Source organism: Georgenia sp. AZ-5 (assembly GCF_043952095.1).
In the GTDB taxonomy this organism is placed as follows: Bacteria; Actinomycetota; Actinomycetes; order Actinomycetales; family Actinomycetaceae; genus Georgenia.
The window spans coordinates 4,420,308-4,526,044 of sequence record NZ_JBINOU010000001.1; the positions used below are offsets into that span (position 1 = coordinate 4,420,308).

99 protein-coding genes, 4 tRNA genes and 1 other RNA gene (1 of these 104 only partly in view) are annotated in these 105,737 nt (G+C 74.7%); 37 read left to right on the top strand and 67 right to left on the bottom strand.

The genetic code is table 11. The features are described 5' to 3' along the window. From fliG to ACF0H8_RS20515, 10 genes are all read right to left on the bottom strand, one after another. Nucleotides 1-737: the 5' portion of a flagellar motor switch protein FliG gene (fliG, locus tag ACF0H8_RS20470; protein ID WP_395290683.1), read on the bottom strand. Its footprint begins 289 nt before the window's first position; the window shows 737 of its 1,026 coding nt (coding positions 1-737); it begins with the start codon at nucleotides 735-737; its stop codon lies off the left edge, out of view. Continuing rightward, nucleotides 734-2,320, bottom strand: a complete 1,587-nt coding sequence (fliF, locus tag ACF0H8_RS20475; protein WP_395290684.1) for a flagellar basal-body MS-ring/collar protein FliF — start codon at nucleotides 2,318-2,320, stop codon at nucleotides 734-736. The genes fliG and fliF overlap by 4 nt, the downstream gene beginning before the upstream one ends. Beyond that, nucleotides 2,320-2,640, bottom strand: coding sequence for a flagellar hook-basal body complex protein FliE (gene fliE, locus ACF0H8_RS20480; RefSeq protein ID WP_395290685.1), 321 nt, complete (start codon nucleotides 2,638-2,640; stop codon nucleotides 2,320-2,322). Before fliE ends, fliF begins: the two co-directional genes overlap by 1 nt. Further along, complete coding sequence (locus ACF0H8_RS20485; RefSeq protein WP_395290686.1) at nucleotides 2,640-3,032, bottom strand: flagellar basal body rod protein FlgC; 393 nt, start codon at nucleotides 3,030-3,032, stop codon at nucleotides 2,640-2,642. The genes fliE and ACF0H8_RS20485 overlap by 1 nt, the downstream gene beginning before the upstream one ends. Further along, nucleotides 3,029-3,373: a flagellar basal body rod protein FlgB gene (locus ACF0H8_RS20490; protein ID WP_395290687.1), complete on the bottom strand. Its 345-nt coding sequence runs from the start codon at nucleotides 3,371-3,373 to the stop codon at nucleotides 3,029-3,031. Before ACF0H8_RS20490 ends, ACF0H8_RS20485 begins: the two co-directional genes overlap by 4 nt. Before the next feature lie 167 nt (nucleotides 3,374-3,540). Then, a complete protein-coding gene (locus ACF0H8_RS20495) occupies nucleotides 3,541-3,855 on the bottom strand; it encodes a hypothetical protein (RefSeq protein WP_395290688.1) in 315 nt (104 codons plus the stop codon). Continuing rightward, the gene (fliS, locus tag ACF0H8_RS20500) at nucleotides 3,845-4,267 is read right to left on the bottom strand and encodes a flagellar export chaperone FliS (protein ID WP_395290689.1); all 423 of its coding nucleotides are present in this window, start codon (nucleotides 4,265-4,267) and stop codon (nucleotides 3,845-3,847) included. The genes ACF0H8_RS20495 and fliS overlap by 11 nt, the downstream gene beginning before the upstream one ends. Nucleotides 4,268-4,279: 12 nt before the next feature. Next, the gene (gene fliD, locus ACF0H8_RS20505; protein WP_395290690.1) at nucleotides 4,280-5,656 is read right to left on the bottom strand and encodes a flagellar filament capping protein FliD; all 1,377 of its coding nucleotides are present in this window, start codon (nucleotides 5,654-5,656) and stop codon (nucleotides 4,280-4,282) included. 119 nt (nucleotides 5,657-5,775) lie between these two features. Beyond that, complete coding sequence (locus tag ACF0H8_RS20510; RefSeq protein ID WP_395290942.1) at nucleotides 5,776-6,606, bottom strand: flagellin; 831 nt, start codon at nucleotides 6,604-6,606, stop codon at nucleotides 5,776-5,778. A gap of 90 nt (nucleotides 6,607-6,696) precedes the next feature. Continuing rightward, nucleotides 6,697-7,656 carry a sigma-70 family RNA polymerase sigma factor gene (locus tag ACF0H8_RS20515; RefSeq protein WP_395290691.1) on the bottom strand — a complete coding sequence of 320 codons (960 nt, stop codon included), beginning with the start codon at nucleotides 7,654-7,656 and terminating at the stop codon, nucleotides 6,697-6,699. Nucleotides 7,657-8,273: 617 nt separating this feature from the next. Here ACF0H8_RS20515 and flgN point away from each other — a divergent pair. From flgN to ACF0H8_RS20535, 4 genes are read left to right on the top strand one after another with little or no spacing between them, the layout of a single operon-like run. Further along, on the top strand, nucleotides 8,274-8,762 hold the full coding sequence (flgN, locus tag ACF0H8_RS20520) for a flagellar export chaperone FlgN (protein WP_395290692.1): 489 nt from the start codon (nucleotides 8,274-8,276) through the stop codon (nucleotides 8,760-8,762). A 7-nt stretch (nucleotides 8,763-8,769) separates the two neighbouring features. Then, nucleotides 8,770-10,185 carry a flagellar hook-associated protein FlgK gene (gene flgK, locus ACF0H8_RS20525; protein ID WP_395290693.1) on the top strand — a complete coding sequence of 472 codons (1,416 nt, stop codon included), beginning with the start codon at nucleotides 8,770-8,772 and terminating at the stop codon, nucleotides 10,183-10,185. Between the two features lie 10 nt (nucleotides 10,186-10,195). Continuing rightward, nucleotides 10,196-11,077 carry a flagellar hook-associated protein FlgL gene (flgL, locus tag ACF0H8_RS20530; protein WP_395290694.1) on the top strand — a complete coding sequence of 294 codons (882 nt, stop codon included), beginning with the start codon at nucleotides 10,196-10,198 and terminating at the stop codon, nucleotides 11,075-11,077. Next, nucleotides 11,074-11,460, top strand: coding sequence for a flagellar assembly protein FliW (locus tag ACF0H8_RS20535; protein WP_395290695.1), 387 nt, complete (start codon nucleotides 11,074-11,076; stop codon nucleotides 11,458-11,460). Before flgL ends, ACF0H8_RS20535 begins: the two co-directional genes overlap by 4 nt. Before the next feature lie 76 nt (nucleotides 11,461-11,536). Here the strand turns inward: ACF0H8_RS20535 and ACF0H8_RS20540 are convergent, their stop codons facing one another. The 4 genes from ACF0H8_RS20540 to ACF0H8_RS20555 all read right to left on the bottom strand — a co-directional run bounded on the left by ACF0H8_RS20540 (nucleotide 11,537) and on the right by ACF0H8_RS20555 (nucleotide 14,666). After that, nucleotides 11,537-13,024, bottom strand: coding sequence for a phytoene desaturase family protein (locus ACF0H8_RS20540; RefSeq protein WP_395290696.1), 1,488 nt, complete (start codon nucleotides 13,022-13,024; stop codon nucleotides 11,537-11,539). Between the two features lie 4 nt (nucleotides 13,025-13,028). After that, complete coding sequence (locus ACF0H8_RS20545) at nucleotides 13,029-13,655, bottom strand: LytR C-terminal domain-containing protein (protein WP_395290697.1); 627 nt, start codon at nucleotides 13,653-13,655, stop codon at nucleotides 13,029-13,031. Nucleotides 13,656-13,734: 79 nt separating this feature from the next. After that, nucleotides 13,735-14,037, bottom strand: a complete 303-nt coding sequence (locus ACF0H8_RS20550) for a DUF3263 domain-containing protein (RefSeq protein WP_395290698.1) — start codon at nucleotides 14,035-14,037, stop codon at nucleotides 13,735-13,737. A 128-nt stretch (nucleotides 14,038-14,165) separates the two neighbouring features. Then, the gene (locus ACF0H8_RS20555) at nucleotides 14,166-14,666 is read right to left on the bottom strand and encodes a hypothetical protein (RefSeq protein ID WP_395290699.1); all 501 of its coding nucleotides are present in this window, start codon (nucleotides 14,664-14,666) and stop codon (nucleotides 14,166-14,168) included. Nucleotides 14,667-14,987: 321 nt separating this feature from the next. On the opposite strand from ACF0H8_RS20555, the gene ACF0H8_RS20560 reads away from it, so the two are divergent. The 3 genes from ACF0H8_RS20560 (at nucleotide 14,988) to ACF0H8_RS20570 (ending at nucleotide 16,701) form a co-directional block, all read left to right on the top strand. Further along, nucleotides 14,988-15,686, top strand: coding sequence for a uracil-DNA glycosylase (locus ACF0H8_RS20560; RefSeq protein ID WP_395290700.1), 699 nt, complete (start codon nucleotides 14,988-14,990; stop codon nucleotides 15,684-15,686). A 181-nt stretch (nucleotides 15,687-15,867) separates the two neighbouring features. Continuing rightward, the gene (locus tag ACF0H8_RS20565; RefSeq protein ID WP_395290701.1) at nucleotides 15,868-16,128 is read left to right on the top strand and encodes a hypothetical protein; all 261 of its coding nucleotides are present in this window, start codon (nucleotides 15,868-15,870) and stop codon (nucleotides 16,126-16,128) included. A gap of 183 nt (nucleotides 16,129-16,311) precedes the next feature. After that, entirely contained in the window at nucleotides 16,312-16,701 is a 390-nt protein-coding gene (locus ACF0H8_RS20570; protein WP_395290702.1) for a VOC family protein, read from the top strand. A gap of 176 nt (nucleotides 16,702-16,877) precedes the next feature. On the opposite strand, the gene ACF0H8_RS20575 is transcribed toward ACF0H8_RS20570, so the two are convergent. The 4 genes from ACF0H8_RS20575 to ACF0H8_RS20590 all read right to left on the bottom strand — a co-directional run bounded on the left by ACF0H8_RS20575 (nucleotide 16,878) and on the right by ACF0H8_RS20590 (nucleotide 20,580). Then, nucleotides 16,878-16,953 (bottom strand) — tRNA-Thr (locus ACF0H8_RS20575). 76 nt (nucleotides 16,954-17,029) lie between these two features. Continuing rightward, on the bottom strand, nucleotides 17,030-17,824 hold the full coding sequence (locus ACF0H8_RS20580; protein ID WP_395290703.1) for a DsbA family protein: 795 nt from the start codon (nucleotides 17,822-17,824) through the stop codon (nucleotides 17,030-17,032). 74 nt (nucleotides 17,825-17,898) lie between these two features. Then, nucleotides 17,899-18,384: a hypothetical protein gene (locus ACF0H8_RS20585; RefSeq protein ID WP_395290704.1), complete on the bottom strand. Its 486-nt coding sequence runs from the start codon at nucleotides 18,382-18,384 to the stop codon at nucleotides 17,899-17,901. Nucleotides 18,385-18,546: 162 nt separating this feature from the next. Continuing rightward, nucleotides 18,547-20,580: a protein kinase gene (locus ACF0H8_RS20590; protein ID WP_395290705.1), complete on the bottom strand. Its 2,034-nt coding sequence runs from the start codon at nucleotides 20,578-20,580 to the stop codon at nucleotides 18,547-18,549. A gap of 279 nt (nucleotides 20,581-20,859) precedes the next feature. Here ACF0H8_RS20590 and ACF0H8_RS20595 point away from each other — a divergent pair, with 279 nt between their 5' ends. The 4 genes from ACF0H8_RS20595 (at nucleotide 20,860) to ACF0H8_RS20610 (ending at nucleotide 25,878) form a co-directional block, all read left to right on the top strand. After that, nucleotides 20,860-22,293: a trehalose-6-phosphate synthase gene (locus ACF0H8_RS20595; protein WP_395290706.1), complete on the top strand. Its 1,434-nt coding sequence runs from the start codon at nucleotides 20,860-20,862 to the stop codon at nucleotides 22,291-22,293. Further along, nucleotides 22,290-23,207, top strand: coding sequence for a trehalose-phosphatase (gene otsB / locus ACF0H8_RS20600; protein WP_395290707.1), 918 nt, complete (start codon nucleotides 22,290-22,292; stop codon nucleotides 23,205-23,207). The genes ACF0H8_RS20595 and otsB overlap by 4 nt, the downstream gene beginning before the upstream one ends. A 134-nt stretch (nucleotides 23,208-23,341) precedes the next feature. Further along, complete coding sequence (locus ACF0H8_RS20605) at nucleotides 23,342-24,469, top strand: ABC transporter ATP-binding protein (RefSeq protein WP_395290708.1); 1,128 nt, start codon at nucleotides 23,342-23,344, stop codon at nucleotides 24,467-24,469. A 152-nt stretch (nucleotides 24,470-24,621) separates the two neighbouring features. Continuing rightward, nucleotides 24,622-25,878 (top strand): DUF4032 domain-containing protein, encoded by a 1,257-nt coding sequence (locus ACF0H8_RS20610; RefSeq protein ID WP_395290709.1) that lies wholly within the window; start codon nucleotides 24,622-24,624, stop codon nucleotides 25,876-25,878. Nucleotides 25,879-25,884: 6 nt separating this feature from the next. Here the strand turns inward: ACF0H8_RS20610 and ACF0H8_RS20615 are convergent, their stop codons facing one another. The 3 genes from ACF0H8_RS20615 to cysS form a co-directional block, all read right to left on the bottom strand. Next, complete coding sequence (locus tag ACF0H8_RS20615; protein ID WP_395290710.1) at nucleotides 25,885-27,012, bottom strand: hypothetical protein; 1,128 nt, start codon at nucleotides 27,010-27,012, stop codon at nucleotides 25,885-25,887. An 87-nt stretch (nucleotides 27,013-27,099) separates the two neighbouring features. After that, nucleotides 27,100-28,131: a 23S rRNA (guanosine(2251)-2'-O)-methyltransferase RlmB gene (rlmB, locus tag ACF0H8_RS20620; RefSeq protein ID WP_395290711.1), complete on the bottom strand. Its 1,032-nt coding sequence runs from the start codon at nucleotides 28,129-28,131 to the stop codon at nucleotides 27,100-27,102. After that, on the bottom strand, nucleotides 28,131-29,573 hold the full coding sequence (gene cysS / locus ACF0H8_RS20625; protein WP_395290712.1) for a cysteine--tRNA ligase: 1,443 nt from the start codon (nucleotides 29,571-29,573) through the stop codon (nucleotides 28,131-28,133). The genes rlmB and cysS overlap by 1 nt, the downstream gene beginning before the upstream one ends. Nucleotides 29,574-29,655: 82 nt before the next feature. Between cysS and ACF0H8_RS20630 the strand changes: the two genes are divergently transcribed. Continuing rightward, a complete protein-coding gene (locus tag ACF0H8_RS20630; RefSeq protein WP_395290713.1) occupies nucleotides 29,656-30,993 on the top strand; it encodes an MFS transporter in 1,338 nt (445 codons plus the stop codon). 240 nt (nucleotides 30,994-31,233) lie between these two features. Here the strand turns inward: ACF0H8_RS20630 and ispF are convergent, their stop codons facing one another. From ispF to ACF0H8_RS20645, 3 genes are all read right to left on the bottom strand, one after another. Next, a complete protein-coding gene (gene ispF / locus ACF0H8_RS20635; protein ID WP_395290714.1) occupies nucleotides 31,234-31,731 on the bottom strand; it encodes a 2-C-methyl-D-erythritol 2,4-cyclodiphosphate synthase in 498 nt (165 codons plus the stop codon). A gap of 198 nt (nucleotides 31,732-31,929) precedes the next feature. Next, nucleotides 31,930-32,655 carry a 2-C-methyl-D-erythritol 4-phosphate cytidylyltransferase gene (ispD, locus tag ACF0H8_RS20640; RefSeq protein WP_395290715.1) on the bottom strand — a complete coding sequence of 242 codons (726 nt, stop codon included), beginning with the start codon at nucleotides 32,653-32,655 and terminating at the stop codon, nucleotides 31,930-31,932. 73 nt (nucleotides 32,656-32,728) lie between these two features. Beyond that, complete coding sequence (locus ACF0H8_RS20645) at nucleotides 32,729-33,211, bottom strand: CarD family transcriptional regulator (RefSeq protein ID WP_395290716.1); 483 nt, start codon at nucleotides 33,209-33,211, stop codon at nucleotides 32,729-32,731. Nucleotides 33,212-33,483: 272 nt separating this feature from the next. On the opposite strand from ACF0H8_RS20645, the gene ACF0H8_RS20650 reads away from it, so the two are divergent. Continuing rightward, nucleotides 33,484-33,951, top strand: coding sequence for a hypothetical protein (locus ACF0H8_RS20650; protein ID WP_395290717.1), 468 nt, complete (start codon nucleotides 33,484-33,486; stop codon nucleotides 33,949-33,951). A 95-nt stretch (nucleotides 33,952-34,046) separates the two neighbouring features. On the opposite strand, the gene ACF0H8_RS20655 is transcribed toward ACF0H8_RS20650, so the two are convergent. After that, on the bottom strand, nucleotides 34,047-34,736 hold the full coding sequence (locus ACF0H8_RS20655) for a response regulator (RefSeq protein WP_395290718.1): 690 nt from the start codon (nucleotides 34,734-34,736) through the stop codon (nucleotides 34,047-34,049). Next, nucleotides 34,736-36,037, bottom strand: coding sequence for a sensor histidine kinase (locus ACF0H8_RS20660; protein ID WP_395290719.1), 1,302 nt, complete (start codon nucleotides 36,035-36,037; stop codon nucleotides 34,736-34,738). The genes ACF0H8_RS20655 and ACF0H8_RS20660 overlap by 1 nt, the downstream gene beginning before the upstream one ends. A 166-nt stretch (nucleotides 36,038-36,203) precedes the next feature. Here ACF0H8_RS20660 and phoU point away from each other — a divergent pair, with 166 nt between their 5' ends. Next, complete coding sequence (gene phoU, locus ACF0H8_RS20665) at nucleotides 36,204-36,893, top strand: phosphate signaling complex protein PhoU (RefSeq protein WP_395290720.1); 690 nt, start codon at nucleotides 36,204-36,206, stop codon at nucleotides 36,891-36,893. Between the two features lie 22 nt (nucleotides 36,894-36,915). Here phoU and ACF0H8_RS20670 read toward each other — a convergent pair whose 3' ends face one another. Both ACF0H8_RS20670 and ACF0H8_RS20675 read right to left on the bottom strand, forming a co-directional pair. Next, nucleotides 36,916-38,355 carry an IS110 family transposase gene (locus tag ACF0H8_RS20670; protein WP_395289653.1) on the bottom strand — a complete coding sequence of 480 codons (1,440 nt, stop codon included), beginning with the start codon at nucleotides 38,353-38,355 and terminating at the stop codon, nucleotides 36,916-36,918. Nucleotides 38,356-38,799: 444 nt separating this feature from the next. Continuing rightward, a complete protein-coding gene (locus ACF0H8_RS20675) occupies nucleotides 38,800-39,537 on the bottom strand; it encodes a phosphoglyceromutase (RefSeq protein ID WP_395290721.1) in 738 nt (245 codons plus the stop codon). Between the two features lie 191 nt (nucleotides 39,538-39,728). On the opposite strand from ACF0H8_RS20675, the gene ACF0H8_RS20680 reads away from it, so the two are divergent. Continuing rightward, complete coding sequence (locus tag ACF0H8_RS20680; protein ID WP_395290722.1) at nucleotides 39,729-41,240, top strand: hypothetical protein; 1,512 nt, start codon at nucleotides 39,729-39,731, stop codon at nucleotides 41,238-41,240. A 107-nt stretch (nucleotides 41,241-41,347) separates the two neighbouring features. On the opposite strand, the gene ACF0H8_RS20685 is transcribed toward ACF0H8_RS20680, so the two are convergent. The 14 genes from ACF0H8_RS20685 to ACF0H8_RS20750 form a co-directional block, all read right to left on the bottom strand. Beyond that, the gene (locus ACF0H8_RS20685; protein WP_395290723.1) at nucleotides 41,348-41,683 is read right to left on the bottom strand and encodes an Lsr2 family protein; all 336 of its coding nucleotides are present in this window, start codon (nucleotides 41,681-41,683) and stop codon (nucleotides 41,348-41,350) included. A 113-nt stretch (nucleotides 41,684-41,796) separates the two neighbouring features. Next, nucleotides 41,797-41,970, bottom strand: a complete 174-nt coding sequence (locus ACF0H8_RS20690; RefSeq protein ID WP_395290724.1) for a hypothetical protein — start codon at nucleotides 41,968-41,970, stop codon at nucleotides 41,797-41,799. Nucleotides 41,971-42,604: 634 nt separating this feature from the next. After that, a tRNA-Thr gene (locus ACF0H8_RS20695) sits at nucleotides 42,605-42,677 on the bottom strand. A 183-nt stretch (nucleotides 42,678-42,860) separates the two neighbouring features. Beyond that, a complete protein-coding gene (locus tag ACF0H8_RS20700; RefSeq protein WP_395290725.1) occupies nucleotides 42,861-44,390 on the bottom strand; it encodes an alpha/beta hydrolase in 1,530 nt (509 codons plus the stop codon). 35 nt (nucleotides 44,391-44,425) lie between these two features. After that, nucleotides 44,426-45,595 carry a DNA polymerase III subunit delta' gene (locus ACF0H8_RS20705; RefSeq protein WP_395290726.1) on the bottom strand — a complete coding sequence of 390 codons (1,170 nt, stop codon included), beginning with the start codon at nucleotides 45,593-45,595 and terminating at the stop codon, nucleotides 44,426-44,428. After that, nucleotides 45,592-46,287 carry a dTMP kinase gene (gene tmk, locus ACF0H8_RS20710; RefSeq protein WP_395290727.1) on the bottom strand — a complete coding sequence of 232 codons (696 nt, stop codon included), beginning with the start codon at nucleotides 46,285-46,287 and terminating at the stop codon, nucleotides 45,592-45,594. Before tmk ends, ACF0H8_RS20705 begins: the two co-directional genes overlap by 4 nt. A 44-nt stretch (nucleotides 46,288-46,331) precedes the next feature. After that, entirely contained in the window at nucleotides 46,332-47,375 is a 1,044-nt protein-coding gene (locus ACF0H8_RS20715; protein ID WP_395290728.1) for a Gfo/Idh/MocA family protein, read from the bottom strand. 102 nt (nucleotides 47,376-47,477) lie between these two features. Beyond that, nucleotides 47,478-50,228, bottom strand: coding sequence for a type I DNA topoisomerase (gene topA / locus ACF0H8_RS20720; protein WP_395290729.1), 2,751 nt, complete (start codon nucleotides 50,226-50,228; stop codon nucleotides 47,478-47,480). Between the two features lie 173 nt (nucleotides 50,229-50,401). After that, complete coding sequence (locus ACF0H8_RS20725) at nucleotides 50,402-51,256, bottom strand: phosphatase PAP2 family protein (protein WP_395290730.1); 855 nt, start codon at nucleotides 51,254-51,256, stop codon at nucleotides 50,402-50,404. Between the two features lie 53 nt (nucleotides 51,257-51,309). Continuing rightward, entirely contained in the window at nucleotides 51,310-51,999 is a 690-nt protein-coding gene (locus ACF0H8_RS20730) for a YqjF family protein (protein ID WP_395290731.1), read from the bottom strand. Nucleotides 52,000-52,027: 28 nt separating this feature from the next. Further along, the gene (locus tag ACF0H8_RS20735; RefSeq protein ID WP_395290732.1) at nucleotides 52,028-52,885 is read right to left on the bottom strand and encodes an SDR family oxidoreductase; all 858 of its coding nucleotides are present in this window, start codon (nucleotides 52,883-52,885) and stop codon (nucleotides 52,028-52,030) included. 45 nt (nucleotides 52,886-52,930) lie between these two features. Next, entirely contained in the window at nucleotides 52,931-54,511 is a 1,581-nt protein-coding gene (locus tag ACF0H8_RS20740; RefSeq protein ID WP_395290733.1) for a methyltransferase, read from the bottom strand. A gap of 23 nt (nucleotides 54,512-54,534) precedes the next feature. Next, nucleotides 54,535-55,290: a histidine phosphatase family protein gene (locus ACF0H8_RS20745; protein ID WP_395290734.1), complete on the bottom strand. Its 756-nt coding sequence runs from the start codon at nucleotides 55,288-55,290 to the stop codon at nucleotides 54,535-54,537. Between the two features lie 111 nt (nucleotides 55,291-55,401). Then, on the bottom strand, nucleotides 55,402-57,792 hold the full coding sequence (locus ACF0H8_RS20750; RefSeq protein ID WP_395290735.1) for a sodium-translocating pyrophosphatase: 2,391 nt from the start codon (nucleotides 57,790-57,792) through the stop codon (nucleotides 55,402-55,404). A gap of 135 nt (nucleotides 57,793-57,927) precedes the next feature. On the opposite strand from ACF0H8_RS20750, the gene ACF0H8_RS20755 reads away from it, so the two are divergent. Both ACF0H8_RS20755 and ACF0H8_RS20760 read left to right on the top strand, forming a co-directional pair. Next, a complete protein-coding gene (locus ACF0H8_RS20755) occupies nucleotides 57,928-60,375 on the top strand; it encodes a DEAD/DEAH box helicase (RefSeq protein WP_395290943.1) in 2,448 nt (815 codons plus the stop codon). A 223-nt stretch (nucleotides 60,376-60,598) separates the two neighbouring features. Beyond that, nucleotides 60,599-61,369 (top strand): hypothetical protein, encoded by a 771-nt coding sequence (locus ACF0H8_RS20760; protein WP_395290736.1) that lies wholly within the window; start codon nucleotides 60,599-60,601, stop codon nucleotides 61,367-61,369. Between the two features lie 89 nt (nucleotides 61,370-61,458). On the opposite strand, the gene ACF0H8_RS20765 is transcribed toward ACF0H8_RS20760, so the two are convergent. The 7 genes from ACF0H8_RS20765 to ACF0H8_RS20795 form a co-directional block, all read right to left on the bottom strand. Beyond that, nucleotides 61,459-61,827, bottom strand: coding sequence for an Rv3654c family TadE-like protein (locus ACF0H8_RS20765; protein ID WP_395290737.1), 369 nt, complete (start codon nucleotides 61,825-61,827; stop codon nucleotides 61,459-61,461). Further along, entirely contained in the window at nucleotides 61,824-62,141 is a 318-nt protein-coding gene (locus tag ACF0H8_RS20770; RefSeq protein ID WP_395290738.1) for a TadE family type IV pilus minor pilin, read from the bottom strand. The genes ACF0H8_RS20765 and ACF0H8_RS20770 overlap by 4 nt, the downstream gene beginning before the upstream one ends. A 125-nt stretch (nucleotides 62,142-62,266) precedes the next feature. Further along, the gene (locus tag ACF0H8_RS20775) at nucleotides 62,267-62,470 is read right to left on the bottom strand and encodes a DUF4244 domain-containing protein (RefSeq protein ID WP_395290739.1); all 204 of its coding nucleotides are present in this window, start codon (nucleotides 62,468-62,470) and stop codon (nucleotides 62,267-62,269) included. A gap of 128 nt (nucleotides 62,471-62,598) precedes the next feature. After that, complete coding sequence (locus ACF0H8_RS20780; protein ID WP_395290740.1) at nucleotides 62,599-63,252, bottom strand: type II secretion system F family protein; 654 nt, start codon at nucleotides 63,250-63,252, stop codon at nucleotides 62,599-62,601. Continuing rightward, nucleotides 63,249-64,001 (bottom strand): type II secretion protein F, encoded by a 753-nt coding sequence (locus ACF0H8_RS20785; protein WP_395290741.1) that lies wholly within the window; start codon nucleotides 63,999-64,001, stop codon nucleotides 63,249-63,251. Before ACF0H8_RS20785 ends, ACF0H8_RS20780 begins: the two co-directional genes overlap by 4 nt. After that, on the bottom strand, nucleotides 63,998-65,185 hold the full coding sequence (locus tag ACF0H8_RS20790; RefSeq protein ID WP_395290742.1) for a TadA family conjugal transfer-associated ATPase: 1,188 nt from the start codon (nucleotides 65,183-65,185) through the stop codon (nucleotides 63,998-64,000). Before ACF0H8_RS20790 ends, ACF0H8_RS20785 begins: the two co-directional genes overlap by 4 nt. Beyond that, nucleotides 65,182-66,183 (bottom strand): hypothetical protein, encoded by a 1,002-nt coding sequence (locus ACF0H8_RS20795; RefSeq protein WP_395290743.1) that lies wholly within the window; start codon nucleotides 66,181-66,183, stop codon nucleotides 65,182-65,184. Before ACF0H8_RS20795 ends, ACF0H8_RS20790 begins: the two co-directional genes overlap by 4 nt. Before the next feature lie 125 nt (nucleotides 66,184-66,308). Between ACF0H8_RS20795 and ACF0H8_RS20800 the strand changes: the two genes are divergently transcribed. After that, nucleotides 66,309-66,944, top strand: coding sequence for an MBL fold metallo-hydrolase (locus ACF0H8_RS20800; RefSeq protein WP_395290744.1), 636 nt, complete (start codon nucleotides 66,309-66,311; stop codon nucleotides 66,942-66,944). 8 nt (nucleotides 66,945-66,952) lie between these two features. After that, nucleotides 66,953-67,825, top strand: a complete 873-nt coding sequence (locus ACF0H8_RS20805) for an HAD family hydrolase (protein ID WP_395290745.1) — start codon at nucleotides 66,953-66,955, stop codon at nucleotides 67,823-67,825. 4 nt (nucleotides 67,826-67,829) lie between these two features. Here ACF0H8_RS20805 and ACF0H8_RS20810 read toward each other — a convergent pair whose 3' ends face one another. Continuing rightward, nucleotides 67,830-68,144: a hypothetical protein gene (locus ACF0H8_RS20810; RefSeq protein WP_395290746.1), complete on the bottom strand. Its 315-nt coding sequence runs from the start codon at nucleotides 68,142-68,144 to the stop codon at nucleotides 67,830-67,832. A 1,291-nt stretch (nucleotides 68,145-69,435) separates the two neighbouring features. Here ACF0H8_RS20810 and ACF0H8_RS20815 point away from each other — a divergent pair. From ACF0H8_RS20815 to ACF0H8_RS20835, 5 genes are all read left to right on the top strand, one after another. Beyond that, entirely contained in the window at nucleotides 69,436-69,819 is a 384-nt protein-coding gene (locus tag ACF0H8_RS20815; RefSeq protein WP_395290747.1) for a hypothetical protein, read from the top strand. Between the two features lie 105 nt (nucleotides 69,820-69,924). Beyond that, the gene (acs, locus tag ACF0H8_RS20820; RefSeq protein WP_395290748.1) at nucleotides 69,925-71,895 is read left to right on the top strand and encodes an acetate--CoA ligase; all 1,971 of its coding nucleotides are present in this window, start codon (nucleotides 69,925-69,927) and stop codon (nucleotides 71,893-71,895) included. 298 nt (nucleotides 71,896-72,193) lie between these two features. Next, nucleotides 72,194-72,988 (top strand): AzlC family ABC transporter permease, encoded by a 795-nt coding sequence (locus ACF0H8_RS20825; protein ID WP_395290749.1) that lies wholly within the window; start codon nucleotides 72,194-72,196, stop codon nucleotides 72,986-72,988. Beyond that, nucleotides 72,981-73,304, top strand: coding sequence for a branched-chain amino acid transporter permease (locus ACF0H8_RS20830; protein WP_395290750.1), 324 nt, complete (start codon nucleotides 72,981-72,983; stop codon nucleotides 73,302-73,304). The genes ACF0H8_RS20825 and ACF0H8_RS20830 overlap by 8 nt, the downstream gene beginning before the upstream one ends. An 83-nt stretch (nucleotides 73,305-73,387) precedes the next feature. After that, nucleotides 73,388-74,305 (top strand): alpha/beta fold hydrolase, encoded by a 918-nt coding sequence (locus ACF0H8_RS20835; RefSeq protein WP_395290751.1) that lies wholly within the window; start codon nucleotides 73,388-73,390, stop codon nucleotides 74,303-74,305. A gap of 13 nt (nucleotides 74,306-74,318) precedes the next feature. On the opposite strand, the gene nth is transcribed toward ACF0H8_RS20835, so the two are convergent. Beyond that, nucleotides 74,319-75,026 (bottom strand): endonuclease III, encoded by a 708-nt coding sequence (gene nth / locus ACF0H8_RS20840; RefSeq protein WP_395290752.1) that lies wholly within the window; start codon nucleotides 75,024-75,026, stop codon nucleotides 74,319-74,321. A 121-nt stretch (nucleotides 75,027-75,147) separates the two neighbouring features. Here nth and ACF0H8_RS20845 point away from each other — a divergent pair, with 121 nt between their 5' ends. Next, nucleotides 75,148-75,837, top strand: a complete 690-nt coding sequence (locus tag ACF0H8_RS20845; RefSeq protein ID WP_395290753.1) for a Crp/Fnr family transcriptional regulator — start codon at nucleotides 75,148-75,150, stop codon at nucleotides 75,835-75,837. Between the two features lie 68 nt (nucleotides 75,838-75,905). Here ACF0H8_RS20845 and ACF0H8_RS20850 read toward each other — a convergent pair whose 3' ends face one another. The 3 genes from ACF0H8_RS20850 to ACF0H8_RS20860 form a co-directional block, all read right to left on the bottom strand. Further along, on the bottom strand, nucleotides 75,906-76,373 hold the full coding sequence (locus ACF0H8_RS20850; protein WP_395290754.1) for a RidA family protein: 468 nt from the start codon (nucleotides 76,371-76,373) through the stop codon (nucleotides 75,906-75,908). Then, complete coding sequence (locus ACF0H8_RS20855) at nucleotides 76,370-76,534, bottom strand: DUF4177 domain-containing protein (protein WP_395290755.1); 165 nt, start codon at nucleotides 76,532-76,534, stop codon at nucleotides 76,370-76,372. Before ACF0H8_RS20855 ends, ACF0H8_RS20850 begins: the two co-directional genes overlap by 4 nt. Nucleotides 76,535-76,687: 153 nt before the next feature. After that, nucleotides 76,688-77,026, bottom strand: a complete 339-nt coding sequence (locus ACF0H8_RS20860) for a WhiB family transcriptional regulator (RefSeq protein WP_395290756.1) — start codon at nucleotides 77,024-77,026, stop codon at nucleotides 76,688-76,690. Between the two features lie 405 nt (nucleotides 77,027-77,431). Here ACF0H8_RS20860 and ACF0H8_RS20865 point away from each other — a divergent pair, with 405 nt between their 5' ends. The 3 genes from ACF0H8_RS20865 (at nucleotide 77,432) to ACF0H8_RS20875 (ending at nucleotide 80,941) form a co-directional block, all read left to right on the top strand. Continuing rightward, nucleotides 77,432-79,828 carry a transglycosylase domain-containing protein gene (locus ACF0H8_RS20865; protein ID WP_395290757.1) on the top strand — a complete coding sequence of 799 codons (2,397 nt, stop codon included), beginning with the start codon at nucleotides 77,432-77,434 and terminating at the stop codon, nucleotides 79,826-79,828. Further along, the gene (locus tag ACF0H8_RS20870; protein ID WP_395290758.1) at nucleotides 79,801-80,763 is read left to right on the top strand and encodes a metallophosphoesterase; all 963 of its coding nucleotides are present in this window, start codon (nucleotides 79,801-79,803) and stop codon (nucleotides 80,761-80,763) included. The genes ACF0H8_RS20865 and ACF0H8_RS20870 overlap by 28 nt, the downstream gene beginning before the upstream one ends. Nucleotides 80,764-80,867: 104 nt before the next feature. Next, a tRNA-Pro gene (locus ACF0H8_RS20875) sits at nucleotides 80,868-80,941 on the top strand. A gap of 373 nt (nucleotides 80,942-81,314) precedes the next feature. Here the strand turns inward: ACF0H8_RS20875 and ACF0H8_RS20880 are convergent. After that, the gene (locus ACF0H8_RS20880) at nucleotides 81,315-81,818 is read right to left on the bottom strand and encodes an aromatic ring-opening dioxygenase LigA (RefSeq protein WP_395290759.1); all 504 of its coding nucleotides are present in this window, start codon (nucleotides 81,816-81,818) and stop codon (nucleotides 81,315-81,317) included. Between the two features lie 292 nt (nucleotides 81,819-82,110). Beyond that, complete coding sequence (locus ACF0H8_RS20885) at nucleotides 82,111-82,752, bottom strand: TetR/AcrR family transcriptional regulator (RefSeq protein ID WP_395290760.1); 642 nt, start codon at nucleotides 82,750-82,752, stop codon at nucleotides 82,111-82,113. Between the two features lie 268 nt (nucleotides 82,753-83,020). On the opposite strand from ACF0H8_RS20885, the gene ACF0H8_RS20890 reads away from it, so the two are divergent. From ACF0H8_RS20890 to ACF0H8_RS20915, 6 genes are all read left to right on the top strand, one after another. Further along, nucleotides 83,021-83,251: a hypothetical protein gene (locus ACF0H8_RS20890; RefSeq protein WP_395290761.1), complete on the top strand. Its 231-nt coding sequence runs from the start codon at nucleotides 83,021-83,023 to the stop codon at nucleotides 83,249-83,251. Between the two features lie 283 nt (nucleotides 83,252-83,534). Next, nucleotides 83,535-85,607: a PhoX family protein gene (locus tag ACF0H8_RS20895; RefSeq protein WP_395290762.1), complete on the top strand. Its 2,073-nt coding sequence runs from the start codon at nucleotides 83,535-83,537 to the stop codon at nucleotides 85,605-85,607. Nucleotides 85,608-85,859: 252 nt separating this feature from the next. After that, nucleotides 85,860-86,678 carry a VIT family protein gene (locus tag ACF0H8_RS20900; RefSeq protein ID WP_395290763.1) on the top strand — a complete coding sequence of 273 codons (819 nt, stop codon included), beginning with the start codon at nucleotides 85,860-85,862 and terminating at the stop codon, nucleotides 86,676-86,678. A gap of 38 nt (nucleotides 86,679-86,716) precedes the next feature. Next, nucleotides 86,717-87,202, top strand: a complete 486-nt coding sequence (locus tag ACF0H8_RS20905; RefSeq protein ID WP_395290764.1) for an NUDIX hydrolase — start codon at nucleotides 86,717-86,719, stop codon at nucleotides 87,200-87,202. Between the two features lie 104 nt (nucleotides 87,203-87,306). Next, nucleotides 87,307-88,839, top strand: coding sequence for a nodulation protein NfeD (locus ACF0H8_RS20910; RefSeq protein WP_395290765.1), 1,533 nt, complete (start codon nucleotides 87,307-87,309; stop codon nucleotides 88,837-88,839). Continuing rightward, nucleotides 88,836-89,639, top strand: a complete 804-nt coding sequence (locus ACF0H8_RS20915) for a slipin family protein (protein WP_395290766.1) — start codon at nucleotides 88,836-88,838, stop codon at nucleotides 89,637-89,639. Before ACF0H8_RS20910 ends, ACF0H8_RS20915 begins: the two co-directional genes overlap by 4 nt. Nucleotides 89,640-89,783: 144 nt before the next feature. Here the strand turns inward: ACF0H8_RS20915 and ACF0H8_RS20920 are convergent, their stop codons facing one another. After that, nucleotides 89,784-90,731: a helix-turn-helix domain-containing protein gene (locus tag ACF0H8_RS20920; RefSeq protein WP_395290767.1), complete on the bottom strand. Its 948-nt coding sequence runs from the start codon at nucleotides 90,729-90,731 to the stop codon at nucleotides 89,784-89,786. 93 nt (nucleotides 90,732-90,824) lie between these two features. Here ACF0H8_RS20920 and ACF0H8_RS20925 point away from each other — a divergent pair, with 93 nt between their 5' ends. Then, nucleotides 90,825-90,980 carry a hypothetical protein gene (locus tag ACF0H8_RS20925; RefSeq protein WP_395290768.1) on the top strand — a complete coding sequence of 52 codons (156 nt, stop codon included), beginning with the start codon at nucleotides 90,825-90,827 and terminating at the stop codon, nucleotides 90,978-90,980. A 31-nt stretch (nucleotides 90,981-91,011) separates the two neighbouring features. On the opposite strand, the gene ACF0H8_RS20930 is transcribed toward ACF0H8_RS20925, so the two are convergent. Beyond that, complete coding sequence (locus ACF0H8_RS20930; protein WP_395290769.1) at nucleotides 91,012-92,130, bottom strand: bifunctional 2-methylcitrate synthase/citrate synthase; 1,119 nt, start codon at nucleotides 92,128-92,130, stop codon at nucleotides 91,012-91,014. Nucleotides 92,131-92,133: 3 nt separating this feature from the next. Continuing rightward, entirely contained in the window at nucleotides 92,134-93,057 is a 924-nt protein-coding gene (gene prpB, locus ACF0H8_RS20935) for a methylisocitrate lyase (protein ID WP_395290770.1), read from the bottom strand. 118 nt (nucleotides 93,058-93,175) lie between these two features. Here prpB and ACF0H8_RS20940 point away from each other — a divergent pair, with 118 nt between their 5' ends. Beyond that, nucleotides 93,176-95,125 carry a prolyl oligopeptidase family serine peptidase gene (locus tag ACF0H8_RS20940; protein WP_395290771.1) on the top strand — a complete coding sequence of 650 codons (1,950 nt, stop codon included), beginning with the start codon at nucleotides 93,176-93,178 and terminating at the stop codon, nucleotides 95,123-95,125. Nucleotides 95,126-95,187: 62 nt separating this feature from the next. Here the strand turns inward: ACF0H8_RS20940 and ACF0H8_RS20945 are convergent, their stop codons facing one another. The 8 genes from ACF0H8_RS20945 to ffs form a co-directional block, all read right to left on the bottom strand. Beyond that, a complete protein-coding gene (locus ACF0H8_RS20945) occupies nucleotides 95,188-96,981 on the bottom strand; it encodes an alkaline phosphatase D family protein (protein ID WP_395290772.1) in 1,794 nt (597 codons plus the stop codon). 325 nt (nucleotides 96,982-97,306) lie between these two features. Continuing rightward, nucleotides 97,307-98,278 (bottom strand): hypothetical protein, encoded by a 972-nt coding sequence (locus ACF0H8_RS20950; protein ID WP_395290773.1) that lies wholly within the window; start codon nucleotides 98,276-98,278, stop codon nucleotides 97,307-97,309. Nucleotides 98,279-98,496: 218 nt separating this feature from the next. Next, the gene (locus ACF0H8_RS20955) at nucleotides 98,497-99,585 is read right to left on the bottom strand and encodes an aspartate-semialdehyde dehydrogenase (protein WP_395290774.1); all 1,089 of its coding nucleotides are present in this window, start codon (nucleotides 99,583-99,585) and stop codon (nucleotides 98,497-98,499) included. After that, nucleotides 99,582-100,862 carry an aspartate kinase gene (locus ACF0H8_RS20960; RefSeq protein ID WP_395290775.1) on the bottom strand — a complete coding sequence of 427 codons (1,281 nt, stop codon included), beginning with the start codon at nucleotides 100,860-100,862 and terminating at the stop codon, nucleotides 99,582-99,584. Before ACF0H8_RS20960 ends, ACF0H8_RS20955 begins: the two co-directional genes overlap by 4 nt. A gap of 301 nt (nucleotides 100,863-101,163) precedes the next feature. Continuing rightward, the gene (locus tag ACF0H8_RS20965; RefSeq protein ID WP_395290776.1) at nucleotides 101,164-101,949 is read right to left on the bottom strand and encodes a TSUP family transporter; all 786 of its coding nucleotides are present in this window, start codon (nucleotides 101,947-101,949) and stop codon (nucleotides 101,164-101,166) included. 64 nt (nucleotides 101,950-102,013) lie between these two features. Next, nucleotides 102,014-102,622, bottom strand: coding sequence for a recombination mediator RecR (recR, locus tag ACF0H8_RS20970; protein WP_395290777.1), 609 nt, complete (start codon nucleotides 102,620-102,622; stop codon nucleotides 102,014-102,016). Next, nucleotides 102,623-105,151 (bottom strand): DNA polymerase III subunit gamma and tau, encoded by a 2,529-nt coding sequence (locus ACF0H8_RS20975; RefSeq protein ID WP_395290778.1) that lies wholly within the window; start codon nucleotides 105,149-105,151, stop codon nucleotides 102,623-102,625. It abuts the gene before it with no gap. 60 nt (nucleotides 105,152-105,211) lie between these two features. Further along, nucleotides 105,212-105,308, bottom strand: an RNA gene (gene ffs, locus ACF0H8_RS20980) — signal recognition particle sRNA small type. Between the two features lie 342 nt (nucleotides 105,309-105,650). Between ffs and ACF0H8_RS20985 the strand changes: the two genes are divergently transcribed. Beyond that, nucleotides 105,651-105,735 (top strand) — tRNA-Ser (locus ACF0H8_RS20985). Nucleotides 105,736-105,737 lie beyond the last annotated feature (2 nt).

The following is a 105,737-nucleotide window of genomic DNA, read 5'->3' on the forward strand; positions in this document are numbered from 1 at the left end:
TCCGCGAAGGTGAGCATGCGGGCGCGGATCTCCTCGGCCAGCTCCGGGTCGCGCTCGGTGAGGCCGTCAAGGACGGCCTTCTCCGTGGTCACGTCGGCTCGGTTGATGATGTCCACGAGCGGCTGGACGCCGCCGACGATCTCCATCGGCTGCTTCGGCGTCAGCGAGGCGCCGATACGGAGCTTGAAGGAGTCCGCGACGATCGCGACGGCCTCGGGGGACGCCGTGGTCATCGTGGCGATTGCCTGGGCGACGTCGGTGCGCACGTCCTCGTCGAGCCCTGAGAGCACGGCCGAGGCGGTGGCGGTGCCCAGGTGCGCCAGCACCAGGGCGATGGTCTGCGGGTGCTCCCCGTCGAGGAGGGAGAGGATCTGCCCGGCCTCGGCGTCCTCGAGGAACTCGAAGGACCGTCCCGCCATGGACGAGGCCAGGCGGTCCATGACGGCGGTGGCCCGTTCCTCGCCGAACGAGGCCTCGAGGAGCCCGGCGGCGACGTCGCGGCCGCCGCGGGGCCGCCATCTGCCGTGGAGGCTGACCTCGTAGAACTCGTCGAGCGCGGCCTCCGCGGTCTCGGCGTCCACGCGGCGCAGCCGCACGAGGTCCGCGGCCACCTCCTGGGCCTCCTCCTCGGAGAAGTGCTTCATGACCTCCGCCGCGCGCTCCTGCGACATCTGCATGAGAACGAGGGCGACCTTCTGCGTGCCGGTCAGGGTCTCTGCGCTGATCGTGGCGTTCATGCGGGCTGCCTGTCGTCCATGAGGGCGCGGAGGTACTCGGCGGTGCGGGCCGGGTCGGCCCCGGCCATCGCCTCGACCTCGGCTCGCTTGCGCTCGGCGTCGACCGGTTCCCGCTCGGGGAAGGCCGGGAGCTCGGCGGCCGGGGCGGGCTGCTCGATAACGGCGGGTGCGTCGTCGTCCTCGGGCGTCTCGAGCAGGGTGAGCTCGCCGACGTCGACGCTCTCGCGCTCCTCGCGGCGGCGCGAGCGCAGGACCGCGAGGACCACCACGAGCACGGCCAGCAGGGCGGCCCCGGCGATGAGTGCGGTGCGCAAGATGTCCGCCTGGCGGGCGGCCTCCTCGGCGGCGGCGGCGGCGGCCAGGGCGGCCGCGGCCTCCTCGGCGCCGGTCGTGTTGAAGGGCAGCACCTCCACCGTGACGAGGTCCCCGCGCTCCGCGTCGATGCCCGCGGCGGAGGAGACCAGCTCGGTGAGGGCCGCCCGGTCGAGGGCGCCCGCGGCGTCGACGTCCAGGGCCACGGAGATCGTCTGCCGGTTGATGTCCCCGGCCGGGATGACGGTGGTCTCGGTGACCTTGTTGACGGCGTTGTTGCGGGTCGCCTCCTCGGCGGTGTACGACCCCTCGCCGGTGCCGCCGTTCGGCACCGCGATGTTGTCGGGACCGAGGACGCCGGCTGCGGCACCGCCCGTGCCCTCGTAGTTCTCCGTGGTGCTCGACTCGTTCAGCGCCGGCGCGCCCTCGGGGGTGGTGAAGCTCTCCTCGAGCCGCTCGCCGGAGGAGTAGTTCATGTCGGCCGCGACGGCGACCGTGGCGTTGCCCGGGCCGACGACCCGGTCGAGCATGGCCTGCACCTGGGACTGCACCCGCTGCTCGTAGTCGGAGGCCTGCTTGTCCGTGGAGCCGGTGGCCCCGACGCCGACGGCGGAGAGCACGGTGCCCTCGGCGTCGACCACGGCGACGTCCTCGGGCTTCATGCCCTCGATGGAGGCCGAGGTGAGGTGGACGATGGCCTGGATCTGGTCGCTGCTGAGCGTCACACCGTTGTCGGGCTGGACGAACACGGACGCGGTGGGGGCGACCTGCTCGGAGACGAACACCGTCTCCTCGGGGACGGCCAGGCGCACGGAGGCGTTGGCGACCCCCGTCATCGCCGAGATGGTGGTCGCGAGCTCGCCCTCCATGGCCCGCTTGTACGTCACGGACTGCTGGAACTCGCTGGAGGTCACTCCCATGTCGTCCAGGAGGGAGTACCCGGCGGTGGACTCCGACGGCAGTCCGGCGGAGGCGGCCTTGAGCCGCTGGTCGTAGACGTGCTCCTCGGGGACGAGCACGGTGGAGCCGCCGTCGGTGAGCTCGTAGGGAACGGCGTCGGTGCGCAGCTGCTCGACGATGGTGCTCGCGTCGGCGGCGGAGAGCCCGGAGTACAGGGGGGTGTAGGTGGGCCGCGAGGTGAGGGTGACGAGGGCGGCCACGCCCAGGCCTAGCACCGCCAGGCCGATGAGGGCGATGGTGCGCTGGGCCACGGTGAAATCGCGGACCGCGCCGGTCAGGCGGGTCAGGGCACCCTTGATCTGCGTGGGCATCAGGCCTGCATCCGCATGATCTCGTTGAACGCGTCGACACCCTTGTTGCGGACGGCGGCGACGAGCTCGAGGGTGACCTGGGCGCGGGTGGCGGCCAGGCTGGCGTCGTGGACGTCGGTGAGGTCACCGGTCACGGCGGCGATGGCGAGCTCGTTGCTCGTGGCCTGCAGCGCCTGGGTGCCGTCGACGGCCCCGCCGAGGGCGGCGGCGAAGCCGGCCCCGTTGTCGACGCTCTTCGTCTTCGCGCCGGGCTCGAGGTCGGGCAGCTCGACGTACGCGGTGGGGGTGACGCCGGCGACCGCCGGGATGGAGAACGCCATCAGCTCTGTCCAATCTGGAGTGCCGCCTCGTAGGCGGCCTTGGCGCGGTCGACGACCGCGGCGTTGGCCTGGTAGCCCCGCTGGGCGATGATCAGGTGGCCCATCTGCTCGGCCATGTCGATGTCCGGGTAGCGCACGTACCCGTCCTCGTCGGCGAGGGGATGGTCCGGTTCGTAGGTGACGCGCCCCTCGGCGTCCCCCCACTCGGCGCCGGCGACGTAGACGCCGGTGGCGCCGGGTCCCTCCTGCGCCACGACGTAGCGGGCCTGGAAGGCGGCGCCGTCGGTGGCGGTGACCGTGTTGACGTTGGCGAGGTTGTCGCTGACCGCGTCGAGCCACTTGCGGTGGACCGTCATGGCGGTCCCGGCGATGCCGATGGCGTCGAAGGTCATCCGCTCGTCCTCATCGCAGCGCGCAGCGAGCGTGCCTCGCCGCCGGCCGCCTGGGTGGCGAACTGGTAGCGCAGGACCGTCTCGACGTTCGAGAGGGTCTCCGTGTCGAGGTTGACGTTGTTGCCGTTGAGCTGCGTGGGCTCGAGCGAGCGCTCCGTGGTGGCGACCGCCTCGCCGTCACCGGCAGCGACGGAGCGGCTCAGCGCCTCCTCGAACTGCACCCGCTGGGCGGTGTAGCCGGGGGTGCTGACGTTGGCGATGTTGTTGGCGACGGCGCGTTGGCGGGCTGCCAGGCTGTCAAGGGCGCTGTCCAGCGCCACGGCGGTCACGGAGTCGAACACTGCGCGCTCCAGGGGGTGGGGCGGGGGCGGCCGATCCATGGCCTCAGGGGGGAGCAATCCGTGCTCGCTCTTCCTTATCGGACGGTCTCCCGCCGCCGTTAGCGGTTGCGGGAGACGATGTCCGATTTTCCTCCGGTGCCTGCCGGCTTCTCAGGAGGAGGTGGCGATCAGCCCTCGACGTCGAGGTAGATCGAGGCCGTCCCGGGGCGGTGGGGCAGCGCGCGGAGCACCGCGGAGTGGCTGCGGTTGGTCCGCTGGGCGGCCCGGAGCCGCACCATCGCGGACTCCTGCGCCGCGACGAGCGCGCCGGCGCGTTCGCGCAGGTCGGCGGGGATCGGCCCGATGCCGACGGGCGGGGTCCAACCGGCCGCCGGTGTGGCGGCGGGCCCGGTTCCGGGGCCCTGCTCGACCTCCGCCACGGCGTCCTCCATGGCGGTGAGGACCTCCAGCCAGGCCTCCGAGCCCGTGGGGTCAGGCGACACCGAGATCACCGAGCCAGCCGGTCGTCGGCGTTGCCGGGACGACGGTGTGGGCCGCGGCGGCGTCGTGCCAGGCCCGGCGCAGGGGCTCGAGGAGCTCGATGCACTCGGTGACCTGTGCGCCGTCGCGGTGGACGTTGGCGTTGACCAGGGCGGAGAGGACGTACTGGTACAGCGCCAGCAGCTGGTCGGCGCCGTCCCAGGCCTCCACCCGCAGGGAGCCGATGAGCTCGGTGACGATGGCCTGGGCGTGCAGCAGCTGCTCGGAGGCCGCGTGCCACTGCTCCGCCTGCTGGGTTGCCTGGGCGCGGGAGAGGTCGAGCAGGAGCCGGTCGTAGAGCATCGTCAGCAGCTGGGCCGGGGTGGCCGTCAGGACGGCGTTGCGTCCGTAGGCGCTCTGGGCGAAGGGTGTCATGTCCGTTCCTCGTTACTTCGTGCTCGGCAGTATCGAGGCCGTCAGGCCGGCGAGCTGACCGCTGAGCCACTGCTGCTGGGACTGCATGGCGGCCATCTGCACCTCAAGGTTCGCCCAGGTCGCCTCGAGGGTCGTGCGGCGCAGCGCGAGGCGGCGGTCCCAGGAGGCGATCTCGTCGTCGACGTTCTTGGCGCTGGCCTCGCGGTTCTTGATGGAGTTGGTCAGGCGGCCGTCGTACTTGTCGGAGAGCGACTCGGCGGCGGTCTGCACGCGTCCGGCGATCGTGGCGAAGACCTCCTGCGCGAAGGTCGGGTCGCCGGCGAGGGCCTTCTCGAACTTCGCGGCGTCGAAGGTCACCGTGCCGTCGCGCGTGATGGTGATGCCCGCCTCGGACGGGGACCGGCCGCCGATCGGTGCTGTGGCGGCGGAGAGCAGCGCCTGCTTGGCGTCGCGGACCACGGCCTCTCCGGTGAGCACGCCCGCGGTGGTCTTGCCGTTCGTGCCGGTGGTGACCTTGGTGCGGGCGTCGATGTAGCTGAAGATGTCGCTCAGCGCGGTGACGAGGTCCTTGGCCGCGGTGGACTTTGCCGCGGTGTCCTCGGAGACGGTGATGGTCACCGGGTCGACGGAGGCTTTCGCGACGGTGACGTCCACGCCGGGCAGGAGGCCGGCGAAGGTGTTGGTCGACGAGGTAATGATTTGCTTGGCGTCGGTGCCCGCCCACAGAGTCACCTGGGCGTCCTTGGCCGTGGTGACGTGAGCGGCACCGGCCTCGGCAAAGACGTCGGTAGCCGTTCCTGCCTGCACCTCGTCCGCCGTCCCCGCGTGAAGGCTGAAGGCGGCCTTTGCACCGGTCTCGGTGCTGCTGACCTGGAGACGGTAGAGCTGTTCGCCGGTATTCGGGTCGGTTCCGGCGGCGACCTTGGCGGCGCGGACGCCGGCGCCGGCGTCGTTGAGCGCCTTGGCGACGTCGTCCAACGAGGTCGAGGCGGCGGTCACCTCGGTGGCGCCGGCCGCGGTGGTGATGGTGAAGGTGGTGCTGGGCGTCGCGCTCATGGCGGCGGTGACGGAGACCTGGGCCTTGGCCACGGAGTCGACGACGAGGTCGAGCGAGCCGGGGGCGGCGCCGGAGCTGGCGGTGGCGCTGACGGCGTCGGACGAGGACGTGACGGTGAACAGGTCGAGCGCGTCGGGGGCGGCCGAGGCCTTCGCCTTGGTGGCGAGGGCGGCGATCTTGGCGTTGAGGTCCTGCAGCGCCTTGATCTCGGTGCGGGTGGCGGAGACCGTGTTCTTCAGGAGCAGCTGAGGGATGGACTCGATCTGCATGAGCTGGTCGACCAGCCCCGCGGTGTCGATGCCGCTGGCGAGTCCGGTGAGCTGGATACCCATGTCAGGGCCCTTCCGTGACGCGTGGTGGAGCGGATACGGGGGTGGAGCGAGGCAACGCCCGGCGGCGCGCCGGTGAGGTCCAGTTCACCGGTGCACCGCCAGGCGCCTGTCTACCTCGGTCAGCCGAGGAGCTGCAGCACGCCCTGCGGGGCCTGGTTGGCCTGGGCGAGCATGGCCGTACCGGCCTGGGAGAGGATGTTCGCGCGGGTGAAGTTCATCATCTCCTTGGCCATGTCGACGTCGCGGATCCGGGACTCGGCGGAGGCCAGGTTCTCGGCGGAGACGTTGATGTTACGCACCGCGTACTCGAGGCGGTTCTGGACCGCACCGAGGTCGGAGCGGGACGTAGAGACCGACTTGATCGCCGCGTCGATGGTGGTGATCGAGCCCTGCGCCGTGGTGGCGTCGGAAACCGAAAGCCCAGTCACGGTGCCGGCGACCGTCTCCAGGTCAGCGCGGCCGACCTCGATCTGGGAGGTGGCCGCAGCGTCGGTGCCGACCTGAATGCTCAGGGGTGTCGTAGAGGCAGCGTTGGTGAGCAGGTCGATGCCGTTGAAGTTCGTGCCCGTGGCGATCCGGCCGAGCTCCTCGCCGAGGGCGGCGAGCTCGTTGTCGATCGCGGCGCGCGAGTCGGCGTTGTTGGTGTCGTTCGCACCCTGAACCGCGAGGTCGCGCATGCGCTGCAGGATGGACTGCGCCTCACCGAGGGCACCCTCGGCGGTCTGGACCAGGCTGATGCCGTCCTGGGCGTTGCGGGCGGCGACGTTGAAGCCGTTGACCTGCGAGCGCAGACCCTCGGCGATGGACAGGCCGGCGGCGTCGTCCGCCGCGCGGTTGATGCGCAGACCGCTGGAGAGCTTCTCCAGGGACTTGCTCTGGCTGTCCTGGGTGATGGACAGGTTGCGGTAGGCGTTGAGGGCGCCGATGTTGGTGTTGACCGAGAAACCCATGATGTCCTCCATGAACTGGGTTGTTCCTTACCTGCCCTTCCTGGGCTGGCAACTGGCACTATCGGCGCCCGGGCGGGGGCCGTTAGGACTTCAGGCGAGAACTTTTTCGACCGGTGCGACCACGGCCTCCGCCTGCCACCGGGCGGCGGCCGCGGCGGCACCCGCGCGCCGGGCGGCCACGGAGGCGACGGCGCCGGCCTCCCGGCCGAGGGCCACCACGGCGTCGACCTGCTCGGTGGCGACCGCGGCGGCGCGGGTGGCGCCGCCCACCGCCCGGGCGGCGAGGGCGGCGAGGTAGTCGTCGCGGCGGCGCCGAGCGACGCGGGAGTGCTGGGGCACCTCGTCGATGACCGTCTCGGCCGCGTAGTGCGACTCGATCCCGTCGCGCAGCAGACGCATGGCCTCTGCGCGCTGCTGGGAGACCGCGGAGTGGGTCAGGCCGAGCTCCGCGGCGATGTCCTTGACGGAGCGGTCCTCGAAGTAGATCTGCGTGACGATGAAGGCCATCCGCTCGGGCAGGCAGGCCACCGCGTGCCGGAGGAAGTGGGTGCGCTCCTCAACCAGGAGGGCGTCCTCGGGCGAGATCTCGTGGGAGGCGAGGACGTCCATGAGGGTGGCGGTGTCCTCACCGCCGCCGTCGAGCGACGTCACGGAACGGTCGGCATCCTCCAGAGTAGAGGCCACCGAGGACCGGTCCACGCCGAGGGTGGCGGCGAGCTCGTCGACGCTGGGCGCGCGGCCGAGGCTGGCGGTCAGCGACTCCCGGACGCCCTGGAGCTCGCGGATGCGGCGGCGGGTGCCGCGGGACGCCCAGTCGGCGGACCGCATGTCGTCCGCCAGGGCGCCGACGATGCGGCGCCGTGCGTACGCGCCGAACGGCACGCCCAGCTCGGGGTCGAAGGCGTCGGCGGCCTGGATCAGCGCGATCGCACCGACGGAGGCCAGATCCTCGCGCGAGAGGTGCGTGGCACGGGAGCAGAGGTCGGAGACGAGGTAGCCGACAAGGGGGAGGTTCTCGAGGACGAGGTCGTTGCGCACAGAGATGCTCACTGACTGGACCCTTCAGGGCTCATGGCCGAACCTGGCGCCTACTCGTGTACTGCACCTCGCGGCCTGAACCAGAGCGTAGGGTATGCCGTCCGAAATTGGAGCAGGGGAAACGGTAAAATCTTTCTGAGATCTGGGTCACGCCGTCCGTAACTTGTCCAGCGAACCGCCCGCGCCCCGTTTGCACCCTACGGACCAATCATTTCGACGCAGGCCTGGAGCGGTTCAGAAGCGGTTCGAATACCGCACCATGACGAGCAAGACGGAGCCTGGCCGGCCCGGCCCAAGCGGAGCTCCACACCCCGGCCGCCATACGAAGACTCCCGCATCAAATAGCTACCGGGAACTTGCCGCACAATGTTTTTCGTTGCTTTACCCGCGGGACATCGACCTGCTGTCAGGGTCGCACTGTCGACTATCGCCGCAACCATTGTTCAGCCCGTGCAGGATCCCTGGGCACCGCCGCCCGCCGCGTCGGCGGCGCACCTGGCCGAGGCCGCACGCAGCCCCGCATATATAAGGCATGCTGTGCCCTCCTAACGCGTAGGCGCCACCGGCCGACAGTGTGCTCTGGAGCCGGTCCGCCCTGGACGCTCCGACGACCGGAAGGACATCTCCCCGTGGGAGCCAACGAACTCTCGACGCTGCTCTGGCGCGAGCGCGACCTCCTCGAGCTGCTGCTCTTCAAGCTCGAGGAGGAGCAGCTGCTCCTGACCGCCGGCCGCACGCGCTGGCTCGGCCATGCCACCCGCGAGGTCGAGCAGGTCCTCGAGAAGCTGCGGGCGGCGAGCCTGAGCCGGACCCTCGAGGCCGGTTCGGTCGCCGCCGACTGGGGCCTGCCGGAGGACGCGACCCTGCGCGAGCTCGCCGCGGGCGCCCCCGCCCTGGGACCGTGGCGCGAGCTGCTGGAGACCCACCTGGCCGCGCTCGTCGCCCTCACCTCGAGCATCCGGCAGGTGCGGGACTCCAACCTGCAGTACCTCAACTCCGCCTCCCGCTCGACGCAGGAGACGCTGGCCGGCCTGGAGCTCAGCGCCGGGATCTACGACGCCCGCGGGGCCAGCAGCCCCGCCGCGGCCGGCGCCAGCACCTTCGACACCACCCTGTGAGGAACCCGTGAGCACCTTCGGCGCACTCAACACCGCCTACACCGGGCTGGTGGCCGCCCAGGCCGGCCTCGAGACCGTGGGCCAGAACGTGGTCAACGCCAACACCGAGGGCTACACCCGCCAGCGGGTGCGCACCTCCGCCACGGTGCCGCTCGCGCAGGTCGGCATGACCAACGGCGCCGCCCGCCCGGGGCAGGGCGTCACGGTCGACGGCGTGGCCCGCCTGGGCGACGCGTTGCTCGACGCCCGCGTGCACACCACCGCCTCCGCCGGCGGCTACACCGCCGTTCGGGCCGACGCACTGGCCTCCCTGGAGACGCTGCTCGCCGAACCGGGGGAGCACGGGCTCGCGGCGAAGATGCAGTCGTTCTGGGCCTCCTGGCAGGACCTGTCCAACCAGCCGGACGAGCTCGCGCCCGCCGGCGTGGTGCTCGAGAACGCCGCCGCCCTGGTCAACGCGCTCGGCGAGAGCTACCGCGCGGTGGACGCCGAGTGGACGCGGACCCGTGAGAACGTCCAGACCTCGGTCGACGGGCTGAACACCGCGGCCGCCCGGGTGGCCAACCTCAACCAGCAGATCCGCTCGGCGATCAACTCCGGCGGGTCCGCCAACGAGCTGATCGACCGGCGCTCCGCCGTCGTCGCCACCATGGCCACCCTCGCCGGCGCCACGGTGCACGACAACGGCGACGGCACCCTCAACGTGCTGCTCGCCGGCAACGCCATCGTCGACGGGACCACCGCGCGCAGCCTTCAGGTCACCGGAGCCGTCGGCCTCGCCGACGCCGCGGCCGCCCCGGTACGGCTGGAGTGGACCCATCGCCCGGGCACCGCCGCCTACCTCGACGGCGGCAAGCTCGCCGGCTCGGTGTCCCTGCTCGCCCCCGCGGACGCCGCGGGCAAGGGCGGCCTGCTCGCCGAGGCCGCCGCGTCCTACGACGCCCTCGCCACCACGCTGGCCCAGCAGGTCAACGCCGTGCACCGCACCGGCACCACGCCGTCGGGCGCAACCGGCACGGACTTCTTCGCCGTCGACGCGGGCGCGCCGCCCGCCCTCGGCCTGCGCGTCGCGGCCGCCGGGCCGGAGGCCGTCGCCACCGGGACCGGCGGGTACGACGGCAGCGTCGCCGACGCAATCTCCCAGATCGGCGTCGCTGCCGACTCCCCGGACAGACTCTGGGCCGGCTTCGTCACACGCACCGCCGTCGCCTCCTCCAGCGCCCGGCAGCAGGCCGCGCTGGCCGACGTCGCCGCCACCTCCGCCGTCGCCGCGCAGCTGTCCAACGCCTCGGTCAGCCTCGACGAGGAGAACATCAACCTGCTCGCCCTCCAGCGGGCCTACCAGGGCGCGGCCCGCGTCCTCACCGCCGTCGACGAGATGCTCGACGTCCTGATCAACCGCACCGGCCGCGTCGGCCTGTGAAGGAGGAACGATGATCACGCGCGTCACCCAGCAGACGCAGGCCCTCAGCGCCCAGCGCAACCTGCAGACCGGTCTGGCCGAGATGGCACGGCTCCAGGAGCAGGCCACCTCGCAGAAGAAGCTGGCCCGGCCCTCCGACGACCCCGTCGCGGCGGCCGATGCCATGCGGGTGCGGGCCGGCGCGGCCGCGGAGAACCAGTACGGCCGCAACATCGACGACGGCAACGGCTGGCTCACCACGATCGACTCGGCGCTGAACAGCTCCCTCAACGTCATGCACCGCGTCCGCGACCTGGTCCTCCAGGGGGCGAGCGAGACGAGCTCACCGGCCTCTCGCGAGGCCCTCGCTCTTGAGATCGAGGAGCTGCGCGAGGAGCTCCTCGGCCGGGCCAACACCAAATACATGGGGCGGACGGTCTTCGCCGGAACCTCCGACGCCGGCGTGGCCTTCACCGAGGACCTCAGTTTCACCGGGGTCGCCGGCTCCTCCGTGCAGCGGCGGCTCGGCCCGGACACCGCCGTGCGGGTCGACGCCGACGGTGCGGCGATCTTCGGCGAGGGCGCGGGCTCGGTCTTCGCCCTCCTCGACACCGTGGTGGCGGACCTGCGCGGCGGCGGCAAGGTGAGCAACAACCTGGACGCGCTCGACGGACGCATGAAGGCGATGGTCGCCGTTCTGGCGGACGTGGGCGCCCGGCACGCTCACATCGAGAAGGCGGACACCGCTCACCGGGAGAAGGTGCTGACGTTGGAGACCCAGCGTTCGCGGATCGAGGATGTGGACATGGCGGAGGCCATCATGGACCTGCAGCTGCAGGAGCTCTCCTACCAGGCGGCACTGGGCGTGACCGCCAAGGTCCTGCAGCCGACGCTCATGGACTTCCTCGCATGAGGGCCGCCCTGAAGTTCGTCGACACCCTCCCGGGGCTCGGGCCGAACCGCGACTTCGTCCTGGAGTCGGTCACGGGGGCCGAGGGGCTGTACCGGCTGACCGCGGAGCGTGACGCCGACGAGCGGCTCTACCTGGTCGACCCGTCGCGCTGCGTCGACGGCTACCACCCGGCCATCCCCGAGGCCGCGCTGGCCCATCTGGCGCTCGGCCCGGACGAGGACCCGCTGGTGCTCGTGGTGGTCAACCCGGCCGACGGCAAGCCGGTCGTGAACCTGCTCGCGCCCATCCTGGTGAACCCGTCCAACGGGGCCGCCGAACAAGTCATCCTCGAGGGCGACGACTGGCCCCTGCGGGCCGCACTGTCCCGGGTGGGACGGAACTAGGAGAGCGCGAACGTGCACGCACCGGGCGCACACGGACGCGAGCGACCCCACCGGGGCATACCCCGAGCGGCCGGAACTACGCCGTCGGCGAGAGGTCCGGCGCCTTCCTGATCCCGAACCGGTGCCGCAGCGCCCGACGTGCCGCGTGCCAGCCGCCCATGCCGTGCACGCCCGGCCCCGGCACCGTCGACTGCGAGCACAAATACACGCCGGGCACGCCGGCGCCCCACACGTCCCAGGCGAGCCGCGGGCGGGCGAACATCTGCCACATCGTCACCGCGCCGGAGGCGATGTCCCCGCCGATGTAGCTGGGGTTGTGCTGGTCCATCTCCGCCGCCGGGACGCACCGGGAGGCGACGACGACGTCGCGGAAGCCGGGCGCGAAGCGCTCGATCTGCGCCGTGAGCGTCTCCGTGACGTCCACCGGCGAGCCGGCCGGCACGTGGGCGTAGGTCCACAGCGGCCGCAGCCCGTTCACCACCCGGCCCGGGTCGAACACGGCGGGGTCCGACAGCAGCGCCATCGGCCGCTCGGCGTGCCGGCCGCGGGCGACCGCGGCCTCCGCCTCCGCCATCTCGGCGCGGGTGCCGCCCACGTGCACGGTGCCGGCCCGCCCCGCCCGCGCGTCGGCCCAGGGCACCGGGCCGGAGAGCACGAAGTCGACCTTCGCCGCGGCGTTGCCGTAGCGGAAGCGCTCGAGCCCGGCCCGCACCGACGGCCGCATCCGCTCGCCCCACACCTGGGCCACGGTGCGCGGGGTGGTGTCGAACAGGTAGGCCCGCGCCCGCGGCAGCTCGCGCCAGTGGGTCACCCGCGTGCTCGTGCGGACCTCGCCGCCGTGCGCGCGCAGGTCGCTCACCAGGGCGTCGACGATGGCCTGGCTGCCGCCGCGCGGCAGCGGCCAGCCGACGGCGTGGGCCAGCGCCCCCAGCATCAGCGACGTGCCCGCGGCAGCCAGCGTGGGCAGAGTGGAGATGGAGTGCGCGGCGACGCCGGAGAGCAGCGCGGGGCCGGCGTCGTCGGAGAACCGGGCGTTCCAGGCCCGGGTGCCCTGCTCGAGCACCGCGGCGCCGAACGCGGCGGCCGCCCGGGCGCCGGAGGGCCGCAGCAGCTCCCGCGGGACGGACCGGTGGTCGCCCAGCACCAGGGCGATGACGGCGGCGGCGTCCTCCACCAGCGGGCCCATGAGCGCGCGCCAGGCCCGCCCGTCGGCGCCGAGACCCTCGGCCGTGCGGGCGAGGTCCCGGTAGGCCAGCGCGGCCGGCCGGCCCTCCAGCGGCTGGGCGTAGGAGACGTCCGGCACGGTCAGGCCGACGCCGCGCGCCTGCAGGTCGAAGGCGCGCAGGAACGGGCTGGCGAGGCCCAGCGGGTGCACCGCGGAGCAGATGTCGTGCACGATCCCGGGCGCGAGGCCCAGGTCGAGGGTGCGGGCCCCGCCGCCGACGGTGGGGCGGGCCTCCAGGACGAGCACGTCGAGGCCGGCGCGGGCGAGCGTCACGGCGCCCGCCAGGCCGTTGGGCCCGGCGCCGACGACGACGGCGTCGTGCACCTCGCGCGCGGCCACCGGGCTACCCGCCGTAGTCCGACCGGAGCACGATCGCGATGTCGGTGGTCTGAGTGGCGCTGGCGCTCTCCACGAGGTTGGAGATGCCGAGCAGGGAGCCGATCTCCTGCGCCGTCGCGGCGAGGTCGGCGTTGTTGTAGTACAGCGTGGTGGTGGCCGGCGCCGCGGAGGCGTAGTCCGCGGCGGTGCCGCCGGAGAAGCCCTCGGAGCTCAGCTCGGCGACGACGTCACCGGCGAGGCCGTTGATGCCCGCGCCGTTGAGGACGGCGATGCCGGCCGTGTAGTCGACCTCGGCCTCTTCTTCCGTCTCCTCCTCGGTCGGCTCGGCGCTCGGCTCGGCCGACGTCTCCTCGGTCGGCGCCGCGGGGGGCTCGGCGGGGGCCTCCGTGGTGGGCTCGGCGGGCGGCGCCGTCGTCTCGGCGGTGGCCACGGGCGGCTCGCTGCCGCCGGTGCCACCCAGCAGCGAGATGGCCCCCCACGCCAGCAGGGGGGCGAGGACGACGACGGCGATGAGCGGCAGCAGCGCGCGCCCGAGGGAGCGCGGGGCCCGGTGCACGCCCTGCGGGCTGCGGTCGCGGCCGGCGCGGTCGAACTCGTCCTCGGGGTAGTCCTCGTGGCTCTGCGTACTCACGGTCTGCAGGCTATCCGTTCCGCCGCGGCTGGACCGACTCCGACCCGGCCGTGCCAGCGGCGTCACGTGCGGCGCCGGGTCAGACGCCGCTGAGGCGGCGGGTGGAGCGCTCGCGCTGGCGGGTGGAGCGCATCCGGCGCAGCCGCTTGACGAGCATGGGGTCGGCGGCGAGCGCCGCCTCGGAGTCGAGCAGCTGGTTGAGCACCTGGTAGTACCGGGTGGCGCTCATGTCGAACAGCTCGCGGATCGCGGTCTCCTTGGCGCCGGCGTACTTCCACCACTGGCGTTCGAAGGCGAGGATCTTGGCCTCGGTCTCGCTCAGGCCGGCGGGAGCGTCGGCGGGCGCGGCGGCCTCGTCGGCGTGCACGTGCGCTGCTGCCATCTCTCCTCCTCGGCGTGCCGCCGGTGCGCGGTCACCGCCCCATGTTAGGCGGCGAACCACAACGGTGTCATTCACCGCGGCGCGCGTCACACGGGTGGGTTCACGCCGCCACACGAGATGGGGCCCGCTCAGGCGGCCGCGCAACCGACGAGCGTGGCCTTCGTGGCGGCCACCAGGGTGAGGATGTCGGACAGCGCCGCGCGCGCCGCGCGGAAGTCGCGCTGGCGCAGCGCCGGCTCCACCTGCGCCGTCAGCTCGGCGAGGGCGGCGGCGCCCACGCTCTCGCTGACGCCGTGCAGGGCGCGCAGCGAGACCAGGGCGCGTACGGCGTCGCGCGCGGCCAGCGCGCTGCGCAGGCGGAACACCCGCCGGTCGAGGAGCTCGATGCAGCGCACGGCGTCGGCCGCGGAGAAACCCTCCGGCAGCTCCGGTGCGTCGGCGGCGCGGGCCGGGGCTGCCCCGTCGGTCGCCGCGGCGTCGGCCACGAGCCTCACGTCACGCGTGCGGAGCGGGGAGGCCTTCATGAGGGCATGGAAGGCGGGGGCGCCGAGCGGCTCGGGCTCGCTCGGGCCCGGCACGTTCGCCGGGTCGACCCGCTGGAACAGCGGCGCCGTCACCTCGCGGCCCATGGGACTCCTTCCGCCCGTTCCGCCCGCGCGCCGACCGCCCGGACGATTGCGATCGAGTGTGGCGCACCGCCCTGCGGTTCCCGCCGCGACCCACCTTCAGGTCACCTCAAGATTTCGCCGCCTGCGCGGCCCGGAGGGCACGCGCCTTGAGGAACCTCCCCCAGTGATGGGGGTGGAACCGGGCAGATCGGACGTCGCCGCGGCCGGCCGCCCGGACGCCGCCCGGACCCCGCCCCGGTCGAGCGCCGGTCCACGGCGCGCCGGTTCGCCCCGCGCCGAGGCCGCGGGTGCGCCGATCCGCCCGGGCGTTACCCTCCCCGGGTGAGCTCCGCCCCCTCCCTCGCCGGTCCGCCGCCCCTCGCCGACGTCGTGGACCCGTCCTGGGCGCGGGCCCTGGCGCCGGTGGAGGAGCAGATCCACGCCATGGGCGCCTTCCTGCGGGAGGAGGTCGCCGCGGGCCACGGGTACCTCCCGGCCGGCACGGACGTGCTGCGCGCCTTCACCTATCCCCTGGAGCAGGTGCGGGTGCTCATCGTGGGACAGGATCCCTACCCGACGCCCGGCCACCCCATGGGGCTGTCCTTCTCCGTCCAGCCCGACGTGCGCCCCATCCCCCGCTCGCTGCAGAACATCTACCGCGAGCTGCGCGACGACCTCGGCCTGCCCACCCCCGAGCACGGCGACCTCACGGCCTGGTCGCGCCACGGCGTGATGCTCCTCAACCGGGTCCTTACCGTGCGCCCCAGCACCCCCGCCTCCCACCGCGGCAGGGGCTGGGAGGCGATCACCGAGCACGCCATCCGGGCACTCGTGGCCCGCGAGGCCCCACTGGTGGCGATCCTCTGGGGGCGCGACGCCGCCACGCTGCGGCCGATGCTCGGCACGACGCCGGTGGTCACCTCCGCGCACCCCAGCCCGCTGTCCGCGTCGCGGGGGTTCTTCGGCTCGCGGCCGTTCTCCCGGGCCAACGCCCTGCTCGCCGAGCAGGGCGCCGACCCAGTGGACTGGGCGCTCGTTTAGCCGCCGAAGGCCTCCCCTATCCTGGCTCTTGACCCTCCGAAAAGCGCGGCTTTGCCGGGAGATCCCACCGGCGCTGCCACGCCGGGGGTCCTGTCGCACGTCCGGGCCGTCAGGGTGCATGATCGAGGTGGCAGCCGTCACACCCCGACGGCGGGACGAGCATCCGACCGAGGAGCGGCACATGGAGTCCAGCGGAGCAACGGCACGGCGACGAGACCTGGTCACCGGGGCACTTCTCTACCGGGGCCTCCTGCAGCCCGAGGGCGTGAACGCCACCGAGCGCGGCGTCGCCCGCGACGTCCTCAGCGGCGGCCGCGCGCGCCAGGCCCCGCGCACGGACCAGGAGCGGTCCCTCAAGGACGCCGAGCTGGTCGGCGCCGGCCCGGACGAGGACGAGCTGATCCACGGCGACTCCGGCCAGGACGACGGCGCCATCGGCTGAGGCCCTGGACGCACGCCCCGCGCGCCGGCAGGTGCGCGGGGCGTCGTCGTGCCTGTGCGCGGGCGTGCTGGAGGACGCCGGGCTCGTGAGCGCCCGCCGGGAGGGCCGCTACACCTACCACCACCTGGACCCGCGACCCCTCGCGGGCCTCACCGCCCGCTGGACGAAGGAGATGACAGACCGATGAGGATCACCACGACGAGCGTGTTCGTCGACGACCAGGACAAGGCGCTCGCCTTTTACACCGACGTCCTCGGCTTCGTGAAGAAGACCGAGATCCCGCTGGGTGAGGGCGCCCGCTGGCTCACCGTCGTCTCACCGTCGGACCCCGACGGCACCGAGCTGGTCCTCGAGCCCTCCGACCACTCCGCCGTAGGCTCCTTCAAGGAGGCGCTGGTCGAGGACGGCATCCCCTTCGCCTCCTTCGGCGTCGACGACGTCGCCGCCGCGCACGAGCGGCTCACCGGGCACGGCGTGCCCTTCACGCAGCCGCCCACGCCGATGGGGCCGGTCACCACCGCGGTGCTGGACGACACCTGCGGGAACCTCATCCAGATCGCGTCGATGGCCTGATCGCGCGAGCCCCCCGCCGCACACGCGGTGTGGAGGGTGACGGCGGGCGCCCGAGACGGACGCGCCCCCTTGGCCGGGGCCCTGGCGGGGGCGACAAGCGTGGGGCAGACGGCCCAGGGACCCGGCTGAGGCTCCCGGATCGGCGACCGATGCAGGTGCCGCGCACGTCGACGCGTTGGAGCCGCCTGTCGGATTCGAACCGACGACCGTCCGCTTACAAGGCGGGTGCTCTACCAGCTGAGCTAAGGCGGCGAGGGCCGGGGAAGAGTCTGCCACGGATGCGGCGGCAGACTCCCCCGGCCCTGCTGACGTGGCCGCAGGCGGCCGGTCAGGCGCCGGCGACGGCCTCGGCCAGCGCCCCCTCCTCCTGCCAGCCAACGAACTCCTCACCGTCGACCAGGACCGTCGGGGTGCCGGTGAAGCCGTCCCGGCCGAACTGCTCGGTGGTGGCCGCCACCCAGTCGGTGAACGTGCCGTCGTCGATGGTGTCCGCGACCTCCCGCGGCACGCCTGCCTCCAGCGCGGCCGCGGCGATGTCCGCGTCGGTGGGCTCCGCGGCGGTCGCACCCTCGGTGGCACCTGCTCCGCGGTAGAGGTCGAAGAGCGCGGCCTGGAGGTCGTTGTAGGCCTCCGGCGCCTTGTCGGCGACGACGGCGGCGGCCTGGGCGGCGCGACCCGAGAAGCCGGAGAAGTCGCCCGTGCGGTCGAGGATGGCCACGGGGTGGTAGACGACGGTGGCGTCGCCGGCGGCGACCATCTCGTCGATGTCGTCGGCGTTGATCTCCTCGAACTGCCCGCAGTAGGAGCAGGTGAAGTCCAGGTAGACGTCGATCACCGGGGCGCCCTCGTTCGCGGTGCCCGCGGTGAGCGAGGACCCCAGCGAGATGCCGCCGTCCAGCGTGGTGTTGGCGGGGACCTCCTCGACGGACTTCAGGGCGCTCTCGCTGCCCTGCCGGACGATGGCGAACAGGGCGGCGGCCATGACGGCGATGAGCACGACGACGCCGACGACGATCAGTCGGCGGTTGCGCTTCTCGCGTCTGAGCTGCGCCTCGCGCAGCTGGCGGGCCTGCTCGCGCGCGGCCTCGCGGCGCTCGGCCTTGGTCATGTTGCTGGTGGTCATGGATGTCTCTCGTTCTCTTCTCGGTGCGGGCTGGCTCTCGCCGGGCGTGTGGTCCGCGCCGGCGGCAGGGCCGCTCAGGCGTGGACGCCGAGAAGGACGGGAGGACCGCGCCGGTGCGGGCGGCGCAGCTCGGCGGCGCCCGTGGGACGCGCGGGCGGCACGGGCGCGACGGCGAGGCGGGGCCGGGCGGGCAGGGTGCGCGAGACGCCGGGCAGGACCGCGTGCACGAGGCGGCGGGCCGCCGCGACGACGACCGCGCGCAGCGCGCCCAGGGCGCCGGCCGCCCCGGTGGCCAGCGCGAGATGGGCGAGCAGCGCGGGGACGGCGACGGCGACGACGACCGTCAGCGCCTGCCCGGCGGTGGCGCCCACGGCCAGGGTGCCGAACGGGCACGCCTCGTCCGGGGCCAGCAGCGCCAGGCGCAGCCCGGCGTCCGCCCAGCCGCCCGCGACCGGCACGCAGTGGACCGTCGCGGTGCCGCTGAGCACCGCGAGCAGCATGGGCACGCAGACGGCGGCGAGCAGGGCGAGGCCCGGCTGCCACCATCCGATCCTGCGCACCTGGCCAGGCTATGGCCGGGGCAGATCGGGCGTGCAGGACCCAGGTCCTGGGTGCGGCGTGAGAAGCGGCACCCGCGTGGCTGCCCGCGCGGGCACCCCTGGCCGTGGGCGCAGGGCTACGGCAGTGTGGCCGCGGGCGTCTGCGGGACGGTTGGCGGCGGGCTAGGGCAAGAGGGCGGCGGGGTCGGGCAAAGGCGCCCAGCTGGGCACCGGCGGGCTCCCGAGCAGCGTCTGCGCGGCCACGACCGCCACCACCGCGAGGAGCAGCACGACGAGCAGCGTGCGGAACCCGCGGGTGGGCGTCAGCACGTCGATCATCGCTCGCGCGCCGTCGCGCGAGGCGCGCGAGGTCGGCAGCAGCCACGCCACCAGGAGCGCCGCCGCACCCGCCACCCACAGCACGACGGGCTCGGTGAGCCGCGGGTCGGCGGCCGCAGTCGCGGCCCACCAGGCCGCCGCGCCCGCCAGCGCGCCGGCGATCGCACCGGGCAACGCGCCGAGGACGCCGCGCAGCAGGTGCCAGGGCAGCCCGGCGAGCATGCGGGCGTCGTCCCCCTTGCGCACCCCGCGGCGCAGGCGGGAGGCACGGCGGGCCCGGCCCGCCCAGCCGACGGTGGCCGTCAGGACCAGCAGGCCGGCGACGGCCAGGACGAAGACCCCCGGCAGGGCGGCGGCGATGGCGGTGACGGCGAGCCCCACGGTGGCCACCACGAGCGTGCGCCGCCGGGCGGGCCGCGCCCAGGCCGGGGGCCGGTCGTACGGGTCGTAGGGGTAGCCCGGCTGGCCCGGCTCGCCGGGGTAGGGCTGGCCGGGATGACCGCCGTACGCGCCGGGCGGCGTGTAGGGGTCCGGGTGGGCGGGCGTCCGACCGTGCGGGGTGGGGGCGAGGTCCCGGCCGGCCGGCGGGTAGGACACCGGCGGGAGCGCTCGGGTGCCCTCCACCGGCAGCGCCCGGGTCGCGGGCTCGTGCGGCACCACCCGGGTGGCCGGCTCGGCCGCACCGCGCGGATCGGCGGGCAGGGCGCGGGTGGCCGGTCCACCGCCCCGCTGGGCCCGGGTGCCCGAGTTGTAGGTGTCGTCCCGCGCGGGCGGGACGGCGTGCGTGACGGGGTCGTGGGCCGCGTCGGGCGCGTGCGGGAGGCCGCGCGTCATCGGGCCGTGGGCGGCGCCGTCGCCGACGGTGCGGGCGTCGTCGGCCGCGGACCCGGCGACGACGGGCCGGGTCCCGTCCGCACCGGCGGCGGCGCGCGTGCCGTCGGTGAACGGCGCGGTGGCGGCGGTGGCGCCCGCGCCGGCCTCGCGCTCGCCGGCCTCGCGCTCGCCGGGTCCGCCCTGGCTGCTCGCCGCAGACGCCGCAGCCGCGGCGGACGCGGTCAGCACCTGGGTGAGCTTCGCGTCGCCCCACTGCCCGTCGAGCACCGCGAGGACGCCCTCGGGGTCGAGCCGGTTGCCCGGGCCCGGCTCCAGCGCGGCGGACAGGGCGCGCGCGACCACCGGGTCGAGGCCGTCGGTGTCCACCTGGCCGGTGGCCACCCGCGCCAGGACCGCCGCGGTCGGGCCGCGGCCGAACGGCGGCCGGCCGGTGGCGGCGAAGACCAGCACCGCGGCCCAGCTCCACCAGTCGCACACCGGGGACGGCTCCGCGCCGGCGATGACGTCCGGGTCGAGGTAGCCGGGCGTGCCGGTGACCAGGCCGGTCTGGGTGAGCCGGGCGTCGTCGGCCACCTGGGCGATGCCGAAGTCGATGACCACCGGGCCGTGCTCGCTCATCATCACGTTGCCGGGCTTGAGGTCTCGGTGGATCACCCCGACGGCGTGGATCGCCCGCAGCGCGTCGGCGAGGCTGTGGGCGAGGGTGGAGAGCTCCTGCGGCGAGAAGGGGCCGTCCGCGGCGACGTCCTCCTCCAGGGTCGGCCCCTCGATGAGCTCGGTGACCACGAACGCCTCGGCGTCCTCCACCTCGGCGTCCAGCACCCGGGCCACCCCGGCGTCCTTGACCCGGTGCAGCAGCGCGACCTCGCGGGCCAGGCGCCGCCTCGCCTGCGGGTCGGAGCCGATGTGCGGGTGCAGCAGCTTCAGCGCCACGCGGCGCCCGTCGGCGTCCACCGCCTCGAAGACCGCGCCCATGCCGCCGGAGCCGAGGCGGCGCAGCAGGCGGTACCCGCCCACCTCGCGCTGCTCGCCGCCGGCCGTCATGGCGACCAACCTACCCAGCGCCGCCGGGAGCGGAACCCCGTGCCCCGCGGCGACTCGAGCCCCGCGAGGACGTAGACCTCGAGGCGGCGTCGCACGCCAGGGGCGGCGCCAGTTCCAAGGCGGCTCGGCGCCGGGACGACGGCGGCCTGAGGACGGGCGACCAGGCCGCCACCCGACCAGCATCGCTACCGGGGCGTGAGACCGCCCTCACGTCGCCGGGCGTCCCGCGCGGCCCGCCGGTAGCGTGGCGGCAGAACCCAGAAGGAGCTGATCCCCGCCATGCCCGCCGGAGAACACGAGTTCGTCGTCGTAGCCAACCGCCTGCCCGTGGACATCACCGTCGAGTCCGACGGCTCCCTCACCTGGCAGCGCTCCCCCGGCGGCCTCGTGACGGCGCTCGCCCCGATCATGCAGAAGAACGCCGGCGCGTGGGTCGGCTGGTCCGGCACCGCCGGCTTCGAGCACGAGCCGTTCGACGGCGAGGGCATGCGGCTGTGGCCGGTCACGCTCAGCGAGCGCGAGGTGGCCGACTACTACGAGGGCTTCTCCAACGGCACGCTGTGGCCGCTGTACCACGACGTCATCGTGGCGCCGGAGTTCCACCGCAACTGGTGGAACACCTACGTCTCGGTCAACCGCAGGTTCGCCTCCGCCGCCGCCGAGGCCGTGGCCCCGGGCGGCACCGTGTGGGTGCACGACTACCAGCTGCAGCTGGTGCCGGCGGTGCTGCGGCTGCTGCGGCCGGACGTCAAGATCGGCTTCTTCAACCACATCCCCTTCCCGCCGGTGGAGATCTTCACCCAGCTGCCCTGGCGGCGGCAGGTGGTGGACGGCCTGCTCGGCGCCGACCTGGTCGGCTTTCAGCGGCCCGGGGACGCCGCGAACTTCCTGCGCGCGGTGCGCCGCCTGACGGACCTGCAGGTGCGCGGCCCGCAGGTGACCATGCCCGGCCGCTGGTCGCGGCCGGACCGCGTGGTGCGCGCCCAGGCCTTCCCGATCTCCATCGACGCCGCCTCCTTCGACGAGCTGGCCCGCACCCCCAAGGTGCTGGCCCGCGCCAAGGAGATCCGCAAGGAGCTCGGCAGCCCCGAGACCCTGCTGCTCGGCGTGGACCGGCTCGACTACACCAAGGGGATCCGCCACCGGCTCAAGGCCTTCGGCGAGCTGCTGGAGGACGGCCAGCTGCGCGTGCCGGAGGCCTGCATGGTGCAGGTGGCCAGCCCCTCCCGCGAGCGGGTGGAGCAGTACCAGACCCTGCGCGACGAGGTCGAGGTCACCGTCGGGCGCATCAACGGCGACTTCGGCACCCTGGGCCACGCCGCCGTGCACTACATGCACCACTCCTACCCCATGGAGGAGATGGCGGCCCTGTACCGCGCCTCGGACGTCATGCTCGTGACCTCCCTGCGCGACGGGATGAACCTGGTCGCCAAGGAGTACGTCGCCGCCCGCTCCGACCTGGGCGGCGCCCTGGTGCTCAGCGAGTTCACCGGGGCGGCCGACGAGCTGACCCAGGCGCTGCAGATCAACCCGCACGACATCGACGGCACCAAGGCCACGATCATGCGGGCGATCGGCATGGACCCGCGCGAGGGCCGCCGCCGGATGCGCAGCATGCGCCGGCGCGTCCTCGAGCACGACGTCCAGCGCTGGGCGGACGACTTCCTCGGCTACCTCGCCATGTCCGTGCCGAGCCAGCTGGAGAACGCATGAGCACCGACCGCCCGTCGGACGCCGCCCCCCGCGGCGGCCAGGACGACAGCCCGGCCGCCCGCGACGAGGGCGTGCCCGGCCCCGGCGTGGCCGCGCCGCTGTTCACCGCCCACCTGCAGGAGGGGCTGGACTCCGCGCTGCGTGAGCTCGCCGCCGCCCCCACGATCCTGGTGGGCCTGGACTTCGACGGGGTGCTCGCCCCGATCGTGCTCGACCCGGCCACCTCGCGGATGCTGCCCGAGTCCGCCGGCGCGGTCGCGGACCTGGCCGGGATGCCGGGCGTGGAGGTCGCCGTCGTCTCGGGCCGCGAGGCCAACGACCTGGTCGCGCTCGCCCAGGTGCCGGTGGGCACCCGGGTGGTGGGCAGCCACGGCGCCCAGTGGGGCACCGTGGTGCTCTCCCCCGCCGGCGAGCTGGTGCTGGAGGCGGACCCGGTCGAGCTGACGCCCGAGCAGGAGGCGCTGCGCGCGGAGCTGGTGCGCGAGACCGAGGCGATCGCCGCCGGCGTGCCCGGCGCGTGGGTGCAGGTCAAGCCCGCCGCCGCCGTCCTGCACACCCGCCGCGCCGCGCGCGACGACGCCGCCCGCCTCACCCGGGCGGCCCTCGACGGCCCGGCCGCCCGGAGCGGCGTCCAGACCGTCGTGGGCAAGGAGGTCGTCGAGATGGCGGTGCTCGACGTGACCAAGGGCGACGCCCTGGTGCGGCTGCGCTCCGCCGTCGGTGCCGACGCCGTGCTCTACGCCGGCGACGACACCACCGACGAGGACGCCTTCGCCGTCCTCCTCGGTGACGGGGACGTGAGCATCAAGGTCGGCGACGGCGAGACGGGGGCGGCGTACCGGGTCGCCGACCCGGAGGAGTTCTCGGCGGTGCTGCTGCGCCTGGTGGAGCTGCGGGAAGACACGCCCCTGTAACACTTCTGTGCCACCATGAGTCCTGGCAGGTCGCGGCACGTGCCGCGGCGCTGCTGTGTCAGTGCGGACACGACCTGACACCTTCACGACGGATCGTCCGGCACGTACCTGCCGGTGAAGGAGTGTGTATCACCATGGCCTCAGTCACCTTCGACAAAGCCACGAGGGTCTATCCCGGGTCGGAGCGTCCCGCGGTGGACGCCCTCGACCTGGAGGTCGCCGACGGCGAGTTCCTCGTTCTCGTCGGCCCCTCGGGTTGCGGGAAGTCCACGTCCCTGCGGATGCTCGCCGGGCTCGAGGACGTCAACTCCGGGCGGATCTACATCGGTGACCGCGACGTCACCGACGTCCAGCCCAAGGACCGTGACATCGCCATGGTCTTCCAGAACTACGCGCTCTACCCGCACATGTCCGTGGCCGACAACATGGGCTTCGCCCTGAAGATCGCGGGGACCCCCAAGTCCGAGATCGAGCAGCGGGTCAAGGAGGCCGCCAAGATCCTGGACCTGACGGAGTACCTGGGCCGCAAGCCCAAGGCTCTCTCCGGCGGTCAGCGCCAGCGCGTGGCGATGGGCCGGGCAATCGTGCGCCAGCCGCGGGTGTTCCTCATGGACGAGCCGCTGTCGAACCTCGACGCCAAGCTGCGCGTGCAGACCCGCACCCAGATCGCCTCCCTGCAGCGCCGCCTCGGGGTGACCACCGTGTACGTCACGCACGACCAGACCGAGGCGCTGACCATGGGCGACCGCATCGCGGTCCTCAAGGACGGCCTGCTCCAGCAGGTCGGCACGCCGCGGGAGATGTACGACACCCCGGCGAACGTGTTCGTGGCGGGCTTCATCGGCTCCCCCGCGATGAACCTCGGCGACTTCCACGTCGAGAACGGCGAGGCCGTCCTGGGCGAGGCCAAGGTGCCGCTGACCCGCACCACCATCACTGCGATGACCGCCGCGGACAACGGCCGGGTGATCCTGGGCTTCCGCCCGGAGTCCCTCGACCGGGTGCCCACGGCCGGCCCGGGCACCATCCCGGTGCTGGTCAACGTGGTCGAGGAGCTCGGCTCCGACGCCTTCGTCTACGGCGAGCTCGCCGGCTCGCGCGAGCTCAAGGAGCACCTCGGCTCCGGCGAGGACGCCAGCCAGGTGATCGTGCGCGTCGACCCGCGGGACACCCCGATGAAGGGCGACACCATCCACGTGCGCATCCGCGAGGGTGAGCAGCACGTGTTCTCCTCCGCGACCGGCGAGCGCCTGCCGCAGTAGCTCGCGAGCGACGGCCGACGACGGCGGGGCGGGAGCAGATCCCGCCCCGCCGTCGCGCCGTCACCGCCTCTCGCGGTGAATCGGACGAAGTTCACACAATTACGACGACCGGCATGTTTCCGGCCCGTGGACCACCTGAGAGAATGGCCCCCATGGCAAAGCAGCTGCAGATCACCGCCGCCACGGTGGACCCCGCGCTGCTGGACCTGCCCTGGGAGGTCCCGCTCGAGGAGTGGCCGACGGAGGTCCTCGCCGCGCTCCCCCGGGGCATCTCCCGGCACGTGGTCCGCTTCGTCAAGCTCTCCGGCCGCGTCATCGCCGTGAAGGAGATCGGCGAGACGGTCGCCTACCACGAGTACGAGCTGCTGCGCTCCCTGCGCACCCTGGAGGCGCCCGCCGTCCAGCCGCTCGCCGTCATCACCGGGCGCACCGGCCGCGACGGCGAGGAGCTCAACTCCGCCCTGGTGACCGAGCACCTGCAGTACTCCCTGCCCTACCGGGCGCTGTTCAGCCAGTACATGCGCCCGGAGACCGCGGACCGGCTCATCGACGCCCTGGCCGTGCTGCTGGTCCGGCTGCACCTGGAGGGCTTCTACTGGGGCGACGTCTCCCTGTCGAACACCCTCTTCCGCCGTGACGCCGGCGCCTTCGCGGCCTACCTGGTCGACGCCGAGACCGGCGAGCTGCACTCCTCGCTCACCCCGGGCCAGCGCAGCTACGACGTGGACCTCGCCCGCACCAACACCATCGGCGAGCTCATGGACCTCCAGGCCGGCGAGGTGCTGAGCGAGGACGTGGACGTCATCGAGGTGGGCAACCAGATCGTGGAGCGCTACGAATCGCTGTGGTCCGAGCTCACGCGGGAGGAGTCCTTCGAGTCCGGGGAGCGCTGGCGGGTGGCCGAGCGCATCAACAGGCTCAACGCCCTGGGCTACGACGTCGGCGAGCTGTCGATCACCACCGACGTCGGCGGCACCACGGTGAGCCTTCAGCCCAAGGTGGTCGACGCCGGCCACTTCCACCGCCAGATCATGCGGCTGACCGGCCTGGACGTGCAGGAGAACCAGGCCCGCCGGATGCTCAACGACCTCGACGCGTACCGCGCGGTGACCGACCGGCAGAACGACGACCTGACCCTCGTGGCGCACGACTGGCTGGACGAGGTGTTCAACCCCACCGTGCGGGCGGTGCCGCGCGAGCTGCGCAAGAAGCTCGAGCCGGCGGAGATCTTCCACGAGGTGCTCGAGCACCGCTGGTTCATCTCCCAGCAGCAGAAGCGGGACGTCCCGATGGCCGAGGCGGTGCGGTCCTACACCGAGAACGTGCTGCGCCACCGGCCGGACGAGCGGGCGTTCCTGCACCACGGCGGCCTCGCCGACGTCCCCGCGGACGAGCCGGCCGGCGCCTGAACCACCTCAGCGCCGCACGCGGCGGGCGACCAGCGCGGCCGCCGTCGCGGCCGTGACCGCCCCGAGCCCCGCCAGCGCGCCGCGGACCAGCCAGCGCGGCGGAGGCGGGGTCTCGAGCACCGCCCTGCCGGGCGCGCTGGCCGCCAGGGCCAGCTTCGCCGAGCTCGCCGCCGCCCGGCCGAGGGGCTGCGGCTCGTGCGTGACGGCCCCGGGCAGGTCTCCCGGCTCCGCCCGTCCCTCGAGCACGTCGGCGACGGCGGCGGGCAGGCCGAGCGCGGCGACGAACGCCGCCAGCCCGGTCTGCCCCGGCAGGCGCATCGCCGTGGCCACCGCCACGGGGTCCGCGCCGGGCACCGCCGCGGCGAAGGCCGCGGCGGCGGCGTCGTCGCCGAGCACCCGCTGCGCCAGCTCCAGCGCGGCGGCGTCGTCCTCGCCGGCGCCTGTGACGTACCGGCTGCGCATGGCCCAGCTGAACACGGCGGCGCCCTCGGTCTCCTCGTCCCCGCTCTCGTCGGGTCCGGGCAGCAGGAGGGCGGTGCGGTCCTCGGCGTCCACCTGCAGGCGCAGCACGGGGTAGGCGTCGGCCTCCCAGCCCAGGACGCCGAGCTCGCGCCCCGGCCCGGTGGTGACGAGCAGCCGCCGGGAGCCGTGCTCCGCGACGGTCACGGCGCGGCCGAGCAGGTTGGCGTGCAACGGCGCCTGGTGGGCGGGCATCGAGGTCACGACGACGGTGCGCGCGTCGTGGGCGGTGTCCTCCTCCTCCACGACGCCGGGGATGCCGGCGTCGGGTGCGGCGCCCGCGCCCCGCTCCGCGGCGGCCGCCTCCTCGGCGGCGACGGCGTGGCTGGCCGGCGGCACGCCGGCCATGAGCACGTCGGCGCCGAAGACGACGCCCAGGTCCTCCGCGAGCTCCGCCACGGACGTGCCGGGCACCACGCCGCCGGGGCCGCGGGTGCCCACCCCGCCCGCGTCGTCGGAGAGCACCGACACCGACAGCAGGTGCTCGGTGCCGGGATACCACTCCAGGCGCGCCACCACCCCGGCCGCCTCGAGGCGGGCGGCGACCTCGGCGGGGTCCAGCGACGTCGCGACCATGACGCCCTGGGTGCGGTTCCAGGTCGTGCCAGGGCTCACGCGGGTTCCTTCCGTCGGTCGGGCGCCGCCGGCGGCGCCGGGCGGTGCAGGTCGGCCGGCGAGCGGGCGGGCCGGCGCGGTGGTGGGTCAGGCGGAGCGGTGCCGGGACACCTCGTACAGCGCGATCCCGGTCGCGACGGCGGCGTTGAGCGACTCCACCGCCGCAGCGATCGGGACGGAGGCGACGACGTCGCAGGTCTGCCGCACGAGCCTGCTCAGGCCCTTGCCCTCCGACCCGGTGACGAGCACGATCGGCTCGGTCGACAGCTCCAGCTCGCCCACGGTGGTGGCGCCGCCGGCGTCGAGGCCGACGACGAAGCAGCCGGCCTCCTTCAGGTCCGTCAGCGCCCGCACGAGGTTGGTAGCCCGCGCGACCGGCACCCGCGCCGCCGCGCCGGCGGAGACCTTCCACGCGGTCGCGTTCACGCCGGCGGAGCGGCGCTCGGGCACCAGCACCCCGTCGGCGCCGAACGCCCCGGCGCTGCGCAGCACGGCCCCGAGGTTGTGCGGGTCGGTGACGCCGTCGAGGGCGACGATCAGCGCCGGGTGGTTCGCCCGCTCGGCGCGGGCGAGCAGGTCGGCGGCGTCCCGGTAGTCGTACGCCGGCACCTCGATCACGACGCCCTGGTGCACCGCGCCGTCGGTGAGCCGGTCCAGCTCGGCGCGGGTGACCTCGAGCAGCGGCGTGCCCAGCGCGGTGGCCGTGCGCACCACCTCGGCGACGCGCTCGTCGGTGGCCATGCCGCCGGCGAGGAAGACCTGTGCCAGCGGGATGCCGGAGCGCACGGCCTCGGTCACCGGGTTGCGGCCGGCGATGAGCTCGTGGTCCGCGCCGACGCCGAGGGCGGCGCGGGTACGGGCCACCACGGCCTCGGAGCGGGCGGCCTCCCGGCCGGCGTCGCGCCCGGCCCCGCGCGCGGCGGGCCGGCCGGCCTTGGCGGCGGCCTTCTCCGCGGCGGCCTTGCGCTTGGCCGCGGGGTGGTGCTCGCGCTCCTCGGCCTTCGGCGTCGGCCCGCGGCCCTGCAGGCCCCGACGGCGCTGCCCGCCGGAGCCGACGACCTGCCCCTTCTTCGAACCCGGCTTGCGCACCGCGCCCCGCCGCTGGGAGTTTCCGGCCATCAGCTCTTCCCCTTCAGTTGCCAGCGCGCGCCGGCGGCGGAGTCCTCCACCACGATGCCGGCCTCGGCCAGCTTGTCCCGCAGGGCGTCGGCACGCGCCCAGTCCTTCGCCTTGCGCGCCTCGACCCGGTCGGCGAGCACCGCCGAGACCAGGACGTCGAGCGCCTCGTGCTCCGCCGAGCGCACCCCGTTGCCGCCCGCCGTGCGCCACGGCTCGGCCAGCGGGTCCAGCCCGAGGACGTCGAGCATGGCCCGCACCCGCAGCTGCGCGGCCCGCGTGGCGACGTCGTCGCGCTCGGCCAGCGCGGTGTTGCCTGCGCGCAGCTGCTCGTGGACGACGGCCAGGCCCGCGGAGATGTTCAGGTCGTCGTCCATCGCCTCCACGAACGCGGGCGGCAGCTGGTCCGGCCCCTGGGCCGCGACCTCCGCGGCGGGAACCTCCCCGACCACCTCGACGGAGCGCGCGACGAACCCGGAGAACCGCTCCCACGCCGTTGCCGCCTCGCTGAGGGTGACGTTGGAGAACTCCACGGTGGACCGGTAGTGCACCGTGCCCAGGGCGAAGCGCAGCACCGGGGCGCTGGTGCGCTTGAGCACCTCGGTGACCACCAGGGAGTTGCCGAGCGACTTGCTCATCTTCTCCCCGCCCACGGTGACCCAGGCGTTGTGCACCCAGTGCCGCGCGAAGCCGTAGCCCGCGGCGCGGGACTGCGCCAGCTCGTTCTCGTGGTGCGGGAAGCGCAGGTCGATGCCGCCGCCGTGGATGTCGAAGGTCTCCCCGAGGTAGCGGTGGGCCATGGTCGAGCACTCCAGGTGCCAGCCCGGCCGGCCGCGCCCGTACGGGGTGGGCCAGCTCGCGCTCTCCGGCTCGCCCGCCTTGGGCGCCTTCCACAGCGCGAAGTCGCGCGGGTCCCGCTTGTCCGGCTCGCCGTCCTCGGCGTCGCCCATGGACATGTGCTCCAGCGCCTGGCGGGTCAGGGCGCCGTACTCCGGCAGCGAGCGCACGTCGAAGTAGACGTTGCCCTGCTCGCCGCGGTAGGCGTGGCCGCGCTCGAGGATTCGCTCCATGAGCTCGACCATCTCGGTCACGTGCCCGGTGGCGCGCGGCTCGTAGGTAGGCCGGGCGACGCCGAGCACGTCGTAGGCGGCGGTGAACTGCTGCTCGAAGCGGTACGCCCAGGCCCACCACGGCACCCCGGCCTCGGCGGACTTGGCGAGGATCTTGTCGTCGATGTCGGTCACGTTGCGCACCAGGGTGACCTCGGTGCCGCCGCGGCGCAGCCACCTGGTCAGGACGTCGAAGGCGATCGAGGCGCGCATGTGCCCCACGTGCGGGGAACCCTGCACGGTGGCCCCGCACAGGTAGATGCCCACCTTGCCCGGCTGCAGGGGCTCGAGGGGGCGCACCGACCGGCTGGCGGAGTCGTAGAGGCTGAGGGTCACCAGGTCAGGCTACCGGGGCGCACCGCCCCGGCCATCGCGCGATGTTCACCGGCGGTCCCCCGCGGGCGCTACCGTGCCCCACGTGACGCACCCCCCAGCCGGGCGCCCGGCCGAGCCCGCCCCCGGCGAGACGCCCTGGGCCGCGCCGGAGCCCGCGCCGCGCCGCACCATCGCCGCGTGGAGCCTGTGGGACCTCGGCTCCAACGCGTTCAACACCGTCATCCTGTCCTTCGTCTTCTCCGTCTACGTCACCGGCACCGTGGCCGCCGACCCCGAGCGGGGCCAGCAGGTCTACTCCAACGCCCAGACGATCGCCGGCATCGGCGTCGCGCTGCTCGCCCCGCTCATGGGCGCGTGGGCGGACCGGCTGCGCAGCCGGCGCCTGATGCTGACGGCGGCCACGCTCGCCGTCGTCGTGACGATGGCGGCGATGTGGTTCGTCCGCCCGGAGGACTCCTACCTCCTGCTCGGCGTCACCCTCATCGCGCTGGCCTCCGTGATCGCCGAGATCGCCGGGGTGTTCTACAACGGCATGCTGCTGCAGATCTCCACCCCCAGCACGATCGGGCGGATCTCCGGCACGGCGTGGGCGCTGGGGTACGTCGGCGGGGTCCTGGCGCTGGTCATCGCGCTGTTCGGGTTCATCCTCGACGGCGGCATGCTGGGCATCCCCACCGAGGACGCCGCCAACGCGCGAGCCGTGGCGCTGCTGTGCGCCGGCTGGTTCCTGGTCTTCTCCGTCCCGGTCATGGTGTGGGGGCCCCGGGAGGTGCCCGACGCCGCCCGGGTGCGCGAGCCGTTCCGTCCGCTGCGGGCCTACCGGGAGATCGTCGCCCGCGTGGTGCGGATGTGGCGGCAGGAGCGGGCGCTGCTGCACTTCCTGGTGGCGTCGGCGGTCTACCGCGACGGGCTGGGCGCGGTGTTCTCGTTCGCCGGCGTCATCGCCTCCTCCGCCTACGGCATGGACACCGTGCAGGTGGCGGTGTTCGGGATAGCGGCCAACGTGGTCGCCGCCCTGGGCACCTGGGTCTTCGGCAAGGTGGACGACCGCACCGGCCCCCGGCCGGTGATCGTCGGCTCCCTCGCCGCGATGGTCGCCTTCGGGGTGGTGATCGTCGCGTTCGACGCCACCGCCGTGTTCTGGGTGTTCGGCATGGGCATCGCCGCGCTCGTCGGGGCGGTGCAGTCGGCCTCGCGCACGCTGCTCTCGCGGATCACCCCGGTCCAGGAGGCCAACGAGACCTTCGGGCTGTACGCGACGGCGGGGCGGGCGGTCTCCTTCCTGGCGCCGGCGCTCGTCGCGCTGTTCACCGCCGTCGGCGGGGCCCGGCTGGGCCTGCTCGGCATCGTCGCGACGCTGGCGCTGGGCCTGGCGGCGATCTGGCCGCTGCGCATCCCGGGCGTGACGTCCCGCCGCTGACCCCCGGGTGCGAAGGGGGCGCGAGACGTCGTCTCCTCCGGGAACCGTCACTTCACACCGAGACGTCAGGTTCTCCCCGAGCCGTCACTTCACACCGAGACGTCAAGTTCTCCCCGACACGTCAACTCTTCACCGAGACGTCATCGCCTCACCGAGGCGTCAGCTCTTCCCGCAGCCGCTTTGCCACCGGCGAGGCCGCCGGCACGCCGTCCGCCGTGTGCACACTGCGGACCTCCGCGGTCAGAGATTCCCGGGGCCCGTGGGCACGACGAGCGCGCTGGCGACGGCCGCCACGCCCTCACCCCGCCCGGTGAAGCCCAGCCCGTCCGTCGTCGTCGCGCTCAGGCTGACCGGGGCGGAGAGCGCCGCGCTCATCGCGGTCTCGGCCTCGGACCGCCGCGGGCCGATCTTGGGGCGCAGGCCGATGACCTGGACCGTCACGTTCCCGATCTCGTAGCCGGCCGCGCGCACGCGGCGTGCCGTCTCGGCGAGCAGGCTGGCGCCTGAGGCGCCCGCCCACTGCGGGTCGGAGGTGCCGAACTGCGAGCCGAGGTCACCCAGACCGGCCGCCGAGAACAGGGCGTCGCAGGCGGCATGCGCGGCGACGTCGGCGTCGGAGTGGCCGGCCAGGCCGGTAACGCCCGGCCAGCTCAGGCACGCCAGCCGCATCGGCCTGTCGGACCCTTCCGGCGCGAACGCGTGGACGTCGGTCCCGATCCCGGTGCGCGGCAGCAGCATGACGTCACGGTAGCGGCCGGACGCCGGCGCCCTGCCCCACGGAGAACCACAGGCGCGCGCACCGTGGCGTACGCGGGTCGAGAAGTACCTGACGTGTCGCGGAGCAGATGACATGTCGAGGAGCAGATGACATGTCGGGGAGGAAATGACGTCGTCTCGGCGGCGGGGAGGGGTTCGGCGGCGGGGAGGGAGGGGGCGTCAGGCGGGCTCGTCGAGGAGGAGCCGGGCCAGGGCGAGGTCGCGGGGCGTGGTGATCTTCATGGCCCGCTCGTGGCCGGGCACCACCCACACCGTCTCGCCGAGCGCCTCGACCAGGCCGGCGTCGTCGGTGGCGGCGAGCGTCTCGTCCCCTGCCCGCGAGGCCCCGGCCGCGTGCGCCGCCTCGAGCAGCTCCCGGTCGAAGCCCTGCGGGGTCTGCACCGCCCGCAGCACCGCCCGGTCCAGCGTGGCCCGCACGGGCTCCGCCCCGCTGGCGTCCGGCGCGCCGACCTGCTTGACGGTGTCGGAGACGGGCAGCGCCGGGACGACGGCGCGGTGACCCTCGCGCACCGCGGCCTCCACCCGCCGGACCAGCTCGGACGGGGTCAGGCAGCGCGCGGCGTCGTGGACGAGGACGACGTCGACGTCGTCGTCCAGCGCCGCCACGCCCGCCGCGACGGAGGCCTGACGGGTGGCGCCGCCGGGGACGACGACGGCGGGCAGGCGCGTCCCGGGCACCCGGCCGCCCACGAACAGCGCCCGGAACCCGGCCACCTCGTGCGGCGGGACGGTGACGACGACGGCGCTCAGGCACCCGGCCCGCTCCAGCCCGCGGGCCGCGCGCACCACCAGGGGAACCCCGGCGAGCTCGACCAGCCCCTTGGGCAGGCGGTGCCCCAGCCGGGTCCCGGAGCCGGCGGCGGTGAGGACCGCGGCGGTCGTCATCGGCGCACAGCACAGAAGCGCGCGGCGGCCACGGGGGCCGCCGCGCGCGTCGCGCGAGCTGGGGGACGGGGCGTCAGGACGCGAGCACCTCGTCGAGCATGGCCTCAGCCTTCTCCTCGTCCGTCTTCTCGGCGAGCGCGAGCTCGGAGACGAGGATCTGGCGGGCCTTGGCGAGCATGCGCTTCTCGCCGGCCGAGAGGCCACGGTCGGTGTCACGGCGCGAGAGGTCGCGGACGACCTCGGAGACCTTGATGATGTCGCCGGAGGCGATCTTCTCGACGTTCGCCTTGTAGCGTCGCGACCAGTTGGTGGGCTCCTCGGTGTACGGCGCACGCAGCACCTCGAGGACCTTCTCCAGGCCTTCCTTGCCGACCACGTCGCGCACCCCGACCAGGTCGACGTTCTCGGCGGGGACCTGGATCTTCAGGTCACCCTGGGCGACTCTCAGGTGCAGGTAGAGCTTCTCCTCCCCGCGGATGACCCGCGTGGAGATATCTTCGATCAGCGCCGCCCCGTGGTGCGGGTAGACAACGGTCTCGCCGACAGCGAAGGTCATTTTCAGGTGCTCCCTCAGTCGTGAAGGCCTCTAGTCTAGCACGCCGAAATGGCGTAATTCTGCGGCTCGTGAGCAAACAGACACGGCCGGGCCGGGAGACGCGCGGGCCCGGGCGCGGCGTCCTGAGCGGGCCCCGTCGCGGCCGTCCGCCGGCGGCGGGCGGCCGGCGGTGGCGGCGCGCGGTGGCGGGCTCACCGGCATCCTCCGGTAACCTCCCCGTGGGAGAGCGCCGTGCCGCGGCTCCCCCGAAGGACACCGACGAAGGAGATCCCGTGGCTCGCACCACCCGCCGCACCGTCATCGCTGCCGCCGTGCTCGTCGCCGGCCTCACCGGGTGCTCGGTCGCGAACCCGATCACGACGCAGATTCCGTACGCGCCGAGCGACGGCATCCGGGTGTCGGTGACGAACGGGGTGTCGGTCGAGAACCTGATGATCCTCACCGAGGGCGAGGGCGAGCCGGCGCACCTGCTCGGCGCCGTCGCCAACAACTCCACGGAGCCCATCAGCATCACCTTCGCGCTCGGCGACAGCGGCCAGCCCATCCCCGTGCGCGCGGGCAGCGGCGATACCGTCAACTTCACCGGGGCCGGGATCTCCACCGCGACCGGTGAGGGCGCCCCCGGCTCGACGCTGCCGGCGACCGTCTCCGCCGACGGCGTGGGCGACATCGAGGTCGAGGTGCCGGTGCTCGACGGGACGCTCCCGCCCTACGACGAGTACCTGGAGGACGCAGCCTGACGCCGCGTCGGTCCGGCGTCCCGCCGGCCGAGCTGTCGGCCCGGCACACGACAGGCCCTGGTGCGTGACGTCGCACCAGGGCCTGCTCCGTCCGGTCAGGCCGGCGTGCTGACGAGCTTGTAGCCGAGCCCGCGCACGGTCTGCAGCATCGCTGGGCGCGCCGGGTCCTCCTCGATCTTGGCGCGCACGCGCTTGACATGGACGTCGAGGGTCTTGGTGTCGCCCACGTAGTTCGGGCCCCAGATGCGGTCGATGAGCTGGCCGCGGGTGAGCACCCGGTCGGGGTTGCGCAGGAAGAGCTCCAGCAGCTCGAACTCGCGCAGCGGGATGGCCACCGGCTCGCCGTCGACCAGCAGCTCGTGGCGGTCGACGTCCATCCGCACACGCCCAACGGCGAGCACGGCGTCCTCGCCCGGGCCGTCGTCGCCGCGGCGGCGCAGCACCGCGCGGATCCGGGCGACCAGCTCGCGGTAGGAGTACGGCTTGGTGACGTAGTCGTCGGCGCCGATCTCGAGCCCGACGACCTTGTCTATCTCGCTGTCCTTGGCGGTGAGCATGATGACCGGGACGTTGCCGCGCTGACGCAGCTCGCGGCACACCTCGGTGCCCGACAGCCCGGGGAGCATCAGGTCGAGGAGCACCAGGTCGACGCCACCGCGCTCGTAGGCCGTCAGCGCCGCGGGCCCGTCGGCGACGGGCACGACGTCGTACCCGTCGCGCTCCAGGCTGAAGGTGAGCGGCTCGCGGTAGGACTCCTCGTCCTCCACCAGCAGGATCTTGGTCATCAGCGGGTTTCCTCCATGCTCCGCCGCGGCAAGGGCGCCGTGGCGGTCCTCTCGGTGTCGCGCTGCACGGGAGGCGCCTGCCGGTCGTCCGCGGCTTCCGGCGCCCCCTCGAGGCCGCCGGCGGCCGGCGCCTGCGCGTGCGCGACGGCGGGCGTCTCCGGGGCGTCCTCCGTGGTCTCCACGCCGTCCGCCTCGGGCAGCACCAGGGTGAACGTGGAGCCCTTCCCGACGGTGGACCACACCTCCACCCGGCCGCCGTGGTCGGCGGCGACGTGCTTGACGATGCTCAGCCCCAGCCCGCTGCCGCCGGTCTCCCGCGAGCGTGCCTCGTCCAGCCGGTAGAAGCGCTCGAAGACGCGATCGACCTGGTCCTCCGGGATGCCCGGCCCCTGGTCGACGACGGCGACGCGCACCAGGCCGTCGCGGCGGGAGACGCCCACGGACACGCGGGAGCGGGGCGGGGCGTAGCGGATGGCGTTGTCGAGGAGGTTCCGCACGGCGGTGGTCAGCAGCGCCGCGTCGCCGTACACCTCCAGGCCCTTCACGCCGCCGAGCACGAGGTTGACGGCGCGGGACTGCGCCTCGACGCGGACCCGGTCCACGGCCTCGGCGACGACCGCGTCGATGGCCACGAGCTCTGGCTCCACCAGCGCGTCGGCCTCCTGCAACCGCGAGAGCTCGATGATCTGCTGGACCAGCTCGGCGAGCCGGCGCGACTCCTTGCGCATGCGCCCGGCGAAGCGCCGCACGGTGTCGGGGTCGTCGGCGCTGTCGCCGACCGTCTCCGCCAGCAGCGCCAGCGCGCCGACGGGGGTCTTGAGCTCGTGGGAGACGTTGGCGACGAAGTCGCGCCGGATCTCCTCCACCCGCCGGGCGGCGGTGCGGTCGTCCGCGAGCACCAGCACCCGACCTGCCTCGAGCGGGGCCACGCGAACCTGCATCCGGAGCGTGCCCGCCCCCTCCACGGGTCCGCGGGGCAGCGTCAGCTCGGCGTCCCGGATCTCGCCGTCACGCCGCAGGTCGGCCACCATCCGCCGGACCTTCTCGTGCGCGAGCCTGTCGTGGCGGACGAGGCCGAAGGTGTAGGCCGACGCGCTCGCCCGGAGCACGTCGTCGTCGGGCTCGAGGACCACGACACTCTGCGGGAGCACGCTCAGGACGGAGACGACGTCGTCCTGGGGGTCGTCGTCCGCCTCGGCTCCGGCCCGGCGGCGACGGCGGGCCGCCAGCACCACCGCTCCGAGCAGGCCGACGAGCATCCCCAGCAGCGCGACGCCCACCAGCGGCCAGATCTCCTCCACGCTTGGAAGGGTAGGCCCCGCCCGTCGAGTTCACCGAGCCCGCCCCCGCCCGTTCCCGACCGTTCACCGGGGCGGCACCATTCGTACACACGTGCTCGCTTGGCTACGGTAGGTACGCCAGACGCCCAGCCTGATGGGCCCTGTGTCACTAGGTGAGGAGCCCCGCGTGCGAGAGATTTTCAAGCAAGAGATGGAGCAGCTGCGCGAGGGGCTGGTCGCGATGTCCGGCAGCGTCGCCACCGCGATCGAGAAGGCGACGACGGCCCTGCGCACCGCCGACCTGACGCTGGCCGAGGAGGTCATCGACGCCGACCGGCAGATCGACGCCCTCGAGCGCGAGCTCGACGAGCACGGCATCTCCCTGCTGGCGCGGCAGCAGCCCGTGGCGACCGACCTGCGCATCGTCGTCTCCGGGCTCCGGCTCTCTGCCACCCTGGAGCGCATGGGCGACCTCGCCCGGCACATCGCCGACGTGGCCCGCGGCCGCTACCCCGAGACGGCGACCACCGGACGGATGCAGGAGATCCTCGACCGGATGGGCGAGCAGGCCACCAAGGTGGGGCGGCAGGTCAACCAGCTGCTCGAGACGCGCGACCTCGAACTCGCCGCGGCCATCGAGCGCGACGACGACATCATCGACCGCCTCCACCGCGAGTCCTTCCAGGTAGTCCTCGACGACAACGAGGCCCTGACCCGCCAGCAGCTCGTCGACTCGGTGCTGCTGGGCCGGTACCTCGAGCGGTTCGGCGACCACGGCGTCTCCGTCGCGCGCCGCGTCTCCTACCTCGTGACCGGCGACCCGGCGAATGCCGTGCACCTCACCAAGGTCAGCGAGGAGCCCGCACACCTGGACTGATTCCCTAAGGGGGATCGGGTTGTCAAGCGGTCCGCCTGTTGACGGGCTGTGTGGGCCCGGTCAACGATGAGGAGCGAGGAAGGTCGCCCCGTTTGCCGACACTGCGTGTGTCTGGCTGTGACTGTCCGGTAGGGACTGTCTGGGGGGCCTTCCTCGCTTTCTTGCTGCGGCGGCGGGCGCGGACCTCGGCCGGCACCGTCCAGTGCTGGCGGACGATGGCCTTGGCCTCCTCGGCGCTCACTGGGCGCCCGTCGGTGTCGCGGATGACGTAGGGCTCGCCGCGTCGCATGACGGTCCAGAACCGTTCGGCCAGGTGGGCGGCGACGACGCACAGGGCGCCGAGGTGGTCCTTGCCGCGTTCGACCATCTGGACGTAGTACAGGCGGGCGAGCTGGGGGTCTTGGTGGCGGGCGGTGTCCGCGGCGCGGATCAGGGTGGTGCGCAGCAGCGAGGAGCCGGCCTTGGACATCGGCTGGCCCTTGCGGTCGGTCTCGCCGGTCTCGGAGGCCCTGGGGGCCAGCCCGGTGTAGGAGCGAAACGCCTTGGCGTTGCGGAACCGGGCTGCGTCCCCGGTCACGGCGACCAGCGCGGGACCGCTGATCTCGGCGACGCCGGGCAGGGAGCGGGCCAGCTCTTCTGGGTCGACCTGCTGGTAGTAGGCCTCGCGGTGCTGAGCGTGTTCGGCGAGCTCGGCCTGGACGGCGCGCAGCAACCGCACCTCGGTGGCGATCTCGGCGGCGAGGTCGGCGAAGGCCACCGCGGGGTGCTCGCCGTACAGGGCCAGGGAGGCGCGGGCGGCCTCGAGCCATTGCTGGGCCCGGTCGCGGCCCTGGTGGCCGTGCGAGGCCCTCGTGATCAGCGTGGTCAGGCGCGTGAGCCCGGCCCTGGTCAGCGCCCGCGGGTCGGCGTAGCGCTCCAGGACCGCCAGGTCGGCGACGCCGAGGTCACCGGTCAGCGGCGACATCGGCAGCACCTGGCGGGCCAGGTCCTTGATGCGCCGCTTGTGCTCGGCCCCGGCCCGGGTGAGCCGGTCGGTGGCCCGCACCCGCCGGTCCAGCCCGGCCCGCTCCGCGCCGGGCAGCTCCAGGGGTCGCAGCCCGGCCGGGTCGAACAGCGGCAGTCGGGCCAGGGTCTCGGCGTCGATGCCGTTGGTCTTGGTGTGCCGGGACAGGAAGCGGCGCAGGTCGGCGGCCTTGGCCGAGCTGACCCGGTGGACCAGGTGGCCGCGGGTGGCGAAGAACACCGCGATCGGCAACCACGCCGGCCCGGTCGGCTCCATCACGACCTCCAGCCGGGTGCCCGCCTCGGCGCCGGCCAGCGCGGCCTGCTCGATGCCGGTCAGGCTCTCCACGGTCGGCCAGGCCTTGCGCCTGGCCACCGTCGCACCGGTCTCGTCCAGCACCCGGACCGTATGGGCGGTCGCGATGCCCAGGTCGATGCCCACCAGGCGCCGTGTCGCCATCTGATCTCCCCTTCGTCGGTGACGATTGACACCGGCCCGTCCGGGGTGGAGCGACGCACTACGGCCACGGTCCCAAGGAAGACACGCGGCCAACCGCGGCTCCCACTCATGTGCTGCAACCGGCACCGGCCTCGGCGGACCGGGCCACTTCCCTCAACCGGGGCATCCGTGGCCGGCCGGGAGTGGCAATCAGGCCAACGGGGCAAGCACTCCACGCGGAGCACCTCCCCAGAGCGGATCTCGACGCCACCACCCGGACCAACCGGGATGACCTACGCATACCCTGGGACCCCGACCACGTGGTGGCTCCACGCCGCCGATGTCCCTTACATGAGCGGACCGGATCGAGGGCGCCCGCCACGCCCGCCCGAAGGCCCCCGCACCGGACGGTGCGGGGCCTTCTGCCGTCATGCCCGGGCGCCTCGCTCGGCGCCCGGGAGGCGGTTACTTCCCCTGGTTGGCGACGGCGGCGATGGCAGCCTTGGCCGCCTCGGGGTCGAGGTACTGCCCGCCGGGGACGGTGGGCCTGAGGTCCTCGTCGAGCTCGTAGTAGAGCGGGATGCCGGTGGGGACGTTCAGGCCCGCGATGGCCTCGTCGGAGACGTTGTCGAGGTGCTTGATGATCGCGCGCAGCGAGTTGCCGTGGGCGGCGACGAGGACCGCCTTGCCGGCCTTGAGGTCCGGCACGATCTCGGCCTCCCAGTAGGGCAGGGCGCGGACCAGCACGTCCTTCAGGCACTCGCTGCGGGGGATCGGCTCGCCGGCGTAGCGGGGGTCGGCGTCCTGGGAGTACTTCGAGCCCAGCTCGATCTCGGGCGGCGGCACGTCGTAGGAGCGGCGCCACTGCATGAACTGGTCCTCGCCGTACTCCTCGCGGATCTCCTTCTTGTTCTTGCCCTGCAGCGCGCCGTAGTGCCGCTCGTTGAGCCGCCAGTTCCGCTTGACGGGGATCCAGTGCCTGTCGGCCGCGTCGAGCGACAGGTTGGCGGTCATGATCGCCCGGCGCAGCAGCGAGGTGTGCACGACGTCGGGGAGCACGTCCGCGTCGACGAGCAGCTGCCCGCCCCGCGTCGCCTCCTCGGTGCCCTTCTCGGAGAGGGGCACGTCCACCCAGCCCGTGAACAGGTTCTTGGCGTTCCACTCGCTCTCGCCGTGGCGGAGCAGTACCAGCTTGTAGGTCATGGCCCTCATTGTTCCATCCGCGCGCTGGGCCGGCTGTGGGACCCGGCGCGGCGTGAGACGCACGTCTCACGCACGAGTTGGATTCGGGCGGGGGTCTCGGGCTAACGTCGTCCCGTTATCGTTTCGTTACCAAAGGCGGGCGTGCCGCGCTTGACGTGTGCGCACCACCTTTGCCGCACCTTGGAGTAGCTTTGCACAGACGTGCCCTGGGGGCGCTCGCGGCCACCACCGTGACTGCCGCCGTAGCCATCACCGCCATTCCCTCCTCCGCCTCCACGGGCGGGACGGGGGGTGCGTTCACCGACCGTACCTTCCAGTCCTTCACCGCCTCCAACGGCATGACCTCGCAGTACCACGTCTATGCGAGCGACGTGTCGACCGACGAGCCGGTCGGCCTGATGCTGCAGTTCCACGGTGACGGGGCCTACGAGTTCAAGAACCCGTCGTCCTCCTACTCGCTCGGCGGCTCGGAGGGCATCGTCGCGCAGGCGCGCGAACACGGCATGATCACCGTCCCGGTGCTCTCCCCCGACAAGCAGGGCTCTGTCACCTGGTGGGAGTCCGGCGCCGAGAACGCCGACTACGTCGCAGACCTGCTCAGCCACCTGTACGACCAGTACGACATCGACACCGAGCGGGTATGGCTGGTGGGTTACTCGGGGGGCAGCCAGTTCATCACGAAGTTCTTCATGCCTGAGCACAGCGACCTCGTCGACGGCGGCGGTTCCGTCGTCTTCGGCGGCGGCGGCGTGCCCGGCGGGGGCTCCCAGGGGTTCGACGCCGGACTGACCCCCGACTTCCCGATGCACTGGTACACCGGGATGAAGGACAATGGCAGCGGAGGGAGCTACAACGCCCTGCGTGACGCGCAGAACGGCTCGGCCTGGTACGACGGCCAGGGCTTCGCCACCACGCTGGAGACCCCCGCAGGCGTGGACCACGGCCTCTCGGGCACCTTCGGCCCCGTGGTCGGCCAGCAGCTGGACCTGCACGACGACGGTTCCGCGGCCACCCCGACGGCGGAGGAGCCGACGACGGGAAGCGCACCGTCGGAGACCGTGACCCCGGACGCGGCGGAGCCCGAGACCACCGCCCCCACGGAGCCCGAGACCACCGCCCCCACGGAGCCCGAGACCACCGCCCCCACGGAGCCCGAGACCACCGCCCCCACGGAGCCCGAAACCACGGAGCCCAAGAACACCGCCCCCACGGAACCCGAAACCACGGAGCCCGAGACCACCGCCCCCACGGAGCCCAAGAACACCGCGCCGCAGACCGCCCGGGCACACGAGCCCGCACGGCCGACCGCCCGGGCACACGAGCCCGCACGGCCGACCGCCCGGGCCGACAAGGCCGCCGAGGAAGTTTCCAAGGCCACGAAGAGCGGGGAGCAGGGCCGCGCCGGCGAGCGCGAGCACACCGTGAAGACGAGCCGCCAGGGCGTGGAGATCGACCTGCGTGGCGTGGCGAACGCACAGCGGCTGGCGCTGCGGGTCACCACTTCCGACACCGCGGAGGCGAAGTGGGTCGTCGAGGGCGTCGTCAGCGGCGGCAAGCTCGAGCTGTCCATCCCTGATGGCCTCACCGCTGACACCACGTACCACTTCGAGATCACGCTCGAGTCGGACGACTCCGTGATCGCCACTGGAACCTTCACGACCAAGGACTCGTCCGGCCCGGCTTCCTCCGCCGAGGCGCGCTAGGACGTCGCAGCGCCGGCCCTAGGCGCCGGCCCCGCAGCAACCCGACAGAACGGCGGCCGGGCACTCCCCCGAGGAGTGCCCGGCCGCCGCGTTGGCCGGTACGGCTCTCAGTTCGCCTTCTCGTACGCCTCCCGGATCTCGGCGGAGATTCGGCCGCGCTCGGAGACCTCGTAGCCGTGCTCGCGCGCCCACTCGCGGATCTTGCCGGCGTCGGAGGAACCGCCGGTGCTGCGGGTGGTACCGCCACGTCGCGGAGCCGCCTTGCGCCCGCCGGCGCGCCGGCCGTGCCCGACCCACTCCGCGAACGACTCGCGCAGCGCCTTCGCGTGCTCCGACGAGAGGTCGATCTCGTAGGACACGCCGTCCAGTGCGAACGTGACGGTCTCGTCCGCGGCCGAGCCGTCGATGTCGTCGACGAGGGTGACTTGGACCTTCTGCGCCATTGTGGTGTCTTTCTTCTCGGCATTCCGGGCTTTACCGGGGAGGGGCTCCCGCGGACGCGATGCCAGCACCGCGCTTCACCGGAGCATAATTCTTTCGAGAAGAAATGTCATCTTTAGGACGAGCTGGGAACGGAACTACCGTCGTCCCGGGCGTTCTTTCCCGACTCCGCCTCCAGCCGCTTCAGGGCGTTGCGCTCATTGCGGTCCGCGTTGACGAGCGCGCGAATCACGATGAAGAAGAGCAACCCGGTGCCCAGGGACGGCAGGAGCGCCACGATGTAGTCCACCCTTCGAGTCTACGTGGCGGTATTCCCGCGGGCGACCATGGGATAGCTTCCCGCTGGCCCGGCGAGGCGAGTGGCGCGCGGCCGGCGCCCGCTACGCATGCGGTTCCACCGCTGGAGCGTCCGGGACCGCACCTAAGCCATGGGTTCCCCCTTTTGCGACGAGCAGCGCGCTTTTTTCGGAAGCATTCGTCCGCAAATTCTGTTGCCCGCGTCACATGATCACAGTGCCATATATCGGTCGGCACGATCCCGCAAGCGGGCGCATTGAACCGTCGATCCGCGGGGCGCCGCGCAGGCCGATTGCCGCCCCGGCGTCTATTGGCGGGACGGACCCGGCGGCGGGCGCTCAATTGCCGGCGCCCGGGGAGGTCCCGCAGGTTCAATTGGCCCAGCGCTGTCGAGCCATTCGCGGGGGATATGTCCCGACGATATGCCCGGCCAGGCCCCTCGCACGGCGGAGCGCCCGGCACGGCGGAGCGCCCGGTACGGCGAACGCCCCCGCATGGCGAACGCCCCCGCACGGCAAAGGGCCCCGCACGGCGAAGGGCCCGCATGGCGAACGCCCCCGCACGGCGAAGGGCCCCGCATGGCGAAGGGCCCGGCACCGACGCGGAGTCGGTGCCGGGCCCTGCGGAGCCGCCTGTGGGAATCGAACCCACGACCTATTCATTACGAGTGAATCGCTCTGCCGACTGAGCTAAGGCGGCGCGTCGCCCTGCGGGCTCAGCGCGGACCACTGTACCGGGGCACCGCCGTCGGGGACAAAGCCGGGCGTCCGCCGCGCCGGGTGATCTGGCGCACGCCGGCGCGGAGCCGGCCGGGTCGGGCCGGATCACACCTCCCCTGGCCGATTCGCCCAGGACCGGGACGACGGGCCGCTGGATCAGCGGTCAGCAGGTGATTCCCTCCGCGGGCCGGGCGCCGTCGATGAGGAAGGCGTCCACCGCCCCGGCGATGCACTCGTTCGTCGGCCGGTAGGCCGTGTGCCCCTCGCCGTCGTAGGTGACGAGGAAGCCGCTCTCGAGCTGCTCGGCGAGGGAGACGCTCCACTCGTAGGGGGTCGCCGGGTCGCCCGTGGTACCCACGACCATGATCGGGTTGGCCCCGGCGGCGGTCAGCGGGCCGCGGGCACCGGCCGGGTCCCCGGGCCACTCACTGCAGAGCACGTCGCCGTAGGCCAGCAGCTCGCCGAAGGTCGGCGACGCCTGCTCGAGCTCCGCGGCCTGCGCGGCCCAGGTCTCCGGGTCCCCGCCCGCGCCGAAGTCCGCGCAGTTGATCGCCCAGTTCGCCTCGGTGGTGTTGTCCGGGTAGCTCCCGTCGGCCGTGCGTCCGGCCATGAAGTCAGCGAGGAAGAGCAGGTCGGAGCCGTCGCCCCTCATGGCGGCGTCCAGGGCCTGGGAGAGCCGGAACCACGTGGCGCTGTTGTACAGCGGCGTGATGATGCCGGCGAACGCCAGCGGGGCGGTCAGCTCCCGGCCGTCCGAGGTTGGCAGGGGCGTGTCCTCGGTGACCTCCAGCAGGGTCCGGACCTGCTCGACGCCGTCGTCGACGCTGCCGCTGAGCGGGCAGCCCGCGCCGCCGAGGCAGTCCTCGACGTACGCCCGCAGGGCCGTCTCGAAGCCCCTGGCCTGGCCCAGCACGGTCTCGTGCGAGCTCAGCGCCGGGTCCATCGCGCCGTCCAGGACGAAGCTGCCCACGTTCTCCGGGAACTGCTCCGCATAGGTGGCGCCCAGGTACGTGCCGTAGGAGAAGCCGAGGTAGTCGAGCTGGGCCTCGCCGAGGAGGTGGCGCAGCACGTCCATGTCCCGCGCGGCGGAGATTGTGTCGACCTCGGTCAAGAGCGCACCGCTGCGCTCGGCGCAGCCCTGCGCGATGGCCTCGGACGCCGCGGCGAGGCCGGCGAGGCCGCCCGGCGCGTCGGTGTCGTGCTGGGCCGCGCGGACGCGGTCCAGCTCGGCGTCGTCCACGCAGTCGACGGGCGTGGAGTCGCCGGTGCCGCGGGGGTCGAAGCCGACGATGTCGTAGGCAGCGCGCAGGTCCTCGGTGAACATCGCGCCGGCGAGGGTGATCTCCGCGTAGTCGGTCCCCGGGGTGCCGGGGCCGCCGGGGTTGACGAGGAGCGACCCGACGCGCGAGTCGTCCTCGGCGCTGTTGAGCCGCCGCACCGCGACGGTGATCGTCTCACCGTCGGGCCGGGCGTAGTCGAGCGGCACGGTGACGTCGGCGCACTGCTGGTCGGCGCCGCAGCCCGTCCACGCCAGCTCCTGGCCGTAGTACTCCGCCAGCCCGGCCGGGACGGCGGCCTCCGCGGGCGCGGCGGCGGTGGGCCCGGGCCGCTCGGCTGCTGGGGCCGCGCAGCCCGCGAGCGCGGTGGCGAGGGCCAGGGCAGGGACAAGCAGAGGGCGGCGGCGGAAACTCACCCGGACACGCTACCTGGCCGCACCACGCCGCCTCCTCAGCCCTGGGGCCGCAGGGAGACCATCATCGCCTCGACCGCGAGCAGCGGGGCGACGTTCCCGGCGAGCCGCTCCCGCGCGACCCCGACGGCGTCCATGCGTCGGACCGTCTGCTCCGGCGTCGAGCCGGCCGCCAGGCGCCGCACCTGGTCGGCGGCCTCGGTGTTGACGAGCTCGACGTCGGCGCCGAGCTGGACCACCAGGACGTCGCGGTAGAGCGAGAGCAGGTCGACCATCGCACGGTCCAGCACGTCGCGCTGCGCACGGGTGGCGCGCCGCTTCTGCTCCTCCTCGAGGGCCTTGACCTGCGAGCGCAGCGCGGGCGGCAGGCGGGTGCCGCCGTCGGCGCCGAGGGTGTGGAGCAGCGCCTCCTTCTCGGCGGCGTCGCGCTCCTCGGTGGCGGCCTTGGCGTCCGCCGCGGACAGCTCGACCAGCTCGGCGGCGGCCAGGACGGCGTCGCCGACGCCGCGGATGGCAGCGGGCACGGCGAGCAGCCGGCGGCGCCGCTCGCGCGCCGCCGGGTCGCGGGCCAGGCGCCGCGCCAGGCCGACGTGGGACTGCGCCGCCCGGGCCGCGGTGATCGCCACCGCCGGGTCGAGGCCGTCCCGGCGGACCAGCAGGTCCGCCACGGCCTGCGGGTCGGGCACCCGCAGGTGCACAGCCCGGCAGCGCGAGCGGATGGTGGTGATGACGTCCTCGGGGCTGGGCGCGCACAGCAGCCACACGGTGCGCGGCGGGGGCTCCTCGATGGCCTTGAGCAGCACGTTGGAGGTGCGCTCGACCATGCGGTCGGCGTCCTCCATGAGCATCACGCGCCACCGGCCCTGCGCCGGGGCGCGCTGCGCCTGGGAGATGAGGGGGCGGACCTCCTCGATCTTGAAGGTCACCTTCTCGGTGGAGATGAGCGAGACGTCGGCGTGGGTGCCGGCCAGCGCCGTGGTGCAGCCCTGGCAGCGCCCGCAGCCGGGCTCGTCGGGGTCCGTGCACTGCAGCGCCGCGGCGAAGGCGCGGGCGGCCACGGACCGCCCGGAGCCCGGCGGGCCGGTGATGAGCCAGGCGTGCGTCATGGCCCGCGTGGCGGCGTCGCTCCCCTGGCGGGAGGCGGCGACGGCGGACTGCAGGATGGCGACCACCTGGTCCTGGCCGACGACCTCGTCCCACACGCTCACGGCCGCTCCCCCAGGCCGGCGGCGGCGCGGGGCGCGGGCAGGAGCGGCGCCAGGCGCGCGCGGACCGCGGCGTGGATGTCCTCCGGGGCCGCGGCGGCGTCCACCACGAGGTAGCGGCCGGGGTCCTCCGCCGCCAGCTCCAGGAAGTGCTCGCGCACCCGGGCGTGGAAGGCCGCGGACTCGCGCTCGATGCGGTCGGGGGCGCCGGCGCGCCGCGCGGCGCCCACGGCGGGGTCGACGTCGAGCAGGACGGTGAGGTCGGGCAGCAGGCCCTCGGTGGCCCACAGGGACAGCGCCCGGATCTCGGCGGTGCCCAGCGCGCGGGCGGCGCCCTGGTAGGCGACGGAGGAGTCGAGGTAGCGGTCGGTGACCACGACGGCGCCCCGGCGCAGCGCCGGCCGGACGAGCCGGTGCACGTGGTGGGCGCGGTCGGTGGCGTACAGGAGGGCCTCGGTGCGCGGGTCGACGTCGTCGCCGTGCAGCACCGCGTCGCGCAGCACCCGGCCCAGGGCGGTGCCGCCCGGCTCGCGGGTCAGCACGACCTCGTGGCCCAGGGCGGTGAGCCACTCGCCGAGCAGCGCCCGCTGCGTCGACTTGCCGGCGCCGTCGCCGCCCTCGAGGGCGACGAAGCAGCCGGGCAGCCGCCCGCTCCCGGGTCCGGGGGCGGGCGGGACGGTGGGCTGGTCGGTCACGGCCCCAGCGTAACCAGGGCCGCCCACGGCCCGGTCCGCGTGCTCTACTCCCCCGGGTAGACGACCCCGAGCTGGCGGCGCGCCTCGTCCATGGTCTCCATCACCTCGAGGGTGGCCGCCCACGGCATCACGGCTGACTCGTGCCGGCCGCCGGCCACGCAGCGGGCCACCTCGGCGGCCTGGTGCTGGAACCCGCCGGGCTCCGCGGGCGTCCCGGCCGGCGGCCACGACCACGCCCGCCCGCCGAAGGGCCGCACCGTGAAGCCGGCCGGCTGGTGGAACGGCCCGTCGACGTCGATCCGGCCGTCGGTGCCGACCACCGAGGCGGTGGTGGCCGTGGTCGCCAGCATGTTCGACTGGGCCACCGCCACCGCGCGGGTGCCGGCATAGGTGAGCGTCACGGCCTCGTGGGCGTCCACGCCGACGTCGGTGAGCGAGCCGACGGCGTGGACGGTGCTGGGCGCCCCGAGCAGGCTGTGCGCGAAGGACAGCGGGTAGACGCCGAGGTCGAGCAGCGCCCCGCCGGCCAGCTCGGGCGCGAGCAGCCGCTCCACCGTGTCGAGCCGCTGGCCGTGGTCGGCGGTCACGGCGAGGATCTCGCCGAGTGCGCCGGAGGCGACGACGGAGCGCAGGACGACCATGTGCGGCAGGAAGCGCGTCCACATCGCCTCCATGGCGAACCGCCCGCGCGCCCGGGCGGTGTCGAGCACCTCTCGAGCCTCGCCGGCGTTGCGCGCGAAGGCCTTCTCCACGAGCACGTGCTTCCCCGCCCGCAGCGCGAGGAGGGCGTGCTCGTGGTGGGCGCTGTGCGGCGTCGCCACGTACACGACCTCCACGTCGGGGTCGGCGACGAGCTGCTCGTAGCTGCCGTAGGCGCGGGCGATGCCGTGCCGGGCCGCGAAGGCCTCGGCGCGCCGGGCGTTGCGGGACCCGACGGCGACGAGCTGCTGGCGCGAGAACGCCGGCACCTCCCGGGCGAACCGCCCGGCGATGCCGCCGGGGCCGAGGATCCCCCACCGCAGCGGCGGCGCCTGCGCGGGGTCGGGAGGAGCGGGCAGGGAGCGTGGCGTCGCCGCCGGCACGGACATGGCCCACACCGTATCCGTTCGCGCCCGCGCGCCCCGCGGCACCCGTGCGACGGGGCCGCGCGGGTGCTGCGGCCACGCCCGCTGGGCGTGCGCCGCCGGGGGCTACTTCTTGGCCGCCGCCCTGCTCCGGGTCGTGGGCGTCTTCTTCGCGGTCGTCGTCTTCTTCGCGGCCGTGCGGCGTGCGGGCTTCTTGGCCGGGCCCTTGGCCCGCTTCTCGGCGAGCAGCTCGTAGGCGCGCTCGGGTGTGATCGCCTCGACCGCGTCGTCCTTGCGCAGGGTGGCGTTCGTGGTGCCGTCGGTGACGTACGGCCCGAACCGGCCGTCCTTGACGACCACCGGCTTGCCGGAGACGGGGTCCTCGCCCAGCTCGCGCAGCGGCGGCTTGGCCGTGGCGCCGCGCCCGCGCTTGGGCTGGGCGTAGATGGCCAGCGCCTCCTCGAGGGTGATGTCGAAGATCTGGTCCTCGCTCGTCAGCGACCGCGAGTCCGTGCCGCGCTTGAGGTACGGCCCGTACCGGCCGTTCTGCGCGGTGATCTCCACCCCGTCCGGGTCCGTGCCGACCACCCGCGGCAGGGTGAGGAGCCGCAGCGCGTCCTCGAGCGTGACGCTCGCCAGGTTCATGGACTTGAACAGCGAGGCGGTGCGGGGCTTGGCCTTGGCCGCCTTCTTCTTGGGCTTGGCGCCCTCGGCGGGCTCGTCCTCCTCGGGCAGGACCTCGGTGACGTAGGGGCCGTAGCGACCGTTGCGGGCCACGAGGGTGTGCCCGGTCGCGGGGTCGGTGCCCAGCTCGCGGCCGTCGTCGGCGCCCGCGGCGAGCAGCTCGCGGGCCTTCTCCACGGTCAGCTCGTCGGGGGCGACGTCGTCGGGCACGCTGGCGCGCTGCCCCTCGGCGCCGTCCTCGCCGGCGCGCTCGAGATAGGGCCCGTAGCGCCCCACCCGCAGGGTGATGCCGTCGCCGATGTCGATGCTGTTGACGGCGCGGGCGTCGATGTCGCCGAGGTCCTCGACGAGGTTCTTCAGGCCCGGCACCTCCTGCGCCTGGTCGCCGCGGTAGAAGCGGGCGAGCCACCGTACCCGGTCCTCCGCGCCGGCGGCGATGCGGTCGAGGTCGGACTCCATCGCCGCGGTGAAGTCGTAGTCCACCAGGCGGGGCAGGTTCTCCTCGAGCAGGCGCACGACCGAGAAGGCCAGCCAGGTGGGCACGAGCGCCTGCCCGCGGTGGTCGACGTAGCCGCGGTCGGTGATCACGGAGATCGTCGAGGCGTAGGTGGAGGGGCGGCCGATGCCGCGCTCCTCCAGCGCCTTGACCAGGGACGCCTCGGTGTAGCGCGGCGGCGGGGTGGTCTCGTGCCCCTCGGCGGTGACCCGGTCGGTGACGACGACGTCGCCCTCGGCCAGCGCCGGCAGGCGGGTCTCCTTCTCGCCGCCCTTGTCCCCGGCCTCGTACCGCTCGGCGTCCCGGCCCTCCTCGTAGGCGGCGAGGAAGCCGCGGAAGGTGATGACCGTGCCGGACGCCGTCAGTTCGGCGCGGCGGGCGACGCCGTCCACGTCGGCCGTGGCGGCCAGCCGCACCGTGGCGGTCGAGCCGCGGGCGTCGGCCATCTGGGAGGCGACGGTGCGCTTCCAGATCAGCTCGTACAGGCGGAACTGCGCGCCGGAGAGCTCCCGGGCCACCTGGGCGGGGGTGCGGAAGGAGTCCCCCGCCGGGCGGATGGCCTCGTGGGCCTCCTGCGCGCCCTTGGCGTTGGCGCCGTAGCTGCGGGCCTTGTCCGGCACGTACTCGGGGCCGTACAGCTCCGCGGCCTGCCGGCGGGCGGCGGCGATGGCCTGCGCCGAGAGCACCGAGGAGTCGGTACGCATGTAGGTGATGTAGCCGTTCTCGTACAGCCCCTGCGCGGTGCGCATCGTCTCGCGGGCGCTCATCCGCAGCTTGCGGGAGGCCTCCTGCTGCAGCGTGGAGGTGGTGAACGGGGCGGCGGGGCGCCGGGAGTACGGCTTGGTCTCCATCGAGGCCACGCGGGCCTCGGCGCGCTCGAGCGCCGCGGCCAGGGCGGTGGCCTCGGCCTCGGCCAGGTGCGCCACGCCGGCCTTGGTCGCGGCGCCGGTGAGCCGGCCGTCGTCGCCGAAGTCGCGGCCGGTCGCCACCCGGCGCCCGTCCAGTGTGACCAGCCGGGCATCGAAGCTGCGGCGGTCCTCCCCCGCGCCCTCGTCGCCGCCGGTGAACGTGCCGCGCACGTCCCAGTAGCCCGCCGCCCGGAACGCCATACGCTCGCGCTCGCGCTCGACGACCAGGCGGGTGGCCACGGACTGCACCCGGCCGGCGGAGATGCCCGGCTTGATCTTGCGCCACAGCAGCGGGGAGACCTCGTAGCCGACCAGCCGGTCGAGGATGCGGCGGGTCTCCTGGGCGTCCACCAGCCGGGTGTCGAGGTCGCGGGTGCTGTCCAGCGCCCGGGCGATCGCCTCCTTGGTGATCTCGTGGAAGACCATCCGCCTGACCGGCACCTTCGGCTTGAGCACGTCCAGCAGGTGCCAGGCGATCGCCTCGCCCTCGCGGTCCTCGTCCGTGGCGAGGTAGAGCTCGTCGGCGTCCTTCAGGGCCCGCTTGAGCTCGGTGACCTTCTTCTTCTTGTCCGCGTCGACGACGTAGTACGGGTCGAAGTCGCCCTCGACGTCGACCGCGAACTTGCCGTACGGGCCCTTCTTCATCTCCGCGGGCAGCTCGGAAGGCTGCGGGAGGTCGCGGATGTGCCCGACGCTGGCCTCGACCTCGAAGTCGGGCCCGAGATAGCCGCCGATGGTGCGCGCCTTGGCGGGCGACTCGACGATCACGAGCTTGCGGGAGCTGGCCACGCGGACCTTCCTAACCTTGCGTGCGGGCGGTCCTTGGCGTAGGGCCGTCCATGAACTTCGGTGACGGTACATCGTCGTCGCGGCGGGTGCGGCGCTCCGACCACCCGGGCCCGGACGCCTGGCGGGTCGGGGTCGTGGGTGGGCGCCGCGGCGCGGGGCCTGCGCGGCCGGGATCAGCGCGGCCGCGTGCCCACCACGAGCACCGCGAGGGTGGCGAGGGCGACCGTCGCCAGCACGCCCGCGCTGGCCCCACCATAGGCGATGAGCATCTCGGCCCGGGAGGGCTCGAGGCTCGCACCGCGGGTGAGCAGCATGCTCGCCGCCGCCACGATCCCGCCGACGACGCCGACCAGCGCCAGCAGCGCCGCGGCGGTCCGGGTCGGGCCGGCCTCCGCGGTGGGGCCGGCGACCGCCTGCGCGAGCAGCGCCCACGCGGCGACCACCAGGACGGCGGCGACGACGTCGGAGGCCCGGTGCCACCCGTCGGCCATCGTGGCCAGCCCGGTGGCGCCCGTGTAGGCCGCGCCGAGCAGGGCGACCAGCCACCGTGAGCTCGACGGCGCCACGAGCAGCATGGCGGCGGCGACCGAGCCCGCGACCGTCGTGTGCCCGCTCGGAAGGGTGTTCTCCTGGTACCCCTGCGTCACGCCCAGGTCCGGCCGGGTGAGGACCTGGTACTTCAGGAGCTGGGTGGTGACGTTCATCGCCCCGACCATCGCGCCCACGCCGAGCGCCTGCCGCCAGCGCCGCCGCAGCGCGGCGACCACGGTCGTCACGACGATCACCAGCAACAGGAAGGGCACCGAGACGACGTCGAGGATCGCCTGGGTGTACTCCGCCACCCGGCCCCGGCCGATGCGCGAGCCGATGTAGGCCACCTCGTCCACGTGCTGGCCCGGCACGGTGGTCACGAAGAACCACCACACCGCCAGCACCCCCGCGCCGGCGAGCGCCGCGAGCGCCGCGCCGGCGATCCGCCGCCGCGTGACCGGGCGGGCCTGCGGGGTCCGGGTCTGCGTCTGGGTCACCGGGCCACGATAGGCATCGCGGGGCCGACCAGGCACGGCCAGGGCCCGGCGCCTCAGGCGGGCCGCGGCGGCCCGATTCGCACGCTGACGCCCGTGCTGAAGTGGGCCAGCGGCCGGCCGGCGGGGCGGGCCAGGCCGGCCGCCTCGAAGAGGTCCCCGGCGTCCGCGCGGGCGGTGGCGGTCCGTAGCGGCCAGGGCTCGTGCTCGACGGGCACGCGCCAGAGCAGCCCGGCGCGGCGGGTGAAGGCCGACCACCGGCCCGTGAGGTAGTCCTCGAACGGGCCCGGCTGGAACGGGGCGCCGATGATGACGGCGGCCCGCATCCGCGCGCCGTCGGCCCGGCGGCGGCTGCGGTAGGCCGCGCGGCCGGGCTCGGAGCGCATCTCCACGCTCGCCCAGCGGTACGGCGCGCCGATGGTCCGCAGCGCCCCGACGACCGGGATCCGCGGGCAGTCGAGGGAGAAGAACCACAGCCCTGTCGTGCCGTCGGCGGTACGGACGTACGTGCGGAGGTTCACCTCGGGGAAGGTCGACAGGTGCGGCACGGCGGGCAGCCCGGGCGCGCGCACGTCGCGCATGAGGAACGGGGTGACGCCCACCCAGGCCTGCCCGTCGTACGTGTCCACCCACAGGCCGGGCGGCAGCAGCCGCTGCACCTGCGCCGGCGGCGCCGGCCAGTGCAGGAAGGTCAGGTCCTCCCAGCGCTGCAGGCTGACGGCGACCGCGACGTCCTGGTCCGGCACCCGCCCGGTCATGACGAGGCCCCGGGAGTCAGAAGACCGGCTTGCCGCCGGTCACCCCGAGCACCGTGCCCGAGACGTAGCTGGCCTCGTCGCTGGCGAGGTACACGAACGCCGTCGCGACCTCGACGGGCTGGCCCGCCCGGCCGAGCGGCGTGTTCCCGCCGAACTCCTCGACCTTCTCCTCGGGCATGGTCGCCGGGATCAGCGGGGTCCAGATGGGACCGGGGGCGACCGCGTTGACGCGGATGCCGCGCGGCCCGAGCTGGGCGGCGAGGTTGACGGTCAGGTTGTTCAGGGCCGCCTTGGTGGCGGCGTAGTCCAGCAGCGGCTCCGAGGGCTCGAAGGCCTGGATGGAGGTGGTGTTGATGACGGCCGACCCCGGGCCGAGGTGCGCCACGGCGGCCTTGGTGAGCCAGAAGGTCGCGAAGACGTTGGTCGCGAAGGTCCGCTCGATCTGCTCGCCCGGGAAGTCCTCCAGCGACGGGTGCGTCATCTGGTAGGCCGCGTTGTTGACGAGCACGTCGAGCCCGCCCAGCCCCTCGAGCGCCTTGTCCACGAGCTCGATGTTGGCCTGCTCGGTGCGCTGGTCGGTGGGCAGCAGCACGCAGGTGCGGCCGGCGGCCTCCACCTGCTTCCTGGTCTCCTCGGCGTCGGGCTGCTCCTGGGGCAGGTAGGCGATGGCGACGTCGGCGCCCTCCTTGGCGAAGGTGATGGCGACGGCCCGGCCGATGCCGGAGTCGCCGCCGGTGATCAGGGCCCGCTTGCCCACCAGCCGCTCCCGGCCGGTGTAGCTGGTCTCGCCGTGGTCGGGTGTCGGGGTCAGCTCCTCGGTGGAGCCGGGCCACTCCTGCTGCTGCGCGGGGATGTTCGGTGCGTCCTGAGTCATGTCGCTCATGGTGGGTGCTGGCCCCGGGCGGCGCATCCGGAGGTCTCAGGGCGCCGGGTGGAGCAGCCCGTCCACCAGCAGGTCGCGCGCGGCGGGCAGGACCTCGGCGGCGACGTCCTCGGCGGGCACGCCGAGCAGCCCGGCAAGGCCGGCGACGATCTGGCCGAGCGTCAGCTCGCCGTCGCAGGCCCCGACGGCACCGGCGACCACGGAGCCGGGGCGCACCACGCGGCCCAGCCCGCCGCCCTGGCGCAGCTGCAGCACCTGGGGGTCGGCGGCGCCCGGCGTGAGGTACCGCTCCTCGGTGACGTCGGGGGCGACGACCAGCCGGTGGTCCCCGAGGGCGGCGGGCGTCCCCGGCTCGTCCGCGCCGGGGACGCCCAGCCCCGCGAGCCAGTCGCGGGTGGCGAGCACCTGGGCGACGTGCGGCCCGAGCGGCTGCCGCACCGGCCCGGTGACCTCCTCCACCCGCCGCCACGGGGCGCGCCCGGCGGGCGGCCGGTGGAGCACGACGTACCCGAGGCCCACGCCGTCGACGCCGCGGGCCTCGAAGTCGGCGAGCCAGGCGGCGTAGGCGGCCTCGTAGGTGGCCCGGTCGCGCTCGGGCCGCAGCCCGCCGTCCCGCAGCCACAGCTCGGCGTACTCGGCCGGGTCCAGCACCTCCCGCTGGATCACCCAGCCGTCCAGGCCGGAGCGGTCCAGCCAGCCGAGCACCCGCTCGTCCCACCCCTCGCCGGCGTGGTGCTCCCAGTTGCCCAGCATCTGCGCGACGCCGCCCGGCGCGAGGTGCGCGCCGACGCCGGCCACCAGGTCGCGCACCAGCACGTCCCCGCCGCGGGCGGCGTCGCGGTACTCCATCACCGGCAGCCCGGCCTCGTACGCGGCGGGCGGCGTGATGACGAACGGCGGGTTCGACACCACCAGGTCGAAGGTCTCCCCGGCGACCGGCTCCAGCAGCGACCCGCCCCGCAGGTCCAGCCGCTCCCCCGCCAGCGCCGCGTTGAAGGCCGCGAACCGCAGCGCCCTCTCCGAGACGTCGGTCGCGACCACCTGCTCGCTGTGACGGGCGGCGTGCAGGGCCTGCACGCCGCACCCGGTGCCGAGGTCCAGGGCGCGCCGGCGCGGGTCGCGCACGGTGAGCTGCGCGAGGGTCAGCGACGCCCCGCCGACACCGAGCACGTGGTCGGGGCGCAGGGGGACGCCGGTGGTGGCCTCGCCAGGGTCGGAGGCGAGCCACCACTCGGCCGCGCCGGCGGCGTCCGCGGCGGCGTAGGGGCGCAGGTCGACGGCGGCCCGCACGGCGTCGTCGGCGCCCGCGCCGGCCGCCGTCGCCAGCCCGGCGCGGACGGCGCCCGAGGCGCCGAGGCCCGGGAGGGCGGCGTCGAGCTCGGCGCGGGTGACGTCGTCGCCGAGCATGAACAGCCGGGCGAGCGTGGCGGCGGGTTGGCGGCGGGCGCGGGCGAGGCGCAGCGCGGGCACGCGCTGCTCGCGGTGGAGGGCGGCGGCGGCGACGTCGTCGAGCAGCTCGGCCACGCCGGCCACCGTGAAGCCTGCGCCCGCGAGGTCGGCCCGCAGGGCGGCGAGCTCGGCGTCGGTGCCGGACGGCGGGGCGGGGCTGGGGTCCATGCGGGCGAGCCTACGGGCCCGCCTCAGGCGCCGGCCGGACCGCCGGCGACCGGCTCGTCGTCGGGCACCGGCGGCTCGTCGGTGACCTTCACGCCGCGGGTGCGCAGGTGGGCGTCGAGGTTGTACCCGGCCAGGCGCCAGCCGCCGGACGTGGCGACCAGGCGCGTCACGGCGGCGTTGCGCACGCCGTCCTCGCGGGCGGCGCGGAGCACCTGGGCCTCGTCCATGCCCTCGCAGACGTACCGGAACAGCATGACCACCACGTCGTGGCAGGTGATCAGCACGCGCCGGTCGCGGTCCTGCCGCTCGAGGTCGGCGATCACCGACCGCACCCGCAGGGCGACGTCCGCCCACGACTCCCCGCCGAGCGGGCGGTGGTAGAACTTCCCGAGCCACTCGCGGCGGCGGGCCTCGTCCGGGTAGCGGGCCTGCACGCCGGCCGCGGTCAGCGCGTCCGTGATGCCGAGGTCGCGGTCCCGCAGGCGCTCGTCGAGACGGACCGGCACGTCCAGACCCGCGGCCGCGAGCGCGGTGCGGGCCGTCTCGGCGGCGCGGCGGTACGGCGAGGACCACACAGCGTCGGGCCGGCGCTCCGCCGGCAGCTCCCGCAGCCACGCGCCGAGCGCCCGGGCCTGCGCGAGCCCCGTCCCCGACAGCCCCACGTCGGGGTCGCGGTGGGGCACGTCGATGACCTCCGCGCCGGCGGACTCGGCGCGCGCCGCGGCGACGTTCGCCGTGCTCTCGCCGTGCCGCACGAGCAGCAGCTCCGTGGCGCCCATGGGCCCGAACCTAAGGGCGCCGGCCACGCCCCGCCAGGGCTGCCCCGGCCTGCGGCGCGCAGGCCGGGCCCGGGGCCTGCCGGCGCGGGCCGGGCCGAGCGGCCCGTCAGGTCACCGCGAGCCGGCCCGCCTCGGTTCCTCCACGTCGGTGCGAGCCGGGGTCGTGCGCTCCCTGTCCGTCTGCGCGGGCTCATGCTCCTCCCGCGGGCGGGGGCGCGAGTCCCCGAGGTCCTCCCCGAGGTCCTCCCGGGCCGCCCGGCGCAGGGACACGAGCACCGCGAGCCCCGCGACGGCCGCCGCGACCAGGGCGATGCCGATGCGCACCGCGTGGTTGGTGTCCGCCGGCACGGTGAGCTGCACCACCGCCGGGGCGATGAGCAGCGACACCAGGTTCATCACCTTGATCAGCGGGTTGATCGCCGGCCCGGCGGTGTCCTTGAACGGGTCGCCGACGGTGTCACCGATGACCGTGGCGGCGTGCGCCTCGGAGCCCTTGCCGCCGAAGTGGCCGTCCTCGACGATCTTCTTCGCGTTGTCCCACGCCCCGCCGGAGTTGGCGAGGAAGACGGCCATGAGCACGCCGGCCCCGATGGCGCCGGCGAGGAAGCCCGCCAGCGGCCCGACGCCGAGTCCGAAGCCGACGGCGATCGGCGCGGACGCGGCGAGCAGCCCGGGGGTGGCGAGCTCGCGCAGGGAGTCGCGGGTGCAGATGTCCACGACCTTGCCGTACTCGGGCCGGGTCTGGCCGGTCATGATCCCGGGGTGCTCGCGGAACTGGCGGCGCACCTCGAACACGATCGCGCCGGCGGCGCGGGTGACCGCGTCGATGGCGAGCCCGGAGAAGAGGAAGACCGTCGCGCCGCCGAGGATCACGCCCACCAGGGTGACCGGGGAGATGACGTCGTAGCTCATCATCGCGCCGACCACGCCGCCGGCGAGCTCGGTGCCCGCGTCGGAGAACTCCGCCATCGCCTGGCGCACCGCGTCGGCGTAGGAGCCGAACAGCGCCGTGGCGGCCAGCACGGCCGTGGCGATCGCGATGCCCTTGGTCACGGCCTTGGTGGTGTTGCCGACCGCGTCGAGGTCGGTGAGGACCTGCGCCCCGGCCTCGTCGACGTCGCCGGACATCTCGGCGATTCCCTGCGCGTTGTCGCTGACCGGGCCGAAGGTGTCCATGGCCACGATGACGCCGACGGTGGTGAGCAGGCCGCAGCCGGCCAGGGCCACCAGGAACAGCGCGAGGGTGATGGAGCCGCCGGAGAGCAGGAAGACGGCGCAGATCGCCGCGGCGATGATGCCGGCGGTGAAGACGGCGGAGCGGAAGCCCACCCCGATGCCCGAGAGCACCACGGTCGCGGCGCCGGTGCGCGAGGTCGCCGCGACGTGCCGGGTGGGGCGGGAGGTGGTGCCGGTGAAGTACCCGGTCAGCCACAGGATCACCCCGGCGAGCAGGACGCCGGTGAGCACCGCGAGGGAGACGATCAGCCGCGGGTCGCCGTCGTGCCCGGCGAGCTCCTCGGCCACGCCGTCGACGGCGGCGAAGCTGCCCGGCAGGTAGACGTACGCGGCGGCGGCGGCGAGGACGACGCCGGCCAGCGCGGAGACGTAGAAGCCGCGGTTGATGGCCCGCAGCCCGGACTCGCTGCCGCGCACCCGGGTGATGAACACGCCCAGCACGGCCACGAGCGCGCCGACCGCCGTCACGATGAGCGGCAGCACCATGCCCTGCTCGCCGAGGGCGGCGGTGCCGAGGATGAGGGAGGCGACGAGCATGACCGCGTAGGACTCGAACAGGTCCGCGGCCATGCCGGCGCAGTCGCCGACGTTGTCGCCCACGTTGTCCGCGATGGTGGCCGCGTTGCGGGGGTCGTCCTCGGGGATGCCCTGCTCGACCTTGCCGACCAGGTCCGCCCCGACGTCGGCGGCCTTGGTGAAGATGCCGCCGCCGACGCGCATGAACATCGCCAGCAGCGCGGCGCCGAAGCCGAAGCCCTCCAGCACGGCCGGCGCCTCGGCGCGGTAGACGAGCACCACCGCGGCCGCGCCCAGCAGGCCCAGGCCGACGACGGACATGCCGACGACGCCGCCGGTGCGGAAGGCGATCTGGGCGCCCTCGGCCCGCCCGCCGGCCCGGGCCGCCGCGGCCGCCACGCGCACGTTCGCGCGGGTCGCCAGCGACATCCCGAGATAGCCGATGGAGGCGGAGAAACCGGCGCCGAAGAGGAAGGCGACGGCGCGGCCGATCTTGACGTCCATCTCGGCCGGCAGCAGGAACAGCAGCGCGAAGACCACGACCGCGAAGACCGCCAGGGTGCGGAACTGGCGGTTGAGGTAGGCGGAGGCCCCCTCCTGGACCGCCCGGGCTATCTCCTGCATCCGTGGCGTGCCCTCGTCCGCGGCGAGCACCTGCCGGCGCAGCACCACCGCGATGACGAGTGCGACCACCGCGATGCCCGCGATGACCCCGACGATGACGAGGCTAGAGGCTCCGATCTCCAGCATCCGCCCTCCTTAGGCAGTGCGGTGCCAGGGCTCCCTCGCCCGGGCGTCAGTGGTGCGGAGCCTACCCCGACGGCACGGCGAAATGTGACCAACGTGACAGGCGAGGCTGAGGGGATCCCCGGCGACGTCGGCGCCATGCCGCACACTTGTACGGTGCCCACCACCGCCCTCGACCTCGTGGAGCTGTTGCGCACCGCCGGCGCGCGCGACGGCCGGCTGGTGCACCTCGAGCAGATCCCGGCCCGGCCGGGCGTGACGGCGGACTGGCCCGCGTGGGCCGACGTCGACGTCGTCGCGGGCTACCGGCGCCTGGGCGTGGCCGCGCCGTGGACGCACCAGGTCGCCGCCGCCGAGGCGGCCTGGCAGGGCCGGCACACCGTGATCGCCACGGGCACCGGGTCGGGCAAGTCCCTGGCCGCCTGGCTGCCCGTCCTCTCCGCCGTCCGCGAGGGCGCCGCGCAGGCCGCGAGCCCGGCCGCGGGGCGCATCGGCGCCTACACCCGCCGGCCGACGACGCTGTACCTCTCCCCCACCAAGGCGCTGGCCGCGGACCAGCTCGTCGGGCTGCAGAAGCTCCTGGGCGCCGCGGGGCTGCGCGGGGTGCGGGTGAGCACCTGCGACGGCGACACCCCGCTGAGCGAGCGGGACTGGGCCCGGGACCACGCGGACGTGGTGCTGTCCAACCCCGACTTCCTGCACTTCTCCCTCCTGCCCAACCACCGGCGCTGGCAGCGGCTGCTGCGCGGGCTGCGCTACGTCGTCGTCGACGAGTGCCACGCCTACCGCGGCGTGCTGGGCGCCCACGTGGCGCTGGTGCTGCGCCGGCTGCTGCGCCTGGCCGAGTACTACGGCGCCGCCCCGACCGTCGTCTGCGCCTCCGCCACCACCGCCGAGCCGGCCCTGACGGCCTCGCGGCTGGTGGGGGTGCCCGCGGAGGACGTCGTCGCCGTCACGGAGGACGCCGCCCCCGCCGGGCGGCGCAGCATCGCGCTGTGGCAGCCGGCGCTGTCGCAGGGGTGGGCCGCCGCCTGGCCCGGGCAGGGCGTGGACCTGCTCGCCGGCGGCGCCGAGGACGAGCCGCTGGAGGAGGGCCCGCGGCGCAGCGCCACCGCCGAGGCGGCCGACCTGCTGGCGGACCTGGTGTCGGCCGGGGCCCGGAGCCTGGTGTTCGTCCGGTCCCGGTACGGCGCCGAGGTCATCGCCGAGCAGACGCGGCGGCACCTGCGCGAGGTCGACCCGGCGCTCGCGGCGCGGGTGGCCGCCTACCGCGGGGGCTACCTGCCCGAGGAGCGGCGGGCGCTGGAGCGGGCGCTGCGCGACGGCGAGCTGCTGGCGCTGGCCACCACCAACGCCCTCGAGCTCGGCGTGGACGTGGCCGGGCTGGACGCCGTCGTCATCGCCGGCTGGCCGGGCACCCGGGTCTCGCTGTGGCAGCAGGCCGGGCGGGCGGGGCGGGCCGGCGCCGACGGGGTCGCGGTCCTGGTGGCCAGCGAGGACCCGCTCGACGGGTTCCTGGTGCACCATCCCGAGGCCATCTTCGGCGCCGGGGTCGAGGCCACCACGTTCGACCCCGCCAACCCCTACGTCCTCGCCCCGCACCTGTGCGCGGCCGCCTCCGAGCTGCCGCTGACCGGCGAGGACCTGCCCCGCTTCGGCCTGCCGGACGCGTCCCTGCCCGACGCCCTCGTGGCCGACGGGCTGCTGCGTCGCCGCCCCACGGGGTGGTTCTGGAACTTCGCCCTCCCCCAGCGGGCGCAGGACCTCACCGACCTGCGCGGCGGCCAGGACCGCCCGGTGCAGGTCGTGGAGCTCGGCACCGGGTCGGTGCTCGGCACGGTCGACGGCGCCCGCGCCGACGCCACCGTGCACCCGGGCGCGGTGTACCTGCACCAGGGCCGCACCTTCGTCGTCGACGCCCTGGAGGACGAGGTGGCGCTGGTGCACGAGGACACCGAGCTGGCCCACCGCACCAAGGCCCGCTCGACGTCGTCGGTGCGCATCCTGACCACCCGCGAGCGGCAGCTGTGGCGGGCCGGCGGCACCGAGATCGCCTGGTCCTTCGGGGACGTGGAGGTGACCAGCCAGGTCACCGGTTACGACAAGCGGCGCCTGCCGGGCATGGACATCGTCGGCTCCTACCCGCTGGAGATGCCCGAGCGGGTGCTGCCCACGACGTCGGTGTGGTGGACCCTGAGCGCGGAGGCGTGCGAGGCGGCCGGGGTGGGCAAGGACGCCCTGCCCGGGGCGCTGCACGCGGCGGAGCACGCCTCGATCGGGCTGCTGCCGCTGCTGGCCACCTGCGACCGGTGGGACATCGGCGGCCTGTCGACGGCGGTGCACCCGCAGACCGGGCAGCCGACGGTGTTCGTGCACGACGGGTACCCCGGCGGGGCCGGGTTCGCCGAGCGCGGGTTCCGGGCGGCCCGGCAGTGGCTGCGGGCGACCCTCGACGCCATCACGTCGTGCTCCTGCCAGGACGGCTGCCCCAGCTGCGTGCAGTCGCCCAAGTGCGGCAACGGCAACGCCCCGCTCGACAAGCGCGGGGCGGTCCGGCTGCTGCGGCTGCTGCTCTCCGCCCGCTGACGGCCGGCGGGCCGGTCACGTGGGCGGGGGCGTGGGCGGGCCGGTCGCGCAGGCGGGGGCGTGGGCGGGCCGGTCGCGCAGGCGGCCCGGTCGCCGTACGCGGCCCCTGCCCGCGAACGTGCGCCTCTCGCCGGGGTGAGGTCCGCCACGATCGGGCCGCCGGACCACGGTCCGGGCCTCCGGCCGCCCTAGCATCGGAAAGCAGTCGAGGTGGGGAGGTCGCATGCGGGGAACCCGCACGCTGGTGCTCGGTGCAGCCCTGCTGCTGGCCGGTTGCGCGACCGCACCGGCCGACGAGGCTGCTACGCGCGCGCCGCAGACCTCCACGGCCGCGGCGAGCCCGAGCCCGAGCGCAAGCCCGGATCGGAGCACCGCGAGCCCGGCCGGCCGGCCGGGGACCCGGCCCGAGGACGTCCGGCCCGAGGACGTCGAGGTGACGGTGACGGACGCCGGGGCCGTCCAGGACGAGGTCGCCGCGCTGGCCCACACCCGCCTGCACAACCCCTCGGACGTCGTCGCCGGAGTTTCGCTCGTCGTCACGGGGCTGGACGCCGCGGGAGACACCGTCGCGACCGAGCACAACCGCACGGTCCTCCAGCCGGGGGCCACGGCCGGGCTCGTCACCCTCCTCGGCGTGCCCGAGGGCGTCCGGGTGTCCACCGCCCGCGCCGAGGTGACCGTGCAGACCGTCTCCGCGCCCGCCGACCCGCCGGAGTCCGTCACGGCGGAGGACCTCACCCTCACCTACCAGCGCAGCCGGCGGTTCGTCACCGGCATCGACAACCACGTCTCCGGCCGGCTCGTCTCCACCGTGCCCGAGCGGCTGGAGTACGTGCGCCTCCACGCGATCTGCTCCGACGACGCCGGCACGGTCGTCGCCGCCGGCACGACGGCGGCGTCCGAGCCGGTCTCGCCGGACGAGCCGGTGCCGTTCGACATCGCCCTCGTCGGCGGGCCCGCCGCCTCCTGCGAGATCACCGCGACGCCGCAGTAGCGTCGCCGCGAGATGTCATCTTCTCCGTCAGATGTCATGACATGTGACGGAGAAGATGACATCTCGCGATGGGAGTGGGAGGTCCGGCGTCAGGCGGGGCCGGCCCGCGCGGACGCCCGCGCCACCAGCACGCCGTCGACCTGCCCGAGCACGGTCACCCGCGCGGAGACGTCCACCACGGCGCCGGCCACCCGGCAGCCCGCCGGCTCGGCGCCGTTGGCGCGAACCACGCCGGCCGCGAGCGCGCACGGCTCGCCGCGCGCCCCGGCGGGGTCATGCAGGGCCTGGGCCGCCGCGAGCGCCCCCAGGTCGGCCGCCGTCTGCGCCGTCCCGCGGGCGTGGACGGCGCGCGCCAGGCCCACGACGGCGAAGGTCAGCACGACCAGCACGCAGATGAGGCCCAGCGCGAGCACGGTGCCGGAACCGCGGTCGGCCCGTGGCCGGGCGGCGCCGCTCATGACGGCTCCGGCACGGCGCGTGCCGTGGCGCCGGCGCGCAGGTCCAGCACCGCCAGCGGGCCCGGCAGCTCCCTGCGCACCTCGACGACGACGAACCCGCCGTCCTCCCCCACCCGCACCCACGCCTCCGCGCCGGCGAGGCGGGTGGCGGTGGCCCTGACCGCCTCGGCCGGCTCGCCCAGCGCCGCGGCGCGGGCGCCGGCGCGGGCGGCGTCCGCCACCCGCACCTGGGTGAGCGCCGCGCTGGCCGCGGTGAGCAGCATCAGAAGCACCAGCACCACCCCGGGCAGGGCGATCGCCAGCTCGGCCGTCACCCCGCCCCGCGCGGCGCCGTCCGGGCCGAACCTCCCGCGCCGGCCGCCTCCCCGGCTGGCCGGACGACCGCCCGCCGGCGGGCGGGGGCGCGTGCCCCCACCCGCCGGCAGACCCTGCGTGCCGGTCATCCCAGTCCGAGCGCCGAGCGGATGAGGCTCGAGACGAGCTCGCGCACCCAGTCGCTCTTGAAGATGCTCAGCAGCACCCCGGCCAGGGACGCGGCGGCCACCGTGCCCACCGCGTACTCCGCCGTCGCCATGCCCGCGTCGGCGGGCAGCCGGCCCACCCGGGCGCGCACCGCGCCCCAGCCTCGCCGTACCGTCCTCATCCGCGTCTCCTTCCACCGCGGGCCGGCCCCGTGCCGGCCCGGGACCAGGTTGGCCGCGGCGTCCGGGGCCCGGCCGCGCCGCGGGACGGCGCTGTGGAGGGGACCGCAGGAACTCCCGCTGTGGAGGGTCAGCTGCCGAGCAGGCCGCCGCCCGCGGCGAGGACGACGGGGACCACGCCCAGCAGGATGAACGCGGGCAGGAAGCACAGCCCGAGCGGCAGCACCAGGCGCACCCCGAGCCGGGCCGCGGCCTCCTGCGCCTGCCGGTGCCGGTCGGCGCGCACGGCCGCGGCCGCCCGCCGCAACAGGGGGCCCGGGGCTGCGCCGTCCACCCACGCCGGCTCGAGCGCCTGGGCGAGGGGCCCCAGGCCGGGCGGCGCGCCCTCCCACGCCTCCGACCAGGACGCGCCCAGGAGCAACGCGGCCCCGGCCTGTCGCAGCGCCGGGCCGGCGCCGTCCGCGGACGCGCCGTGACGACGACGCGGAGCTCCGCCGGCCCCCCGCTCCAGCTGCGCGCGCGTGCCGGCCGGCCACCGCCCGCGGCCGGCCGGGGCCGGGTCGCCCAGCGCCCTCCCGAGCGCCTGCAGCGTTCCGGGCACGGACGCCCCGGCCGTGAGCGCCGCGTCGGCCAGGTCCAGCAGGACGGCGGCGTCGACCTCGGCCGGGACGGCCGGCGTCCCGGGGCGCACCCGACGGGCGGGCGACCGGGAGGCCGCCCGGGCCGGCAGGGCCCACGGGACGGCGGCGAGCAGGACGAGCGCGACGAGGACAAGAGCGGTCACGGCGGCGCCCCAGCGGCCGCCCGGTCGAGCGCGGCGACCCAGCGCCGGCCGGCCACGGACAGGGCGAGGCCTGCGAGGAGGCAGCCGGTGCCCAGCCCGCCATCGAGCAGCACCGGCAGGGGGTCCGCGCCGACCGCCACGCCGAGGGCGAGGCCGAGGAGGGGCAGCCAGCCGAGCAGGCGGGCCGTCGAGCGCGGACCCGCCAGCGCGATGGCCCGGGCGGCCCGGGCGTGCCCGGCCTCGGTGATGCCCTCGGCGCAGCGCTCCAGCACCTGCGCCAGCGGCGCGCCGCTCTCGTGCGTGAGCCGGCACGCGGCGAGGGTGCCCGCCAGCGCGGCGGCGCGCGCGGGGTCCCGCTCCCGGCGCCGCCAGGGCCGGCGGCGCGGCGGCGGACGGGAGGCGAGGTCCCTCAGGGCGGCCGGGACGCCGTCGTCGGGTGCGGCCGGCGGCCGCGACGTCGCCCCGGACGGGGCGGGCGGGCCCGTCGGGCGCGAACCCGCCGGGGCGGACAGGCCCGCACGCTCGAGGGTCTCCGCCCAGGCCGTCTCCACGTCGGCACCCGCGTGCAGCCGGGTGGCGACCTCGGTGACCAGGACGCCCAGGTCGGCAGTCGCCGCCGGGCGGCGCCGGCCCGCGCGGCCCCGGTCGGCCGGCCGCGGGTCCGCCGGCGAGCCCGGGCGGCGGCGCGGCCGCCACAGCAGCAGCGCCGCCGCGGCGGCGGCCAGCAGCCCGGCCAGGGCCGCCGTCACGGCGCCGCCCGGTGCCGGCCACGCGGTATCCGCGCCGGGGCGCCCGCCGCTTCCTCGAGCCCGAGCCGGCGCGCCAGCCGGGGCCAGCCCGGCCCGGGCACGGCGCCGCCCTCCGCGGGGACCAGCAGCGCGGTCTCGCACATCAGCTCGCCGCCCTCCCGGGCCAGCACCCCGACCTCGGAGACCCGGCGCCCGGCCGCGTCCCGGCGCAGGTGCACCACGGCGTCCAGGGCGCTGACCGCCTGGGCGGCGACGGCCGCGTCGCCGAGACCGGCCAGCGCGCCCAGGGCCACCAGCCGGGCCGGGACGTCCGCGGGCGCGTTGGCGTGCACGGTCGCCCACCCACCCTCGTGCCCGGTGTTCAGGGCGCCGAGGACGTCGCGGACCTCCGCGCCGCGACACTCGCCCAGCACCAGCCGGTCGGGCCGCATCCGCAGCGCCGCCCGGACCAGGGCGCCGAGCGGCACCTCCCCCACCTGCTGGACGTTGGCGCGGCGCACCTGCAGGTGGACCACGTGGGGATGGTCGGGACGCAGCTCCGCGGACTCCTCGATGCACACGATCCGTTCCGTGGCGGGCACCAGCGACAGCAGGCTGGCCAGCAGGGTGGTCTTCCCCGACCCGGTGGCGCCGGAGACCAGCACGTTGGCCCGCCGGCGCACCAGGGCCCGCAGCACCGGCGCGACGGCGGCCGGCACGGTCCCGCGCGCCGCGAGCTCCGCGAGGGTGAAGGCGCGCGCCCGGTGGGTGCGCAGGGAGATCAGCGTCCCGCCGGCGGCGAGCGGGGGCAGCACCGCGTGCAGGCGCGTGCCGTCCGGCAGCGTGCCGTCGACCACCGGGCTGGCGTCGTCCAGCCGCTGCCCGCAGGCGGCGGCCAGCCGGGCGGCGAGCGCCCGCACCGCCGCGGGGTCGCCGAGCGGGCCGTCCGCGGGCACGCGGTCCAGGCCGGCGCCGCGGTCCACCCACACGCCGGCGCCGCCGTTGACGAGCACGTCGGTGACGTCCGGGTCCTCGAGCAGCGGCTGCAGCACCGCGCCGGCGCCGCGCAGCTCCGCGCGCACCGCCGCGTCGAGCCGCAGCAGCCCGTGCGCGCCCAGCCCGCCGGCGCCCTCGCCGAGCACGTCGGCGAGCGCCTCGCCCCGCGCCAGGGCCGTGCGCACCTGCGCCAGCGGCGGCGCGCTCACGGGACCAGCCCGAGCAGGCCGACCAGCGCCCGGCCGGTGGCGCGCAGGTGGCCGCGGCGCTGGTCCCCCGGCGTCACCCCGTGCTCGATCCCGGCGGGCAGCGCCCGCTCGTCGCGCATGTGGGCGGCCAGCGTCAGCCCGGCGGCCGCGGCCAGCTCAGCCGCGTCCCCGTCGTCCGCCCCGCGCAGCACCAGGTAAGCCGGCCGCCCGGCCAGCGCGGGCGCGGCCGCCAGCACCGCCGCGCCGCCGCGCACCCCGCCGCGTGCGATCAGCACCACGTCCGAGCACCACCCCAACCACAGCTCGCGCGCCGGGCCCGGCGCGAGCACCTGCCGCGGGAGGTCCAGCACGACGACGTCATGGCCCTGGCCCAGCGCCCGCGCGGCCGAGCGAGTCACCAGCCCCAGGGGATCCGCGCCGCCGCGACGGTCGCCCGAGAGCACCCGCACCAGGTGCCACTCGGGCAGCGCAAGGGCCAGCCGCCGCGGCACCAGGGCGCCCTGCTCGCCGTCGAGGTCCGCCCACCGCTGCCCCGGGTCACGGTCCAGGCCCAGCAGCACGTCGAGGCCGCCGGCCGGGTCGAGGTCGACCAGCGCCGCCGCCAGGCCCGCCCCCACGCAGGCCCGGGCCAGCGCGGCGCCCAGCACCGTGGCCCCCGCCCCGCCGTGCGCGCCGACCACCCCCACCGTCCGCGCCCGGTGCGGCGTCCCGGTGGCCAGCAGCAGGTCCAGCAGCGCCTCGGCCCCCGCGGGCAGCACGACGACGTCCGGCACGGCCGCGGCGTCGGGCAGCCGGCGCAGCCGGTCCGGGGCCACCCGCACCGCCAGCCGGCCCTCGCCGCCGTCCTCCAGCACGACGACGGCGCCCGGCGGCGCCGGCCCGGCCGGCACCACCGTCAGCGCGGCGCCGGCCAGCTCGGCCAGCCGCCGCACCTGCGCCACCGTGCCCGGGTCGGCGGAGCGCAGCGCCACGCCCGCGGTCTCGTCCTCCGGCCTCATGGCCACCACGATCGGCGGCCCGGGCGCGGGCGGTGCGGCCCCGTGTGGACGGCGCCCGCCGGCCGCGGGGTGTGGACGGCCCGCGATCGCGGGACAGGGCCGGGCGGCTCTGGGAGATTGGGGCGATGCGGATCACCCACCTCGGGCACGCCTGCGTGCTGCTGGAGACGCCCGCCGCCCGGCTGCTCGTGGACCCGGGCACCTACGCGGAGGGCTTCGAGGACCTGCGCGGCCTCGACGCCGTGCTCATCACCCACCAGCACCCCGACCACGCCGACCCCGAGCGCCTGCCGGCGCTGGTGGCCGCGAACCCGGGCGCCCAGCTCCTGGCGGACGAGGACAGCGTCCCGGTGCTCGCCGGAATGGGCGTGACCGCGCGGGCGGTCCGGCCCGGGGACCACCTGACCGTGGCGGGGGCGGAGCTGGACGTGGCCGGCGGCACGCACGCCGTGATCTACGCGGACCGGCCCGGGTGCACCAACGTCGCGTACGCCGTCGACGGCGGCGCCTTCTTCCACCCGGGCGACTCCCTCACCGTGCCCCCGGGGGCCGTGGACGTCCTCGCCGTGCCGGCGTCCGGGCCCTGGCTGAAGCTGGCGGAGGCGATCGACTACCTGCGGGCGGTGGCGCCCCGCGTCGCGGTGCCGGTGCACGAGCGGACGATGGCCAGCACCCGGATGGCGTACGCGATGCTCGCGGAGTTCGCGCCCGCGGGCACCCAGTTCCGCCCGCTGCCGACCGGCGTCGCCGCCACGGTGTGAGGCCTGCCGTGGCAGGCGAGGTCCGGTCCGGGACCACGGGCGCGGGCACGGTGCCCGCGGAGGTAGGGCCGGCGGTTGCCGCGCGCGACACCGGGGCACCGCGAGAACCCGCCCGGGCGGCGGCCTTCTTCGACCTGGACAAGACCGTGCTGTGGAGCTCCTCGTCCGTGGTGCTGGCACGGCCGCTGCTCGCGGCCGGCCTGCTCAGCCGCTCGGACCTGGCCCGCTCGGCCGTGGCCCAGCTGGGCTACCTGTTCGTCTCGTCCAGCCACCGCCACAGCGAGCGGGTGCGCGAGCAGCTCAGCCGGACGGTCGACGGGTGGGAGGTGCACCGGTTCCGGGCCGTGGTCGACGGCGCACTGCGCACCTTCGTCCAGCCCTACGTCTTCCTCGAGGCGCTCGACCTCATCACCGCACACCAGGAGGCCGGCGCCGACGTCGTCATCGTCTCGGCCTCGAGCACCGACGTGGTGCGCCCGATCGCGACGATGGTGGGCGCCGACGAGGTGATCGCCTCGACCATGGAGGTCCGCGACGGCCGGTACACCGGGCGGATCGCCGACTACGTCTACGGCCCCGCCAAGGCTGCCCGCATGCGCGACCTCGCGGACCGCAACGGGTACGACCTCGCGGCGTCGTACGCCTACACCGACTCTGTGACCGACCTGCCGATGCTCGAGGCCGTCGGCCACCCGGTGGCGGTCAACCCGGACCGGGCGCTGCGCCGGGTTGCCGCGCGGCACGGCTGGCAGGTGCGCCGCTTCGAGCGGCCGGTGCCGCTGCGCGCGCAGGTGCCCCGGCCGGTGCCGCTCGGCGTGGGCGCGGCCCTCGCGCTCACCGGCGCCGCGGGCTGGTGGGTGCTGCGCCGGTCCCGCCGCTGAGGCCTCAGCCCGCGCCCACGCGGCCGGAGAGCACCGCCGTGGCGACCTCGGCGCCGAGCCGGGCGCCCGCCTCCAGGCACTCGGCCTGGTAGACCAGCCAGGCGGCGACGCCGTCCGGGGTGCCGGCGGCATAGCCGTCCAGCGCCGCGCGGTACCGCGCCGGCCCGGCGGCGGCGTGGGCGTCCGGGACCGCGACGCCGGTCGGCTCCAGCCCCGTGCGCACCGCGAGCAGCCGGGCCACCGCCCGGGCCAGCGCCGCGTTGCCGGTCGCGAACGGCCGCAGCGTCACCAGCTCGGCGTGCGCCACACCCACACGCACCAGCGCGGGGGCGTCCTCGGCGTCGACGACCGCGCGGGGCGTCCAGGCGCGCCTCCAGCTCGGCGCCGACGGGCGCCTCGCCCGGCCCGGCCTCCGCCGGCCGCGCCGTCGTCCGGGGCCGGCCGACGGCGGCGCCGTCCAGCCGGCCGGCCTCGGCGAGGTGGGCGGTCAGGTCGCGGTGCAGCCCGGCGAGCAGCTCCCCGGCCGCCACGGACGGGGACCGGCCGCCGCCCAGGTCGGGCAGCAGCTCCCCGACGTGCACCTGCGCCCGCCACGTCGCCAGGGCCAGGGCCTCGGCGGGGCGCGTCTCGGGCTCGGCGCCGGCGCCGGCGCCGGCGGCGACCCGCTCCCGCAGCCACGCCGCGTCCACCCGCGCGCCCTCCAGGGCCGCGCCGGCGACGGCGGAGCGCACCGCAGTCTCCGCCCGCGCCTCCCGCCACCGGCGGCGCAGGCCCTCGTGCCAGCGCAGCGCCGCGGCGGCCGCGCGGGCCCGGTCGGCGGCCTCGGCCACGCCGTCCAGCCGGTCGAGCGCGGAGAGCGCGGCGAGGACGTCGGCGGGCATGCCGCTCAGCGTAGGGCGCGTGTGACGCAAGGTGCTGAGGCCCTGGCGCGTCACCGCGTGGGGCTGGCTGGTGCGGTGGTGGCTGCCGCAGGCGGCGGCGCTGCTCGGCACCGGCGCGTCACTGACCTGGGGCGACGTCCCGTCGGTACCGTGGCACGGACGACCCAGGAGGCCACGTGACCACGCCCAGCCCTCAGCACCCCGACGACCTCGCCGGCGAGCGGGCCGACGTCGTCCCCGGCCCGGGCACGGCGGACCCCGGCCCCGCACCCGCGACCCCGGCCGAACACGACGACCTGGACTCCACCGCCGTGCGGCGCCGGCGCCTGCTCGGCCTCGGCGACGACGCGGCCCACCCGGACCGGCCCGCGCACGCAGGCGACGCCCCGGCGGCCGCCGACGCCGGGCAGGCCACGGAGCGCCGCGGGTGGCTCCCCACCTCCGCCGGCACGGACGGCCCGGACGACCGGGCGGGATCCACCGCCGCTCCCGGCACCGAGGAGCCCCCGGCGGCCTCCCGTCGCGAGCAGGCGGCGGCGCCCGACGTGGTGCTCGCCGGGGCCATGGAGACCCGGCCGCGCTCCCGGGCGGGGGCGCGGGCGGTCAGCGTGCTGCTGACCCTCGTCCTCGGGCCGGTCGGCTGGTACCTCGTCGCCGACGCCGGCGCGCGCCTCACGCTGTCCCCCGGCAAACCCGTGGGAGACCGGCGCGATCAACCCCGCCGCCCTGGTGGAGCTGGCCTGCGGGCTCGTCGTCGTGGCCGCCGTGCTCCTGGCCGCGCGCCGCTCGTCGCTGGGCGCGCAGGTCGTCGGCCTGGTCACGGCGCTCGCCGGCGCGGCGGTCGTCGCCGCGCCGGGGCGGGCGCGCGACCTCCTCGACACGCTGCCCGAGCGGCTGCACTCCCTCGGCGGGCTCGGCGCGAACCTCGCGCACCACCTGGTGGCCGACGCCGCGTCGGGCCGCCTGATGCTCTACGGGCTCGCCCTTCTGGCGGTGGGCGTGGTCGCCCGCGGCGCCCGCCGCGCGGGGCGGCGCGAGGAGCGCCTCCGGGCGGAGACCGAGGGCCTCGGGCAGCAGCACGGCCCGGGCGCCGTCCGCCACCGCACCCGCTGAGGGCCTCAGGCCGGCGCGGTCGAGCCGCGGCGCTCACTTCGCTATGTTGCTGCGTGAGCCGCGACACACGGCACGACCGCGCATTCGAAGACCCGGAGGACACAGATGTCCCAGCACGATGGCACGACAACCGCCTCCCAGGGCGGTCTCGAGAACCTCCTGCACGAGGACCGCTCCTTCCCGCCCAGCCCCGAGTTCGCCGCCCAGGCCAACGCCCGCCCGGAGATCTACGAGCGGGCGGCCGCCGACCGCGAGGGCTTCTGGGCCGAGCAGGCCCGCGAGCTGCTGAGCTGGTCGAAGGACTTCACGGAGGTGCTGGACTTCTCGGGCGCCCCCGTCGCGCGGTGGTTCGCCGACGGCCGGCTCAACGCCGCCTACAACGCCGTCGACCGCCACGTCGCGGCCGGCTACGGCGACCGGGTCGCGATCCACTTCGAGGGCGAGCCGGGCGACACCCGCACCATCACCTACGCCGACCTCAAGGACCAGGTGTCCCGCGCCGCGAACGCCCTCGAGGGCCTCGGCGTGCGCACCGGCGACCGCGTGGCGATCTACCTGCCGATGATCCCCGAGGCGGTCGTCGCGATGCTCGCCTGCGCCCGGATCGGCGCCCCGCACTCCGTCGTCTTCGGCGGCTTCTCCGCCGAGGCGCTGCACAGCCGGATCAACGACGCCGAGGCGCGCGTGGTGATCACCGCCGACGGCGGCTACCGCCGCGGCAAGGCGAGCGCGCTCAAGCCGGCCGTCGACGAGGCGCTGGCCAAGGGCACCCCCGTCGAGCACGTGCTCGTCGTCGAGCGCACCGGCCAGGAGGTGGCGTGGACCGAGGGCCGGGACGTGCGCTGGGCCGACGCGCTCGCCGCCGCGAGCCCCGAGCACACGCCCGTGGACGTCGAGTCCGAGCACCCGCTGTTCATCCTGTACACCTCGGGCACCACCGGGAAGCCCAAGGGCATCCTCCACACCACCGGCGGCTACCTCACCCAGTGCGCCTTCACCCACAGGTACGTCTTCGACCTCAAGCGCGAGACGGACGTGTACTGGTGCACCGCGGACGTCGGCTGGGTGACCGGCCACAGCTACATCACGTACGGCCCGCTGGTGAACGGTGCCACCCAGGTGATGTACGAGGGCACCCCGGACACCCCGGACAAGGACCGGTGGTGGGACATCGTGGAGAAGTACAAGGTCTCCATCCTGTACACCGCCCCGACCGCCATCCGCACCTGCATGAAGTGGGGCGCGGAGCACCCCGGGCGGCACGACCTGTCCTCGCTGCGGGTGCTCGGCTCGGTCGGCGAGCCCATCAATCCCGAGGCCTGGATGTGGTACCGCCGCACGATCGGCGGGGACCGCACCCCGGTGGTGGACACCTGGTGGCAGACGGAGACCGGGGCCATCATGATCTCCCCCCTGCCCGGCGTCACGGCCGCCAAGCCGGGCTCGGCGCAGCGGCCGCTGCCCGGCATCAGCGCGGACGTGCTCGACGAGGCCGGCCGCCCGGTGCCCGACGGCGGCGGCGGGTACCTGGTCCTCACCGAGCCGTGGCCGGCCATGCTGCGGGGCATCTGGGGCGACCCGCAGCGGTTCCAGGAGACCTACTGGTCCCGGTTCGAGGGCATGTACTTCGCCGGCGACGGCGCGAAGAAGGACGACGACGGCGACATCTGGCTGCTCGGCCGGGTGGACGACGTCATGAACGTCTCCGGCCACCGGCTGTCCACCACCGAGATCGAGTCCGCCCTCGTCTCCCACCCGATGGTCGCCGAGGCCGCGGTGGTGGGCGCCAATGACGACACCACCGGGCAGGCCGTGGTCGCCTTCGTCATCCTGCGCTCGGACGCCGTCCAGGGCGCGGACGTCGTCGGCGAGCTGCGCAGCCACGTCGCCAAGGAGATCGGTCCCATCGCCAAGCCGCGGTCGATCCTCGTGGTGGCCGACCTGCCGAAGACCCGCTCCGGCAAGATCATGCGGCGCCTGCTGCGCGACATCGCCGAGGGTCGCGAGGCCGGGGACGTCACCACGCTGGCCGACTCCTCCGTGATGGACCAGATCAGCAAGGGCATGCAGCGCTAGGGCACTCGGCGCCGGGACGGCGACCGTCGCGGCTACGGCCGTGACGGTCGCCGCGTCCCTCCCAGAGCGCGCCCGCCGGACGCCGGACCCGCCGCCGTGCGCCCGGTGCCCACCGCGGCCGAGACAGAGCTGCCCGGCTGAGATAGAGCTCCACGCGGTTCCATCTCCGCCGGAACGTTCGATCCCGACGAGGCGTGGTTCCAGTCCAGGCTCGTCTCGCCGGCGGTCCTCCACGCACAGCGGCCCGGACGGCGGACCCTCACGCCCGCCCGGCGCCGGCGGTCCTAACCTGGGCGTCGTGCCCGCCCCCGCCGAGAAGCCCGCGCCCGACGGCGCCGGGCACCGCCGCCGCGAGGTGCTGCTCGCCGCAAAGGACACGGTCGGCGTCGGCATGGGCTACCTGCCGCTCGGCGCCGCCTTCGGGGTGCTGCTGGCCACCAGCGGGCTGCAGTGGTGGTGGGCGCCGGTCTTCTCCGTGCTCATCTACGCCGGGTCGATGGAGTTCCTGGCGATCGGCCTCGTGACCGGCGGGGTGGGGCTCGGGCAGGTCGCGGCGACGACGTTCTTCGTCAACTTCCGGCACGTCTTCTACGGCCTGAGCTTCCCGCTGCTGAAGATCCGCTCCGGCGCGGGCCGGCTGTACGGCGTCCACGCCCTCACCGACGAGGCCTACGCGCTGCTCGCCACCCGCCCCCAGCAGGGAATGACTGGCACCCGGGTGCTCGCCACCGAGGTCTTCTGCCACCTGTACTGGCTCACCGGGTCGACCACGGGCGCGCTGCTGGGCGCCCGGCTCGGGCTTACCGCCGAGGGGCTGGGATTCGCGCTCACCGCGCTGTTCGTCGTCCTCACCATCGACGCCTTCCGCTCCTCCCCCGACCTGCCCACCCTCGTGATCGCCCTCGCCTGCGCCGTCCTCGCCCTCGTCGTGGCGCCGGGCAGCATGCTCGTGGTCGCCCTGACGCTGTTCGTGGCGGTGCTCGGGGCGCGCTTCGCCGTGACCGACCCCCGGCGGCACGGCGGCCGCGGCGACCCGCGCCGGGCGGGCGAGGCGGCGGCGCACGACCGCCCCGAGGGGGCCGGCGATGCCTAGCCCCGGACAGGTCCTGCTGACGCTGCTGGTCATCTTCGCCGTCACCTACGCGCTGCGCCTGGCACCGTTCCTCGCGCTGCGCCGGGTGCGCGACTCGCGGCTGGTGGGCTACCTCGGCCGCACCATGCCGCTGGGCGTCATGGCCGTGCTCGTCGTCTACCCGCTCTCCGCGGTGGACCTCACGACGGCCCCGCACGGGGTCCCCGAGCTCGCCGGGGTCGCCGTCACCGCCGGGCTGCACCTGTGGCGGCGCAACGCGATGCTGAGCATCGTCGGCGGCACGCTGACCTACATGGGGGCGCTCGCCCTGCTGTGAGCCACCGGCTGTGACGAGCGTCCCGTCCCCGCCCCGGCCGGGGGCGGGCCTGGGGCGACCAAGAAGGCGCTACCGTGCCTGGCGTGGTCGCCGACTCCAGCTGCGTGCTCCTCCCAGGGCCGTGGGAGCACCGCAACATCGCCGCCAACGGCGCCCAGTTCCACGTGGTGCTCGCCGGGCCGCAGCGGCCGGACCGCCCCGTGGTCGTGCTGCTGCACGGCTTCCCGGAGTTCTGGTGGGCCTGGCGCCACCAGATTCCCGCGCTCGCCGACGCCGGATACCGGGTGGCCGCGATGGACCTGCGCGGCTTCGCCGGCTCGGACAAGCCGCCGCACCGGCACGAGACCGCGGTCTTCGCGCGCGACGTGGCCGGCGTGATCCGTTCCCTGGGGGCGGCCGGCGCCGTCGTCGTGGGCCACGGCTTCGGTGGCACGGTGGCGTGGTCGATGCCGGCCTTCGCGCCCACGCTCACCCAGGCCGTCGCCGTCCTCGGCAACCCGCACCCCGCGCCGCTGCACCGCACCGCGCGGGTGCCGGCCCGCGCCCTGGCGACGCTGGCCCGCTTCCAGGTGCCGTGGTTCCCGGAGCGGGCGCTCCGGGAGGGCACCCTCGTGCCCGAGCTGCTGCGGGCCTGGAGCGCGCCCGGCAACGACGGCGCCGCCTCCCAGGCGGAGCTGTACACCGAGGCGATGCGGCTGCCGTTCGCCGCGCACAGCGCGATGGAGCACTTCCGGTGGCTCGTGCGCGCAACGCCGCGCACGGACGGCCGGCGCTACCTTGCGGCCGTGAGCGAGCCGGTGCGGGCGCCCGTGCTGAGCGTCCGCGGGGCGCAGGACCCGCTGCTGCCCGCCCGCGCCTTCGCGCGCGACGCCCTGTACGTCACCGGTCCGCTGCGCCAGCGGGTCGTGCAGGGGTCGGGGCACTTCCTGCCCGAGGAGGCACCGGACGCGGTCACCGACCTGCTGCTGGACTTCCTCGGCGCCCACGCGCGCGTGCCCTGAGGCCCGCGGCCGGTCAGGGCACGACGACCAGCGCCCGGGCGCGCTCGGGGTCCGTCTCGCCCTCGCCGAAGGACGGGCACAGCCCGGCCAGCACGCACGCCCCGCACGCCGGGCGCCGGGAGTGGCACACGCGCCGGCCGTGGAAGATCAGCCGGTGGGAGGCCATCGTCCACTCCTCGGCCGGCAGCAGCTGGGCGATGCGGGCCTCCACCTTGACCGGGTCCTTCTCCGTGGTCCACCCGAGCCGGCGGGCGAGGCGGCCGACGTGGGTGTCCACGGTGATGCCGGGCACGTCGAAGGCGTTGCCGAGGACGACGTTCGCCGTCTTGCGGCCCACGCCCGGGAGCTTCACGAGCTCCTCGAGCGTGGCCGGCACCTCCCCGCCGTGCCGCTCGACCAGCGCCGCGCCGAGCCCCTGCAGCGCGGCCGCCTTGGCGCGGAAGAAGCCGAGGGGGCGCAGGACCTCCTCCAGCTCCTGGCGGGGGGCGGACGCGTAGGCCGCCGCGTCGGGGTAGGCCGCGAAGAGGCCGGGCGTCACCTGGTTGACCCGCTTGTCGGTGGTCTGGGCGGACAGCACCGTCGCGACGAGCAGCTCCAGCGGTGTGCGGAAGTCGAGCTCGCAGCGGGCGTCCGGCCACTCCCGGGCCAGCAGGTCGTTGACGGCCGCGGCCTGCTCCCGGGCCGCCTTGAGCGACCTCGGTCGCGGGGGCGCAGCGCTCATGGCGCCCAGCCTAGGACGGCGCTCCCACGCGCCGACGTGTGCCAGCCCTCACCCCGGTGGCAGGATGGGCGGGAGAACGGCGGCACCAAGCCGCGAACGTGCAGTCGACGCCTGCCGGCAGATGGGACACACCGTGGATCAGAACGTCATCGGCTCCGTGCCGCTCTTCGAGGCGCTGGACGAGCAGGACCAGTCCGAGCTGCGCTCGGTGATGAGCGAGACGACGCTGCGCCGCGGCGAGATCCTCTTCAACGAGGGCGACCCCGGGGACCGGCTGTACATCCTCACCGAGGGCAAGGTGAAGCTGGGGCACACCGCTCCCGACGGGCGGGAGAACCTCCTCGCCGTGCTCGGCCCCGGTGAGCTGCTCGGCGAGCTGACCCTGTTCGACCCGGGCCCCCGCTCCACCACGGCGACCGCGGTGGCGCCCACGCGCCTGCTCGAGCTGCAGCACAAGGACCTGATGCAGTTCCTCGAGACACGCCCGTCCCTGGCCACGCACATGCTCCGCGCCCTCGCGCAGCGGCTGCGCCGGACCAACGAGTCGCTCGCGGACCTGGTCTTCTCCGACGTGCCGGGCCGCGTGGCCAAGGCGCTGCTGGACCTGGCGGACCGCTTCGGCGAGCGCACGGACGAGGGCATCCACGTGCCGCACGACCTCACGCAGGAGGAGCTCGCCCAGCTCGTCGGCGCCTCCCGCGAGACGGTCAACAAGTCTCTCGCCGAGTTCGTCTCGCGCGGCTGGATCCGCCTGGAGGGCCGGGCCGTGCTGCTGCTCGACCTCGACCGGCTGCGCCGCCGCGCCCGCTGAGCCGGCAGCACCGACGACGGCGCCCCCTCCGCGGACGGGGCGCCGTCGTCTGCGTGGGCTCCGGGCGGTCAGCGCACCGCCACGACGATCTCGACCTCCACCGGGGCGTCCATCGGCAGGGCCGCCACGCCGACGGCGGAACGGGCGTGCTGGCCGGCGTCCCCGAAGACCTTGCCGAGCAGCTCGGACGCGCCGTTGATGACGGCCGGCTGGGCGGTGAAGGACGGCTCGCTCGCCACGAAGCCGGTCACCTTCACCACGCGCGCGACCTGGTCGAGGCCGCCGAGCAGGTCGGCGACGGCGGCGAGGGCGTTGAGCGCGCAGGTTTCCGCGGCCGCCCGCGCCTGCTCCGGCGTGACGGCGCCGGCTGAGTCCCCCACCTTGCCCGTCACGGGCAGGGCGCCGTCGACCAGGGGCAGCTGGCCGGAGGTGTAGACCAGGTCGCCCTGGCGCAGCGCCGGGACGTACACGCCGGCCGGGGCGGCGACCGGGGGCAGCGTCAGGCCGAGCGCGGCGAGGTTCTCGCCCGCGCTCACTGCTGGCCCTTGGGCCGCTTGAGGTAGGCGACCAGGTTCGTCGAGCCGCTCGGGCCCGGGATGACCTGGACGAGCTCCCACCCGTCGGCGCCCCACTGGTCCAGGATCGCCTTGGTGTTGTGCGTGAGCAACGGAATCGTGGCGTACTCCCATGTCGTCATGCGCGCCATCCTAGGCATCGAGCCCGGGCCGGCCGGGTGCACGGACCCGGCCGGCCCTCGGCCGGGAGCTGGCGCCCGGCTCACCGCCCCCCGCTGGTACGGCGCTCGCGTCCCGCGCCCCGGCCGGCGACGACGGAGGGTCGCCGGCGCGCGTCAGACCTGCGCGCGCGTCCGGGCGATGATGCGCGGCGCGCGCTGGACCCGCAGCTCGGCGATGAGCTCGTCGTCCTCCCGGCGCAGCCAGCTCGCCCAGTCGGTCACCTCCGGGTACCGGCGCAGCAGCGCGCGGCGCTCCCGCTCCGTCAGCCCTCCCCACACCCCGAAGCTGGTCTGCGAGCTGAGTGCGTCGGCCAGGCAGTCCATGCGGACCTTGCAGCCGAAGCAGAGCTCACGCGCAGACCGCTGCGCGGCACCGCGCACGAAGAGGGCATCGGGCTGCCCGGTGGCACAGGCGGCCTGCGACGCCCAGGTCTGGTCGGCGTTGTCCCACATAGTTCCTCCTACGTCCGCGAGACGAGCCCGACGGTGGCGACATCGGGTCTCGGGCCGTCCGGTGGTCGGCGGACGGTTTTTGTCTACGAGTGACGTTATAGCGGGTGTGAAGGACGTCACGGAAGGGGTTTGTCGAAGTTTCACGTGTCTCGGCACAACATAGACGTCCGGGCGTGGTAAAGGCCCCCCGATGTGGGGTCTTGCGCTCCGCCGACCAGGCCCCGCGCGCACCGTCACGCCGACGTGGCCGGCCCCCCGACCCGCCGGCCGCCGCCTCGGCGCACCAGCCCTGCAGGGCGCGGTGCCGCCCGATCGCCGGCCGGCCGGCGCGAGCCGTGGGTGAACGGAGGTGGATCGTACGGACTCGCCGGGCCCCGCGTCAGGGGCGCCACGTACCCTAGGGGCATGTCGCCAGCTCCGTCGTCCTCAGGGCGTGCCGTCAAGCCGGCCCAGCTGCTCACGATGCTCCTCGCGTTCGTCGTCGTCGCGGGTCTGGGCGGGGTACTGGCGGCGGGCCTGGTGATGCCGGCGGTGGGCGCTGCGGGGACCGTCAGCTCGGCCTCGACCGACCTGTTCGAGGACCTGCCCAGCGAGCTGGCCATCCCCGAGCCGTCCGAGCAGAGCGTCATCCTGGCCGCCGACGGCACGCCGATCGCCACCTTCTACGCGGAGAACCGCATCGTGATCGGGCTGGACCAGGTCTCCGAGCACATGCAGAACGCCGTCGTGGCGGTGGAGGACCGGCGGTTCTACGAGCACCGCGGCATCGACGCCGAGGGCATGCTCCGGGCCTTCGTCAACAACATCGCGGGCGGCCCGCTCGAGGGCGCCTCCACCCTCACCCAGCAGTACGTCAAGAACGTCCTCATCGAGGCCGGACGCGTCTCCGGTGACCAGGAGGCGATCGAGGAGGCCACGGAGACGTCGCTGGGACGCAAGCTCCGCGAGGCCCGGCTGGCGATCGGGCTCGAGCAGCAGGTCAGCAAGGACGAGATCCTCCAGGGCTACCTCAACATCGCCCAGTTCGGGCCGTCGCAGTACGGCGTCGAGGCCGCCGCGCGGCACTACTTCAACAAGTCCGCCGCCGAGCTGGACATCGGCGAGTCGGCCGTGCTGGCCGGCATCACGCAGTCGCCCGCGAAGTGGGACCCGGTGCGTAACCCGGAGAACGCCCAGGAACGGCGCGACGTCGTGCTCGGGCTCATGCTCGACCAGGGCTTCGTCACGCAGGCGGAGCACGACGAGGCGGTCGCGGTGCCGATCGCCGACATGCTAGACGTCCAGTCCGCACCGAACGGGTGCGGCGCCGCCGGGACTTCCGCGTACTTCTGCGAGTACGTCGTCGACGAGCTGCTCGCCAACGAGAACTGGGGCAAGGACCGGGCCGACCGCGCCCAGATGCTGTACCGCGGCGGCCTGACGATCCAGACCACGCTCGACACCGCCAAGCAGCAGGCCGCCTACGACTCGGTGACCGCCTCGGTGCCCGTCAACGACCCCTCCGGCGTCAAGATGGCCATGTCGTCGATCGAGCCCGGCACCGGGAAGATCGTCGCCATGGTGCAGAACACCAACTGGGGCACCGCCCCGACCCCGGAGGACCCGGGCGCCACCGAGGTGAACCTCAACGTGGGCACCAGCCACGGCGGCGGGCAGGGCTTCCAGTCCGGCTCGACGTTCAAGGTCTTCACGCTCATCGAGTGGCTTGAGACGGGGCACTCCCTCAACGACCGCGTGGCGGCGAACAAGCGCGACTTCCCGCGCGCGTCGTGGACCATCTCCTGCGCTCCGCAGTTTCGCGACAACTACAACAACGCCACCAACGTCGAGGGCGTCCCGTCGTCACCGGTGATGACCGTGCTCGATGCCACGCGGCTGTCCGTCAACCTCGCCTACCTCGAGATGGCGAACCAGGTCGACATGTGCGGCGTCATCGACAACGCCCAGAAGATGGGCCTGGTCCGCGGCGACGGGTCCCCGCTGACCCCGAACCCTGCCGCGGTCCTGGGCACCAACACCGTGACCCCGCTGGGCATGGCGAACGCGTTCGCCACCCTCGCCGCCGGTGGCACGTACTGCACCCCGGTGGCGATCACCAAGGTCACCGACAACGCCGGCAACGACATCCCGGTCTCCCCCACGACCTGCACCCAGGTGCTCGAGCCGGACGTCGTCAACGGCGTCAACCACGCCCTGCAGCAGGTGGTCTCGGACCAGCCCGGGTCCACCGGCCGGCGGGCCGTGCTGCCCGACCGGCCCGCCGCAGGCAAGACCGGCACGGCCAACGACGACGCGCACGCCTGGTTCGTCGGGTACACGCCGCAGCTGGCCGCGGCCGTCTGGATGGGCCACTCCCAGGGCGACAAGTCGATGATGGATGCCGTCATCAACGGCAGGTACAACCAGTGGGTGTACGGCGGCTCCTACCCGGCCGAGACGTGGCAGGGATACATGTCGGCCGCCCTCGCCGGGGCGCCGGTGCAGCAGTTCGCGCCGGCCAGCCCGCAGATGCTCGGTCAGAGTGCGGCGTCACGCCAGGCGCCGGCCCCCGCGCCGCAGCCGGCGCCGCAGCCCGCCCCCGCGCCGCAGCCCGCCCCCGCGCCCCAGCCCGCGCCCGCGCCGCCCGCGCCAGCCCCGGAGAACCCCGGCAACGGCAACGGCAACGGCAACGGCAACGGCAATGGCAACGGCAACGCCGCCGGTGAGCCGCAGGCGCCGCCGAGCGCGTCGGCTCCCGCGGAAGACCCCGCGCCGCCGGAGGGCTGGCAGGAGGAGTGGGGCGACTTCTGGGGCGACAACTGAGCGCCGGGGCCCGGGCCGCGCGGCTGGCCGGCGGCGCCGCCGCGGCCGGGCTGGGCGCGCTGGGCTGGGCTCTCGCCGAGGCGCGCCTGTACACGCTCCGGCGCTACGAGGTCCCCGTGCTGGCCCCCGGCGCCCCGGAGCTGCGGGTGCTGCACCTGTCAGACCTGCACCTGCTGCCCTCGCAGCGCCGGAAGGTCGCGTGGGTGCGGAACCTGGACCGGCTGGAGCCGGACCTCGTCGTCACCACCGGTGACAACCTGGCGCACGCCGCGGCTCTGGGACCCCTCCTCGAGGCGTACGGGCCGCTGCTGGACCGGCCTGGCGCCTTCGTCCTGGGGTCCAACGACTACTTCGCCCCGCGCCTGAAGAACCCGGCCCGCTACCTGCTGCCCGACGCCCGCACCGCGCTGCCCCCGGAGCCGGCCCGGTTGCCGGCCGGGGAGATGGCGGCCGCGTTCCGCCGCGCCGGGTGGAAGGACCTCACGAACCGGCGCGAGGTCGTCTCCGTGGCGGGCACCGAGGTGACCCTGGTAGGTGTGGACGACCCGCACCTCGACTACGACCGTTTCCCCGACCACGCCCCAGCCCCCCGGCGGGTGGGTCGCCTGCACCTCGGCGTCGCGCACGCGCCGTACCTGCGGGTGCTCGAGCAGATGCACGGCGACGGCTGCGACCTCGTGCTCGCCGGCCACACGCACGGCGGGCAGCTCCGCGTACCCTTCTTCGGCGCCCTGGTGACCAACTGCGACCTCGACCGCGGTCGCGCCAGTGGCCTGCACGGGTGGCCGGGGGCGCGACCCGGGGCGCCGGGCGGCGAGGGTTCGATGTGGCTGCACGTCTCTGCGGGACTCGGCACGAGCCCGTACACCCCGGTGCGGTTTGCCTGCCGGCCCGAGGCCTCCCTGCTGACCCTGGTGCCGCGGGCCGCCGTCTGAGCTGCCAGGCACCGCCCGGGGGCGGTGGGGTGGCATCCGTCTCACTCGCGCCCGCCGGTTTCACTCCGGTCCCCTGCCTCGGCTATTCTGAACGAGTTCCTCATCGGGGTGTGGCGCAGCTTGGTAGCGCGCTTCGTTCGGGACGAAGAGGTCGTGGGTTCAAATCCCGCCACCCCGACAGATGAAGGGCCGCCTGCCCGCGGAGACGCGGTAGGCGGCCTTTCTGCTTGCCCCGTGGCGAGCCCGTCCTCCCCAGCACGCCTCCGAGCAGCGCTCCCATCCCGCCGCGCTCCGACGGCTCGTAGTGGGCGACGTCCGCCGCTCCTGACCACCTGCGCACGCCGGCAGCGCGGCCGCGGTCGCCAGGATCAGCAACCGGGCGCGGTCCCGGCGCCGCAACGTGCCCACGCCCCCATGGCACGTGGGCTGTGGCCATGGGCTCGGTCCAGCAGTTCTTCGACTCTGGCGCCGGACATGCAGAAGCCCCGGAGAGAAGGAGATCCTCTCCGAGGGCTGCTGCCGTGCGGGCCGGGCCGGCCGGCCGGGGCCGGTCAGACGGTGACCGGCTGGCCCTTGGCGGCGGTGGTCGCCGGGGAGGTGGTCCGCGCCAGGCTCGAGAAGCCCCAGCCGACGACGGTCAGGAGGACGCCCAGACCCATCACGAGGGCGGCGTCGCCGTAGGCGACCACCGAGGTGAAGAGCGAGGCGCGCAGGAACGAGGCGTTCATGACCGTGGTCCGCTGGGCCTGCAGCTCCTCCGCCGCCGCGGCGTCCCCGGCCGCCTCGGCCTCCTTCACCAGGGCGCCGAGCTCGGCGTAGGTGCGGCCCTCGGTGGCGGCCATCGCGTGGGTGTTGATGATCTGCGCCTCGGCGAACGCCGAGACCGGGCCGTTGACCTCGTCACCGGCGAGCATCGGGGAGTCCTCGGCCACGGTGATCTCCTGCTCGGTGAGGTTGGCCGAGATCAACCCCCAGGTCACTCCCCCGGCGAGGATGAAGACGATGCCGGCGATGATGGCGACGAGGCCGGTGATCCTGGCGGGCTTGGCGTTCATGGTCGGTCCCTCCTGCGGCTCTGCCGGCCACCGGACCCCTTGTCCGGTATCTCCTGCCGACACCACGAACCTATGACCGGCGAACCAGGACATCGGGGGACAAACGTCCCGACGGGTCCGGATCGCCGCCGTGAGCGCGGTCACGCCCCTGACCCGTCACGCCCAGCGGGACCGACGAGGCGTGCGAGTCGCGTGTCCGCCCGCGTGTGTCGTGCGCGCGGACGTCCACGCCCCGGCCGAACGACGCCGTGGAGACAGGGCGCGGCCGTCGTGGTGCGGTGTCGTCGTTGAGTCAGCGCGTCACGCCGGCGAGGACCATGTCGACGAGCTCGGTGACGTACTCGTCGAGGCTCGCGCGCAGGTGCTCCCGGGGCTTCCCGGCATTGCTGATCAAGAAGTGGAAGTAGATCGCCCCCTCGATGGCGTCCAGCAGGTGGCTCACCGATGTCGAGGGCGGGAGCTCGCCGTCCTCGATCGCCCCCTCGATCCGCGTCGCCAGGGCGAACGCGCCGCGGCTGAGGCTCTCGTCCATCACCTGGGCGTAGTCCTCGGGGTTCGCCATCGCGGCGGAGACGCCGCTGGCGATCAGCGGACCATGCTCGCCGAGCACGAGCTCGGCCCGGGCCCGGGCGTGAGCGGTGAGGTAGTCCCGGATGGGCAGCTCGAGCGGCGGATTGACGTGCGTGGCCTCGAGGTCGCGAACGGCGTCCACGATGAGATCGCGTTTGTCCTTCCACCGCAGATAGATCGACGACTTCCCGATCCCCGCCCGCTGGGCGACAGCGTCCAGGCTCAGCGACGACCAGCCCACCTGACCGAAGAGCTCGAGGGCGGCCTTGTAGGCGCGCTCCTCGGTGCCCGGCCGCCGGGGCCGCCCGGGGCCGCGCTTCGGGGGCCCGTCCGCCGTCACGGTGCTGCCCTGCGCCTCATCCATGTCCGTGTCCTCCGTTGGTCCTGCGCGACAGTATCGGCAAGCCTTGGACCGGATTCAGTGATTTGCGCGCGCGGTTGCGCCGTGGTGGTGGTCACCGTGGCGGAAATCACCGGGGGCTTTCGGAACAGATACCTCGGGAACGCGTTTACCCCCATGAGGGGAGATCGCCGTCGCGTGACCAGGACGACGACTCCCAGCAGCCGCCCCCCGCCCTCTCGCCAGGGGCGAGCTCTCACTTCACCACCACGACGACGAAGGAGGTATCGCGATGACGACCAGGCGAACCAGCACGGTTCTCTGTCCCGCATGTGATGGTCTCGGTCTCACACGGGCGGCCTCCAACCTCATCGGCACCGCCATCGGAATCCCGTCCTACAAGGCCCCGGCCCTCGAGTGCTCGGCGTGCCGCGGCACCGGCCGCATCCGGCCGGCTGCCGAGCGCCGCTCGCTGGGGCACCTGATGACGGGTCTGCGGGGGAGGTTCTCCCTCGCCGGCTGAGCAGCCGGCAAGGGCGGAGGCGCCGAGAGGCACGCCCGCCAGAGGGCCGCTTTCCCGCGGAGGCGCGGGCAGGCGGCCCTTCCTGCATCCCGGGCGCGGCGAGCACCGGCCCGCGCCGCGCCGCCGTCGGCCTCTCCCCCGCCCGACGCAGCCGCGGAGCCGACGCGCCGGACGGGTCGGGCCTGTCACCTCCCTGCCGTCGCCTCTTCACCAGCCGTTCGCTCACAGGACGACCTCGCTCCGTAACGTCGCCCGCCGTAGCCATCGACGCCAAGGAGCAGTGATGTCCCAGACCACCCCCCGACGCAGCCTCCTCCCCCTCCTCACCCCCGGGCACGGCGGCAACCGCTCCGCCATGACCTGCCGGTTCCGCTGCGGCGACGCGTGCTTCCACGACGTGCCCAACACCTCCGGCAACGAGTACTTCGGCGACGTCGCCGCCCGCGCGTTCTCCCGCCGCACCGCCCTCAAGGCCGGCGCCGTCGTCGCCGCCACCGCGGCCGTGGGCACCGCGCTCGGCCAGCAGCCCGCCATGGCGGCCCCCGGCGGCAGTGCGGGCCGCGGCGCCGGCGCCCCGGGCCTGCGCTTCTCCCCCGTCGCCCCCAACACGGACGACAAGCTCACCACCCCGGCCGGCTACCTCCAGGACGTCGTCATCCGCTGGGGCGACAAGCTCTTCTCCGACGCGCCCGACTTCGACCCCGCGCGCCTCACCGTCGCGGGCCAGCAGCGGCAGTTCGGCTACAACTGCGACTACCTCGGCCTGCTGCCTCTCAAGGGCCAGCACGAGTTCCTCCTCGTGGCCAACCACGAGTACACCAACGAGGAGCTGATGTTCGCCGGGTACGACCCGGAGAACCCCACCGCCGAGCAGGTGGAGATCTCCTGGGCCGCCCACGGCCTCAGCGTCGTCGCCGTCACCTCCGGCAAGCGCGGCAAGCGCTCCGGCGCCCTGGACCCGATCGTGGACCACCGACTCAACCGCCGCTTCCACACCGGCAGCGAGTTCGAGCTCTCCGGCCCGGTGGCGGGCTCGGAGCTCGTCCGCACGACGGCGGACCCCGCCGGCCGCACCGTGCTGGGCACGCTGAACAACTGCTCCGGCGGCCTCACGCCGTACGGCACCTGGCTGACCGCGGAGGAGAACTTCAACCAGTACTTCGCCAACGGCGGCGCCGTCGCCGACCCGGTGGTCCGCGAGCGCCTGCGTCGCTACGGCATGAGCGGCGGCGCCAGCGAGCGCAAGTGGGAGCGCTTCGACGACCGCTTCGACCTGCTGAAGGAGCCCAACGAGGCCAACCGCTTCGGCTGGATCGTGGAGATCGACCCGTACGACTCCACCTCCACCCCGCGCAAGCGCACCGCGCTGGGCCGCTTCAAGCACGAGGCCGCCACCACCCGGGTCACCGCCGACGGCCGCCTCGCCGTGTACATGGGCGACGACGAGCGCTACGACTACTTCTACAAGTTCGTCACCCGCGACGCCGTCGTGGAGGGCGACGCCACGCACAACGCCGGCCTGCTGGACAACGGCACGCTCTACGTCGCGAGGTTCACCGGCAACTCCCCCGCCGCGGAGATCACCGGCGACGGCACCCTGCCCGCCGACGGCCAGTTCGACGGCGCGGGCGAGTGGATCCCGCTGGTCACCTCCACCGGCACCGACGCGATCTCCCACGTGCCCGGCATGAGCGGCGTCGAGGTCCTCACCTTCACCCGCCAGGCGGGCGACGCCGTCGGCGCCACCAAGATGGACCGCCCCGAGGACGTCGAGCCGAACCCGGTCACCGGGCTGGTCTACCTCGCCCTGACGAACAACACGCGCCGCACCGTCACCGAGGTCGACGAGGCCAACCCGCGCATGGGCAACAAGCACGGCCACGTCATGGAGATCGCCGAGCAGGGCAACGACGCGGGCGCCGCCTCGTTCGCCTGGCGGATCTTCCTCCTCGCCGGCGACCCGAACGACCCGAGCACCTACTTCGCCGGCTTCGACAAGTCGCAGGTCTCGCCCATCTCCTGCCCGGACAACGTCGCCTTCGACAAGTACGGCAACCTGTGGATCAGCACCGACGGCAACGCGCTGGGCAGCCACGACGGGCTGTTCGGCGTAGCGGTCTCCGGCGAGTACCGCGGCCAGGTCAAGCAGTTCCTCACCGTCCCGGTGGACGCCGAGACCTGCGGGCCGTGGATCGACGACGACCGGGTGCTCGTCTGCGTCCAGCACCCCGGCGAGGGTGACGGGTCCTCGTTCGAGGCGCCGTCCTCCCACTGGCCCGACGGCGGCAGCTCCATCCCGCGGCCCGCGGTGGCCGTCGCGTGGCGCGCCGACGGCAAGAAGATCGGTCACGCCTGACCACCCGGCCGGTCACGCCTGACCGGCCCGCGACGGCCCCGGCCCGCCCCTGCGGCGGCCGGGGCCGTCGGCGTCCCGCCGCCGGGTCGAGCGGGTCGCACCCCGGGGGCCCGCGGCGCGTCGCCCGGGCGGCGGACGGGGCCCGCGGAGTGGCGTGGCCCGCGGTGTGGCGTGACCCGCGGTGTGGCGAGGGTCGCTAAGGCAACCCTCGCCTTCGTTGCGGCCATCGCCCCGCGGTGATTCTCTCCGGCTATGACCGAAATCCTCGCTCCCGTGGAGCACCGCGACGACGCGTGGCGGGGCGCGCCCGCCGCGCCGGGTCCGGCGGCCGGCCCCCTCGCGCTCTCGCCGCGCCGGGACGGCACGGAGGTCGGCGACGCCACCCCGGCCGGCGGGCTCGCCCAGCGGCTGAACCGGCTGCGTGCCGGCGTGCTGGGCGCCAACGACGGGATCGTCTCCACGGCGGCCGTGGTGGTCGGCGTGGCGGGCGCCACCAGCTCGCCCGGCCCCGTACTGACGGCCGGGGCGGCGGCCGTCCTCGGCGGCGCCGTGTCGATGGCCCTGGGCGAGTACGTCTCCGTCTCCAGCCAGCGCGACAGCGAGCGCAGCCTCATCGACCGCGAGCGCCGGGCGCTCGCGGCGGACCCCGAGGGCGAGCTGGAGCGGCTCGCGGAGGTCTACGCCTCCCGTGGCATCTCCCCCGCCACGGCCCGTCGCGTGGCGGAGGAGCTCACCGCCCGCGACGCCCTGGGCGCGCACCTGCGGGTCAGGCTGAACATCGACGAGGACGACGTGGCCAGCCCATGGCACGCCGCACTTGCGTCCGCACTGTCGTTCATCCTCGGCGCGGCGCTGCCCCTGCTCGCCATCCTCCTCCCGCCTGCCGCCGCGCGGGTGCCGCTGACGTTCGCGGTGACCCTCGCCGCCCTCGCCGTCACCGGCGCCGTCGCGGCGTGGATCGGCGGCGGTTCGAGGCTCCGTGCCGCGGTGCGCGTGGTCGTCGGCGGCGTGCTCGCGCTCGGCGCCACCTTCGCCGTCGGCAGCCTGCTGGGCACCATCGGCATCGTCTGAGCACCCGGCCGCGCCGGCGGACGTTGTAGCGTCGAAGGGTGCCCGTCCCGGAATTCATCACCGCCCTGCGCTCCCGCATCGGCACGGACCTGCTCTGGCTGCCCGGCGTGACCGGCGTCGTCCTCGACGAGGCCGGCCGGGTGCTGCTGGGCAGGCGCGCCGACAACGGCCTCTGGGCGCTGCCCTCCGGCATCCTCGAGCCCGGCGAGCAGCCCGCCGTGGGCCTGGCCCGGGAGATCGCCGAGGAGACCGGCGTCACCGCCCGCGTCCGCGCGCTGACCTCGGTCACGTCGGGCGAGGAGATCCGGTACCCCAACGGGGACCGCTCGCAGTACCTGGACCTGACCTTCTGGTGCGAGGCCGTCGACGGCGAGGCGCACGTGGCCGACGACGAGTCGCTGGACGTGGGCTGGTACGACCCCTCCGCCCTCCCGGCCGACACGACCGCGAGCTCCCGCGCCCGCCTCGACCACGCCATGCGCTTCCTCGACGACCCCTCCGCCGGGCCGTACTTCGCCCGGTAGGGGAGCCGTGCCCGGAGGCCGGCGGTACGCGCTTCCCGCATGACGAGGCCGCCGGTGGCCGGGTGCCGCCCCTTGCACCGGCACGTAGCATGAGGGCGGAAGTGGTGAGCGCCGATGCCCCCCGCCCCGCGGTCGAGAGCCGGCTGGTGGTCGTGCTCGTGGGACTGCTCGCGCTCGCCGCGCTCCTCCTCGCCGCCACCGCCGCGAGCAGCGCGGCGCCCGAGGACGGCGCTAGCGCGGGCCGGACGGTGCTGGTGACCGAGATCGCCACGCCCATCACCCCCGTCATCGCCGACCATCTCGCGGAGGGCATCGACCGGGCGGACGCCGAGGGCTTCGCCGCCTACGTCGTCGAGCTGGACACCCCCGGCGGGCTCGTCGAGGCCATGCGGGACGTCGTCGAGGACATCCTCGCCAGCGAGGTCCCGGTCGTCGTCCACATCTCCCCCGCCGGCGCCCGCGCCGGCTCCGCGGGGGCGATCATCACCTTCGCCTCCCACGTGGCCGTGATGGCTCCGGGGACCACCATCGGCGCGGCCACCCCGGTGGGCCTGCAGGGCGAGGAGGTCTCCGACAAGATCGTCAACGACGCCGCCGCCCAGGCCGAGGCGCTGGCACGGCTGCGCGGGCGCGACGCCGACTTCGCCGCCGACGCGGTCCGCGGGGGCCGCACCGCGACGGTCGACGAGGCGCTCGAGCTGGGCGTCGTGGAGGCGCGGGCCTCCTCGCTGGACGAGGCGCTGCGGGCGGCCGACGGGCGGGTCGTCACGGTCGCGGGCGAGCGGGAGGTCACCGTCCGCACGGCGGGCGCCGCGGTGGAGCGCGACGACCTGGGCGCGTTTCGACGGGTGCTGCAGTTCCTGGCCGACCCGAACATCACCTTCCTGCTGCTGACGCTCGGCACCCTCGGTCTGATCTACGAGCTGGCCACGCCCGGGGTCGGCGTGGCGGGCGCCACCGGCATCACCGCGCTGCTGCTGGCGCTGTTCAGCCTCTCGGTCCTGCCCGTCACGGCGGTAGGCCTGCTCCTGCTCGTCGTCGCCGTCGCGCTGTTCGCCGCCGAGCTGTTCGCGCCCGGCGTCGCCGGTTTCGCCTTCGGAGGTGCGGTGGTCCTCGTGCTCGCCGCGGTGTTCCTGTTCGACAACGCCCAGGGCGTCTCGGTCGACCCCGGGGCGGCCGTGCCCCTGGCCGTGGTGCTGTTCGCCGGCGCGGTGCTGGCCGGCCGGATCGCCTACCGCAGCCGGCACATGCCCTCGACGACCACCGGCGCCGATCTCTTCCGCGGCCGGGCGGTGAGGGTCAGCGAGGCGGCGGGGACGACCGGCCGCGGGTTCGTCGAGGGCGCGTGGTGGTCGCTGCGCTCCGTCGGTCCGCCGCTGCGCGCCGGGGAGACCGCCGTCGTCGCCGGCATGGACGGCCTCGTGCTCCTGGTCGAGCCCGCGTCCGCCGCGGACGGTCCCGCGCCGGACGCAACCTCCGGAGCGACGCAGCCCGTGCCCGGCGTCGAGCTCCCCGCCCAGCCCGCGCCGGGCGCGGTCGACGCCTCGCCGGGCCCGGCCGAGCGGAGCACCCGCGGGGCGGGCCCGCCGCGGCCCGACCCGGCACCACCGCCCGAGAAGAAGGAGGGAGTCCCGTGAGCACAGGCCTGCTCGTCGGTCTCGGCCTGGCGGCGCTCGTCGTCGTCCTGCTCGCCGCGGCCGCCATCCACGTCCTGCCCGAGTACGAGCGCGGCGTGATCCTGCGGCTCGGCCGGATCCAGCCGCTCAAGGGACCCGGGCTGATCTTCATCATCCCGGTCATCGACCGCCTCATCAGGGTCAACCTGCGCACCCAGACCTACGACGTCCCGCCGCAGGACATCATCACCCAGGACAACGTCACCGTCCGGGTCAACGCGGTCGCCTACTTCAACGTCGTCGAGCCGGTCCGCTCGGTGCTCTCCATCGACGACTACCGCTTCGGCACGCAGCAGATCGCGCAGACCACGCTGCGCAGCATCCTGGGGCAGACCAGCCTCGACGAACTGCTCACCAAGCGGGACCAGGTCAACCAGCAGCTGCAGCAGGTCATCGACGCGGTGACGGACCCCTGGGGCGTGAAGGTCACCATCGTCGAGGTCAAGGACGTCGTCCTCCCGGAGTCGATGCGCCGGGCGATGGCACGCCAGGCGGAGTCCGAGCGCGAGCGGCGGGCCAAGGTGATCCACGCGATGGGCGAGCGCGAGGCGGCGCAGAACCTCGGCCAGGCGGCCGTCGTGCTCGAGCAGCACCCGGCCGCCCTGCAGCTCCGGCTGCTCGGCACCCTGCTCGAGCTCGGCGCGGAGAAGAACTCCACCATCGCCTTCCCGATCCCGATGGAGCTGCTGCGGCTGTTCGACACCGCCCGCTCGGTCGCGCCGGCGCAGACCCCGCCCGGCGGGATGCGACCCGCGGCGTGAGGCGGGCCGGCCCCGCCGGGCGGGACGCGACGTGAGGCGGGGGGGCCGTCCCGGCGCCCCTGCACTCCGGCGCGCAGGGAGCCTCGCGCCGGGCGGAGGTTGCGCCCCGGCGCACCGGGTGCGGCGCTCCCGGCTGTCCGCGCCTCAGCGCACCGCGGAGAAGCGCCGCCGGTACTGCTGCGGGCTGAGCCCGCGCGCCTGCGCGAGGTGGTGGCGCAGCGCCGCGGGCGCCAGCCCCACCTCGGCGGCGATCCGGTCGACGGAGCGGTCGGTCTGCTCCAGCAGCTGCTCCGCGCGCCGGACGCGCTGCGCGGTGACCCACGCGTGCGGCGTCGTCCCGGTCTCCGCGCGGAACCGGCGCGCGAAGGTGCGCGGCGACATCGCCGAGCGCGCCGCGAGCGTCTCGACGTCGAGCGGGGAGTCCAGGTGCTCCGGGATCCAGCTGAGCAGCGGGCCGAGCGTCTGGGCGTCGTACTCGGGCACCGGGGTACGGATGAACTGCGCCTGGCCGCCGTCGCGGTGCGGGGGCACCACCATGCGGCGGGCCACCTGGTTCGCCGCCGCCGAGCCGAACTCCTGCCGCCACAGGTACAGGCTCGCATCCACGCCGGCGGCGGTGCCCGCACTCGTGAGGATGGCGTCGGCATCGACGTAGAGCACCTCGGGGATGACGCGGGCGGCCGGGAACCGCGCGGCGAGCTCGTCGGTGTACATCCAGTGGGTGGTGCACTCCCTGCCGTCCAGCAGCCCTGCCTCGCCGAGCGCGAAGGCGCCGCTGCACACCGACATGATCCGCGCGCCGCGCCCGTAGGCCTCCTGCAGCGCGGCGATCACGGCGGGCGGCACGTCGGCGTGGCGGGGGACGGCGGGCACGACGACGAGGTCGGCCTCCCGCACGCGGGCGAGGTCGTGGCCCACCTGCAGACCGAAGCCCACGTTGGTGGCGACGGCGCCGGCGCGCGGCGCGCACACGGCGAAGTCGAACGTCGGCAGCCCCATGTCCGAGCGGTCGATGCCCCAGGCCTCGCACACGACGCCGAGCTCGAACGGCGAGACGCCGTCGTACACGAGCGCCACCACGTTGTGGATCATGCGGGCATCCTGGCACACAGGTGGCAGCAAACCGACGGATTCTGGCAAGTCTGCCACTCGTGGCCGGATCCCGACCGGCGCATGATTCCTGCCATGGGCCTCATCGTTCTCCTCGCGGCGGCCTTCGCGGTCCTTTGCCTGTACCTCGCCCACGTCGTCCGCGACGACGACCGGGGGCACGCCTTCACCCACCGGCGGCCCCCCGCCAGCCACCTCGGCTTCGGCGAGGACCGGCTGCGACCCTCGTAGGGCGCCGCCGGGCGACCGGCGTCGGGCGCCGTCACGCGCCCTCAGGGACCTCCCGCTCGGCGGGCCCGACGTACTCGCTGAGCGGCCGGATCAAGGTGTTGGCGGTGCGCTGCTCCATGATGTGCGCCGTCCACCCGAGGATCCTGGCCGCCACGAACAGCGGCGTGAACGTCCCGTAGTCGAACCCCATGAGGTGGTACGCCGGGCCGGTGACGTAGTCGACGTTGGGCTCGATACCGGTCCGCTCGCGCATCCCGGCCTCGAGCGCGTCGTACAGGGCGAGCAGGTCCTGACGCCCGTAGTGCTCGGCCAGCTCGTCCAGCGCCGCCTTCATGGTGGGCACCCGGGAGTCGCCGTGCTTGTACACGCGGTGGCCGAACCCCATGACCTTCTCCTTGCGGGCCAGCTTGGCGTCGAGCCACGCCGGGACGTTCTCGGCCGAGCCGATCTCGTCGAAGGTGCGCATCACCGCCTCGTTCGCGCCGCCGTGCAGCGGCCCCTTGAGCGCCCCCACCGCACCGGTGACGGCCGAGTGCAGGTCGGCGAGGGTGGAGGTGATCACCCGGGCCGCGAAGGTGGAGGCGTTGAAGGAGTGCTCCGCGTACAGGATCATCGACGTCTCGAACGCCCGCAGCACCACCTCCTCCGGGATCTCCCCGAACGTCATCCACAGGAAGTTCTCCGAGTAGGCGAGGTCGGCGCGCGCCTCGATCGGCTCCTGGCCCCGCCGCCGGCGCTGGTCCAGCGCCACCACGGAGGGCATGACGGCGAACAGGCGCAGCGCCTTGGCGAGCTCGGCCTCGCGGGAGTCGTCCTCCGCCTGCGGGTCGTGCGCGCCGAGCACCGAGACGGCGGTGCGGCACACGTCCATCGGGTGGCACGTGGTGGGGAGCGCCTCGACCGCCGCGCGCACCGGGTCGGGCAGGAACCGTGCCGTCCGCCCCTCGGCGATGAGCATCGCCAGCTGGTCCGGGCTCGGCAGCTCGCCGTACCAGAGCAGGTGCGCGACCTCCTCCAGGCTCGTGTGCGCGGCGAGCTGCTGGACCGGGTAGCCGCGGTAGAGCAGGGAGTTCGTCTCCGGGTTCACCTTGGAGATGCTGGTGACGTCGACGACGACGCCGGCCAGGCCCTTGTGGATCTCCTCGGCCATCGCTCAGTCCTCCGGCTGCCGCTCGAGCTCCTGCGGCTGGTAGGTGAAGATCTGCTCGTCGAAGGCGTTGTACGCGGCGTAGTCGACCAGCTCGTACAGGCGGGCGCGGGTCTGCATCAGGGGCACGAGCTCCAGCTGCGTGCCCTGCCGGGCCAGCACGGCCAGCGCCCGCTCCGCCGCCGCCATCGCCAGGCGCAGCAGGGTCACGGGATAGATGATCAGCCGCACGCCGGCGTCGGCGAGCTCACGGACGGTGTACAGCGGCGTCCTGCCGAACTCCGTCATGTTCGCCATCACCGGCACGTCCAGGGCCGCGGCCACGGTCTCGAACTCCCGCAGGCTGGTCAGCGCCTCCGGGAAGACCATGTCCGCCCCCGCACCGACGAGGGCCTTGGACCGCTCGACGGTGGCCTGCAGGCCCTCCCCGGCGCGGATGTCGGTGCGACCGATGACCAGGAAGTTCCCGTCGCGGCGCCCGTCGACGGCCGCGCGGATGCGCTTGACCGCGGTGGCGACGTCCACGGTCTCCTTGCCCTCGAGGTGCCCGCAGCGCTTGGGGTTGACCTGGTCCTCGATGTGGCAGCCGGCCAGGCCGTTGTCCTCCAGCACCTGCACCGTGCGTGCGACGTTCATGGGCTCGCCGAAGCCGGTGTCCGCGTCGACGATCGTGGGCAGGTCCGTCATCCGCGCGATCTGCCCGGCCCGGCCGGCGACCTCCGTCAGGGTCGTCAGCCCGATGTCCGGCAGCCCCAGGTCCGCCGAGAGCACCGCGCCGGAGACGTAGACGCCGTCGTACCCGCTCTCCTCGATCAGCTTGCCGGTGAGCGGGCTGAACGCCCCGGGCAGGCGCAACGGCTCGGGCGAGACGGCGAGCATCTCCCGCAGCGCCGCCCGCTTGGCGGCGGGACTGGTCCGTGCGTGCAGCATCGCTGTGGTCCCCCTCGACCGCGGTGATGACCGCTGACCGACGATCGGTCCCATCTTCCGCCCACGGCCCCGGCTCGGCACCCGGACGGACGTCCCGGGCGTCCTACGCTTCGGTGTCATGACCACCCAGACGACCTGGCCGCCTCCGCCGTGGGAGCTGCGCCTGCGCGCCCCCGTGGTCGAGCTGCCCGAGTGGGCCGAGTACGCGCCCGACCGCGCCTGCGTGGTGGCCACCGCCCGCGGCGTGCTCGAGGTGCACTCCTGGGACCGGCGCACCGGCCGGCTGGTCCAGGCGACCGACCGCCCGCAGGGCACCACGCTGTGCACCATCGACCCGCTCGGCGCGTGGGTGTGGTGGTTCGACGACACCGCCGGCGACGAGTTCGGCCGGTGGCGGCGCCAGCCGTTCGGCGCCCCGCCCGGCGAGGGTGTGCAGGACCCCGTCGCGCTGCCGGACGCCTACCCGGCCGGGCTGCTGCTGACCAGGGACGGCACCGCCGTCGTCGGCCGCACCACGGACCTGGGCACGGAGATCCACCAGGTGGCCCTCGGCACCACCGGGCCCGGCACCGAGGCACCGGTCCTGCTCTACCGCCACCCCAACGACGCCGGCGCCGCGGCGCTCTCCCACGACGGGAACCTCGTGGCGATCGAGCACTCCGAGCGCGGGGACAACCGGCACATGGCCCTGCGGGTGGTCGCCGCCGACACCGGCGCGGTGGTGGCCGACCTCGACGACGGACCCGGCAAGGGCCTGACGGCGCTGGACTTCGCGCCGGCCGACGGCGACCTGCGCCTGCTCGTCGCCCACGAGCGCCGGGGCCGGGCCGAGGTCGCCGTCTGGGACCTGGGCACCGGGCTCGTCGAGGACGTCGCGCTGCACGGTCCGGACGGCCCGCTGCCCGGCGAGGTGACCGAGGGCTGGTGGTACCCGGGCGGGCGGGAGCTGCTGCTCGCCGTCGACCACGAGGCACGCACGCGGCTGTACCGGCACGTGCTCGCCACCGGGGTCACCGTCCCGGTGGGCCCGCCCGACGGCAGCGTCTCGGACGCCGCACCACGCCCCGACGGGGACGTCTGGCTGCGGTGGTCCTCCGCCGCGGCGCCGCGCGCGGTGCTCTCCGCGAGCACCGGCCGGGAGGTGATCGCCCCGCACGGGATCCGCCCGGCGCCCTCGGCGCCGGTGCGCGACGTGTGGGTGGACGGGCCGGGCGGGCGCATCCACGCGCTGCTGCGCCTGCCCGACGGCGGGGCCGCCGGCACGGCGAGCCTCCCGGCCGCCGGTGAGTCGGCGGGCGTCCCGGGGGCCGACGGCGGTTCCGGCCCCTGGCCCGCGATCTTCGACGTGCACGGCGGGCCGGCGTGGCACCGCTCCGACGCCTTCTCCCCGCACCTTGCCGCGTGGGTGGACCACGGCTTCGCCGTCGTGAGCGTGAACTACCGCGGCTCCACCGGGTACGGCTCGGCCTGGCGCGATGCCCTCGAGGGCCGGGTGGGCCTGACCGAGCTGGAGGACGTCGCGGCGGTGCACGACCGGCTGGTGGCCGACGGGATCGTCGACCCCGCCCGGTCGGTGCTCGCCGGCGCGTCATGGGGCGGCTTCCTCACGCTGCTCGGCCTGGGCACGCAGCCGGGCCGGTGGGCCCTCGGGCTGGCCGACGTGCCGGTGGCCGACTACGTCACGGCGTACGAGGAGGAGATGCCCGACCTGCAGGCGTTCGACAGGTCGCTCTTCGGCGGCTCCCCGAGCGAGGTGCCGGACGCCTACCGGGTGGCGAGCCCGCTGACCTACGTGGACGCGGTGCGCGCCCCGGTGCTGATCACCGCCGGGGAGAACGACCCGCGCTGCCCGCTCGGCCAGGTGCTCAGCTACGTCGATGCCCTGCGCGGGCGCAGCGACTACCCCGGCGAGGTGGAGCTGTACACGTACGGCGCGGGCCACGGCTCGGTGGTCGACGACGAGGAGGTCGCCCAGCTGCGGCGTCAGCTGGACTTCGTCCGAAGGCACCTGCCGGCGGGTCCGCGGCCGGCTCCCGCATCCGCGGGTCGGGAGGCCGCGCCGTCCTGACACGGGTCCGCTCGCGCAGAGGCTGCCACGCCGGCCGGGCGGCCCGGCGCGCTCTCAGCCTGTCAGCTCAGCGGTGACGGCCCGGCCGAGGTGCTGGCGGCAGGGTGGGTGGCACCGCCCGTCAGCTCGGCGGTGACGGCCCGGCGCAGGTGCTGGCGGCCCCCGTTGACCTCGGCGCGGTCGATCTCGACGCTGGCGCGCGGCCCGGCGATGTCGATCGTCATCACCCCGTTGGTGAACCACGGGCCGTGCTGCACCGTCCACTCGATGCCCTCCTCGCCGACGCCGGCGAGGAGGGCCATGCGCTTCCAGAAGCGCCGGACGGCGGGCCGCTCCAGCGCCTCGTGGGCGAGGCGGACGACGAGGCGCATGGGGTTGCGGAACGGCGACATCGTCAGCTGGTGCACGGCGGTCGCAGGGTGCTCCACACCCCGCAGCCGGGCCCTGGCCGTGTACGAGGAGTGGATGTCCCCCGACAGGACGAGCACCGACGCGGGCGGCTCGGGGCCGCGGACGACGGCGCCGAGCAGGTCGACGAGGGCGTCGAAGGACTGCCGGAACGCCGCCCAGTGCTCGAGGTCGACGGCGCGGCGGACCCGCTCGGCGAACCAGGCCGCGCCGCGCCCCCACGCCCCGCCCGAGGCGACGGCCTCGCTCCAACCCTCCAGGTGGTGGACGCCGTGCGGGAGGAGGAACGGCACCGTGGTGCCGATGAGCAGGTGGCCGATCCGCTCCCCCTCGCGCGGGGTCAGGGCGTGCTCGGCCACCCACCGCCAGTCGGCGTCGTCGACCATCGCGCGGTTGCCGGGGTCGAGGCGCCGCGAGCAGCGCGAGTCCACGACCACCAGGCGGATGCCGAGCCGGGAGTCGCCGAAGTCGCGGAAGAAGCTCCACCGGACGCTGGACGGCTCGTCGTCGGCCCGCCGCGCGAACTCGTCCAGCGCCCGCGTGCGGCGGTCGTCGTCGCCGGCCGTGCGGACGAGGGCGAACATCTCGTCCTCGCCGAGCTCGCGCGGGGAGAGGTTGCCCAGGTGCTGGTAGACCCAGTAGGAGGCGAAGGCGCCCGTGACCCGGTCGGGCCACCACGGCTGGCGCTCCATGCGCCGGCGCCACGAGAGGGAGGTGTTCCAGTCGTCCCGCAGGTCGTGGTCGTCGAGCACCATGACCGTGGGCACGGTGGACAGCAGCCAGCGCACCGCCGGCTCGGTCCAGGTCTCGTGGTAGAGCCAGGTGTACTCCTCGAAGTGGCGCACCTCGGCGCGCGCCGGCCAGCGCCGGCGCCGGCTGGGCGGGTGCGCCTTCTTCAGCCGGGCGGTGAGCGCGGGCGAGGGGTCGTCGGCGTAGATCTGGTCGCCGGCCAGGAACAGGGCGTCGGGCCACTCCTCGTGGGGTGTGGTCGCCATGCGCGCCGCCAGGGCGGCGAGCGCGTCGGCGCCGAAGTCCTTCAGGCCGCGGGGCCCGACGTCCGCGCACTGCCGGCACGAGCCGAACGACAGGCGCAGCGTCTCGTCGTGCCGGAACGTGCGGATCACGCTCGGCCCGAAGGCGCCCGCCGGGTCGGGCCAGACCGGCGCGCCGTCGAGGTGCACCTCGTAGGGCAGCTCGGCGGCTCCCGGCAGCCCGGTGAGCACGACGAGGGCGTAGTGGTGGCCGTGCACCGTCCAGGTGGGCTCGCGCACGACGGCGTCATCGGCGCTGACCGCCACCTCGCACGGCCGGTCGGTCTCCACCCAGACCGTGGCGCTGTCGGCGTTGACGTAGCGCAGCAGCGGCCCGAGCAGCAGACGCGGCGCGCCCCCAGCACCGCCCGGCTCGTCTGCCGCCGGCGGCTCCCCCGCCGGCGCGGTCGGGCCCATAGAGGAACGCTAGCCCCGCGCGCGCGTGCATGGCTCGGGATGGCTACGCCTCCTCGAGCGCCCCACTCGCGCGTGCCTGATTCGGGATGGCCACGCCTCATCACGCGCCCGAGAATGGCCTAACTGCCCGTTCGCCAGCCGGAAGGGCACCTAGGGCATTGTCGAAAGCGCGGGCGGAGGACGCATCGGGCCCGCTCCGCCCCGGCATCCCGCCGAGAATGACCTAACTGCCCGTTCCCCGCCGGAAAGGGCACCTAGGGCATTCTCGAGGGTGCGAGCGGGGGACGGGCCGCTTCGCCGGCCTCGCCGCCTGTCGGACCCCTGCTCAGCTCGGTCGACCCGTCAACGCCCGCCGCACAGTGCCCGCGACCTGGCCCGGGAACGCGAGGTCGCGATAGGTGAAGCGCAGCATCCGCACCCTGCCTTCGAGCTGCATCTCGTTCTGCCGGTATCGGTCGTGCAGCAGCGCACCGAGGTCCTCGTGAAACTCACGGCCGTCGAACTCGGCGAGCAGCCAGCTACCCGCTCCGCAGCGCCAGCCCATGTCGCCGCGCCCGAGCAGCAATCCGTGGTCGTCGACGATCTCCACCTGCAACGCGTCCGGCGCGACACCGTTGTCGGCGCAGTCCAGCCGTCCGAACGTCTCCAGCGGGGACTCTGCCCGGCCGTCGGCCTCCTGCCACCAGCCGTGCGTACGCGCGACTCTTCGGCGCCCGCGGGCCAGACGGCGAGCCTCCTCGAGTCCGTTCTCGCCCACCAGGCCCTTGTTCAGCGCCGAGTCCATCACCGCGATCGCGTGCCGGCGAGGCAGCTCGGGAACTGCCTGTGCCAGTGCCCAGGCCGGTCGGACCACCTTGAAGCCCGCGACCACCATGGTTTGAGCCCCGACGTCGAACTGCCGGACCCGCACGGCCCGCCCCGCCGGGCCCGTTTCGCTCGCCCGGGCCGGCGGGAGCCCGCGGCTCTGGCCCGGCCCGAGCGCGACCTCTGACACGACGGTCGCCGGAAGCCCCTCGACCCCGAGCAGGGTCAGTGCACTCGTGCCGACGGCGACCGCATCGGGGCCGTAGCGGAGCAGGCCCACGAGCGCCGCCTGCCGCCGTCGCGCGGGCCATCGCCGCCTCAGGTCCGGGGTCGTGTCGAAGACACCGCGGACCACCCTCCGCCACACACCCCGACGGCAGAGTCGCCCGCGCACGTGGGCCGTCACGCCATGGGCGTCGCACTGGGTGGCGCTGACCAGCCCCTCCTGGCGCCGCGCGAGCTCGATCAGCGCGGCGCTCGGCTGCGTCGTCATGGCGGCACTTCACCACCGCGGCGGCGAGCGGGCTGCGCTCCGCTCGTGCTCGGTGGAGAACCGGGCAGCGAAGCCAGTGTGCACACGCCAGCCGCACCAGAGCCCGCTGGGCGGGCATCCATCCGCCGCGCCGAAGAGGCCCTAACTTCCCGTTCCTTGGCGAAACGGGAAGTTAGGGCCTCTTCGGCGCGGGTTTCCGCGGAACTGCCGGAGCCGGCTCAGACGGCGAGCAGCTCCGTGGCGAGCAGCTCGGCGATCTGGATGGCGTTGAGCGCCGCGCCCTTGCGCAGGTTGTCGTTCGCCACGAACATCGCCAGGCCGCGCCCGCCGGGGACGGACTGGTCCGTGCGGATGCGCCCGACGAAGCTGGGGTCCGCGCCCGCGGCCTGCAGCGGCGTGGGGACGTCCGACAGCTCCACGCCGGGGGCCTCGCCCAGCAGCTCGGTGGCCCGCTCGGGGCTGATGGGCCGGGCGAACTCGGCGTTGATGGCCAGCGAGTGACCGGTGAACACCGGCACCCGCACGCAGGTGCCCGCCACGGCGAGCTCGGGCAGCTCGAGGATCTTGCGCGACTCGTTGCGCAGCTTCTGCTCCTCGTCGGTCTCCCCGGAGCCGTCGTCGACGATCGAGCCCGCCAGCGCCACGACGTCGAACGCGATGGGCGCGACGTACTTCTGCGGCTCCGGCATGGTCACGGCGGAGCCGTCCACGGCCAGCCTGGTGAAGTCCTGCTCGACGGCGGCACGGACCTGGCCCGCGAGCTCCTGGACGCCGGCGAGGCCGGAGCCGGACACGGCCTGGTAGGTGGAGATGATCAGGCGCTGCAGGCCGGCCTCGCGGTCGAGCACCTTCAGCACCGGCATGGCCGCCATGGTGGTGCAGTTCGGGTTGGCGATGATGCCCTTGGGGCGGTCCGCCATCGCGTGCGGGTTCACCTCGGAGACGACGAGCGGGACCTCGGGGTCCCGGCGCCACGCGGAGGAGTTGTCCACCACGACGGCGCCGGCGGCCGCGAACCTCGGCGCGTACTCCCGCGACGCCGTGGCGCCGGCGGAGAAGATCGCGATGTCGATGCCGGTCAGGTCCGCCGTCGCGACGTCCTCGACGACGACGTCCTCGCCGCGGAACGGCAGCGTCTTGCCGGCGGAGCGGGCCGAGGAGAAGAAGCGGACCTTGGCCGTGGGGAAGTCCCGCTCGGCGAGCAGGGTGCGCATGACCCCACCGACCTGGCCGGTGGCGCCGACGACGGCGACGGTCAGGCCGGGACGCCCGGGCGCCTGCTGGGAACCTGCTGCGGTGGTGGTCATCGTCCGGTCCCTCCGTAGACCACGGCCTCGGTCTCTTCGGCGTCGAGGTCGAATGCGGTGTGGACCGCGCGCACGGCGTTGTCGAGGTCCTGCGCGCGGGTGACCACGGAGATGCGGATCTCCGAGGTCGAGATCATCTCGATGTTGATGCCGGCGGCCGAGAGGGCGCCGAACAGCTTGGCGGAGACGCCCGGGTGCGAGCGCATGCCGGCGCCGACCAGCGAGACCTTGCCGATCTGGTCGTCGTAGCGCAGCTCCTGGTACTGCAGCCGGTCGTGGGCCGCCTCGATGGCCTTCAGCGTGGCCGGGCCGTCCGCCTCGGGGAGCGTGAAGGAGATGTCGGTCAGCCCGGTCGCCTGCGAGGAGACGTTCTGGACGATCATGTCGATGTTCGCGTCCGCCGAGGCGACGACCTCGAACAGGTGCGCGGCGGTGCCTGGCACGTCGGGCACGCCGACCACGGTGATCTTGCCCTGGCTGCGGTCGTGGGCGACGCCGGAGATGATCGGGTCTTCCATGGCTTCCTCCTCGGACCCGGTCGCGACAGGGCTGTCGGTGATCCAGGTGCCTTCCTTGTTCGAGAACGACGAGCGGACGTGCAGCGGCACCTCGTAGCGCCGGGCGAACTCCACCGCCCGCAGGTGCAGGATCTTCGCGCCCTGGGCGGCCAGCTCGAGGGTCTCCTCGAAGGTGAGCTGGCCGATGTGGCGGGCGCTGGGCACGATGCGGGGGTCGGCGGTGAACAGGCCGTCGACGTCGGTGTAGATCTCGCAGACGTCGGCGTGCAGCGCCGCGGCCAGCGCCACGGCGGTGGTGTCCGAGCCGCCCCGGCCCAGCGTGGTGACGTCGCCGAGCTCGTTGACGCCCTGGAAGCCGGCGACGATCGCGACCTGGCCGTCGCGGACGGCGCGGCTGACGCGCTCCGGCACGACGCCGGTGATGGACGCCTTGCCGTAGCGGGTGTCCGTGCGCAGCCCCGCCTGCTGGCCGGTGTACGAGCGGGCCTTCACGCCCTGCTTGTTGATCGCCATGGCGAGCAGTGCCATGGAGATGCGCTCGCCCGCGGTGAGCAGGATGTCCATCTCCCGGGCCGGGGCGTCGTCGGTGATCTGCGCCGCGAGGTCGAGCAGGTCGTCGGTGGTGTCGCCCATGGCGGAGACGACGACCACGACGTCGTTGCCCGCCTGCTTGGTCTCGACGATCCGCCTGGCGACGCGCTGGATGCTGGCTGCGTCCGCGACGGACGAGCCACCGAACTTCTGCACGACGAGGGCCACGAGGGTTGCTCCGGGAGGGAGTGCGGTCGCGGGTCCGACGACGTCGCCCGCGGTCTGACCGCACCATCCTAGGGACGTCTCATGTGCCGGTCTGCGCCAGATCCGGATGATGGACGCCACACCTGCCCAGAGGCGCGGGTCGGCGCAGGCCGGGGCCGTGACGGCGCCGAGGGGCCGCGCCGGACATGACGAACCTCACGCGCGTGCGGACGACGCACGCCCGAGCGGCCGTCATGCACTCGGCCGTCATGCACTCGGCCGTCATGCACGAGGGGTGGTCGTCATCCTACGAGAGGGGCCGTCAGCCCCAGTTCTGGTCGATGGTCTGCCAGCCGAGCCGCACGATCAGCACCCCGACGACGACGATGAAGATGACTCGGACGAACCCGCTGCCCTGCGCGACTGCCATGCGCGCCCCGATGTAGGCGCCGACGAGGTTGGCGGTCCCCACGATCAGCCCCAGCGCCCAGAGCACGGCGCCGTGGGGCACGAAGAAGACGAGGGCGCCCAGGTTCGTGGCGAAGTTGACGATCTTGGCGATGGCCGAGGCGGGCAGGAACGCGTAACCGAGGACGCCGACGAGGGAGATGACGAGGAAGCTGCCGGTGCCGGGCCCGAGCATGCCGTCGTAGGCGCCGATGAGCAGGCCCAGCCCGAGCGCGGCGCCGACGTGCCGGTTGCCCTCCCAGCGCAGCGCGGTGCGCCGGCCGACGGAGGGGCGCGCGAGGGTCCAGGCGGCCACCACGACGCACGCGACCAGGATGATCGGGGTGAACGCCTCGGAAGGGATCCGGCTGGCGATCGCGGCGCCGCCGATCGCCGCGGCGAACGCGGCCGCCGCCATGGGGGCCGCCGTGCGCAGGTCCGGGCCGACCCGCCGGTAGTACGTGACCGAGCTGATCGAGGTCCCCATGATGGAGCCGACCTTGTTCGTGGCCAGGGCCTGCAGCGGCGTCACGCCGGGCACGAGCAGCAGGGCCGGGAGCTGGATGAGCCCGCCCCCGCCCACGACGGCGTCCACCCAGCCGGCGGTCAGGCCGGCGAGGACCAGCAGGACGATGGCGAGGGCGTCGATCTCGGGGGGCACGCAGCGCATCCCACCACGTCAGGGCGCCACCGCCCGCCACGTCCACCCGCGTGCCGCGCTCGGGTCAGGACTCGATGCGCCGCCGGCCCTCGAAGGCGCGCCCGAGCGTGACCTCGTCGGCGTACTCCAGGTCACCGCCCACCGGGAGGCCGGAGGCGAGGCGGGAGACGGCGATGCCCATGCCGCGCAGCATCCGCGCCAGGTAGGTGGCGGTCGCCTCACCCTCGATGTTCGGGTCGGTGGCGAGGATGACCTCCTCGACCTCCCCGTCGGCGAGCCGAGTCATCAGCTCGCGGATGCGCAGGTCGTCCGGCCCCACGCCGTCGATCGGGTTGATCGCCCCGCCGAGCACGTGGTACCGGCCGCGGAACTCCCGCGTGCGCTCGATCGCGACGACGTCCTTGGCCTCCTCCACGACGCACAGCACCGTGGGGTTGCGCCGGGGGTCCTCGCAGATCCGGCAGCGCGGGCCCTCCGAGACGTTGCCGCAGATCTCGCAGAACCGCACCTTCTCCTTGACCTGGGTCAGGGCGTGCACGAGCCGGCCGACGTCCTCGGCGTCCGCGGACAGGATGTGGAACGCGATGCGCTGGGCGCTCTTGGGACCGACGCCGGGGAGCCGGCCGAGCTCGTCGATGAGGTCCTGGACGGCGCCCTCGTAGACCCCGGCCAACTACACCACCCCCTGCGGGGGCAGCGAGATCTCCTCGATGACCTGCCCGCCGAGCACCTTGGCGACCAGCGGCGCGCCGACCAGGCCCGAGCCCTCGGCGTCGGGGTCGTCCAGCGACGCGACGTCGTCGGCCGGCGCCACCCGCGGGCGCGGTGCGGGTGCCGGCCCGCCGGACGCGGACGGACGCCCTGCCGGGCCGCGGGCCGCCCCGGGCGCGGACGGGGCCGCGGCAGGGGCGGAGAGCGCCGCTGCGGGAGCGGACGGCGCGGCGGGCGGCGTCGAAAGGCCACCGGGCGCGGACGGCGCGGGGCGAGCCGGAGCGCCGGCGGCGGGCGCGATCGGGCCGGCGTCGTCGAAGTACCCCGGGCCCGGGTCGTCGTCCACGGGCTCGGTCGGCAGCGGGTAGTCGTCGGCAGGCGCGGGCGCCGCGTGGTCCGGCCCGGCGTGGGCGGGTGCGCGGCCCGCGGGCCTCCGGTCGTCCCCGACGCCGGCCTGGGCGGCGGGGCCGGGCCGCGGGGGGGTGCCGGGCTGCTGCGCCGCACCGGTGCCGCGCCAGCTCTCCCGGGCGCTCTCGACGGCGCTCGGCGGGGTGACTGCGCTGGGCACGGAGCCGGCGGGCGCGGTGCTGGAGGCGCTCGGCGCCGTGCCGGCGGGGGCCGGCATCCCGGGGGCGCCCGACCCGTCGCTGGCGATGGCGTCGATCCGGACGTTGACGCCCAGCGTCTCGGTCAGCGCCTGCTGGACCGGGGCGGCGTGCGGGCCGCTGCGGAAGGCGGTGGCGAGCCCGGGCGTGGTGAACACCAGCCGGAGGACGCCGCCGGAGACCTCGCCGACCTGGGCGTTCTGCGACACGAGCGTCCACGTCGACCGCTTGAGCCGGGCGAGGGTGGCCACGACCTCGGGCCAGCGGTTGCGGATCAACTCGGCGTCGACGCCGCCGCCCTCCTGCGCCGTCGGGCGCGCGGCCGCCGGCGCGGTCGTGGCCGCGGGCGGGGCCGCGGGCGCCGCCGGACCTCGTGGGGCCGCGGGCGCCGTCCCCCGGGGGCCGGACGCTGCGGGCACCGCGGCGCCCGGGCCCGCCGGGGCGGGCACGGCGGCGCCCCGGCCCGCCGTGGCATCAGCTCCGCCACCGGGGCCGGCCGCTGCGGCGGCGGGACGCGCCACCGGCGCGGAAGCCGCCTCGCTGCGCGCGGGTGTGTCCGCCGGGCGGTCCGCCGACGCCGGGGCCTGAGCCGCCGCGGCCGCCGCCGCGGCGGCGTCCTGGTCGCGCGCCGGGCCCGGGGCGGCCGCGACCGGCGGCACCCCCGCACCTGCGGCCGGCGCGACCGGCGGCGGCGCCGCACCCGCGGCTGGCCGCACCGGCACGCCGGAGGCGACCTCGCGCTCGAGGCGGTCCAGCCGGGCCGCGTACCCCAGCGCCGCGTCGTCCGCGCCCGGCAGGAGCAGCCGGGCGCACAGCAGCTCCAGCTGCAGGCGGGGGGACGTCGCGCCCGTCATCTCGGTCAGGGCGTCGTTCACCAGGTCCGCCGCGCGGGAGAGCTCCGCAGGGCCGAGATGGGCGGCCTGGGTCCGCATCCGCTCGAGCTGGTCCTCGGGCATCCCGTGCAGAGCGGCGGTGGCCTGCTCCCCGGCCATCGCGATGACGACGAGGTCGCGCAGGCGCTGCAGGACGTCCTCGACGAAGCGCCGCGGGTCGTGGCCCGAGCCGATGACCCGGTCGACGACCTTGAACAGGCTGGCGCCGTCGCGGGCCGCCAGCGCCTCCACCACGGAGTCGAGCATCGCCGCGTCGGTGTAGCCGAGCAGTGCGACCGCGCGGTCGTAGCCGAGCACACCGTCCTGCGCGCCCGCGATCAGCTGGTCGAGCACCGAGAGGGTGTCCCGGACGGACCCGCCGCCGGCGCGGATGACCATCGGCAGCACGCCGCCGCCCACCTGCACGCCCTCGGTGGCGCACAGCTGCTCGAGGTACGCCAGGAGCCGCTCGGGCGGCACGAGCCGGAACGGGTAGTGGTGGGTGCGGGACCGGATGGTGCCGATGACCTTCTCGGGCTCCGTCGTCGCGAAGATGAACTTCACGTGCGGCGGCGGCTCCTCCACGATCTTCAGCAGCGCGTTGAACCCGGCCGACGAGACCATGTGGGCCTCGTCGATGATGAAGATCTTGTAGCGGTCGCGGGCGGGCGCGAACGCGGCTCGCTCCCGCAGCTCGCGGGCGTCGTCGACGCCGCCGTGGGAGGCGGCGTCCATCTCCACGACGTCGATGGACCCGGCGCCGCCGCGCGCCAGGTCGACGCAGGAGGCGCAGGTGCCGCAGGGCGTGTCCGTGGGCCCCTGCGCGCAGTTGAGGCAGCGGGCGAAGATGCGCGCCGACGTCGTCTTCCCGCACCCCCGCGGGCCGGAGAAGAGATAGGCATGAGTGACCCGGTCCGCGCGCAACGCCGCCATGAGCGGGTCGGTCACGTGCTCCTGCCCGATGACCTCCTGGAAGGTCTCGGGCCGGTAGCGGCGGTACAGAGCGGTGGTCACGCACAGACCCTAACCGGGGCCGCTGACACGTGGCACGCACCGCGAGCAGCGCCGGTGGACGCAAGGGACCCCCCGTGCACCCGCCAGAGCTCACCTACCCTTGCTGCCTTCCGGCCCTGGGGGAGTTCGGCAAGATGACGCCGCACGAGGGGTCGCCAAGCAGTCTAACGGACCAGGGGCGCACGCCCGCAAACTCGCCGGTGACAATGATGCCCGCGCTACAGAGTTCGCCCGGCACCCGTCCGGCACCTCGGGCCCGAGGGCGATACGCGGCCGTCCGGCGACGGGCAAGCCCAGCCCCGTGATCCGGGTGGCCGCCCGGCGGCGACGCACCGCCGAACGACGGCGCCGACGGCGCCCCTCGGCCGCGTGCCAGGGCCGCCGGGCAGGGGTGACGGTGACCAAGAGCACGCCCGCGCACACCGGTGGGCGGTCGATGAGGCTCGGCGCGTCGGGTACTCTCGACACCTGAAAGTCTGCCGCAAGGCGTCTTTCCCCAGGAGGATTCGCCTAGTGGCCTATGGCGCACGCTTGGAAAGCGTGTTGGGTGCAAGCCCTCGGGGGTTCGAATCCCCCATCCTCCGCC

Bases quoted from the DNA above. Each gene is read 5' to 3' on its own strand.
- acs (WP_395290748.1), top strand. From the start codon at position 69,925: ATGTCCCAGCACGATGGCACGACAACCGCCTCCCAGGGCGGTCTCGAG.
- otsB (WP_395290707.1), top strand. From the start codon at position 22,290: ATGAGCACCGACCGCCCGTCGGACGCCGCCCCCCGCGGCGGCCAGGAC.
- ACF0H8_RS20860 (WP_395290756.1), bottom strand. From the start codon at position 77,026: ATGTGGGACAACGCCGACCAGACCTGGGCGTCGCAGGCCGCCTGTGCC.
- ispD (WP_395290715.1), bottom strand. From the start codon at position 32,655: ATGACGACCGCCGCGGTCCTCACCGCCGCCGGCTCCGGGACCCGGCTG.
- ACF0H8_RS20550 (WP_395290698.1), bottom strand. From the start codon at position 14,037: ATGGCAGCAGCGCACGTGCACGCCGACGAGGCCGCCGCGCCCGCCGAC.
- ACF0H8_RS20760 (WP_395290736.1), top strand. From the start codon at position 60,599: ATGCGGGGAACCCGCACGCTGGTGCTCGGTGCAGCCCTGCTGCTGGCC.
- ispF (WP_395290714.1), bottom strand. From the start codon at position 31,731: ATGCTGCTGCCGCGCACCGGGATCGGGACCGACGTCCACGCGTTCGCG.
- ACF0H8_RS20590 (WP_395290705.1), bottom strand. From the start codon at position 20,580: ATGACGGCCGGCGGCGAGCAGCGCGAGGTGGGCGGGTACCGCCTGCTG.
- fliF (WP_395290684.1), bottom strand. From the start codon at position 2,320: ATGCCCACGCAGATCAAGGGTGCCCTGACCCGCCTGACCGGCGCGGTC.
- ACF0H8_RS20900 (WP_395290763.1), top strand. From the start codon at position 85,860: ATGACCGAAATCCTCGCTCCCGTGGAGCACCGCGACGACGCGTGGCGG.
- ACF0H8_RS20670 (WP_395289653.1), bottom strand. From the start codon at position 38,355: ATGGCGACACGGCGCCTGGTGGGCATCGACCTGGGCATCGCGACCGCC.
- ACF0H8_RS20895 (WP_395290762.1), top strand. From the start codon at position 83,535: ATGTCCCAGACCACCCCCCGACGCAGCCTCCTCCCCCTCCTCACCCCC.
- ACF0H8_RS20800 (WP_395290744.1), top strand. From the start codon at position 66,309: ATGCGGATCACCCACCTCGGGCACGCCTGCGTGCTGCTGGAGACGCCC.
- ACF0H8_RS20645 (WP_395290716.1), bottom strand. From the start codon at position 33,211: ATGACCTTCGCTGTCGGCGAGACCGTTGTCTACCCGCACCACGGGGCG.
- ACF0H8_RS20555 (WP_395290699.1), bottom strand. From the start codon at position 14,666: ATGGGCCGCGAGGTGACGGCGCCGCTGTTCCAGCGGGTCGACCCGGCG.
- prpB (WP_395290770.1), bottom strand. From the start codon at position 93,057: ATGCTGCACGCACGGACCAGTCCCGCCGCCAAGCGGGCGGCGCTGCGG.
- ACF0H8_RS20565 (WP_395290701.1), top strand. From the start codon at position 15,868: ATGGAGTCCAGCGGAGCAACGGCACGGCGACGAGACCTGGTCACCGGG.
- ACF0H8_RS20685 (WP_395290723.1), bottom strand. From the start codon at position 41,683: ATGGCGCAGAAGGTCCAAGTCACCCTCGTCGACGACATCGACGGCTCG.
- ACF0H8_RS20950 (WP_395290773.1), bottom strand. From the start codon at position 98,278: ATGACGACGCAGCCGAGCGCCGCGCTGATCGAGCTCGCGCGGCGCCAG.
- fliD (WP_395290690.1), bottom strand. From the start codon at position 5,656: ATGGGTATCCAGCTCACCGGACTCGCCAGCGGCATCGACACCGCGGGG.
- ACF0H8_RS20775 (WP_395290739.1), bottom strand. From the start codon at position 62,470: ATGAGGACGGTACGGCGAGGCTGGGGCGCGGTGCGCGCCCGGGTGGGC.
- rlmB (WP_395290711.1), bottom strand. From the start codon at position 28,131: ATGGCCGGAAACTCCCAGCGGCGGGGCGCGGTGCGCAAGCCGGGTTCG.
- nth (WP_395290752.1), bottom strand. From the start codon at position 75,026: ATGAGCGCTGCGCCCCCGCGACCGAGGTCGCTCAAGGCGGCCCGGGAG.
- ACF0H8_RS20580 (WP_395290703.1), bottom strand. From the start codon at position 17,824: ATGACCACCAGCAACATGACCAAGGCCGAGCGCCGCGAGGCCGCGCGC.
- ACF0H8_RS20945 (WP_395290772.1), bottom strand. From the start codon at position 96,981: ATGGGCCCGACCGCGCCGGCGGGGGAGCCGCCGGCGGCAGACGAGCCG.
- ACF0H8_RS20865 (WP_395290757.1), top strand. From the start codon at position 77,432: ATGTCGCCAGCTCCGTCGTCCTCAGGGCGTGCCGTCAAGCCGGCCCAG.
- ACF0H8_RS20925 (WP_395290768.1), top strand. From the start codon at position 90,825: ATGGGCCTCATCGTTCTCCTCGCGGCGGCCTTCGCGGTCCTTTGCCTG.
- ACF0H8_RS20595 (WP_395290706.1), top strand. From the start codon at position 20,860: ATGCCCGCCGGAGAACACGAGTTCGTCGTCGTAGCCAACCGCCTGCCC.
- ACF0H8_RS20930 (WP_395290769.1), bottom strand. From the start codon at position 92,130: ATGGCCGAGGAGATCCACAAGGGCCTGGCCGGCGTCGTCGTCGACGTC.
- ACF0H8_RS20880 (WP_395290759.1), bottom strand. From the start codon at position 81,818: ATGAACGCCAAGCCCGCCAGGATCACCGGCCTCGTCGCCATCATCGCC.
- ACF0H8_RS20570 (WP_395290702.1), top strand. From the start codon at position 16,312: ATGAGGATCACCACGACGAGCGTGTTCGTCGACGACCAGGACAAGGCG.
- flgL (WP_395290694.1), top strand. From the start codon at position 10,196: ATGATCACGCGCGTCACCCAGCAGACGCAGGCCCTCAGCGCCCAGCGC.
- ACF0H8_RS20755 (WP_395290943.1), top strand. From the start codon at position 57,928: ATGCCGCACACTTGTACGGTGCCCACCACCGCCCTCGACCTCGTGGAG.
- ACF0H8_RS20765 (WP_395290737.1), bottom strand. From the start codon at position 61,827: ATGAGCGGCGCCGCCCGGCCACGGGCCGACCGCGGTTCCGGCACCGTG.
- fliE (WP_395290685.1), bottom strand. From the start codon at position 2,640: ATGGCGTTCTCCATCCCGGCGGTCGCCGGCGTCACCCCCACCGCGTAC.
- ACF0H8_RS20605 (WP_395290708.1), top strand. From the start codon at position 23,342: ATGGCCTCAGTCACCTTCGACAAAGCCACGAGGGTCTATCCCGGGTCG.
- ACF0H8_RS20715 (WP_395290728.1), bottom strand. From the start codon at position 47,375: ATGTCCGTGCCGGCGGCGACGCCACGCTCCCTGCCCGCTCCTCCCGAC.
- ACF0H8_RS20610 (WP_395290709.1), top strand. From the start codon at position 24,622: ATGGCAAAGCAGCTGCAGATCACCGCCGCCACGGTGGACCCCGCGCTG.
- ACF0H8_RS20735 (WP_395290732.1), bottom strand. From the start codon at position 52,885: ATGACTCAGGACGCACCGAACATCCCCGCGCAGCAGCAGGAGTGGCCC.
- ACF0H8_RS20795 (WP_395290743.1), bottom strand. From the start codon at position 66,183: ATGAGGCCGGAGGACGAGACCGCGGGCGTGGCGCTGCGCTCCGCCGAC.
- ACF0H8_RS20485 (WP_395290686.1), bottom strand. From the start codon at position 3,032: ATGACCTTCGACGCCATCGGCATCGCCGGGACCGCCATGACGGTCCAC.
- ACF0H8_RS20750 (WP_395290735.1), bottom strand. From the start codon at position 57,792: ATGCTGGAGATCGGAGCCTCTAGCCTCGTCATCGTCGGGGTCATCGCG.
- ACF0H8_RS20845 (WP_395290753.1), top strand. From the start codon at position 75,148: ATGGGACACACCGTGGATCAGAACGTCATCGGCTCCGTGCCGCTCTTC.
- ACF0H8_RS20675 (WP_395290721.1), bottom strand. From the start codon at position 39,537: ATGACCTACAAGCTGGTACTGCTCCGCCACGGCGAGAGCGAGTGGAAC.
- ACF0H8_RS20940 (WP_395290771.1), top strand. From the start codon at position 93,176: ATGACCACCCAGACGACCTGGCCGCCTCCGCCGTGGGAGCTGCGCCTG.
- ACF0H8_RS20740 (WP_395290733.1), bottom strand. From the start codon at position 54,511: ATGGACCCCAGCCCCGCCCCGCCGTCCGGCACCGACGCCGAGCTCGCC.
- ACF0H8_RS20745 (WP_395290734.1), bottom strand. From the start codon at position 55,290: ATGGGCGCCACGGAGCTGCTGCTCGTGCGGCACGGCGAGAGCACGGCG.
- ACF0H8_RS20535 (WP_395290695.1), top strand. From the start codon at position 11,074: ATGAGGGCCGCCCTGAAGTTCGTCGACACCCTCCCGGGGCTCGGGCCG.
- ACF0H8_RS20955 (WP_395290774.1), bottom strand. From the start codon at position 99,585: ATGACCACCACCGCAGCAGGTTCCCAGCAGGCGCCCGGGCGTCCCGGC.
- fliS (WP_395290689.1), bottom strand. From the start codon at position 4,267: ATGACACCCTTCGCCCAGAGCGCCTACGGACGCAACGCCGTCCTGACG.
- ACF0H8_RS20855 (WP_395290755.1), bottom strand. From the start codon at position 76,534: ATGACGACATGGGAGTACGCCACGATTCCGTTGCTCACGCACAACACC.
- ACF0H8_RS20885 (WP_395290760.1), bottom strand. From the start codon at position 82,752: ATGGATGAGGCGCAGGGCAGCACCGTGACGGCGGACGGGCCCCCGAAG.
- ACF0H8_RS20830 (WP_395290750.1), top strand. From the start codon at position 72,981: ATGCCTAGCCCCGGACAGGTCCTGCTGACGCTGCTGGTCATCTTCGCC.
- ACF0H8_RS20890 (WP_395290761.1), top strand. From the start codon at position 83,021: ATGACGACCAGGCGAACCAGCACGGTTCTCTGTCCCGCATGTGATGGT.
- ACF0H8_RS20655 (WP_395290718.1), bottom strand. From the start codon at position 34,736: ATGACCAAGATCCTGCTGGTGGAGGACGAGGAGTCCTACCGCGAGCCG.
- ACF0H8_RS20920 (WP_395290767.1), bottom strand. From the start codon at position 90,731: ATGATCCACAACGTGGTGGCGCTCGTGTACGACGGCGTCTCGCCGTTC.
- ACF0H8_RS20510 (WP_395290942.1), bottom strand. From the start codon at position 6,606: ATGGGTTTCTCGGTCAACACCAACATCGGCGCCCTCAACGCCTACCGC.